The sequence below is a fragment of the Corallococcus sp. NCSPR001 genome (genome assembly GCF_017309135.1).
Lineage (GTDB): Bacteria > Myxococcota > Myxococcia > Myxococcales > Myxococcaceae > Corallococcus.
Window position 1 is genome coordinate 8,391,233 of record NZ_JAFIMS010000002.1, and the last position, 112,555, is coordinate 8,503,787.

97 protein-coding genes (2 of these 97 cut by a window edge) are annotated in these 112,555 nt (G+C 70.6%); 39 read left to right on the forward strand and 58 right to left on the reverse strand.

Annotated elements, in window-relative coordinates:
* From JYJ93_RS35745 to JYJ93_RS35760, 4 genes are all read left to right on the forward strand, one after another.
* Nucleotides 1–525, forward strand: partial view of a HAMP domain-containing sensor histidine kinase gene (locus JYJ93_RS35745; RefSeq protein ID WP_206799069.1) — the 3' end only. Its footprint begins 1,320 nt before the window's first position; 525 of the gene's 1,845 nt are visible here — the last part of the coding sequence; its start codon lies beyond the left edge, outside the window; its stop codon occupies nt 523–525.
* Nucleotides 522–1,226, forward strand: coding sequence for a response regulator transcription factor (locus JYJ93_RS35750; protein WP_206799070.1), 705 nt, complete (start codon nt 522–524; stop codon nt 1,224–1,226). The genes JYJ93_RS35745 and JYJ93_RS35750 overlap by 4 nt, the downstream gene beginning before the upstream one ends.
* A gap of 18 nt (nt 1,227–1,244) precedes the next feature.
* On the forward strand, nt 1,245–1,691 hold the full coding sequence (locus JYJ93_RS35755) for a carboxypeptidase-like regulatory domain-containing protein (RefSeq protein WP_206799071.1): 447 nt from the start codon (nt 1,245–1,247) through the stop codon (nt 1,689–1,691).
* 82 nt (nt 1,692–1,773) lie between these two features.
* On the forward strand, nt 1,774–2,520 hold the full coding sequence (locus tag JYJ93_RS35760; RefSeq protein WP_206799072.1) for a type 1 glutamine amidotransferase domain-containing protein: 747 nt from the start codon (nt 1,774–1,776) through the stop codon (nt 2,518–2,520).
* Between the two features lie 9 nt (nt 2,521–2,529).
* On the opposite strand, the gene JYJ93_RS35765 is transcribed toward JYJ93_RS35760, so the two are convergent.
* A complete protein-coding gene (locus tag JYJ93_RS35765; RefSeq protein ID WP_206799073.1) occupies nt 2,530–3,408 on the reverse strand; it encodes a hypothetical protein in 879 nt (292 codons plus the stop codon).
* Nucleotides 3,409–3,658: 250 nt separating this feature from the next.
* Here JYJ93_RS35765 and JYJ93_RS35770 point away from each other — a divergent pair, with 250 nt between their 5' ends.
* Nucleotides 3,659–4,870, forward strand: a complete 1,212-nt coding sequence (locus JYJ93_RS35770) for an RICIN domain-containing protein (RefSeq protein ID WP_206799074.1) — start codon at nt 3,659–3,661, stop codon at nt 4,868–4,870.
* A 4-nt stretch (nt 4,871–4,874) separates the two neighbouring features.
* On the opposite strand, the gene JYJ93_RS35775 is transcribed toward JYJ93_RS35770, so the two are convergent.
* The 7 genes from JYJ93_RS35775 to JYJ93_RS35805 form a co-directional block, all read right to left on the reverse strand.
* Nucleotides 4,875–5,957, reverse strand: a complete 1,083-nt coding sequence (locus JYJ93_RS35775; protein WP_206799076.1) for a hypothetical protein — start codon at nt 5,955–5,957, stop codon at nt 4,875–4,877.
* A 44-nt stretch (nt 5,958–6,001) separates the two neighbouring features.
* On the reverse strand, nt 6,002–6,412 hold the full coding sequence (locus JYJ93_RS35780) for a hypothetical protein (RefSeq protein ID WP_206799077.1): 411 nt from the start codon (nt 6,410–6,412) through the stop codon (nt 6,002–6,004).
* A 3-nt stretch (nt 6,413–6,415) separates the two neighbouring features.
* Nucleotides 6,416–7,981: a hypothetical protein gene (locus tag JYJ93_RS35785; protein ID WP_206799078.1), complete on the reverse strand. Its 1,566-nt coding sequence runs from the start codon at nt 7,979–7,981 to the stop codon at nt 6,416–6,418.
* Nucleotides 7,982–8,078: 97 nt separating this feature from the next.
* A complete protein-coding gene (locus JYJ93_RS35790; RefSeq protein WP_206799079.1) occupies nt 8,079–8,468 on the reverse strand; it encodes a VOC family protein in 390 nt (129 codons plus the stop codon).
* Nucleotides 8,469–8,518: 50 nt separating this feature from the next.
* Nucleotides 8,519–9,985: an alpha/beta fold hydrolase gene (locus JYJ93_RS35795; RefSeq protein ID WP_206799080.1), complete on the reverse strand. Its 1,467-nt coding sequence runs from the start codon at nt 9,983–9,985 to the stop codon at nt 8,519–8,521.
* Between the two features lie 59 nt (nt 9,986–10,044).
* Entirely contained in the window at nt 10,045–10,611 is a 567-nt protein-coding gene (locus JYJ93_RS35800) for a DNA-3-methyladenine glycosylase I (protein ID WP_206799081.1), read from the reverse strand.
* A gap of 28 nt (nt 10,612–10,639) precedes the next feature.
* Entirely contained in the window at nt 10,640–11,344 is a 705-nt protein-coding gene (locus JYJ93_RS35805; protein WP_206799082.1) for a class I SAM-dependent methyltransferase, read from the reverse strand.
* Between the two features lie 108 nt (nt 11,345–11,452).
* Between JYJ93_RS35805 and JYJ93_RS35810 the strand changes: the two genes are divergently transcribed.
* A complete protein-coding gene (locus JYJ93_RS35810; RefSeq protein ID WP_206799083.1) occupies nt 11,453–13,108 on the forward strand; it encodes an FAD-binding dehydrogenase in 1,656 nt (551 codons plus the stop codon).
* A gap of 3 nt (nt 13,109–13,111) precedes the next feature.
* Here the strand turns inward: JYJ93_RS35810 and JYJ93_RS35815 are convergent, their stop codons facing one another.
* A complete protein-coding gene (locus JYJ93_RS35815) occupies nt 13,112–13,564 on the reverse strand; it encodes a GFA family protein (protein ID WP_206799084.1) in 453 nt (150 codons plus the stop codon).
* Between the two features lie 145 nt (nt 13,565–13,709).
* Here JYJ93_RS35815 and JYJ93_RS35820 point away from each other — a divergent pair, with 145 nt between their 5' ends.
* The 3 genes from JYJ93_RS35820 (at nt 13,710) to JYJ93_RS35830 (ending at nt 19,526) form a co-directional block, all read left to right on the forward strand.
* On the forward strand, nt 13,710–15,671 hold the full coding sequence (locus JYJ93_RS35820) for a S9 family peptidase (RefSeq protein ID WP_206799086.1): 1,962 nt from the start codon (nt 13,710–13,712) through the stop codon (nt 15,669–15,671).
* A gap of 400 nt (nt 15,672–16,071) precedes the next feature.
* Nucleotides 16,072–16,614, forward strand: a complete 543-nt coding sequence (locus JYJ93_RS35825) for an HNH endonuclease (protein ID WP_120524460.1) — start codon at nt 16,072–16,074, stop codon at nt 16,612–16,614.
* 89 nt (nt 16,615–16,703) lie between these two features.
* Complete coding sequence (locus JYJ93_RS35830; RefSeq protein ID WP_206799088.1) at nt 16,704–19,526, forward strand: AAA family ATPase; 2,823 nt, start codon at nt 16,704–16,706, stop codon at nt 19,524–19,526.
* A 4-nt stretch (nt 19,527–19,530) separates the two neighbouring features.
* Here JYJ93_RS35830 and JYJ93_RS35835 read toward each other — a convergent pair whose 3' ends face one another.
* From JYJ93_RS35835 to JYJ93_RS35845, 3 genes are all read right to left on the reverse strand, one after another.
* Nucleotides 19,531–20,331 (reverse strand): hypothetical protein, encoded by an 801-nt coding sequence (locus JYJ93_RS35835; RefSeq protein WP_206799089.1) that lies wholly within the window; start codon nt 20,329–20,331, stop codon nt 19,531–19,533.
* 216 nt (nt 20,332–20,547) lie between these two features.
* On the reverse strand, nt 20,548–22,140 hold the full coding sequence (locus JYJ93_RS35840) for a transglycosylase SLT domain-containing protein (RefSeq protein WP_206799090.1): 1,593 nt from the start codon (nt 22,138–22,140) through the stop codon (nt 20,548–20,550).
* Nucleotides 22,137–22,538, reverse strand: a complete 402-nt coding sequence (locus JYJ93_RS35845) for a BlaI/MecI/CopY family transcriptional regulator (RefSeq protein WP_206799091.1) — start codon at nt 22,536–22,538, stop codon at nt 22,137–22,139. The genes JYJ93_RS35840 and JYJ93_RS35845 overlap by 4 nt, the downstream gene beginning before the upstream one ends.
* Before the next feature lie 153 nt (nt 22,539–22,691).
* Here JYJ93_RS35845 and JYJ93_RS35850 point away from each other — a divergent pair, with 153 nt between their 5' ends.
* The 4 genes from JYJ93_RS35850 to rimO are packed head-to-tail and all read left to right on the forward strand — an operon-like array spanning nt 22,692 to nt 27,424.
* The gene (locus JYJ93_RS35850) at nt 22,692–24,332 is read left to right on the forward strand and encodes a ribonuclease J (protein ID WP_206799092.1); all 1,641 of its coding nucleotides are present in this window, start codon (nt 22,692–22,694) and stop codon (nt 24,330–24,332) included.
* 30 nt (nt 24,333–24,362) lie between these two features.
* Nucleotides 24,363–24,860 (forward strand): YajQ family cyclic di-GMP-binding protein, encoded by a 498-nt coding sequence (locus JYJ93_RS35855; protein ID WP_120599742.1) that lies wholly within the window; start codon nt 24,363–24,365, stop codon nt 24,858–24,860.
* A 14-nt stretch (nt 24,861–24,874) separates the two neighbouring features.
* On the forward strand, nt 24,875–25,990 hold the full coding sequence (locus JYJ93_RS35860) for a hypothetical protein (RefSeq protein ID WP_206799093.1): 1,116 nt from the start codon (nt 24,875–24,877) through the stop codon (nt 25,988–25,990).
* Between the two features lie 6 nt (nt 25,991–25,996).
* The gene (gene rimO / locus JYJ93_RS35865) at nt 25,997–27,424 is read left to right on the forward strand and encodes a 30S ribosomal protein S12 methylthiotransferase RimO (RefSeq protein WP_206799094.1); all 1,428 of its coding nucleotides are present in this window, start codon (nt 25,997–25,999) and stop codon (nt 27,422–27,424) included.
* A gap of 153 nt (nt 27,425–27,577) precedes the next feature.
* On the opposite strand, the gene JYJ93_RS35870 is transcribed toward rimO, so the two are convergent.
* The 6 genes from JYJ93_RS35870 to rplU all read right to left on the reverse strand — a co-directional run bounded on the left by JYJ93_RS35870 (nt 27,578) and on the right by rplU (nt 32,669).
* Entirely contained in the window at nt 27,578–28,996 is a 1,419-nt protein-coding gene (locus tag JYJ93_RS35870; protein WP_206799095.1) for a hypothetical protein, read from the reverse strand.
* A 15-nt stretch (nt 28,997–29,011) separates the two neighbouring features.
* On the reverse strand, nt 29,012–29,803 hold the full coding sequence (locus JYJ93_RS35875) for an outer membrane lipoprotein carrier protein LolA (protein WP_206799097.1): 792 nt from the start codon (nt 29,801–29,803) through the stop codon (nt 29,012–29,014).
* Between the two features lie 82 nt (nt 29,804–29,885).
* Complete coding sequence (locus JYJ93_RS35880; RefSeq protein ID WP_120620842.1) at nt 29,886–30,569, reverse strand: RNA methyltransferase; 684 nt, start codon at nt 30,567–30,569, stop codon at nt 29,886–29,888.
* Between the two features lie 4 nt (nt 30,570–30,573).
* The gene (gene obgE / locus JYJ93_RS35885; RefSeq protein WP_206799099.1) at nt 30,574–31,911 is read right to left on the reverse strand and encodes a GTPase ObgE; all 1,338 of its coding nucleotides are present in this window, start codon (nt 31,909–31,911) and stop codon (nt 30,574–30,576) included.
* Nucleotides 31,912–32,038: 127 nt separating this feature from the next.
* Nucleotides 32,039–32,314, reverse strand: coding sequence for a 50S ribosomal protein L27 (rpmA, locus tag JYJ93_RS35890; RefSeq protein WP_014394223.1), 276 nt, complete (start codon nt 32,312–32,314; stop codon nt 32,039–32,041).
* A gap of 46 nt (nt 32,315–32,360) precedes the next feature.
* On the reverse strand, nt 32,361–32,669 hold the full coding sequence (gene rplU / locus JYJ93_RS35895; protein ID WP_014394222.1) for a 50S ribosomal protein L21: 309 nt from the start codon (nt 32,667–32,669) through the stop codon (nt 32,361–32,363).
* 273 nt (nt 32,670–32,942) lie between these two features.
* Between rplU and JYJ93_RS35900 the strand changes: the two genes are divergently transcribed.
* A complete protein-coding gene (locus tag JYJ93_RS35900) occupies nt 32,943–33,317 on the forward strand; it encodes a hypothetical protein (RefSeq protein ID WP_206799100.1) in 375 nt (124 codons plus the stop codon).
* Between the two features lie 32 nt (nt 33,318–33,349).
* On the opposite strand, the gene JYJ93_RS35905 is transcribed toward JYJ93_RS35900, so the two are convergent.
* Nucleotides 33,350–35,389, reverse strand: a complete 2,040-nt coding sequence (locus JYJ93_RS35905; RefSeq protein WP_206799101.1) for a serine/threonine-protein kinase — start codon at nt 35,387–35,389, stop codon at nt 33,350–33,352.
* 176 nt (nt 35,390–35,565) lie between these two features.
* On the opposite strand from JYJ93_RS35905, the gene JYJ93_RS35910 reads away from it, so the two are divergent.
* On the forward strand, nt 35,566–36,528 hold the full coding sequence (locus JYJ93_RS35910; RefSeq protein ID WP_206799102.1) for an isopenicillin N synthase family oxygenase: 963 nt from the start codon (nt 35,566–35,568) through the stop codon (nt 36,526–36,528).
* On the opposite strand, the gene JYJ93_RS35915 is transcribed toward JYJ93_RS35910, so the two are convergent.
* A complete protein-coding gene (locus JYJ93_RS35915) occupies nt 36,521–37,459 on the reverse strand; it encodes a hypothetical protein (RefSeq protein ID WP_206799103.1) in 939 nt (312 codons plus the stop codon). The genes JYJ93_RS35910 and JYJ93_RS35915 overlap by 8 nt on opposite strands.
* Before the next feature lie 96 nt (nt 37,460–37,555).
* Between JYJ93_RS35915 and JYJ93_RS35920 the strand changes: the two genes are divergently transcribed.
* Nucleotides 37,556–38,593 (forward strand): carbon-nitrogen hydrolase family protein, encoded by a 1,038-nt coding sequence (locus JYJ93_RS35920; RefSeq protein ID WP_206799104.1) that lies wholly within the window; start codon nt 37,556–37,558, stop codon nt 38,591–38,593.
* On the opposite strand, the gene JYJ93_RS35925 is transcribed toward JYJ93_RS35920, so the two are convergent.
* From JYJ93_RS35925 to JYJ93_RS35945, 5 genes are read right to left on the reverse strand one after another with little or no spacing between them, the layout of a single operon-like run.
* A complete protein-coding gene (locus JYJ93_RS35925; RefSeq protein ID WP_206799105.1) occupies nt 38,577–38,921 on the reverse strand; it encodes a hypothetical protein in 345 nt (114 codons plus the stop codon). The genes JYJ93_RS35920 and JYJ93_RS35925 overlap by 17 nt on opposite strands.
* Nucleotides 38,922–38,928: 7 nt before the next feature.
* Entirely contained in the window at nt 38,929–40,374 is a 1,446-nt protein-coding gene (gatB, locus tag JYJ93_RS35930; RefSeq protein WP_206799106.1) for an Asp-tRNA(Asn)/Glu-tRNA(Gln) amidotransferase subunit GatB, read from the reverse strand.
* A 27-nt stretch (nt 40,375–40,401) separates the two neighbouring features.
* Nucleotides 40,402–41,865 carry an Asp-tRNA(Asn)/Glu-tRNA(Gln) amidotransferase subunit GatA gene (gatA, locus tag JYJ93_RS35935; RefSeq protein WP_206799107.1) on the reverse strand — a complete coding sequence of 488 codons (1,464 nt, stop codon included), beginning with the start codon at nt 41,863–41,865 and terminating at the stop codon, nt 40,402–40,404.
* Between the two features lie 6 nt (nt 41,866–41,871).
* On the reverse strand, nt 41,872–42,159 hold the full coding sequence (gene gatC / locus JYJ93_RS35940; RefSeq protein ID WP_014394213.1) for an Asp-tRNA(Asn)/Glu-tRNA(Gln) amidotransferase subunit GatC: 288 nt from the start codon (nt 42,157–42,159) through the stop codon (nt 41,872–41,874).
* A 27-nt stretch (nt 42,160–42,186) separates the two neighbouring features.
* Nucleotides 42,187–42,534 carry a zf-TFIIB domain-containing protein gene (locus JYJ93_RS35945; RefSeq protein WP_206799109.1) on the reverse strand — a complete coding sequence of 116 codons (348 nt, stop codon included), beginning with the start codon at nt 42,532–42,534 and terminating at the stop codon, nt 42,187–42,189.
* A 202-nt stretch (nt 42,535–42,736) separates the two neighbouring features.
* Here JYJ93_RS35945 and JYJ93_RS35950 point away from each other — a divergent pair, with 202 nt between their 5' ends.
* The 3 genes from JYJ93_RS35950 (at nt 42,737) to JYJ93_RS35960 (ending at nt 47,446) form a co-directional block, all read left to right on the forward strand.
* Nucleotides 42,737–45,823, forward strand: coding sequence for a DNA translocase FtsK 4TM domain-containing protein (locus JYJ93_RS35950; protein ID WP_206799110.1), 3,087 nt, complete (start codon nt 42,737–42,739; stop codon nt 45,821–45,823).
* Nucleotides 45,824–45,889: 66 nt separating this feature from the next.
* Nucleotides 45,890–46,174, forward strand: a complete 285-nt coding sequence (locus JYJ93_RS35955; protein ID WP_206799112.1) for an antibiotic biosynthesis monooxygenase family protein — start codon at nt 45,890–45,892, stop codon at nt 46,172–46,174.
* 42 nt (nt 46,175–46,216) lie between these two features.
* Complete coding sequence (locus tag JYJ93_RS35960) at nt 46,217–47,446, forward strand: THUMP domain-containing protein (RefSeq protein WP_206799114.1); 1,230 nt, start codon at nt 46,217–46,219, stop codon at nt 47,444–47,446.
* Here the strand turns inward: JYJ93_RS35960 and plsY are convergent.
* Nucleotides 47,372–47,950 (reverse strand): glycerol-3-phosphate 1-O-acyltransferase PlsY, encoded by a 579-nt coding sequence (plsY, locus tag JYJ93_RS35965; RefSeq protein WP_206799116.1) that lies wholly within the window; start codon nt 47,948–47,950, stop codon nt 47,372–47,374. The two genes, JYJ93_RS35960 and plsY, sit on opposite strands and share 75 nt — an antisense overlap.
* Before the next feature lie 23 nt (nt 47,951–47,973).
* Complete coding sequence (locus tag JYJ93_RS35970; protein ID WP_206799117.1) at nt 47,974–48,405, reverse strand: DUF2752 domain-containing protein; 432 nt, start codon at nt 48,403–48,405, stop codon at nt 47,974–47,976.
* 89 nt (nt 48,406–48,494) lie between these two features.
* On the opposite strand from JYJ93_RS35970, the gene JYJ93_RS35975 reads away from it, so the two are divergent.
* Both JYJ93_RS35975 and JYJ93_RS35980 read left to right on the forward strand, forming a co-directional pair.
* Nucleotides 48,495–49,052 (forward strand): DUF4920 domain-containing protein, encoded by a 558-nt coding sequence (locus JYJ93_RS35975; RefSeq protein WP_206799119.1) that lies wholly within the window; start codon nt 48,495–48,497, stop codon nt 49,050–49,052.
* Between the two features lie 26 nt (nt 49,053–49,078).
* Nucleotides 49,079–49,681 (forward strand): hypothetical protein, encoded by a 603-nt coding sequence (locus JYJ93_RS35980; protein ID WP_242544057.1) that lies wholly within the window; start codon nt 49,079–49,081, stop codon nt 49,679–49,681.
* Between the two features lies 1 nt (nt 49,682).
* Here the strand turns inward: JYJ93_RS35980 and JYJ93_RS35985 are convergent, their stop codons facing one another.
* The 4 genes from JYJ93_RS35985 to JYJ93_RS36000 all read right to left on the reverse strand — a co-directional run bounded on the left by JYJ93_RS35985 (nt 49,683) and on the right by JYJ93_RS36000 (nt 56,382).
* On the reverse strand, nt 49,683–50,621 hold the full coding sequence (locus tag JYJ93_RS35985) for a hypothetical protein (protein ID WP_206799123.1): 939 nt from the start codon (nt 50,619–50,621) through the stop codon (nt 49,683–49,685).
* A 99-nt stretch (nt 50,622–50,720) separates the two neighbouring features.
* Complete coding sequence (locus tag JYJ93_RS35990) at nt 50,721–52,265, reverse strand: radical SAM protein (RefSeq protein WP_206799125.1); 1,545 nt, start codon at nt 52,263–52,265, stop codon at nt 50,721–50,723.
* A 115-nt stretch (nt 52,266–52,380) separates the two neighbouring features.
* Nucleotides 52,381–53,154 carry a hypothetical protein gene (locus tag JYJ93_RS35995; RefSeq protein ID WP_206799127.1) on the reverse strand — a complete coding sequence of 258 codons (774 nt, stop codon included), beginning with the start codon at nt 53,152–53,154 and terminating at the stop codon, nt 52,381–52,383.
* A gap of 30 nt (nt 53,155–53,184) precedes the next feature.
* A complete protein-coding gene (locus JYJ93_RS36000) occupies nt 53,185–56,382 on the reverse strand; it encodes a TonB-dependent receptor (protein ID WP_206799129.1) in 3,198 nt (1,065 codons plus the stop codon).
* A 229-nt stretch (nt 56,383–56,611) separates the two neighbouring features.
* On the opposite strand from JYJ93_RS36000, the gene JYJ93_RS36005 reads away from it, so the two are divergent.
* The 5 genes from JYJ93_RS36005 (at nt 56,612) to JYJ93_RS36025 (ending at nt 60,930) form a co-directional block, all read left to right on the forward strand.
* Nucleotides 56,612–57,355, forward strand: a complete 744-nt coding sequence (locus JYJ93_RS36005) for an energy transducer TonB (protein WP_120589307.1) — start codon at nt 56,612–56,614, stop codon at nt 57,353–57,355.
* A gap of 71 nt (nt 57,356–57,426) precedes the next feature.
* Nucleotides 57,427–58,104, forward strand: coding sequence for a MotA/TolQ/ExbB proton channel family protein (locus JYJ93_RS36010; RefSeq protein ID WP_120604774.1), 678 nt, complete (start codon nt 57,427–57,429; stop codon nt 58,102–58,104).
* Nucleotides 58,105–58,205: 101 nt separating this feature from the next.
* Nucleotides 58,206–58,616, forward strand: a complete 411-nt coding sequence (locus JYJ93_RS36015; RefSeq protein ID WP_120523783.1) for a biopolymer transporter ExbD — start codon at nt 58,206–58,208, stop codon at nt 58,614–58,616.
* Nucleotides 58,616–59,122, forward strand: coding sequence for a biopolymer transporter ExbD (locus tag JYJ93_RS36020; protein WP_206799130.1), 507 nt, complete (start codon nt 58,616–58,618; stop codon nt 59,120–59,122). The genes JYJ93_RS36015 and JYJ93_RS36020 overlap by 1 nt, the downstream gene beginning before the upstream one ends.
* Before the next feature lie 200 nt (nt 59,123–59,322).
* Nucleotides 59,323–60,930, forward strand: coding sequence for a YifB family Mg chelatase-like AAA ATPase (locus JYJ93_RS36025; protein ID WP_206799131.1), 1,608 nt, complete (start codon nt 59,323–59,325; stop codon nt 60,928–60,930).
* On the opposite strand, the gene JYJ93_RS36030 is transcribed toward JYJ93_RS36025, so the two are convergent.
* Nucleotides 60,883–62,262, reverse strand: coding sequence for an NAD(P)/FAD-dependent oxidoreductase (locus tag JYJ93_RS36030; RefSeq protein ID WP_206799132.1), 1,380 nt, complete (start codon nt 62,260–62,262; stop codon nt 60,883–60,885). The two genes, JYJ93_RS36025 and JYJ93_RS36030, sit on opposite strands and share 48 nt — an antisense overlap.
* Nucleotides 62,263–62,545: 283 nt before the next feature.
* Between JYJ93_RS36030 and recA the strand changes: the two genes are divergently transcribed.
* The gene (gene recA / locus JYJ93_RS36035) at nt 62,546–63,571 is read left to right on the forward strand and encodes a recombinase RecA (protein ID WP_206799133.1); all 1,026 of its coding nucleotides are present in this window, start codon (nt 62,546–62,548) and stop codon (nt 63,569–63,571) included.
* On the opposite strand, the gene JYJ93_RS36040 is transcribed toward recA, so the two are convergent.
* From JYJ93_RS36040 to pssA, 4 genes are read right to left on the reverse strand one after another with little or no spacing between them, the layout of a single operon-like run.
* Nucleotides 63,568–64,077 (reverse strand): DUF1285 domain-containing protein, encoded by a 510-nt coding sequence (locus tag JYJ93_RS36040; RefSeq protein ID WP_206799134.1) that lies wholly within the window; start codon nt 64,075–64,077, stop codon nt 63,568–63,570. The genes recA and JYJ93_RS36040 overlap by 4 nt on opposite strands.
* A gap of 57 nt (nt 64,078–64,134) precedes the next feature.
* Nucleotides 64,135–65,634: a hypothetical protein gene (locus JYJ93_RS36045; RefSeq protein ID WP_206799135.1), complete on the reverse strand. Its 1,500-nt coding sequence runs from the start codon at nt 65,632–65,634 to the stop codon at nt 64,135–64,137.
* Nucleotides 65,631–66,896: a CinA family nicotinamide mononucleotide deamidase-related protein gene (locus JYJ93_RS36050; RefSeq protein ID WP_206799136.1), complete on the reverse strand. Its 1,266-nt coding sequence runs from the start codon at nt 66,894–66,896 to the stop codon at nt 65,631–65,633. Before JYJ93_RS36050 ends, JYJ93_RS36045 begins: the two co-directional genes overlap by 4 nt.
* Nucleotides 66,897–66,953: 57 nt before the next feature.
* Nucleotides 66,954–67,811, reverse strand: a complete 858-nt coding sequence (pssA, locus tag JYJ93_RS36055) for a CDP-diacylglycerol--serine O-phosphatidyltransferase (RefSeq protein ID WP_206799137.1) — start codon at nt 67,809–67,811, stop codon at nt 66,954–66,956.
* 116 nt (nt 67,812–67,927) lie between these two features.
* Here pssA and JYJ93_RS36060 point away from each other — a divergent pair, with 116 nt between their 5' ends.
* Nucleotides 67,928–69,046 carry an alpha/beta fold hydrolase gene (locus tag JYJ93_RS36060; RefSeq protein ID WP_206799138.1) on the forward strand — a complete coding sequence of 373 codons (1,119 nt, stop codon included), beginning with the start codon at nt 67,928–67,930 and terminating at the stop codon, nt 69,044–69,046.
* On the opposite strand, the gene JYJ93_RS36065 is transcribed toward JYJ93_RS36060, so the two are convergent.
* Nucleotides 69,037–70,494 carry a hypothetical protein gene (locus tag JYJ93_RS36065; protein ID WP_206799140.1) on the reverse strand — a complete coding sequence of 486 codons (1,458 nt, stop codon included), beginning with the start codon at nt 70,492–70,494 and terminating at the stop codon, nt 69,037–69,039. The two genes, JYJ93_RS36060 and JYJ93_RS36065, sit on opposite strands and share 10 nt — an antisense overlap.
* Nucleotides 70,495–70,818: 324 nt before the next feature.
* On the opposite strand from JYJ93_RS36065, the gene JYJ93_RS36070 reads away from it, so the two are divergent.
* A complete protein-coding gene (locus JYJ93_RS36070; RefSeq protein WP_120550461.1) occupies nt 70,819–71,088 on the forward strand; it encodes an HU family DNA-binding protein in 270 nt (89 codons plus the stop codon).
* 30 nt (nt 71,089–71,118) lie between these two features.
* On the opposite strand, the gene JYJ93_RS36075 is transcribed toward JYJ93_RS36070, so the two are convergent.
* Entirely contained in the window at nt 71,119–72,141 is a 1,023-nt protein-coding gene (locus tag JYJ93_RS36075; RefSeq protein WP_206799141.1) for a M23 family metallopeptidase, read from the reverse strand.
* Nucleotides 72,142–72,525: 384 nt separating this feature from the next.
* Nucleotides 72,526–73,551 carry a low-specificity L-threonine aldolase gene (gene ltaE, locus JYJ93_RS36080; protein WP_206799142.1) on the reverse strand — a complete coding sequence of 342 codons (1,026 nt, stop codon included), beginning with the start codon at nt 73,549–73,551 and terminating at the stop codon, nt 72,526–72,528.
* 35 nt (nt 73,552–73,586) lie between these two features.
* On the opposite strand from ltaE, the gene nth reads away from it, so the two are divergent.
* Nucleotides 73,587–74,297, forward strand: coding sequence for an endonuclease III (nth, locus tag JYJ93_RS36085; protein ID WP_206799143.1), 711 nt, complete (start codon nt 73,587–73,589; stop codon nt 74,295–74,297).
* Here nth and def read toward each other — a convergent pair.
* From def to galU, 6 genes are all read right to left on the reverse strand, one after another.
* Entirely contained in the window at nt 74,294–74,821 is a 528-nt protein-coding gene (gene def, locus JYJ93_RS36090; protein WP_206799144.1) for a peptide deformylase, read from the reverse strand. The two genes, nth and def, sit on opposite strands and share 4 nt — an antisense overlap.
* Before the next feature lie 53 nt (nt 74,822–74,874).
* Nucleotides 74,875–80,523 carry a response regulator receiver protein gene (locus JYJ93_RS36095; RefSeq protein ID WP_242544058.1) on the reverse strand — a complete coding sequence of 1,883 codons (5,649 nt, stop codon included), beginning with the start codon at nt 80,521–80,523 and terminating at the stop codon, nt 74,875–74,877.
* Between the two features lie 16 nt (nt 80,524–80,539).
* On the reverse strand, nt 80,540–82,933 hold the full coding sequence (priA, locus tag JYJ93_RS36100; RefSeq protein WP_206799145.1) for a primosomal protein N': 2,394 nt from the start codon (nt 82,931–82,933) through the stop codon (nt 80,540–80,542).
* A gap of 179 nt (nt 82,934–83,112) precedes the next feature.
* Nucleotides 83,113–83,721, reverse strand: a complete 609-nt coding sequence (locus tag JYJ93_RS36105; protein ID WP_206799146.1) for a glutathione S-transferase family protein — start codon at nt 83,719–83,721, stop codon at nt 83,113–83,115.
* A gap of 103 nt (nt 83,722–83,824) precedes the next feature.
* Nucleotides 83,825–84,580 carry a hypothetical protein gene (locus tag JYJ93_RS36110; protein WP_206799147.1) on the reverse strand — a complete coding sequence of 252 codons (756 nt, stop codon included), beginning with the start codon at nt 84,578–84,580 and terminating at the stop codon, nt 83,825–83,827.
* Entirely contained in the window at nt 84,577–85,479 is a 903-nt protein-coding gene (gene galU / locus JYJ93_RS36115) for a UTP--glucose-1-phosphate uridylyltransferase GalU (RefSeq protein ID WP_206799148.1), read from the reverse strand. Before galU ends, JYJ93_RS36110 begins: the two co-directional genes overlap by 4 nt.
* A gap of 60 nt (nt 85,480–85,539) precedes the next feature.
* On the opposite strand from galU, the gene JYJ93_RS36120 reads away from it, so the two are divergent.
* Nucleotides 85,540–86,409 carry a hypothetical protein gene (locus tag JYJ93_RS36120; RefSeq protein WP_206799150.1) on the forward strand — a complete coding sequence of 290 codons (870 nt, stop codon included), beginning with the start codon at nt 85,540–85,542 and terminating at the stop codon, nt 86,407–86,409.
* Between the two features lie 4 nt (nt 86,410–86,413).
* On the opposite strand, the gene JYJ93_RS36125 is transcribed toward JYJ93_RS36120, so the two are convergent.
* Both JYJ93_RS36125 and JYJ93_RS36130 read right to left on the reverse strand, forming a co-directional pair.
* A complete protein-coding gene (locus JYJ93_RS36125) occupies nt 86,414–91,876 on the reverse strand; it encodes a hypothetical protein (protein ID WP_206799153.1) in 5,463 nt (1,820 codons plus the stop codon).
* Between the two features lie 77 nt (nt 91,877–91,953).
* On the reverse strand, nt 91,954–92,892 hold the full coding sequence (locus JYJ93_RS36130) for an RluA family pseudouridine synthase (RefSeq protein WP_206799154.1): 939 nt from the start codon (nt 92,890–92,892) through the stop codon (nt 91,954–91,956).
* 133 nt (nt 92,893–93,025) lie between these two features.
* Between JYJ93_RS36130 and JYJ93_RS36135 the strand changes: the two genes are divergently transcribed.
* Complete coding sequence (locus tag JYJ93_RS36135) at nt 93,026–94,546, forward strand: peptidase M3 (protein ID WP_206799155.1); 1,521 nt, start codon at nt 93,026–93,028, stop codon at nt 94,544–94,546.
* Nucleotides 94,547–94,559: 13 nt separating this feature from the next.
* Here the strand turns inward: JYJ93_RS36135 and JYJ93_RS36140 are convergent, their stop codons facing one another.
* The 3 genes from JYJ93_RS36140 to JYJ93_RS36150 form a co-directional block, all read right to left on the reverse strand.
* On the reverse strand, nt 94,560–94,901 hold the full coding sequence (locus tag JYJ93_RS36140) for a hypothetical protein (protein ID WP_014394173.1): 342 nt from the start codon (nt 94,899–94,901) through the stop codon (nt 94,560–94,562).
* A 154-nt stretch (nt 94,902–95,055) separates the two neighbouring features.
* Nucleotides 95,056–95,601 (reverse strand): hypothetical protein, encoded by a 546-nt coding sequence (locus JYJ93_RS36145; protein WP_206799156.1) that lies wholly within the window; start codon nt 95,599–95,601, stop codon nt 95,056–95,058.
* 215 nt (nt 95,602–95,816) lie between these two features.
* On the reverse strand, nt 95,817–96,851 hold the full coding sequence (locus tag JYJ93_RS36150; RefSeq protein WP_206799157.1) for a hypothetical protein: 1,035 nt from the start codon (nt 96,849–96,851) through the stop codon (nt 95,817–95,819).
* 106 nt (nt 96,852–96,957) lie between these two features.
* Between JYJ93_RS36150 and JYJ93_RS36155 the strand changes: the two genes are divergently transcribed.
* Complete coding sequence (locus tag JYJ93_RS36155; protein ID WP_206799158.1) at nt 96,958–97,851, forward strand: DUF2058 family protein; 894 nt, start codon at nt 96,958–96,960, stop codon at nt 97,849–97,851.
* A gap of 79 nt (nt 97,852–97,930) precedes the next feature.
* Here the strand turns inward: JYJ93_RS36155 and JYJ93_RS36160 are convergent, their stop codons facing one another.
* Both JYJ93_RS36160 and JYJ93_RS36165 read right to left on the reverse strand, forming a co-directional pair.
* A complete protein-coding gene (locus JYJ93_RS36160; RefSeq protein ID WP_206799159.1) occupies nt 97,931–99,112 on the reverse strand; it encodes an acyl-CoA dehydrogenase family protein in 1,182 nt (393 codons plus the stop codon).
* A gap of 49 nt (nt 99,113–99,161) precedes the next feature.
* The gene (locus tag JYJ93_RS36165) at nt 99,162–100,166 is read right to left on the reverse strand and encodes a DUF1028 domain-containing protein (RefSeq protein WP_206799160.1); all 1,005 of its coding nucleotides are present in this window, start codon (nt 100,164–100,166) and stop codon (nt 99,162–99,164) included.
* Nucleotides 100,167–100,283: 117 nt separating this feature from the next.
* On the opposite strand from JYJ93_RS36165, the gene JYJ93_RS36170 reads away from it, so the two are divergent.
* Complete coding sequence (locus JYJ93_RS36170) at nt 100,284–101,048, forward strand: SDR family oxidoreductase (protein ID WP_206799161.1); 765 nt, start codon at nt 100,284–100,286, stop codon at nt 101,046–101,048.
* Nucleotides 101,049–101,211: 163 nt separating this feature from the next.
* Here JYJ93_RS36170 and JYJ93_RS36175 read toward each other — a convergent pair whose 3' ends face one another.
* Both JYJ93_RS36175 and JYJ93_RS36180 read right to left on the reverse strand, forming a co-directional pair.
* A complete protein-coding gene (locus JYJ93_RS36175; protein WP_206799163.1) occupies nt 101,212–103,035 on the reverse strand; it encodes a methyl-accepting chemotaxis protein in 1,824 nt (607 codons plus the stop codon).
* A 201-nt stretch (nt 103,036–103,236) separates the two neighbouring features.
* Entirely contained in the window at nt 103,237–103,977 is a 741-nt protein-coding gene (locus JYJ93_RS36180; protein WP_206799164.1) for a protein phosphatase 2C domain-containing protein, read from the reverse strand.
* A gap of 407 nt (nt 103,978–104,384) precedes the next feature.
* On the opposite strand from JYJ93_RS36180, the gene JYJ93_RS36185 reads away from it, so the two are divergent.
* A complete protein-coding gene (locus tag JYJ93_RS36185; RefSeq protein ID WP_206799165.1) occupies nt 104,385–105,413 on the forward strand; it encodes a hypothetical protein in 1,029 nt (342 codons plus the stop codon).
* A gap of 4 nt (nt 105,414–105,417) precedes the next feature.
* On the opposite strand, the gene JYJ93_RS36190 is transcribed toward JYJ93_RS36185, so the two are convergent.
* From JYJ93_RS36190 to JYJ93_RS36200, 3 genes are all read right to left on the reverse strand, one after another.
* Nucleotides 105,418–106,707: a hypothetical protein gene (locus tag JYJ93_RS36190; protein ID WP_206799166.1), complete on the reverse strand. Its 1,290-nt coding sequence runs from the start codon at nt 106,705–106,707 to the stop codon at nt 105,418–105,420.
* Nucleotides 106,708–106,746: 39 nt separating this feature from the next.
* Nucleotides 106,747–107,631, reverse strand: a complete 885-nt coding sequence (locus JYJ93_RS36195) for a hypothetical protein (protein ID WP_206799167.1) — start codon at nt 107,629–107,631, stop codon at nt 106,747–106,749.
* Between the two features lie 161 nt (nt 107,632–107,792).
* Nucleotides 107,793–108,926, reverse strand: a complete 1,134-nt coding sequence (locus JYJ93_RS36200; RefSeq protein ID WP_206799168.1) for an aminotransferase class I/II-fold pyridoxal phosphate-dependent enzyme — start codon at nt 108,924–108,926, stop codon at nt 107,793–107,795.
* Between the two features lie 161 nt (nt 108,927–109,087).
* On the opposite strand from JYJ93_RS36200, the gene JYJ93_RS36205 reads away from it, so the two are divergent.
* Entirely contained in the window at nt 109,088–109,597 is a 510-nt protein-coding gene (locus JYJ93_RS36205; RefSeq protein WP_206799169.1) for a TlpA disulfide reductase family protein, read from the forward strand.
* A gap of 45 nt (nt 109,598–109,642) precedes the next feature.
* Complete coding sequence (locus JYJ93_RS36210; protein ID WP_206799171.1) at nt 109,643–110,683, forward strand: SDR family oxidoreductase; 1,041 nt, start codon at nt 109,643–109,645, stop codon at nt 110,681–110,683.
* Between the two features lie 12 nt (nt 110,684–110,695).
* Here JYJ93_RS36210 and JYJ93_RS36215 read toward each other — a convergent pair whose 3' ends face one another.
* A complete protein-coding gene (locus JYJ93_RS36215) occupies nt 110,696–111,805 on the reverse strand; it encodes an MJ1255/VC2487 family glycosyltransferase (protein WP_206799173.1) in 1,110 nt (369 codons plus the stop codon).
* A gap of 73 nt (nt 111,806–111,878) precedes the next feature.
* Here JYJ93_RS36215 and JYJ93_RS36220 point away from each other — a divergent pair, with 73 nt between their 5' ends.
* Together JYJ93_RS36220 and JYJ93_RS36225 are read left to right on the forward strand one after the other, a co-directional pair.
* Entirely contained in the window at nt 111,879–112,175 is a 297-nt protein-coding gene (locus JYJ93_RS36220) for a hypothetical protein (RefSeq protein WP_120549028.1), read from the forward strand.
* Between the two features lie 129 nt (nt 112,176–112,304).
* Nucleotides 112,305–112,555, forward strand: the 5' portion of a protein-coding gene (locus tag JYJ93_RS36225) for a LysR family transcriptional regulator (protein ID WP_014394155.1). It continues 649 nt past the right edge of the window; the window shows 251 of its 900 coding nt (coding positions 1–251); it begins with the start codon at nt 112,305–112,307; its stop codon lies beyond the right edge, outside the window.

Here is a 112,555-nt window from a genome sequence, read left to right on the forward strand (position 1 = left end):
CTGGTGGAGAACCTGCTGTCCTTCAACCGCATCGACAAGGGGCGCTGGGTGCCGAAGCTCGCGCCGGTGCGGCTGGACGAGCTGATCTCCAACCTGCGCCGCGACCTGGAGTCCGGCGCGCCGGTGCCGGTGGAGCTGACGGCGAACGTGGACGCGCGCGAACTGAACGCGGACGCGCAGCTGTTGCGGCTCCTGCTGGCGAACCTGGCGCGCAACGCGTGCGCGTACAACACCCGCAGCCCCGTGCGGCTGCACGTCCAGACGCTGTCCGGAGGCCGCGTGCACTTCACGGACAACGGCACCGGCATCCCGGAGACCGAGTGGGAGCGCGTCTTCGGCGAGTTCTACCGGCTGTCCGGACGCGACGGCCGCGAGGTGCCCGGCAGCGGGCTGGGGCTCGCGCTGTGCCGGAAGATTGCCCGGCTGCACGGAGGCACGCTGCGCGTGGCGGCCTCCAGCCCCGAAGGCACGACCTTCGAATTGACCCTCCCCGAGTACCGGCCCGACGCCCGGAGCATCGCATGACCACCGCCGCCCCCACCGTCCTCGTCGTGGAGGACGACCCGAACCTGCGGCTCGCGCTGCGCGACAACCTGGAGCACCAGGGCGGCTATGCCGTGGAGGAAGCCGCCACGGTGAAGGAGGCGCGCGAGCAGCTCTCCCGCCGCGACTTCCAGCTCATCCTCCTGGACGTGATGCTGCCGGACGGAGACGGCTATGCGCTCTGCCGCTCGCTGCGAGAGGAGGGCGTGGGCGTGCCGGTGCTGATGCTCACCGCGCGCACGCTGGAGGAGGACGTGGTGCGCGGCTTCGAGTCCGGCGCGCAGGACTACCTGGGCAAGCCCTACCGGCTGCGCGAGCTGCTCGCGCGAGTGGGAGCCCACCTGCGGCGCGGCGGCGTGGCCCCGGCGAAGGTCCTGCGCTTCGCGGGCTACAGCGTGGACCTGGACCGGCGGCGCGTGGATTCCCCCGAGGGCGCGGAGGTGGAGCTGACGCGCAAGGAGTTCGACCTGCTGGCCTTCTTCCTGAAGGAGCGCGAGCGGGCGCTCAAGCGCGACGAAATCCTGGACGCCGTGTGGGGCACGGACGTGGTGGTGGATCCGCACACCGTGGACAACTTCGTCTCCAGCCTGAAGCGCAAGCTCAAGTGGACCAGCGCGTCCCGCTTCTCCATCCAGACCGTGCGCGGCGTGGGCTACCGTATGGAGGTCGAGCGCGGTTCCTGACTCGAGAGGGGGTCACCGATGAGGTTCCTGTTCCACGTCCTGCCATGCCTCGTCTTGCTGCTGGCCTCTGCCCCCACGAGCGCACAGTCCGACAGCGCCATCTTCGGCACCGTCATCGACGCCGCGACCCGGAAGCCCATCCCGGACATGGTCGTCACCGCGGTCTCGTCCTCCCGCGGGGAGGAAGAGGTCGTGGTCACGGACCTCCAGGGGAACTTCCGCATCCATCACCTGCCGCCGGGGCGCTACACGCTGCGCTTCGAGCGGATGTACTACCACCTGTACGTGCGCGCGGACCTCCAGTTCCAGGAAGGGCACTCCCTGCGGGTGCACGCCGAAGTGGTTCCCGACCCGAACGCGCCCAGCGTCGCGTGCGGGCCCCCTCGTCCCGATTTCGATGCGGGTCTGCCGATGGACGCTCCCCCGGCTCCTGCCGTCGTGAGCCCTCCGCCGCCGCCCCCCTGAGGTAATGCCATCCAGGGACTGAAGGTTGAAGCGCGGCTCCTGATGGCTTGTCAGCTCCAGGGCCGCGGGAAACACTCCCCGCATGGCCTCCGCCCGCCGCGTCCTCGTCCCGCTGCCCGACCATGACTTCGACGTCACCGAGGTGGCCGTGCCCTGGCGCATGCTCACCGACGCGGGCCATGAAGTCGTCTTCGCCACGGAGAAGGGCCACATGCCGGCGGCGGATCCGCTGCTGCTCACCGGAGTGCTCTTCGGACAACTGGGCGCGGATCCGGAGCCCAAGCGCTTCTATGGCGACCTCACCCTCACGGAGGCCTTCCAGAAGCCGCTGACCTGGGACGCGGTGACGCCGTCGGACTTCGACGCGCTCCTGCTGCCCGGAGGCCACGCGCCGGGCATGCGGCAGTACCTGGGCAGCGGGGCACTCCAGGCGAAGGTGGCGGCGTTCTGGGCGCTCCAGCGGCCCGTGGCGGCCATCTGCCACGGCGTGCTGGTGCTGGCGCGCACCAAGGCCCCCGCGACGGGCAAGAGCGTGCTCCACGGCACGCGCACCACGTGCCTGCCCAAGTACATGGAGCGCTCCGCGTACCTGCTGACCGCGTGGAAGCTGGGGCGCTACTACCGGACCTACCCCGCGTACGTGGAGGAGGAGGTCATGGCCGCGCTCGCGGACCCGAGCCACTTCGAGCGCGGCCCCCGCGTCCTGTCCAAGCGCGGCACCGCCACGGACCACGCGCCCGCCTTCGTGGTGGAGGACGGGCGCTACGTGTCCGCGCGGTGGCCGGGGGACGCGTACCTCTTCACGGAGCGCTTCCTGAAGAGGCTGTGAGACGGCGGCTCAGGACTCGTCGCCGCTGCTGTCGGACATGTAGCCGCCCAGCTTGTCGAACTGCTCCGGCCGGGTGATCTCCTTGCGGAAGTTCTGGTCGTTGTAGTTCACCGCGCGGCGCATGTAGTCCGGGTTCTTCGCCATAGGGAAGGCGGGGCTGTCCCCCTTGAAGGCCTGATCCAGGGTGAGCGTCCCGTCCTGCACCGCGCGCAGCGTCGCGCGGCCCGCCTTGCCGGAGCCTCCGACGCGCATGGGCTCGGACACGTTCATGATGGCCGTGAGCTTGGCGGCGGCGTTCTTCGACTTGTTGTCCGTGAGGTGCTGGGGCGCCTTGCCGTCCAGGGCGTTGAGCAGGTCGGTGGCGATCTCCTTGTCGCTCTTGCCTCCGGCCTTCAGCGCATCCACCAGGTGCGAGTACCGGTCGCCCACCTTCTGGTTGCCGTAGTCCTTCTTCGCCTGGCTGGTGATCTTGAAGGCCGGGTCGGACGTGGGGAACTTGCTCGCGTTCACCGGGCCGAAGGGCGTCTCCACGCGCTGCTTGCCGTCGATCTTCGGGTTCATCTTCTGGAAGCCCTGCGCGGTGCTCACGAAGCCGCTGCGGCCATCCGACGAGCCCACCGCGTCCGCGGACGACTGACGGCGATCCTCGCGAAGCTTCGCCCGCTTCAGCCGGGCCTCCGTCGTGTTGTCCTTGATGTCCGTCTTCGCCAGCTTGTTCGGCTCCGACGACGACGCGTCCGAAGCGTCCAGCGGGCGCTTCTTGCTCGTGCTCGTGGTGCTCGAGGAAGGCGTGGAGACGGTGTTGGGCGCCTTGGACGTGGACGCGGCGGGCGGCGACTTCGGGAGCGACGGCGCCTTGAAGCTGGAGCCACCAATCGACTTGGGCATGAGGGGCCTCCGGGGGATGAGGGAACGAACTGGCGCGGCAGTCTAACCGGGGCCCGTCCCGCGCGCCCGGAGAGCGCTCAATCCCTGTTCACCTGACGCCCTTTCGGATTCCCCGGATTGACTGGATACCCAGGCCAATGGCATGAAGCCCGGGAGACTTTGTTCTTCAAAGCAACAAAGTACACCTGGGATGTACGAATCCACCTCCCAGGAGTTCCTCCACCTGCTGGCGGTACCCATGGGAGATGTCATGAGCCACAAGGGAATGATCCGCGGTCTGTCGTTGCTGGGAGTCGTGGGCGCGCTGGCGGGCTGTTCGGGGCCGGAGGCGGAAGACACCGCGCCAGGAGCCGTGGGCCAAGTGGAGAGCGCCGCCGTGGTGTCGACCATCACGGAGGGCGACTACGTCATCCGCTCAGTGCGGACGAACAAGTGCATCGACGTGGCGTCTTCCAGCACGGCGGACGGCGCGAAGGTGCAGCAGTGGGACTGCAACGGCACCAACGCGCAGAAGTTCCACATCTCGCCCACGTCCGGCGGGTTCTGGAAGATCATCAACGTCAACAGCGGCAAGGCCCTGGACATCGTGGGGGTCAGCACCGCGGAGAACGCCGTCCTCCACCAGTGGACCTACGTCGACGGCGCCAACCAGCAGTTCCAGTTCATCAACCGGGGCGGCACGCAGTTCAGCTTCCACCCGCGCCACACCGGCATGGCCATGGACCTGTCGTGGGGCTCCTTCGACAACGGGACGCTCATCGTCCAGTACCCGTACTACGCGGACCGGGACAACCAGCGCTGGACGTTCGACAAGGTCTCCGGCGGCGGGAGCGGCGGCACGGGCTTCGGGGGCATCCTCACCCGGGACATGTTCAACACCATGTTCCCCGGCCGCAACGGCTTCTACACGTACGACGCGCTCATCGCCGCCGCGAACACCTTCCCGAGCGTGGCGACCACGGGTGACACCGACACGCGCAAGCGCGAGGTGGCCGCGTTCCTGGCCAACGTGTCACACGAGACGGGCGGGCTCGTTTACATCGAGGAGATCAACAAGGGCGACTACTGCGACACGTCCTGGGGGCCGCCGGGGTGCAGCTGCGCTCCGGGCAAGCGGTACTTCGGACGCGGCCCCATGCAGCTGTCGTGGAACGGCAACTACTGCGCGGCGGGCAACGCGCTGGGCCTGCCGCTCCAGGCGAACCCGGACCTGCTGGCCCAGGACGCGAACGCCGCGTGGCGCACGGGCTTCTGGTTCTGGACCACGCAGAACGGCGCCGGCTCCATGACGGCGCACAACGCCATCGTCAACGGCGCGGGCTTCGGTGAGACCATCCGCACCATCAACGGGTCGGTGGAGTGCTACGGCCGCAACCCCGGCCAGGTGCAGAGCCGCATCGACAAGTATCTGCAGTTCTGCTCCCTGCTCGGCGTGAGCCCCGGCAACAACCTGGGGTGCTGACGCCTCAAGGCAGCTGACCCAGCAGTTCGAAGAGGGCCTCGCGCGTCAGCCCCGCCGCGTCGCGAGCCACCGTCTCCAGCATCCCCCGGGCCCGGCCCAACCGGGCCGGGTCCGCTTCCTCCAGGGCGGCCACGGCGGCCTCCTGGAGCTCGCGCGACGCGGCCGGGCCCAGCTGTCCCTTCAGCAGGAAGAGGGCCTCCGCCGCCTGGGCACCGGAGCGCACCAGCGCCACGGCGGAGCGGGCCGCGACGTGGGGGCTCTCGTCGCGGAGGTGCTCGCGCAGGGCCGCGATGGCCTCAAGCGACAGCGGACCGCTCAACCCCAGCAGCGCCGCCGCCTCCTGCCGGATGGGCGCTTCCGGCGCGGTCAACGTGCGCACCAGCGCGGACTCCAGGTCCGGCAACGCGGGCGCGGGCCGCGCCTCTCCATTCAGCTCCTCCAACAGGCCCCGCAGCGACACCAGGGCCAGATAGAGGCGCGCGCCTTCCGACCCGCGCACCTGCTCCAGCAGCCGGGGCGCGGTGAGTTCCGGCGCCAACGGGGCGAGCGCGGCCAGGGACTCCAGCGCGGAGAGGGCCACGGGCTCCTCGTCCTCCAGGAGCGCCAGCAGTTGGCGCAGCTCCGACTCCGCGGCGGTCCCCAGCCGGCCCACGACGCGCGCCATGGCGCCGCGCACGGAGGCCCTCGGGTGCTGGAACAGCCCGTCCAGCGCGGCGAGTTGGAAGGGATCCACCCGGCACACCCCGGCGAGCACGCTCGCCGCGTTCTCCAGGGCCGGGGCGTCCGCCTCCATCCGCGGCAGCACCGCCAGCACGCTCCGCACGGCGAGCCCGGTGAGGCCCGCCTGCGGAGGCCACCAGCTTCGCTGCAACAGGAACAGCAGGGGCTCCGCGACCGCCGTCCCGGTCCGCCCCAGCTCCTCCAGGAGCGCCCGCGCGGTCCGCTCCCGCGCCTCCGGCTCCCCGGACACCAGCAGCTCCTCCAGCGCCGACTGCGCCTCCTCGCGCGCGCCTGAATCCCGCGAGGCGAGCCGCCCCAACCATTCCTCCACCGTGCGGACACGGCCCTTGCTGCGCTCCGAAGACATGGCGCCACGCTAGCGCAACACCCCGGCGGCCCGGGGCCTTCACGCTACGGGTCGGCCTCGGTGACGTGCCCTTCCGCGTCCACGTCGAAGTGGAGCGTGCCCCGGTTCTTGCCCACCACGTACAGGGCGTAGCGGCCCCCGGGCTGGAGCGCCCGGGGCCCGTCCAGGACGGTGAAGCCGGGGGGCGACTCGCCGTACGTCAGCGAGGCCACGCTGGCCATGTCGCCGTACGGCTCCGCCCGCAGCTGCCAATACATCTCCCCCGCCCGGTCCAGCACCTGGACGGTGGTGTAGCGGGGGCGGTCCTCGTGCTCCGGATCCACCACGGTGAAGCGCGGAGCGGGCAGCCGCCGTGCGTCCGCCACCAGGGACACCTGGATGACCGGACGGCACGCGGTGAGCAGCAGGAGCAGGACCCAGGCCCACCCCAGGAGTGCGAAGCGCGAGGACCGCATGGCCTACGGAGCCCCCTTGCCGGCCCGGACCTGGGCGATGGCCGCTTCAATCTGCGCCGTGTAGTCCTTGCCGTTGAAGTGGAAGCCGGCGGCGGGGTTGGCGAAGTAGCCGGCGAGCTGCGCCTGCTGGAGGAACTCCGCCTGCTGCTCGGGGTTGAGATCGCTCCAGGGCTTGCCCGCGTCCAGGCCCTTCTCGAAGTCGTAGCCATCCCCCAGGTTCTGGGCCACCAGCGCCTCGCTCATGTAGTCCGTGCCGCCGTTCTGGTGCTGCCAGACGTGCGCCGACTCGTGCACCAGCAGGTCCGGCGTCAGGGGCAGGTCGTCCGGCGGGATGTAGATGGTGTTGCCATGGGTGAACGCGCGCCCGCTGGTGCTGAAGAGGCCGGAGTTGCCCTCCTTGATGCGCATCGACGAGTAGTCGATGGAGTCCCCGTAGACGCTGCGCAGCGTGGCGATCTCACTGTCCGACAGCTTGCGCGCGGGAGGCTCCACGCCAATCAGCGTCTGGATGGCGCTCAGGGCCCGGCCGCCCATCATCAAGATGGCGTCCACGGGCGTCTGCACCACGGTCTTCAGCAGGCCCAGCCCCATCTGCTTGAAGCCTTCACCGAACTTGCCCTGGAACAATTTGCCGATGCCGCCAAAGAAGGTGCCGATGCCTTCTCCGACATTGCGGAACGCGCCCACGACGGTGCTGACAGCCCCCGTGAACAGGCTCCGCACGCCGTCGCCCGCGCGGTTGGCCACCGTCTTGATGCCGCCCCAGACGCTCTTCGCCGCGTTGCCCACCCAGTTCGCCGCGCTGGAGACAGCGCTGCCCACGGTCTTCGCCGTGTTGCCCACCCAGTTCGCCGCGGTGCTGACGGCGCTGCCCACTGCCTTGGCCGCGCCGCTGACGAGGTCACCCACGGCCTTGAAGGGGTTCCAGAACTCGACCTCCTTCGACTTGCCGTCCACGACGATGGTGCCCTTGTCGTTCTCCGCGCGGATGTCCGCCACCTGCTTCGGCGACAGCTTCTCGCCGGACAGGATGCGGCGGAACAGCTCGCCCTCGTCGCCCTGGGTGTCCTCGGTGTTGAGCTTCGTGTCCAGGTGGTGGCCCGCCTCCTCCACGTAGGTGGAGGCCGCCAGCGACGGGTCCAGCGACTCGTTGATGAGCACCGTGCCGGATTCCGCGTCATAGGCGCCGTTGGCCCCGTTCAGCGTCTGCGCGGGCACGGTGCGGACCGGAGGCAGCCAGCCGAAGTCGCCCTTCAGGGCCTGCTGCCGGAACTGCTCGGCCTTGGCGGCGTCATAGCCCTCGCCGTAGACCGTCCGCATCGTCTGGTGGAACTGCTGCTTGTCCGACGCCAGCGCGCCGAACTCGCGCTTGAGCGTGGACGTCACGTCCGGCTGCTTGGAGACGAACGCGCTCTGCTCGGAGAAGCCCGCCCGGCGCGCCGCCGCTTCGGGCGTGCGCGGAGGCGTCCCCTGCGCCGCGTTGTTTCGTGCCGTCGCCGGCTGTCCCCCCGCCGCGAGCCCCTTGCGAGGCTCCTGCGGCGGGACCCTGGATTGGATCCGCATCGTCATCACATCCCCCTGTGTGAAGCATGAACAGTCAGGACACAGCGTATACCCCGTGTCCGACATGGGGTGACATACGACGACCGGCCGATACCTGGGGCGGCTACATCATCTGCGCGATCTGGATGAGGTTGCCGCAGGTGTCCTCGAAGACGGCGACGGTGACGGGCCCCAGGGTGGTGGGCTTGCTCTTGAACACCACGCCGAGCTTCTCCATGCGCTCATATTCCGCCTGACAGTCATCGACGCCGAACGACGCCGCCGGGATGCCCGCGTCGAACAGGGCCTTCTGGTACACGCGCGAGGGCGCGAAGCCCATGGGCTCCAGGAGGATCTGCGTCCCCTCCTGCGCGTCCGGCGCGACGACGGTCAGCCACCGGTCCTTGGGCCCCACCGGGACGTCCACCTTCAGCACGAAGCCCAGGACCTCCGTGTAGAACTTCAGGGCCCTGGACTGGTCCTCCACCATCACGCTCATCACAGTGATCCGCATTCCGTGTCTCCGGGGGACTCGTGGGTTCACCCCACTGCGTGGAGCGTGCCTCAGGGAGGGGGCCGCACGCTCAGGGAAAAGTCCGCGCCGCGCCGCTTGAGCGCGCAGTCAACGGCGGGCGGATGCGAGGGGTCCTGGAGGAAGGCCTTCACGATGCTCGCGCCGCACGTGTTGAACGAGGCCGCGTGGCTGCGGCCCCGCATGTCGACGGGGTACGCGTTGGGCATCGAATCGAGCAGCCGGTGGCCCCACTCCGGAGGCGTGTCCGGGTCGAACTCTCCCGCGAAGACGAGCGCCGGCACGTCGCTCTTCACCGGCGTGTTCTCCACGGCGGGCGCGGGGGGGACGTTCCATGCGCGGCACTCCTGCGGCGAGGCCGTCCCCTCATTCAAGCCGCCCAGTCCCATGGCGGGTGAGAGCTGCGCGGCGATGCGCCCCGCGTCCTCGAACGGCAGCTCCTCCGCGCACCACACGGAATAGCGCAGGCCCCAGGCCATGGCCGAGGGCCCCTGGTTGCCACGGATCAGCCCTGACAGGGCTTCGAAGCGCCCCTCGGAAGCGTCCACGATGAGCTTCGGGATGAGGGGAATCTGTACGGGTTCGTGCATCGCGGAGTAGATGGCCTCCACCACCTGTGCGCCCCGGATCTCCGCCGGCCCGCCGGCCGCCCGGATGGCCAGCTTCAGGGGGCGACGGTCCGCGTCGGCCACCAGCTTCGCGAAGCGAGCGCGCAGGTCGGGATACCGGGCGCCGCACTCGCGGTCCACCGCGCACCCGTCGAACACCTGATTCAGGACGCGCAGCACGTTCGTGGCGGAGACCTCGTCGAAGTTCACCTCCGGAGGCAGCACCGAATCCAGCACCACGCTCCGGACGCCTCCGGGGTGCCGCCGCAGCACGGTCAACATCAGCCGCGTGCTGTACGACACGCCGTAGAGATTCCACCGCGCCACGCCGAGCACCTTGCGCAGGTCCTCGATGTCATCCGCCGAGGCCTCGCTGGTGTAGCCATCCAGGTCCACGCCCGACGCGCTCAGCGTTGCCCGGCAGCGTCCCGCCGCCTGCGCCAGCGCGGTGGCCGCCGCCGGACCGCGCAGCCGGCCCGCGGACTCCTCGCCCTTGAGCTTCGTGATCTCCGGGCACTGGAGCGGCGGCTGCGCGAACTTCGCGCCGCGCTGCTCCAGGACGATGTAGTCGCGCTCGTCCAGCAGCGTGTTGTTCTTGCCGGAGGTCATGTGCTCGACCGCGCTGAGGCCCGGGCCTCCGGGCATGAACAGCACCGGATCCGCCAGGGGCTTCGCGGCACGGCCGCGGAAGATCGTCACGGGAAGGCGGATGGGGCGGCTGTCCGCCTTGTGCCGGTTCTCCGGCACCACCAGCAGGCCACAGTCGATGCGCTCCGTGGCGGCGACCTCCACGGCGCAGGCGCCCGGCTCGAAGCGGGGAACCGTGGGAGCCGGTTCAGCCCCGGCATGCCATGAGAGCAACAGCACCGCGACGATGAGGGGCAAGCGCATGCGCTCCGTTAAACCAGCACCCGGCGGCCCCGGTCCACCGCCCGCGAAGGCCCGTCCGCTCAGCGGTGACGCACGCCGTGCCGGAAGCAGTCCACCGTGTGGTCATCCACGATGCCCGTGGCCTGCATCCATGCGTAGACGATGACCGGCCCCACGAACTTGAAGCCGCGCTGCTTGAAGGCCTTGGAGTACGCCTCCGACAGCTCCGTCTTCGCCGGCACGTCGCCCCGGCCCTTCCACACATTGCGGATGGGCTTCCCGCCCGCCATGCCCCAGACGAACGCGGAGAAGTCCTCGCCCGCCTCCTGCATCTTCAAATAAGCGCGCGCGTTGCCGATGGTCGCTTCAATCTTCGCGCGCGCCCGGACGATGCCCTCGTCCCCCATCAGGCGCGTGACGTCCTTCTCCGTGAAGCGCGCCACCACCTTCGGGTCGAAGCCCTTGAACGCCTTCCGGAAGGCCTCGCGCTTGCGCAGGATGACGATCCACGCGAGCCCCGCCTGGAAGCCCTCCAGCATCAACATCTCCCAGAGCGCGCGGCTGTCGCGCACCGGCACGCCCCACTCCTCGTCATGGTAGGTCTGGTACAGCGGATCCGTCCCCACCCACACGCAACGCTGTTGCATCCGCGCTCCTCCCGATTCCCTGTCTACTTCAGCGCGGGCGCGTCAGCAGCGCGAACAGCCCGTCGCTCCACCACCGGCCGCGCAGCCCCGGCAGGAACCGCTGCCAGTACACGCTGCTGCGGGGAATGCGCCCGGGCAGCGGATAGTCGAAGTCGATGGACTGGAAGCCCGCCTCCACGGCCATGCGCCGCGCGTCCAGCTCCGTGATGGGCGTGATGTGGCCGGAGTCCCGGTAGTCCTGCTCGCAGAACGCGGGGAAGTAGCCCCGGACCAGGAAGGACAGCCGCGCCGTCAGGCTGTCGTTGTTGGGCGTGGTGAAGAAGAGGTGGCCCCCGGGCTTGAGCACGCGGAAGGCCTCCTTCACGAAGTGGCGCGGGTTGGCCAGGTGCTCCAGCACTTCAATGGCGAACACCCAGTCCACCGACGCATCGCCCCACGGCAGCGCGTCCCGGGACACGTCCCGCAGCTGGAACTCCACGCCCGGCAGGCGGCTGGCGCCCGCGTCGTGGATGTCCGTGCTGAGGATGCGCTCGACGGCCGGGTTCTGTCGCAGCCGGCGGATCCACCCGCCGCTGCCCGAGCCCACGTCGAGCACCACGCCGAAGGCCCGCTGCCCCGCCACGCTCCAGGCCGCGTCCCGCAGCGGCTCCGGGGACAGCCCGTCCTGACGCCGCGCGTAGGCGGCGGCATCATGGCCCAGCGGCCCCGTGTTGCCCTTCACATCTGGCTCCATGCGCGGGGAGTCTAGCCTCCGGAGCGCCGGGATGCGCAGGTGAAGGAAGCCCTGCCCTTTCGCGCGAACCGCTATCATCCGCGCGCCAGGTGCTACCGGGAGGCACGCATGGGACAGGAAGTGGATGTCATTGTCGTGGGCGGAGGGCTCGCGGGACTCGTCGCCGCGACCGAGCTCGCGGATGCGGGCAAGCGCGTCGCCGTGGTGGACCAGGAGGGACCGCAGAACCTGGGCGGCCAGGCGTTCTGGTCGTTCGGCGGCCTGTTCCTCGTGGACTCGCCCGAGCAGCGGCGCATGGGCATCAAGGACTCCCACGCGCTCGCGCTGGAGGACTGGATGGGCACCGCCGCCTTCGACCGCGAGGAGGACCACTGGCCGCGCCAGTGGGCGGAGGCCTTCGTCAACTTCGCCGCGGGCGAGATGCGCCCCTGGCTCGTCCAGCAGGGCATGAGCTGGTTCCCCGTGGTGGGCTGGGCGGAGCGAGGCGGCTACGGCGCCGTGGGCCACGGCAACTCCGTCCCCCGCTTCCACGTCACCTGGGGCACCGGCCCCGGCGTGCTGGAGCCCTTCGTCCGCCGCGCCAAGGCCGCGGAGGCCAAGGGCACCCTCACCTTCCACTTCCGCCACCGCGTGGACGAACTGCTCACGCAGAACGGCGCCGTGGTGGGCGTGCGCGGCATGTTGCTGGAGCCCACGGACGTCCCGCGCGGCGCCAGCAGCTCGCGCGTGACGGTGGGTGACTTCGAGCTGCGCGCGAGCGCGGTCATCGTCACCTCCGGCGGCATCGGCGGCAACCACGAGCTGGTGCGCAAGGCGTGGCCCCAGCGCATGGGCCCCGCGCCGAAGTTCATGATTCAAGGCGTGCCCGACCACGTGGACGGCCGGATGATCGCCATCACGGAGGCCGCGGGCGGACGGCTCATCAACCGCGACCGCATGTGGCACTACACGGAGGGCCTGCGGAACTGGAGCCCCATCTGGCCCCGTCACGGCATCCGCATCCTGCCGGGCCCCAGCTCGCTGTGGCTGGACGCCACCGGCAAGCGCCTGCCGCCGCCGCTGTTCCCCGGCTTCGACACGCTGGGCACGCTGGAGCACATCCTCAAGACGGGCCACGAGCACACCTGGTTCATCCTCAACCAGTGGATCATCAAGAAGGAGTTCGCGCTCTCCGGCTCGGAGCAGAACCCGGACCTCACCGGCAAGGACTGGCTGGGCGTGCTCAACCGCGCCGTGGGCAAGAAGGCCATGGGCCCGGTGGAGGCCTTCAAGGAGAAGGGCGAGGACTTCGTCATCTCCAACAACCTGCGCGACCTGGTCGCCGGGATGAACGCGAAGACGGAAGCTCCGCTCCTGGACTTCGCCACGGTGGAGCGCGAGGTGAAGGCCCGCGACCTCCAGATGGACAACCCCTTCAGCAAGGACCTGCAGCTCGCGGCCATCCGCCAGGCGCGCAACTACCGGGGTGACAAGCTGGTGCGCACCGCGAAGCCGCACCGCATCCTGGACCCCAAGGCGGGGCCGCTCATCGGCGTGAAGCTGAACATCCTCACGCGCAAGACGCTGGGCGGCTTCGAGACGGACCTCCAGGGCCGCGTCTTCAACGACCGGGGGCAGACCATCCCAGGGCTCTATGCGGCAGGCGAGGTGGCCGGCTTCGGAGGCGGTGGCGTCCACGGCTACCGCGCCCTGGAAGGCACGTTCCTGGGCGGCTGCATCTTCTCCGGCCGCGCCGCGGGCCGGGCCGCGGCGGGGAGTGTGTAGGCCTCAGGCGGCGGCCTGGAAGGGCCACGGCGTGGCCCGCATCCCGGCCGCCCAGTTGTCGTGTCGGCCGTCCCAGTAATGGAACGTGAGCAGCGACGGGTCCACGTCATCCAGCGTGTTGACGTAGATGGAAACAAACTTCCCGCCCAGCTCCGGGACGTCGCCATCGCCGAAGCACACGACGCCGCAGCGCCCGCAGAAGCTGCGGGTGTTGGGGCTGCCGTCGCGCCCATACTTCTTGATGGCGTCCTGGCCCTGCAGGAGCCGGAAGGCGTCCGGCTTCATCCCCGCGCCGCCGCCGTAGCCGTACTTCATGCAGATGGTGCAGTTGCAGCGGGTCACCCCGGCCAGGTCCACGGTGGCCTCGTAACGCACGGCGCCGCACAGGCAGCCGCCCGCGTAGGTGTGCAGGCCGCTCAGTGCAGGGTTCTTCTGCTGGGTGTTGGTCTGGGTCATGGCGATGTCTCCGGTGCCGCGTTGTGGGAACGCAATCAATGTCGCCCCGGCCCGTGACAGCCTTATGTCAGGTTTGTCGCCGCTCCCTGTTGAACCCGGCGGGGCCTGGCCCAGAGTGCCTCCGTCCACCGTTCCCGGAGCCCCCATGCCCGCGTGGAAGTCCCTGTCCCGTGTCCTTGCCCCGACGTTGCTCCTGCCGCTGCTGGGAGCCGCACCGCCCGCCCCCTCACCCGCCACGAAGCCCGCTTCGGCCGTGAAGGCGGCCGTGGCCCGGCCGTCGAAGCAGTACTCGGTGGAGCAGTTCATGGGGTCCACGGAGTTGATGGCCCCGGTCTTCACGGCGGACGGCAAGCAGCTGCTGTTCTCGTCGAACGCGTCCGGCATCTTCAACGTGAACAGCGTGCCGGTGGGCGGCGGCAAGCCCACGGCGTTGACGCGCTCGAAGACGGACAGCATCCGGGTGGTCGCGGCCTTCCCGCGCGACAGCCGCTTCCTCTTCGAGCACGACCAGGGCGGCAACGAGCAGACGCACGTCTACGTGCGCACGCCGGACGGCAAGGAGAAGGACCTCACGCCCATGAAGCAGGGCGTGGCCGGCTTCCTGGGCTTCAGCCAGGACGACAGCGCGTTCTACATCACCACCAACGAGCGCGACCCGAGCGCCATGGACGTGTACCGCTACGACGCGAAGACGTACGCGCGCACGCTCCTGGCCCGGAACGACAAGGGCTTCGGCGTCGCCGCCGTGGCCCCGGACGAGAGCTGGGTGGCGCTGGAGGAGGCGGTCACCACGTCGGACGGCAACGTGTGGCGCTACGACGTCGCGACGAAGGGCTTGAAGAACCTCACGCCCCACACGGGCTCGGCCAGCTACCGCGTGGGGGACATCCACCCCGTCACCGGGGAGCTGTACGTCCTCACGGACGACGGTTCGGAGTTCACCCGCGTGGTGCGCCCGGCGAAGGAGGCCGGCAAGTGGGAGGACGTGGAGAAGGAGGACTGGGACATCTATGGCACGTACTTCTCGCGCTCGGGGGCGTTCCGCGCCTCCATCGTCAACGTGGACGCCGGCATCGAGGTCCGCCTGCACGACGTGAAGGCCGGCACGCAGGTGCCGCTGACGCAGCTGCCCGCCGGGATGATCTCCAACGTCGTCTTCTCCCGTGACGAGAAGCAGCTGGCGGTCCAGCTGGAGACGGACCGCACCTCCGCGAACCTCTATGTCCTGGACCTGGTCACGAAGAAGACGCGGCGCGTGACGGACACGATGAGCCGCGAGCTGGACTCCGAGGACCTGGTGGACGCGCAGGTGGTGCGCTTCAAGTCCTTCGACGGGATGGAGATCCCCAACCTGCTCTTCAAGCCGCACCAGGCCTCGGCGGAGCACAAGGCTCCCGCCATCATCTACGTGCACGGCGGACCCGGCGGCCAGACGAGCCGGGGCTACAACAACTTCGTCCAGTACCTGGTGAACCACGGCTACGTGGTGCTGGGCATCAACAACCGGGGCAGCGCGGGCTACGGCAAGACGTTCCTGAAGGCGGACGACCAGAAGCACGGCAAGGAGCCGCTGCGCGACTGCGTGGAGGCGCGCAAGTACCTGGCGAGCCTGCCGTACGTGGACGGCTCGCGCGTGGGCATCCTCGGCGCCAGCTATGGCGGCTACATGGTGCTGGCGGGGCTCGCCTTCCACCCGGACGCCTTCGACGTGGGCGTGGACGTCTTCGGCCCGTCCAACTGGCTGCGCACGCTCAAGAGCATGCCGCCCGAATGGGGCGCCTTCCGTCAGGCCATGATCCAGGAGATCGGCGACCCGGAGAAGCAGGAGGCGATGCTCAAGGAGATCTCCCCCCTCTTCCACACGGAGCGCATCCAGAAGCCGCTGTTCGTCGTGCAGGGCGCCAACGACCCGCGCGTCATCCAGGCGGAGTCGGACGACATCGTGGCAGCGGTGAAGAAGCACGGCGTGCCCGTGGAGTACCTGCTGCTCCCCGACGAGGGCCACGGCTTCAAGAAGAAGAAGAACGAGGCGGAGGTGGACCGGCGCATCCTGGCGTTCCTCGACCGCTACCTGAGGCCCGCCACCGCCACGGCCCCCAAGCCCTGAGGGCTGTCAGGACTGAATTTCCGCGTACGTCGCTGGGAGCGAAAGGAGCGGCCCCGATGAACCTCAAGCACCTGAATCCTTCCGGTCACGGCATCGACGCGGCCTCGCGTCCCAGCCCGGTGACCGCTCCTTCCACGTGCCGCTGGCGGGACTTCGCGTCCTTTCGCCTCGCCTCGCCCGGCTCCTGAAGGCGTCACGCCCCGTCCCTGACGCGGCATGCCCCTGAAAGGCCGGGCCCCCGACACAGGGGACCCGGCCTTCTTCACGTCCGGGCTCCCGCTCACCTTCCGCTTCCCATCTCCACCCATAGGCCGCGCACCGGGTGCAGTCCGAACTCCAAATCCGGACGAGCAGGGTTCGACTCCCTGGCGGCCTGTCCCGCCCGAAAGGCCCCCGTGTCATGGAAACGCTGGTGCTGAGCCAGTCCTATGAACCTGTCGCACGCATCCCGTGGCAACGCGCCGTCATGCTGCTCGTCCAGGGCAAGGTGGAGGTCGTCGAGGAGTACGAGGACCGCGTCATCCGCTCGGTGACGGTGGAGCTGCGCATGCCGTCCGTCATCCGCTTCGTGCGCGCCCTGTGGAAGGGCCCGCGCGGCGTGCGCTTCAGCCGCGAGAACGTCTACCAGCGCGACCAGTGCCGCTGCCAGTACTGCGGCCGCAAGGTGACCCGTCCGGAGGCCACGTACGACCACGTGCTGCCGCGCGCGCAGGGCGGCCGCACGAGCTGGGAGAACATCGTCATCGCCTGCGTGCCCTGCAACCAGAAGAAGGGCAACCGCACCCCGGCCCAGGCGCGGATGACGCTGCGCACCGTGCCCGCGAAGCCGAAGCGGCTGCCGGACGCCCTGGTCGTGTCGTTCCTCGTGGAGAAGGGCCTGCCCCTGTCCTGGCGCAAGTTCCTGAGGGACGTGGCCTACTGGCACACGGAGCTGGAAGCGTAGGGTCCCGACCCATGGAGTGGGCCGGGACTTCGCTTCCGCGCCGCAACGGTTAGAGTGCCGCACGTCGAGGGGGCGTTCCGGACCACACCATGGCGACGAGGAAGAACGAAGACCAGGAGCGGCTCATCGACCGCGACCTCACCGCGATGGCGCGCGAGGGGAAGCTGCCGGCCGCCCACGGCGTGGACACCTCCGTGACGGAGGTGCTGGGGCTGCTGGCGCGCGGAGGCAAGCACCCGCTGCTGGCGGGCGAGCCCGGCGTGGGCAAGAGCGCGCTCGTGCAGGAGGTGGCCCGCCGCATCGCGGAAGGGCGCGTGGACGGCGACCTGGCCCAGGCGCGGCTCGTGGAGGTGTCCGTCGCGAACATCCTGGCGCGCAGCACCCAGCGCCAGGCGGCGGAGTCCTTCGAGGAGCTGCTCACCCACCTGGGACGCCACCCCTGCCCCATCGTCTACATCCGCGACCTGCCGGTGGCCCTGGGCGGGCCCCTGGCGCCGGTGGCCGTGCGCGCGCTGCGCACCGGCGGCCTGCGATTCATCTTCGAGACCGAGCCCAAGCGCGTGCAGGAGCTGCTGCGCGCCGACGAGGCCCTGGCCGAGCGGCTCCACCTGCTGCCCCTGAACGAGCCGCCGCTGGAGAAGGCGCGCTGGATCGTCGGCCGCGTGGCGGAGGAGCTGGAGCGCGAGCTGCGGCTGCCCATCGACCCGGCCGCGTGCGACCTGGCGCTGCGGCTGTCCGCGAAGTTCCTGCTGGCGCAGCACATGCCGCGCAAGGCCATCGAGCTGCTCAAGGAGACGGCGGCGGAGGCCGCGGGCGTGGCGCGCGACCACGTGGGGCCGGAGGACGTGCTCACCCGCTTCTGCGCCGCCACGCGACTGCCCCGCTTCGTCGTGGACGACGCGATGCCGCTGGACCTGGAGGAGACGGAGCGCTTCTTCGGAGAGCGGCTGCTCGGCCAGACGGACGCGGTGGCCGCGGTGCTGCGCTCGGTGGCGCTGCTCAAGGCGGGGCTCAACGACCCGCGCCGCCCGCTGGGCGTGTTCCTCTTCGCCGGGCCCACGGGCGTGGGCAAGACGCAGCTGGCGAAGCTGCTGGCGGAGTACCTCTTCGGCTCCGCCGACAGGCTGGTGCGCCTGAACATGGCGGACTACCCCAACGACGGCGACGAGAGCGTCCCCTTCGGCGCGTCGTGGGCGCCCGCGCTGGAGACGCGGCGCGGAGAGCTGTCCGCGCTGCTCGACGGCAAGGTGTTCACCGTGCTGCTGCTGGACGAGTTCGAGAAGGCCGCGCGCAGCGTGCACGACCGTTTCCTCCAGCTCTTCGACGAGGGCACCTTCGTCAACGGCGCGGGCGAGGCGGTGTCGTGCAACAACACGCTCATCGTGGCCACGTCCAACGTGGGCTCGGAGGTGTACCGCGAGGCGGGCCTGGGCTTCGCCGCGCACAAGCGCGCCGAGGAGCAGGTGTCGGAGGTGGACCGCCGCATCGCGGAGGCCTTCCGTCCGGAGTTCCTCAACCGCTTCGACGCCATCTGCCACTTCCGTCCGCTGTCGCGCGTGGACATCCGCAAGATTGCCCAGCGCGAGGTGGGCCGCGTGCTGGAGCGCGAGGGCATCCGCGCCCGCGCCCTGGACGTGGAGGTGACACCCGAGGTCGTGGACCGGCTGGTGGAGCGCGGCTATTCGCCGCAGTTCGGCGCGCGCTACCTGCAGCGTGAAATCGAGAAGACGCTCACCGCGGCGCTCGCGGTGGAGATCGCGCGCAGGCCGCTGCCGCCGGGCACGCCCGTGCGCGTGGAGGCCCGTCCGGGAGGCCGCGTGGTCGCGGTCGCGGAGCCCGTGCCACCGCCCCGCGAGGTGACTGCGCAGCTGCTGTTGCCCACGCCCAAGGCCGCGGCGGTGAAGCGCCGGTTGGATCGCAAGTCGCTGCTGATTGAAATGGACCGGCTGGTGGGCCGTGCGCGCGCGCTCGCGGAGTCCGCGGGGCGCTCGGAGCTGGAGGCGCGCCGGGCCGCGCTGCTCGCGGAGACACAGGCGCCCAACCTCTGGGACGACTCGCTGCGCGCGGCGGACGTCCTCCGGGCCTTCCGCACGGTGGAGGCGCAGCTGGGAGAGCTGGACCGCCTGGAGGCCGCGTGCCAGTTCGGGCGCCGGCTGGTGCGCGAGGCGAAGAACGAGATGCAGCTGGGCTCCGCCGCGAAGCAGGTGGAGGAGGTCGCGCGCGAGGTCCAGATGGCGGAGGCGCTGCGGGCCGCCGGGGCCACGACGTTGGACAACGAGGCGCTGGTGGACATCTGCGCCAGCGACGCGTCGGAGCAGCAGGACGTGTGGGTGCAGGAGCTGGCCACCATGTACCTGGGCTGGGCGCAGCGCCGGGGCTACGAGGCCACCGCCGTCGCGGAGGCGGACGCCCCCGCGCGCGTGGTGGTGCGCATCGCGGGGCCGGGCGCGTACGGCTTCCTCGCGGGAGAGGCGGGGCTGCACCGCCGCCTGGAGGACGAGAAGCGCCAGCGCGCGTACGTGCGCGTGCACCGGGGCGGACCGCTGGAGGAGGTGGAGCGGGAGCTGCTGGTGCTGGAGGGCCGGCCGGTGAAGAGCCGCGAGGGCGAGTACCTCCAGCGCGTGCGCAACGAGGTCACCGCGAAGGACGAGGCCACCGGCCGCGTGCTCACGCTCATTGGCGCTGGAGAGATGGACGAACTCAAGGGCATCGCCGCGCGAGTCGTCGCCGGACAGGGCGCCAGCACCGACGAAGCGCGCCGCTACTTCCTGGGCCGTGGAGCGCGCGTGGAGGATCCGCGCACGGGCGCGGGGACGCCCCGGGTGAAGGACGTGATGCGCGGTGAACTGGACGTGTTCATCGCCGCGTGGATCTCCCGTCCGCCTCCGGACTCCAACCCACCGCTCACCTGAGCGGTCAGGGCAGGTCGCCCTGGGCCACGCCCAGGCGCATGGCCTCCGCGAGCACGTCCAGGCCCTGCGCGGTGTTGATGCGGGAGTGGGACGTGGCGCCGCTGACCACCTGCACGGCTCCGCCCAGCACGAACGGCAGGGGCCGGCGCCCCAGCCGCAAGAGCCGCTCGTCGTAGAACGCGGCCGGAGCGCGCTCACGCACCAGGCGCGCCAGGGTCACCATGTTCGCGGTGCGCGATGGCTGCATGGCGGGGCCCATACACGAGAAGTCGAAACCGATTTCCGGAAGCACGGCGCCCCGGCCGTCGCGGTCGAAGACGAAGATGGCCTGCGACGTCTCCTCCTGCGAGCCGCGCACGCTCTTCTCCGCCGTCTTCGTCAACTTCAAACCGCCAGTGACGAGGGCCGTGCCCAGCGCCACCTTCGTCGTCTTCTCCGTGTGCTCGCTCTGCGTGCGCAGGGATGACGCGCCCCGGAGGATGACCGTCACGTCCTCCCAGGCCAGGGTGAGCGGCGCGCCCGCGCGAGGCGTGAACGTCGCCTGTTCCGCGCCGAACGTGACGGTGCGTGCCGTGACGCGCTCCGCGACCTCCGACTCGTCGATGGCGAGCGCCGCGAGCCCCGCGTCCCGGAGGGTCTTCACCAGGGCATCCGCCGCATCGGGAGCCAGGCGTGCAATCAGTGCGGGAGGCTCGGGGGCCAGCCGCATGCGGGCCTCCGCCGGAGCCATGCCCGCCGCGGCGGCGAGCACCTGGGCGGCCTCCGGAACCTCACCCGCGGGACGAACGAGCGCGACAATCTTCATGGCGTTTCCCACCCCTGGCGCTGAGCGCCGCCATCCTCGCGCGAAAGCAGGGTGGCGCGCATCCGAACCCCGGTGTGGCAGGGACATTCCCCGGAGGCCAGACAGACGAGGCGTCCAGCCCCGGACGATGCCCACAGGTCGTCACCGCGCGGAGAAACGGTTCCAGCAGCATGGCGCGGCGCCCGCACGGCACGCACAGGCACCGCGCTCCGACGCTCAGTCGAGCAGGTGCGGGTTGCGCAGCAGCAGCACTCCGGCCTGCACGGTGGCGGTGTAGCCATTGAGCTTGCCGGTGCGCACCAACTCGCTCACGTCGCGCACACCGCTCTCCGCGAGGACGCGGTCCACCACGCCCTCCCCCTGGTTGTAGGCCGCGAGCGCGAGCCGCCAGTCGCCGTAGCGCCCATACAGCGCCTGGAAGAGGGCCGCGGCGGCCTCCGTCTCCCGTGCCACGTCCAGCCGCTCGTCGCGCCCCGCCTCCACCTTCAAGCCGTAGCGGCGCGCCGTCTCCGGAATGAACATCCACACGCCCGCGCCCCTCGGCCCCGGCGCCATCGACGGCTCACGAGAGGACTCCGGCAGGTTGCTCACCGCCGACTCCACCATCGCCACCGCGAGCAGTCCCTCCGGCAGGGAGCGCGAACGCAGCGTGCCCGTCATCGCCTCGCGGTGCTCTTTGAGGTTCGCCAGCGCCTTGCGCATGAAGTCGCGGCCCTTCTGCGTGGTGACGAACCTGTTGAGCTGTTCGACCACGGCAGCATCCACCACCACGGGCAGGTCCCCCGCCTTCTGCCCTGCCTCCGCCAGCGCACGCGCCTCCGTCAACGACACCGCGCGCCCCCGCGCCGTCCCCTGCGCCCACAACGCCAGCGGCGCGAGCACCAACGCCAGCGACAACGACAGACCCAGTGTGCGCACGGAGCTACGGGGACGAGGCTGGAACAGCATGTGGATCCTCCTGACAGTGGGGTGGGACATGCCGGTGACACCGGCGGGAAGAGAGAGGGCGACAGGGACGCGCAGCGACGCCTGCAACAGGCACCGCGCATACGCATCCGCGGACACGCGCTTTACGGTGACGAGCGCTTCGTCACAGGCGAACTCCTGACGCTCCGCCAACCACCGCGAGAACGCCCGCGCGAACGGATTCCAGAAGAAGGCGCTGTCGAACCCCAGCCGCGCATAGGCGAACACCGTGTCCCGCTGCCGGTGGTGTTGCAGCTCGTGCCGCACCGTGAGCCGGAGCGCCTCCGAGTCCTCCAACACCTCCGAGGGAACCACCGCCCACGCGCCGCCACCGGGGAACCACACGGAGAACGCGCCGTCCGCCGCGTCCCCCAGCACCACGCGCACCCGGCCCACGCGGCGAAGCACGGGCAGCGTCTCCAGCCTCCGCCGCAAGCGCGCATACCGCCGAAGCTCCCACGCCAGGAACGCCAACGCCCCCACGCCCACGCACCCCACGCCGACCATCGCCCACGGCAGGCCCATGCCCGGGGCCCGCGTCTCCGGCACGGCGCCGCGCACGGACCGCGCTTCGACAGCCGCCAGCGGCGCGGCATGGCCCGCCAGGGAACGCTCGAACTTGAAGAGCGGCGCCGACGGCATCCACTCCCGCGCCGCGAGCGCCATGAAGGGCAGGAGCACCGCCAGCCCCAGCGTCACCCGCCCCACGCGCAGCGCCTGCCGCGCGTCCAGCCTCCGCTCCATCCCCAACGCCAGCGCCGCGCGCAAGAGCCCGAACCCCACCGCCACCAGCACCGCCGCCGTGAGGTACGCGGCCAGCACGTCCCGGACGAAGGCGCTCATCCCCGGCCTCCCTTGCGGCCCAAGAGCTTGCGGATCTGCTCCACCTCCTCCGGAGACAGCGGCACCGCCTCCACCAGCCGCGCCACGAGCGACGAAGGCGTCCCGTCGAACACCGTCGCCACCAGGTGGCGCACGCTCTGGGCCTCGTAGGCCTCACGAGACAGCCGCGCCGAGTACAGGTGCCCCCGCCCCTCCTTGCGGCTCTGCACCACGCCCTTCTGCTCCAGGATGCGCAGCACCGTGGACACCGACGTGTAGGCCAGCTTGCGCTCCGGCGGCAGCGCCGCGAGCACGTCCGCCACGCTCACCTCCCCCAGCCTCCATACGAGCTGCATCAGCTCCAGCTCCACGGGCGTGAGCGGCTTGGACTCCTCGGCGGATGACGGCGGCTTCGTCACGGGCAGGGCCTCCCGACTTCGAACTAAATCCTTAGTTCAAATACAACTAAGCCTTTAGTTCAAATCCGTCAAGCAGGCGGGCGGAGGCTCGCGGTGGCAGGGTGTGCGGATTCCCACGCACGGGAGGGGCCGTGCCCTTAGACTTCCGGGCACATGCTCCACGTCATCCCTCTGGGCGGCCTTGGCGAAATCGGCCTCAACGCCATGGTGCTCGCCTGTCGTGGGGAGATGCTGCTCATCGACGCCGGCCTGATGTTCCCCTCGTCGGGAATGCCCGGCGTGGACATCATCGTCCCGGACTTCACGCACCTGCAGCGCAACGCGGCCCAGTTGAAGGGCGTGCTCCTCACGCACGGGCACGAGGACCACATCGGCGCGCTCCCCTACCTGCTGGGCGACATGCCCGTCCCCATCTACGGCACGCGCTTCACGCTCGCGCTCGCGCGTCAGCGCCTGGAGGAGCTGGGCGTGAAGGCGGACCTGCGCGAAATCGACCCGCGCACGCCCTTCCCCGTGGGCAGCGTCTTCAGCGTGGAGGCCACGCGCGTGACGCACACCGTGCCGGACGCGGTGGGCTACATCGTGCGCTCGCCCGAAGGCACCGTCATCCACACCGGCGACTTCAAGCTGGACCCCGACCCCATCGACGGGCTCAAGACGGACCTGGAGCGCTGGGGCGAGGCGGGCGACGAAGGCGTGCTGTGCCTGCTGTCGGACTCCACCAACTCCGAGCACGTGGACGAGACCGGCAGCGAGCGCGTGGTGCAGACCACCTTCGAGCGCCTCTTCCACGAGACGAAGGGCCGCATCGTCGTGGCCCAGTTCTCCTCCAACCTCCACCGCATCCGGCACCTGTTGGACCTGTGCGAGCGCACCGGCCGGCTCGTCGCGCTCCAGGGCCGCAGCATGGTGCGCAACGTGGAGCTGGCGCGGCAGATGGGCTACCTGGACGTGCCCGACTCGCTCTTCGTGCACCTGGACAACGTGCCCAAGCTCGCGCCCCACCGCGTGGCCGTGATCACCACCGGCGCCCAGGGCGAGCCGCGCGCGGGCCTCACCCAGTTGGCGAATGGGGACGGGCCCGTGCGCCTGGAGCCCGGCGACACCGTCATCGTCAGCGCCCGGCCCATCCCCGGCAACGAGCGCTCCGTGGGCGCACTGCTCGACCAGCTCCACTGGCGCGGCGCCCGCATCGTCTACGCGCAGGTGGAGCCCGGCGTGCACGTCTCCGGACACGCCAGCCGCCCCCAGCAGCGCCGCGTCCTGGAGTTGATCCGCCCCCGGAACTTCATCCCCGTGCATGGGGAAGTCCGGCACCTGCACCGACACCTGACCACCGCGCGCGAGGCCGGCATGGCGCCCGAAGGGCTGCTCCTGGCCCACGACGGGGACGTGGTGACGTTCGAGGAGGGGCGGGGCCGCTTCACTGGGAGCGTGCCTTCAGGGCGCCTCATGATGGAGCGCTCCGGGGACGGGGTGGTGACTCCGGAGACGCTGGTGGAGCGCAACCGGCTGGCGGAGACGGGGGTGGTGGCCGCGGCGGTGGTGCTCCGGCGCGACACCCAGGCGCTGGTGGCGGGGCCCCAGCTGTCCGGCCAGGGCCTCGGCCCGGACGAGCAGGGCGTGCTCTCCCGGGTGGCCCAGGACGCCCGGGCCTTCTTCGAGGAGCTCAACCCCCTGCTCCGGGGGGACGACGCCCTGGTGCGGGAGGAGCTCACGAAGGCGGTGAAGCGGGCCTTCAAGCAGCACACCTCCCGGCGGACCCTGGTGGTGCCCTTGGTCGTCCGGGTGTAGGTATGTTAAGGGCGCGAAAAGGTCCCCCCAATGCCCTCCTTCGACGTCATCTCCAAAATCGATCTGGCTGAGCTCGACAACGCGGTCAATCAGACCCGCAAGGAGCTCAGCACCCGCTACGACTTCCAGGGCGTGAAGGCCGAAATCGAAATCGCCCCGGACCACTCCGCGCTCACGCTGAAGACCAACAGCGAGGAGAAGCTCCAGGCCGCCAAGGAGGTCCTGCTCGGCAAGCTGGCCAAGCGCGGCATCAGCCTGCGCGTCCTGGAGTTCGGCGACATCGAAAAGACGGGCCTGTCCAACGTCAAGCAGCCCATCAAGCTCCAGCAGGGCATCCCGGTGGAGAAGTCCAAGGAGCTGATCAAGGTCCTCAAGGAGTCGAAGATCAAGGTGCAGGGCTCCATCCAGGCGGATCAGCTCCGCGTCACGGGCAAGAACCGGGACGACCTGCAGGAGGCCATGGCGCTGTTCCGCAAGGAGCAGGACCGCCTCAGCCTGGACATGCAGTTCACCAACTTCCGCGACTAGAGCGTCCCTCCGCCATGCACGCCGCCCGTCTGGCCCCCCTGCCCCTCTGTCTGCTCCTCGCCACCGGCGCCTTCGCGCAGGACGCGGCGCCCCGGCCCAGCAAGCCGGTGCCCGTGCTCAAGAAGGCGCCCCGGCCGGAGAAGGGGCTCAAGGACTTCGGCTCGCCGCTGGTCCTCAAGCCGCTGTCCACGGAAGGGGCCACCGCGAACTTCTCCGCCCGGGTGGGCTGGCGCAAGGACACGCTCTTCGTGGGCGTGGAGGCCACGGACAACCAGCTGCTCGCGGGTGACGTCATCACCCTCACGCTCTACTTCCCGGACTCGGGGCCCACCGCCACGGGCTACACCTACCGCTTCGCCTTCGACGGCCAGCGCACCTCCGGGTCGGACAGCGGCACGCCCAAGTTCGCGCAAGGGCTGGTGAACGCCGCCGTGCACCGCCAGGGCGACACCCTGTCCGTGGTGGCGATGATTCCCGTGCGCGCCCTGCCCCGCTTCCCCGCGGTGGACCCGCTCGTCATGGACCTCTGCGTCACCTACGAGGACCAGGACCAGGTGGGCGCCAAGGTGGTGCCGGTGTCCAACTGCAAGGGCGGCACGATGCCGGAGGGTGAAGCGCTGCGCCTGCCGGACGAGGCGCGCAAGAACCTCAAGCTGAAGCCCCCGGCGAACGTCACCGCCCTGGAGGCGGCCCCCACCGGCTGGCTGGGCTGGGGCGTGCTCAGCTCCCCGAACTGGGCCCAGGGTGACGCCCCTCTCACGCCCGGCTCGCTGCGCGAGCTGGTGGCCCCCAACGCGGTGGACGCGAAGCAGATGGGCGTCAACCTGCCGGAGGCGTTGAGCCTGCCGGACGGACGGCCGGTCGTTACCGTGCTCACTGGGAAGAATCCCTATGCCGTCGAGGGTCAATGCGACTCTGACGACGAGCTCCGCATGGGGCTCTATGTGGTTTCTGGGAAGACAGCCCAGCGGGTGCTCGACTGGCCGGCCGCCACCTGTGCGCTGGGTCGCGCCACCTCGGTGGAGCTGGAAGAAGACGGGGCGCTGGACATCGGTTACTCGAACGGCGCCATCATCAACTTCGTTTGGAGTGCGGACCACTTCGAGCGGACGCAACTGGGAAAGCGGTAGACGCGCGTGGAAGAGACCAAGAGCCTGTACATGATGACCCTCGGCTGCCCGAAGAACCGGGTGGACTCCGAGGTGATGCTGGGCACGCTGCGCACGCGTGGCTATTCGCTCGTGCAGGAGGCCTCGCAGGCCGAGGTCATCGTGGTCAACACGTGCGCCTTCATCGGTCCTGCGAAGCAGGAGTCGGTGGACTCCATCCTGGAGATGGCGGAGCTGAAGAAGTCGGGCGCGTGCAAGACGCTCGTCGTCACCGGCTGCCTGTCCCAGCGCTACGGCCAGGAGCTGTCGCAGGAGATGCCGGAGGTGGACCACTTCCTGGGCACCAGCGCGTACGCCCAGATTGGCGACCTGCTGGCGGCGGAGGCCTCGCCGCGCCAGGTGATTCCGGATCCGGACTACATCCACAACGCGGAGACGCCGCGCATCAACTCGATGCCGAAGTACACGGCGTACCTGAAGATTTCAGAGGGATGCGACAACGCCTGCGCGTTCTGCATCATCCCCACGCTGCGCGGCGGCCAGCGCTCGCGCACGGTGCAGGACATCGTGGCGGAGGCGCGGAAGCTGGCGGACAGCGGCGTGCAGGAGCTGAACCTCGTCGCGCAGGACCTGACGGCGTACGGGCATGACCTGCCCGGCAAGCCGAAGCTCCACGAGCTGCTCAAGGAGCTGGTGAAGGTGGACGTGAAGTGGATCCGCCTGCACTACGCCTACCCGCGCGTGTTCCCGGACGAGCTCATCGACGTCATCGCGACCGAGCCGAAGATCGCCAAGTACCTGGACATGCCGGTGCAGCACGCCAGCGACAAGCTGCTGCTGTCCATGAAGCGCGGCCGCAACTCGGAGTTCCTCAAGAAGCTGCTCACGAAGCTGCGCGAGCGCGTGCCGAACCTGGTGATGCGCACCTCGCTCATCGTCGGCCTGCCGGGTGAGACGGAGGAGGACTTCGAGCTGCTGAAGGAGTTCGTGAAGGAGCAGCGCTTCCAGCGCCTGGGCGTGTTCCAGTACTCGGACGAGGAGAACACCGCCGCGTACGACCTGCCGGACAAGGTCCCGGCGAAGACCATCGAGCGCCGCTGGCGCGAGGTGATGGCCATCCAGAAGCGCATCAACCGCGAGCAGAACAAGAAGCTCGTGGGCCAGAAGCTCACCGTGCTGGTGGAGGGCCCCAGCGAGGAGTCCGAGCACCTGCTGGTGGGCCGCCACGAGGGACAGGCGCCGGAAATCGACGGGCAGGTCTACATCAACGATGGCCTGGCGTACCCGGGCGAGTTCGTCACCGTGGAGGTGACGGAGGCGCACGACTACGACCTCATCGCCCGCGTGGTGGAGCGTCCGGATCCGAAGCAGCGCGAGCACACCCCACGCGAGGCCCACCCCGCGCCCATCCCGCTGAAGGCGATGGTGCGTCCTCCGGAGCCTCGGCCGGAGTAGTCCGTCCGACGCGAAGGCAGTGCCGCGGGCCCGCCCCGTCCTCCCACCCGGAGGCGGTCGCGGGCCCGAGCCGTTCGTGGATACCGGCGCATCGGGCGTCAGCTCGTGCTGCCCCGCGGATGGCTGCCGCAGGCCAGAGCCGTTCGCGGAGACCTACTTCGGATCCTCCGGCTCCAGCTCACGCTCCTCGACGGGCGGCGGCTGCGGGCCCGAGCCCTTCGTCGGCACCGCCACGCCCTCGCCCAGCGGCGTGGGCTGGCACTCGCACACGGTGCGCCGCGACGCGGACTCGGTGACGAAGGCGCACGTCGTCGGGCACTCTGGCTGACGTCCCTCCTCCACGAGCGACACCGCGTAGCTCTTCGCGCCCTGGAGCGCCGCGTGGCACGCGGGCAGGGTCTTCGCCAGCGAGGCCCACGGCAGCCGGTGCTGCGTGTTGGCTCCGCGCGTGGTGCTCGGGAAGCTCAGGCCCACCTGGCAGCCCGTCTCCAGGCGCTGACCGTCCACACCTTTGGGCTCCACGTAGAGGCGCACGCCCTCCGGCACGTCCCGGAACACCTCGCCGGAGAGGGCCACCGCGCCGTCGGGCTCCGCGCGCACGAAGATGCCGTAGCAGGCCTCCTCGCTGAACGCGCCGCCTTCGCCCGCGCACTGCTGCCGGCCGCCGCCTTCGGGCGTGCGCACGTGGGGCCTGCGCAGCACCAGCGCCCCGCCCTGCGCGTCCACGGTGGCGGTGAAGCGGCCCCACACGTCCGGCCCTAGCCGGCCCAGGCTGCTCTGCGACGGCCAGCGCCCCGCAGCCTCCATCACCAGCGGCTTCACGCCCAGGCCGTCCGCCACCTCCACCGCGTCCACCACGAAGGTGCGCGGCGGCAGGCCCGCGGCCGTCTCCAGTGGCTGAAGCCCCAGCCCCAGCGCGGGGTCCACCGCCAGGCGGGAGAAGGGCTCGCGCGTGCCCAGCACGAAGGGGCCGGTGATGCTCGCCCCACCCTGCGTCACCTGCACGGCCAGGAGCGGCCAGTCGCCCAGCGGCTCGCGGCTCAGCTCCACCACGTGCGACTCGCGCACGGCGTCCGTCCCGCGCAGCTCCGCGTCGTAGGCCTCCCGGGGGCGTGACGCGGTGAAGGTCACCTCGCGGCGCAGCGGATCCACCGTGAGGGCATAGGGGAACAGCACGTCCTGCCCCAGCGTCACCGAGCAGCCCGTCTCACCGGAGAGCAGCAGCGTGCGCAGGGGCGGCGACACCGGGCCCACCGTCACCGGCGGGGCCGGCACCTCCGGCCAGGAGCGATGGCCACCGGAGGACTCCGGCACGCGCGCGGTCCCCGCGGCCACGGGCGGCTCACCGTCGAAGCAGCTGGAGGACACGAGCGAGAGCGGGCGCGTGACGTCCAGCACCACCGGCACGGCCCGGTTCCCCAACCGCCCCGCCACCGTCAGCCGCAACGCGGGCGACGACAGGAGGGGCAGCGTCTGCCCCGCGAGGCTCGTGGGACGTGAAGGGCCCGCGGGCGCGGCGGAGTGACACCCCGCGCCCAAGAGCACGCACCCCGCCAGCAGCACGCCACGCATGGAGGGCAGGCCGTCCTACTGCTGTGCCTTCTTGGTGAAGTCGTCCACGCGGGTGCCCTCGGGCGGGTTCAGCTTGAAGCTGTCCGCGGAGATGCCCACGTTCGTCTTCAGGTCCAGGAAGGCGATGGTGTTCTCACTGCCGTCCGGATCCACCACCGTGCTCTTGAGCACCTGCGCCGTCGAGGGGTCCACCTCCAGGCGCACCTGGCGGAAGCGCGGCTCGTTCTTCAGCGGATCCAGCACCAGCAGCGTGCCCTTGCAGTCCTTGCAGGCGCCCTTGGTGATGGCGAACTCGTCCGCCAGCTTCCCCTGGCCGAAGAGGAACGTCACGGACGCGGACAGCTGGCTGGTGTCCATGGCCGCCACCGACAGCGTCTGCGCCTCCGGGTCGTGCATGTAGACCTTGTTGCCCGCGAGCACGAACGTCCGCTTGGACGGGTTCTCGTACTCCCAGCGCATCAGGCCCGGCTTCTTGTAGGTCACCGTGCCCGTGGACGTCTGCGTGCGGCGGAAGGCCTTGTACTTGTAGTCCTGCTTGAAGCCCGCCTTGAAGTCGCCCGTCTTCTCGTAGAAGGCCTGCATCCGGTCCACGAGCGTCTTCACCTCGGGCGCCATCGGCTTCGGAGCGGGCTTCGTGTCATTGGCGGCGACGCTCGCGTCGCCCTGCTTCGCCGAAGGGGGCATGGCGGCCGTGCCGGCATCCTTGGGAGCGGCGGCGGGGGCCTTGGCGGCTGCCGCGGGCTTCGGCGCGGGCGCGGTGGTGGGGGCCTGCGTGAGGAGCGTGAAGAGCAGGGATTCCAGCAACATGGCGTGCGCCTCCGGAGCGGGCACCCCAAGGCGCCCGCAGGGTCCATCTACCGCATCCGGACGGCCCCCGGGGGGCCGGCATTCACCGCTGTGTGGCTTTGACCAGACGCTTCCGCTGCTTCACGCCCAGCAGGTAGAAGCGCTCCCGCAGCTCCTGGGCCTCGGTGGGCGTCAGGTCCCCGGAGCCCCCCGCCAGGTGCTCGTCCCGCCAGGCGACCGCCCGGGTGATGCTGGCGGACGCGGCGGCGGAGATGTTCAGGCTCTGGCTGAAGCCCTTCATGGGCACCCAGAAGGTGCCGTCCACGCCGGTGAGCACGTCGTCGCTCACGCCGTAGCGCTCGTTGCCGAACACCATGGCGAACTTCGTGTCGAAGCGCAGGCTGTAGAGGTTGGTGGCCCCCTCGCGCAGCGCCGACGCGTAGAGGCTGAAGCCCCGCCCCTTCAGGTGCTCGCGGCACTCCGCGAACGTCTTGTAGAGGTGCACGTCCAACCACTTGTCGCAGCCCTGGGCCACCCGCGAGTTGGGGATGAAGGGCGCTTCCGGGTTGATGACGACGTGCACCTCCTGCACGCCCATGGACTCGCAGGTGCGCAGCACCGCGGCCATGTTGAAGTTGTCCTCCAGCCGGTCGAGCACCACCACGAAGTTGCGCGTGCGCTGGCTGACGACGCGGTCGATCTTCTCCTTCCGCACGTCGAGCAGGAACTGCTCCGGCTCGACGACGTCGCGCTCGAACTTCTCGTAGCGGGGGCCTCCACCAGCCATCGGCTCAGCGCCTCCCGCCGGACTTCTTCGCCGGGGACTTCCGGGCGGCCTTCTTCGCCGGGGCCTTCTTCACCGGTGCCTTGCGGGCGGCCTTCTTCGCCACCGGCTTGCGCGAGGTCTTCTTCGCGACGGCCTTCTTCGCAGGAGCCTTCTTCGCGGCGGCCTTCTTCGCAGGAGCCTTGCGCGCCGCCTGCTTCGCGGCCTTCTTCGCAGGAGCCTTCTTCACGGCGGCCCTGGCCCCCGCCTTCTTGGCCGGAGCCTTCCTGGCCGGAGCCTTCTTGGCGGACGCCTTGGAGGCGGACTTCTTCGCCGGCATCTCGACGTGGATCTTGTCGGTGCGGCCGGTGAAGAGCACCTCCGCCACCGCGTCCATCAGGGGCTGCATGCCTTCGCCCGTGGCGCAGGACACCGGGTACACGCGGATGCCCCGGCGGCGCAGCGCCTCCGTGAAGGGCCCCAGCCGGTCGCGGCCCTCGGTCAGGTCCAGCTTGTTGGCGGCCACCACCTGCGGCTTGCTGGCCAGCTCCGCGCTGTACTTCTTCAGCTCGGTGTTCAGGATGTTGAAGTCGTCCAGCGGCTTGCGGCCCTCGCCCTCGGCGCCCATGTCGATGAGGTGCACCAGCACCTTGCAGCGCTCCACGTGGCGCAGGAACTGGTGGCCCAGGCCCACGCCCTCGCTGGCGCCCTCGATGATGCCGGGGATGTCCGCCATCACGAAGGACAGGCTGTCCTTGTACTGGACCATGCCCAGGTTCGGCACCAGCGTGGTGAACGGGTAGTCCGCCACCTTCGGCCGAGCCCGGCTCACCCGCGAGATGAACGTGCTCTTGCCCGCGTTGGGGAAGCCCAGCAGGCCCACGTCCGCCAGCAGCTTCAGCTCCAGCCGCAGGGTGATCTCCTCACCCTTTCCGCCGTCCTGCGCGAAGCGCGGCGTCTGGCGCGTGGAGGTGGCGAAGTTCATGTTGCCCAGGCCGCCCCGGCCGCCCTTGGCCGCCACGAACTGCTGGCCCGGGTCGCTCAGGTCCACCAGCAGCTCACCCGTCTGCTCGTTGCGGATCAGCGTGCCCACCGGCACCTGGAGGACCAGGTCCTCGGCGCCATGGCCGTTGCAGTCGCTGCCCATGCCGTGCTCGCCGCTCTTGGCGCGGTGGTGCTGCTGGTAGCGGTAGTCCAGGAGCGTGGTCAGCTGCGGGTTCGCCACGAACACCACGGAGCCGCCATTGCCGCCGTCCCCGCCGTTGGGGCCGCCGCGCTCGATGAACTTCTCACGCCGGAAGGCCACGGCGCCGTTCCCGCCGTCTCCCGCCTTCACGTAGATGCGTACTTCGTCGACGAACTTCATGGGGCCAACGCCCTCCTGGAAAAACACAAAGCGGGCCGTCCTCGCATCCCCCATTCCCGACGGGAACGGAAGGACCGGGAACGACCCGCTCGGTAAGCCATGCCCCGGGTCGCCCCGGGGCCACTGACTAGGCGCTCGCCTGCTCGGCGGCGGCCGGGTACACGGACACCTTCTTCTTGTCGCGGCCGAGGCGCTCGTACTTCACCACGCCGTCCACCGTCGAGAAGAGGGTGAAGTCGCGACCGAGCTTCACGTTCGTGCCCGGGTGGATGACCGTGCCGACCTGACGGACGAGGATGCTGCCCGCCGTGATGGTCTCACCGCCGTACACCTTCACGCCACGGTACTGCGGGTTGGAATCACGCCCGTTGCGCGAAGAACCCTGACCTTTTTTATGGGCCATGACACCTGCTCCTTGAAGTTCGTGTGGGGAATGCCCGGAAAGACGACTAGCCGGAGATCGAGGTGACCTTCACCTCGGTGTACGGCTGGCGGTGGCCACGGCGGCGGGTCCAGCCTTCCTTCTCCTTCCGGAAGTGCAGGACGCGGCGGTGCTTGTCCTGCGCCAGCACCTTGCCCACGACCTTCGCGCCCGCCACCGTCGGCTGGCCCACCTTCGGGCTCTCGGAGCCGCCCAGCAGGAGGACCTCGGTGAACGAGACCTCAGCGCCGATATCACCGGCGATCTTCTCGATCCGGACAACGTCGCCCTCGGCGACGCGGTACTGCTTTCCGCCCGTGCGAATGACTGCGTACATCGTCGAACCCCTGTCAGCTTCGGGTTGCTTCAACCCATGGAATCCAACGCGCATTTCGGACGGAGGACCGGCCGGCGCGCTAAAAGACGGCGGGACTTACGAGAATCCCGGGGGGGAGTCAAGGCAGTTGGCGGATCAGCCCGCCCCTCAGCTCCCTATTTGCTTTTGAATAGAATTCCCGGAATAAAGTCCACTGGACCGCAACGGAGCGCTCGCTAGGATGCGCGCCGCTTGCTTTCCACCTGTACCTCATCCCTGAGGGGGAGAACCATCATGAAGAAGATCCTTTTCGGTCTGGCGGCCATGGCTTCGCTCACGCTCACCGCTTGCGGCGGCGGCGACTACTGCGATCGCAACGAGGACCTGGCCAAGGACCTTTCCTCCAAGTTCGAGGAGTGTGGCTTCGACACCAGCGGCACCGATGACGAGATCACGGACGCCGAGCGCGACGCCTGCAAGGAGGCCCTCGAGGACTGCTCCGACGACGACAAGGACAAGCTGGACGCGGCCCTCGACTGCATCGAGGACGTGAAGAGCTGCTCCGACAAGTCCACCACCGAGCAGCAGCGCATCCTGTCGGACATCCTGTCCTGCTCCGCCAAGGGCGGCTCCGTGAGCGCCGCCTGCGCGGCCTCCATCGGCGGCTAGTCGTCGCCTCCCCGCGGCCCCTGGCCGTGGACTCAGGGCCCGGTTCCCTCCCCAGGGAATCGGGCTCTTTCATTTCGGGCCCCCGACAGGCGCGCGCCCAGCGCCCGGTCCACCACCCGGCGGCGCTGGTGGTACTCCCACTCCAGGGGGTCCAGCGCCAGGCCCCGCTCGTAGGACTCCAGCGCCCGCTGGAGCTGGCCGTCGCGCTCCAGCGCGTTGCCGGTGAGGAAGTGCACCCGCGCGGTGCCCACCGCCCGGGGCTGCTCGGCCAGGTACTCGCGGCGAAGGGCCTCCGCCTGGACGGCGGTGAGGCCCGCCTCCAGGCACCGCGCCACGCCCCGGGCATTGCCCAGCCGGGCGTCGTAGCGGGCCCGGCGCATCGGCATGCCCAGGGTGTCGCCCGCGTCCCTCACGCGGATCAGCATGGACTCCAGGCGCGAGCGCTGTCCGCGCGACAGGGGCCGCTGCCGCAGCGCGGACAGGGCGCCCCACAGCTCGCGCGCCCGCTCTCGCGCGGACTCCAGCTCCACGTCCGGTGAAAGCCCCAGCACCGTGTAGTGCGTGCCCTCCCCCGCCAGCTGTCCGCGCCACATCGCCAGGACGCGCTCGGCCTCGGCGTCGTCTGGGAGCTCCCGGGGCGCGGGGGGCGGAGAGGCGGTGGCGCCCGCGAGGTGCTGCTCCACGCGGGCCTTCAGCGCGGCGGACGGCGCGACGAACTGCACGCCGAAGCCCGGGCGCATGCTCCAGGCCTGGGCCTGCTCGGGGGAGACGTGGCGCACCACCTCACACGAGACGGACAGCGGCCCGGTGGACAGCGGCAGCACCACCTGGACCTGGGCGAACAGCGGGGGCAGCTCCCCCGTGGCGTGCAGGAACACCCCGCCGCGCGACAGGTCCGACCCCGTGAAGGCCCGGGGCTGCGCGCCCGGCTGCAGCACCACCTGCACGGGCAACGGGAGCGTCTTTCCCCCGGACGCGCCCGGCGGGGCCAGCGGCGGGGTGCGCCGGGGCGCCGTGACGGGGGTCCCCGGGGAGCCCCCGCCCTGCACGGGACGGGGACCGCCCACGGCCGCGCGCGGCGACGGAGGCCGCGTGGCGATCGCCTGCTCCAACGCGGCCCGCAGGGCGAGCGCGTGGGGGAAGCGCTCCTCCGGCGTCTTCGCCAGCGCGCGCAGCACCACCGCCTCCAGCGCGGGCGGCACCGAGGGGCAGATGGAGCGCGGGGCCGGAGGCGTGCGCGTCTGGTGCGCCACGAGCTGGGCGGTGAGCCCCTCGTCGGGGAAGGGCAGCCGCCCGGTAAGCAGCTGGTAGGCGATGACGCCCACCGCGTACAGGTCCGCGCGGCCGTCCAGGCGCCGGCTCAGGGACTGCTCCGGGGCCATGTACTCCGGCGTGCCCACGATGATGCCCGCCACCGTCTCCGGCATGCTCGCGTCCACCAGCTTCGCGATGCCGAAGTCGAGCACCTTCACGAACGGCATCCCCCGCCCGCGCTTCACCAGGAAGATGTTGTCCGGCTTCAGGTCGCGGTGGACGATGCCCCGCGCGTGCGCCGCATGCAGCGCGTCACACACCTGCATCAGCATGGGCACCACCGCCCCGGCGGACATGGGCGTCCCCACCCACGCCGACAGGGGCGCCCCCTCCAGGAACTCCATGATGAGGTACGGCCGGGGCGCGGAGGCGTTGAGGTCGAAGATGCTGACGATGTTCTCGTGCCCGATGAGGTTCACCGCCCGGGCCTCGGCGTGGAAGCGCTGCACCAGCTCCGGGTAGCGCGTCAGGTGTTCGTGGAGCACCTTCACCGCCACGCGGCTGCCAATGGACACGTGCTCGGCCAGGTAGACGGACCCCATGCCGCCCCGGCCCACCCGGCGCACCAGCCGGAAGCTGCCCATCTGGGTCCCCACCAGCGGGTCCACCTCGTCCGCCGCGGCCACGGCGGCCGGCGGCTCCACGGCCCTGCCCGGGCCGCCCCCCGCCGCCCGGACGAGCGTGTCGCACGACGTCCCCTCGCCATGTCCCCGCCCGCACGCTGAACACGTGCGCTCGTTCCTCGCGACTTCGGCCATACCGCGCCCCCCTGGCCAATTCCCTGCCCAATCTGCACATCCCGGAAGCCCGGCATCCACTGCCGCCAAGGGTGGGTGTCGCAAAGTGAGGAGGGCACCCCGCCCATGGGCCGGGGTGACGGTTGGGCGGCGGACTGCGACGTGTCAGGAAGGTGTCACGCGGATAGGATGCGCGCATGTCCCGCTCGGCCCGACGCATCCCCACCGTGAACCTGTCCCACTACCGCTCCGGCACTCCCGAGGAGCGGGCCCGCTTCGTCCAGGTGTTTGGCGACGCGCTCAAGGAGTTCGGCTTCGTGACCGTGGAGGGCCACGGCGTCGAGGACGCGCTCATCCGCCGCACGTACGCGGACGTGGAGCGCTTCTTCCAGCTGCCGGAGTCCACCAAGACGCGCTACGCGGTGCCGGAGCGTCCGGGGCAGCGGGGCTTCATGGCGTTCGGCCAGGAGCACGCGAAGAACCGCAAGGTGGGGGACCTGAAGGAGTTCTGGCACGTGGGCCGCGAGCTGCCCGCGGGCCACCCGTACCGTGACGACTACGGCCCCAACGTCTGGCCGGAGGAGGTGCCCACCTTCCGCGACAACACGCTGACGCTCTACCGGGAGCTGGACGACGCGGCGACGGTGATGCTCCAGGCGCTGGCGGACTACCTGGGCATCGCGCGCAACACGTTCAGCGACATGACGGTGGACGGCAACTCCGTGCTGCGGCTCATCCATTACCCGCCGCTGAAGGACCGCTTCATCCCGGGCGCGGTGCGCGCGGCGGAGCACGAGGACATCAACTTCATCACGCTCTTGTGCGAGGGCACGGCCGGCGGCCTGGAGCTGCTCACGCGCGACGGCGAGTGGATTCCCGTGGACACGCTGCGCGGGCAGATTGTCGTGGACTCGGGCGACATGCTCAGCCGGGTGATGAACGGCGTCATCCCGTCCACCACGCACCGGGTGGTGAACCCGCCCAGCACGGAGCAGGACACCGTGCGCTACTCGATGCCCTTCTTCGTGCACCCGTTCTCCGACTGCATCCTGAAGCCGCTGCCGCAGACGGAGACGCCGGACAACCCCGCGCGCCACCCGCCCATCACCGCGGACGCGTTCCTCAAACAGCGCCTGCGCGAGCTGGGCTTCCTCAAGTAGCCGCAGCGGCGGCGAGCAGCTCATCCATGTGCACGCGGAAGTGGCGAGTCCCTTCCGCGCCGTGAAGCCAGGGCCCCCGGCCCTTGAGCCACGAGGGCTGCCACACACGGCCCGTCTCGTCCGTGAGGACGACACGGGCCACGGGCCCCAGACGCTGCTGGCCCCGGTCGTACAGCGTGAAGAGCTGGAGCTCGCAGGCGTCGTCGTAGCCGCCCCCGAACAGGACGTGCGTGTCGCTGACAGTGATGACGTGCGCGCCCCGCACCGGTGACTGCCACACCGTGGAGGGCTGCCCGGGCCGCATGCGCACGAGCGGGAAGTCCGAGTAGCTGTAGAACCAGGTCTCCTGCTCCGACGCGACGTTGAGCGCGTAGCAGTCCACGATGCGCTGCCCCAGGCCGAGCGCCATCTGCACACCACTCTCCTGCCGCTGCCCCAGCGCATCGAAGCGCACCAGGCCATCCTCGCCAATGGGACGATAGGCCCCCCCACCGCCCCAGCCCCGGTTGCCGAAGACGCCTTCGTCGAAGTAGCTGACCCAGACCTGTGCGTCGGATGTCGTCTGCACGTCCGCGATGCCATCTCCCAGGGTGAGCTCCCGCAGCAACGTGCCGTCCGGCGAGTAGACATGGGCGTTGCGCTCATGCTGCTTCTCGGAAAGGAAGCGGCAACGCGCGTTCGCGAGCAGCACCTCCCCGTCGGGGAGCGGCTGGACGGAGTGGAAGTCCAGTGCACCGCGAGGCAGCGTGAACCGCTCCCAGAAGTCCCAGGCGTCCGCGAAGTGGAGGACCTCATCGCCCTCGCCCGCCTCTGACGCGAGCCACCACACGGTGTTGTCGGGCGCCACGCCCCGGGCCTTGACCTCCCGTCCCGCGAGCGTCTCCGTCACGTCGATGAACGCGTGCACCTCGGCCTGGAGTGTCCTCTTCATGCGCATCACGGCGTCGACGGCGGCACTATCGGAAGCTGACGGTCCATCGCCGGGAGGCTCGCGTGGCCCGGAGGCCAGTGCCATCCTCGCGGCACCGTGGCCACCTCCCTCGACCTGTTCGCCATCCAGCCGCGCGTCACGCTCGACGACTACGCCTCGCAGGAGACGTTCGCCTCGCACCACCGGGCGCTCGCGGCCCGCGTGGACGCGCTGCGCCCCCGGGACGCTTCGGGCCGGCCGTTGAACCCCGCGCTCGCTGTCTGGCCGGAGATGGTGGGCGCGGCGCTGGGGCTGATGGGGCACCTGCCGCGCGTGCGCCGCCGCAAGACGACGAACGGCGCGATGACGCGCGTGGCGCTCGCGGAGTGGTTGGGCATGTTCCGCACATGGAGCACCTTCCATCCGCCGACGCTGGAGGAGTGCCTCTACGCCACGGTGGCGCCGCGCGTGCACCGCGCCATGTACGAGACCTTCTCCGGCATCGCGCGCGACTTCGGCCTGTGGGTGGTGGCCGGCAGCGCGCTCCTGCCCACGAACCGCCTGGGCCCGGACACCCCCGAGTACGAGCCCGCGGGCGCGCGCACCTTCAACACCAGCTACACGTTCTCACCGGCCGGGCACTGCGTGGCCGTCACGCGCAAGGTGAACCTGGTGCCCACGCAGGAGGACGTGCTGCACCTGAGCCCGGGCCGTCCGGAGGACCTGCCCGTGCTGGACACGCCGTTCGGGAAGCTGGGGACGCTCGTCTGCTACGACGGCTTTCGCGAACCCCACACGTCCGGCGAACCCTACTTCGTCCCCTGCGCGCAGTACCTGGACGCGCTGGGCGTGGAGGTGCTCGCGCAGCCCTCCGCCAACGCGTGGAGCTGGGACGCGCCCTGGGCCTTCAACGCGCCAGGCGAGACACAGCTGCGCCGCGAGCAGTGGTTCAACGAGGGCCTGTTCACGCAGCTGCGCACCCTGAAGCGCGTGCGCTACGCGGTGAACCCGCAGCTCACCGGCGGCTTCTTCGACAACACCTTCGAGGCGCCCTCGCTCATCCTGGAGCGCCGGGGGCCGGACGACGTGCACGTGCTCGCCCAGTCAACGGATCCGCGCGGCGAGGACGTGCTCCACGTCACCGTTCCCCGGTAGACGGCACGGGCACGAGCCGCGCGTCGTCCTCCAGGACGAACTTGAGCGTGGAGCCACGCTTCTCCGGACTCCATCCCAGGCCCCGCGCCATCTCGATGACCCGCGCCACCAGTCCGGGGCCCACGTCCCGCGTCACGAGTCCGGACGTGTCGCCGTCATCGACGTGGAGCCACGGATCATCGTGGCGGACACGGACGTGCAGCGCCTGCCGGGTGGCCTCGGCCCACACGACCGTCAGCAGCCGCCAGGCCGTTCCTTCCAGAACGACCCGCTTCCTCTGGAAGTTCCAGCGGTATGTGACGTCGTTCACGATCAGGAGCCGGGCCACGAGCGCCCTACTCGCCCAGCTTCTTCTTGAGCAGCTCGTTGACGAGGCCGGGGTTGCCCTTGCCCTTCATGGCCTTCATCACCTGGCCCACGAAGAAGCCGTACACGCTCTTCTTGCCGGCCTTGTACTTCTCCACCTCGCCCGCGTTCTTCGCGAGGATGTCGTCCACCACCGCCTCCACGGCGCCCACGTCGCTGACCTGCGCCAGGCCCTTCTCCGCGATGATGTCCGCGGGCGCGCGGCCCGTGCGGAACATCTCCCCGAGCACGTCCTTCGCCGCGTTCGCGGACACCGTGCCCTTCTCCACCGTGGTCAGCAGCTCGCCCAGCTGCGCCGGGGTGAAGCGCAGCGCGGAGATGGGCGTGCCCTCCTCCTTGAGCAGGCGGCTCAGCTCGCCCAAGAACCAGTTGGAGAGCTTCTTCGCGTCGGAGACGTGCTTCGCGCAGGCCTCGAAGAAGTCCGCCAGCGGGCGCTCGGCGGTGAGGATGCGCGCGTCGTAGGCCGGTAGGCCGTACTCGCTCATGAAGCGCGTGCGTTTGGCGCGCGGCAGCTCCGGCAGCGACTGCCGCTGCGAATCCCTCAGCGCGTCCGACACCAGGAGCGGCGGCAGGTCCGGCTCCGGGAAGTACCGGTAGTCGTGCGCGTCCTCCTTGGAGCGCATGGACCGGGTGACGCCCTTGTTCACGTCCCAGAGGCGCGTCTCCTGGTCCACCTTGCCGCCGGACTCGATGACGTCCACCTGCCTCGCGGCCTCGTACTCGATGGCCTGCTTGAGGAAGCGGAACGAGTTGAGGTTCTTCAACTCGCAGCGCTGCCCGTACGTGGTGAAGCCCCTGGGCATCACCGACACGTTGGCGTCGCAGCGGAAGCTGCCCTCCTCCAGGTTGCCGTCGTTGACGCCCAGGTACACCAGCACGTCGCGCAGCGCCTTGAGGTACTCCACCGCCTCGTCGGCGTCGCGCAGGTCCGGCTCGCTGACGATCTCCATCAGTGGCACGCCCGCGCGGTTCAGGTCCACCAGGCTCTGCCCCGCGGACGCGGACGCGTCGTGGATGCTCTTGCCCGCGTCCTCCTCCAGGTGGATGCGCCGCACGCGCACCGTCTTCTCACCCGACGGCGTGTCGATGACCAGCTCGCCCCACTCGCAGATGGGCTGGTCGTACTGGGTGATTTGGTAGCCCTTGGGCAGGTCCGGATAGAAGTAGTTCTTCCGGCTCCACACGCTCGTGGGCTTCACCGTGCACCCGAGCGCCAGGCCCGTGCGCACCGCGTACTCCACCACGCGCTGGTTGAGCACTGGCAGCACGCCGGGCATGCCCAGGCACACCGGGCAGGTGTGGTGGTTGGGCTCGGCGCCGAACGCGGTGGAGCAGCCGCAGAAAATCTTGGACTGCGTGAGCAGCTGCGCGTGGACCTCGAGGCCGATGACCGTCTGGAAGTCGCTCAGGGGCATGGCGGTGTCACCCTTGTGTCGCGCCCGCTAGACGGGGGCGGCGCGGCGGAAGAAGTCGTGCTCGCGCTCGAACGCGCGGGCGATGCGGAGCAGGCGGGCCTCGTCGAAGGGGCGCCCCAGCAGCTGCATGCCGATGGGCAGCCCGCCTTGCGTGAAGCCGCACGGCACGGACAGGCCGGGCAGGCCCGCCAGGTTGCACGGCAGCGTGTAGACGTCCATCAGGTACATGGACAGCGGGTCGTCCACCTTCGCGCCCAGCTTGAACGCCGGCACCGGCGACGTGGGCGACACGATGGCGTCCACCTGCTGGAATACCTTCGTGAAGTCCTCGCGGATGAGCGTGCGGACCTTCTGCGCGCGCAGGTAGTACGCGTCGTAGTAGCCGGCGGACAGCGCGTAGGTGCCCAGCATGATGCGGCGCTTCACCTCCGCGCCGAAGCCCTCGCCCCGCGTCCGCGTGTACAGCTCCTTGAGCCCGCGCGCGTCCTTCGCCCGCTGCCCGTAGCGGATGCCGTCGTAGCGGGCCAGGTTGCTGGACGCCTCCGAAGAGGCCAGCAGGTAGTACGTCGCCAGCGCGTACTTCGTGTGCGGCAGCGACACGTCCACCAGCGTCGCGCCCAGCTTCTCCAGCTCCTCCAGCGACGCGCGCAGCGTGCCCGCCACCTCCGGGTCCATGCCTTCCGCGAAGTACTCGCGAGGCACGCCCAGCTTGAGGCCGCGCACGCCGTCCTCCAGCCCCGTGAGGCAGTCTGGCGTTTCCACGTCCGCGGAGGTGGAGTCCAGCGGATCATGCCGCGCGACGAGCTGGAAGAGCGCCGCGGTGTCCCCCACCGTGCGCGCCATGGGGCCCGGCTGGTCCAACGACGAGGCGAAGGCGATGACGCCGTAGCGCGACACCCGCCCATACGTGGGCTTGAGCCCCACGGTGTTGGTGAGCGCCGCGGGCTGACGGATGGAGCCGCCCGTGTCGGTGCCCAGCGCGCCGAACACCTCGCGCGCCGCCACCGCAGCCGCCGAGCCACCGGACGAGCCGCCCGGCGTGCGCGTCAGGTCCCACGGGTTGTGGGTGGGAAAGTACGCGCTCGATTCGTTGGACGAGCCCATGGCGAACTCGTCCATGTTCAGCTTGCCCAACAGCGGCAGGCCCGCCTCCTTCAGCAGGCGCACCACGGTAGCGTCATAGGGCGGGACGAAGCCCTCCAGCACGCGCGAGGCGCAGGTGGTCTCCACGCCCTGCGTGAGGAAGATGTCCTTGAGGCCCACGGGCACGCCGTCCAGCGCGCTCAGCGGGCTGCCCGCCTCGCGGCGCGCGTCGCTGGACTCGGCGGCCTTCAACGCCCCAGCCTCGTCCACGCGCAGGAAGGCGCGCACCTTCGAGTCCACCCGGGCGATGCGCTCGAGGCTCGCGCGCGTGGCCTCCACGGAGGACACCTCGCGCGAAGCCAACTTCGCCGCCAGCTCCAGCATCGACAGGTCGGTCAGCGACGACATGGCGGGCTACTCCAAAATCTTCGGGACCGCGAAGGCGCTGCCCACCTTCGCCGGCGCGTTGGCGAGCCCTGCTTCCGGGGGCAGTGACGGACGCAGCACGTCCTCGCGCAACAGCGAGGACGCGAGCGTCGCGTGGGAGGTGGGCTCCACCTGGCTCACGTCGAGCGCTTCCAGCTCCGCCACCGCGTCCAGGACCGCGGACAACTGGGTGGCGTAGCGCTCCTCCTCCTGCGGCGTCAGCGACAGCCGCGCCAGGGTGGCCACGTGCCGGACCTGCTCGAGCGTGAGGGCCATGGGGAAGCCTCCTCCGGGCTTGAGGTGCTACGGGGACGGCGGCGAGCGCTTGAAGAGGTTGAGGATGGAGCCCATCACCCTCTGGCTGCCCTCGTGGCCGTGCTGTTTGATCAGCTGCTCCATCTCGCCCGCGTCCAGCCAGACGCCGTGGCAGTTGAAGCAGCTGTCCAGCTCCACGTTGCCCTGCTTCAGCGTCTGCAGGTCCATGCCGCACTTGGGGCACTTCATGTGGTGCAGCTGCTTGAGCGACTCGCGCTGCTGGGCGGCCATCTCCTGGGACTGCTGGAGGGCCAGCTTGCGCTTGGCTTCAATCTCCTCGCGCGCGAAGTAGTCGTCTTCGTTGTGGGAGGGCTTGTCGGGGCTCAGGTCGGACATGGTCTTGGGTTCTCCTTGGCGGCAGGCACCATACCCTCTCGCCGCGGGGACGCGCCCGAAATGTAGGCCCTGCTTCCGCCTCCTCGGAGCCCCCTTGGACGCCTGCCGGAAAATTGACCCCGCCCCCTCCCTCCCTATTCTCGCCGGGCGGATTGCTACAGCTCGCTACGCGGCTGGAATCGGGCAGAGGGAACAGGGGTCCATGACAGCGGCAAAGAAGGGTGGCCGGGGGGAGAAGGCGGTGCTCTCCCGGCAGGAGATCGCGACGCGCCGAAAGGCGCTCAACAACAAGAAGATGAAGGCGCCAGGCGCGGCCAGTCCCGCCAAACGGGCGCTCGTGGGCGTCTTCATCCTGGCCGCCTCGTTGCTGGCCTTGCTGGCGGTCGCCACGTTCGACGCGCATGACCGCGTGGGGCCCGGCTTCCACAACGCGGTGGGCCCCATGGGCCACCTCATCGCGGAGGCCCTGCGCGGCGCGCTGGGCGTGTGCGCCTACCTCATCCCCGCGGGCGGCATCTACACCGCCGTGGTGCTCTTCGTGGGCAACCGCGAACGGCGCCGCCTGCCGCAGATCATCTCCCTGGCGCTGCTCACCTGCAGCGTGTCCGTGCTCGCGCAGCTCATGTTCGCCAAGGACAAGGGCTGGGCCCACCCGCCCGGCGGCGCGCTGGGCGCGGGCCTGGGCGGCCTGATGGAGGGGATGTTCTCCACCGTCGGCACCATCATCCTCGTCACCGCCATCAGCGCGGCGGCGCTCATCGTGGGCACCCAGTACACGTTCTTCAAGCTGTGCTCGCTGGTGTGGGCCGGCCTCACCGTGCTGGGCCGCCGCATCTCCGAGAACGCGCACGTCTTCTGGGAGCAGCAGAAGGTCAACTACGCGGCCCGCCAGGAGCGGCTCGCGCAGGAGAAGGAAGAGGAGGCCGCGTTCCTCGCGGAGCTGGAGGCCGAGGAGGAGGAGCTGTCCGAGGCCGAGCGCCTGGCCGCCGAGGCCGAGGCCGCCGAGGCCGAAGCCCTGGCCGAGGAGGCCGTGCGCCTGGCCCGGCAGAACGAGAAGGAGCAGCTCGCCAACGCGAAGAAGGCGCTCAAGGAGCAGAAGGACCGCGAGAAGCTGGAGAAGAAGTTCGCCCGCGAGGAGCCGGCCGAGGACGAGAGCGACGACGCCTCCGACGAGCAGCCCTCGCTGCCCCCCGAGCGCGCCGAGCGCCGCTCCCCGGGCGCCGACCCCGCCTGGGCCGCGTCCTTCCTCGCGCCCCAGCCGCAGCTGCCCGCCAACGCCAACGCCGACGCGGGCGAGCCGCCCCGCCGCGCGCGCAAGACGCCACAGATCGTCACCCCGCCCGCCGCTCCGTCCACGCCGCCGGTGCCCGCCGCGTCGCTCACGCCTCCGTCCTCCGAGCCCGCCGCGAAGCCCGTGGCCGCGGAGAAGCCCGCCGCCGCCGCGCCCGCCAACGCCCTCATCCCCGCGCCGCCCTCCGCGCTGGCGCGCATGCCGCTCATCGTGGAGCCCAAGGCCCCGCCCAAGCCCACCGCCGTGAAGCGGCCGCAGGACCAGTTCGAGTTCGTGGGTGACCGCAAGAGCTTCTCCCTGCCGCCCCTGGACGTGCTGGAGGCGGACAAGAAGGAGCGCTCCGCGCTGGACAAGGACGCGTTCCTCGTCACGGCGGAGAAGCTGCGCGCGAAGCTGGCGGACTTCGGCATCGTGGGCGAGGTGGTCGAAATCCGCCCCGGCCCCGTCGTCACCATGTACGAGTTCCTGCCCGGGCCCGGCATCAAGGTCAGCAAGATCGCCGCGCTCCAGGACGACCTGGCCATGGCCATGGAGGCCATGCGCGTGCGCATCGTGGCCCCCATCCCCGGCAAGGGCGTGGTGGGCATTGAAGTCCCCAACCGCGACCGCGAGACGGTGTTCCTCAAGGAGATCGCGGAGCAGGACACGTTCCAGAAGAGCGGCAGCAAGCTCACCATGTGCGTGGGCAAGGACATCGAAGGCATGCCGTACGTCTTCGACCTGGTGAAGGCCCCCCACCTGCTCATCGCGGGCACCACCGGCTCCGGCAAGTCCGTGGCGGTGAACTCGATGATCATGAGCATCCTCCTCAAGGCCACGCCCGAGGAGGTCCGCTTCATCATGGTGGACCCGAAGATGCTGGAGCTCTCCGTCTACGAGGGCATCCCGCACCTGCTGCTCCCCGTCGTCACCGACCCCAAGAAGGCCGCGCTCGCGCTGCGCTGGGCGGTGGAGGAGATGGAGCGCCGCTACCAGATGCTGTCCGAGGCGGGCGTGCGCAACATCGCCGGCTTCAACAAGCTGGTGGAGACGCAGGCCTCCGAGGAGAAGCCCGCCGCCGCCGCGCCCGCCGCGAAGAAGAAGAAGCCCAAGAAGGTGCTGGTCGTGGAGGGCAGCGCCGAAGCCGTGGCCCCTGCATCCGCCAGCGACGGGCTGGGCGTGGCCATGCCGCGCGAGGACGACGAGGACCTGCGTGAGTCCATCGTCTCCGAGCCCGCCCCCACCCTGGAGGCCGACGGCGAGGAGGACGCGGAGTTCGAGGAGGACGGCGAGGAGTCCACGCCGGCCGAGGCCGCCTCCCCGGAGAAGAAGGAGCTCAAGAAGCTGCCCTACATCGTGGTCATCATCGACGAGCTGGCGGACCTGATGATGGTCGCCAGCCGCGAGGTGGAGACCTACGTGGCGCGCCTGGCGCAGATGGCGCGCGCGGCCGGCATCCACCTGATGGTCGCGACCCAGCGTCCGTCCACGGACGTCGTCACGGGCATCATCAAGGCCAACTTCCCCACGCGCATCAGCTTCATGCTGCGCTCGAAGCCGGACTCGATGACGATCCTGGGCACGGTGGGCGCGGAGGCCCTCTTGGGCATGGGCGACATGCTCATCATGCCGCCCACGAGCGCGCACCTGCAGCGCGTCCACGGCGCCTACGTCTCCGAGCAGGAAATCAAGAAGGCGGTGGACCACCTCAAGGCCCAGGGCAAGCCCGTCTTCGACGAGTCCATCCTCAAGCCGCGCGACGACGAGAGCGAGGGCGGCGGTGGCGAGGAGGACGAGCTGTCCGACGAGCTCTACGACCAGGCGCTCGCGGCGGTCAGCGAGATGCGCTCCGTCTCCATCTCCATGCTCCAGCGCAAGATGCGCATCGGCTACAACCGCGCGGCGCGCATGATTGAGCGCATGGAGCGCGACGGCGTGGTGGGCCCCGCGGACGGCGCCAAGCCCCGCGAGGTGCTGCTGCGCGGCCTGGGCGACATGCCCGGCGCCGGGGCGATGTAGCCCACGGGCATCGTTTCAAGGCCCCGGGGAACGGATGCCCGTCCCCCGGGGGTTTCCCCCTCGGTCATGATCGTCGCCATCTCCCGCTTCCGCGCATCCCCCGAAGAGGCCGACGGCTGGGTCCACCGGCTCCAGGAGCGCTCGCGGCGCGTGGACGGCTACCCGGGCTTCCTGGGCCTGGAGGTGCTGCGTTCGTTCGAGCGCTCGCCTGAAATCCTGCTCGTCACGCGCTGGAAGGACCGGGACGCCATGAAGGCCTACTTCCAGTCGGAGGACTTCCAGAAGGCGAAGGGGGCCAGCGCGTCCCAGGAGGACGCCACCTTCACGATGTACGAGGTCGTGGCCACCTGAGCAGTTCCCAATCGTCCCCGGGTCGTCTAAGGGCGGTGCACCATGGCTGAACGTCTTGCCCTATTCGCCACTGCCGCGCGCGGCACCGAGGACCTGCTCGCCGAGGAGCTGAAGGAGCTCGGCGCCAAGCGCATCCGCCAGGACCGCGGCGGCGTGCGCTTCATGGCCGCGCTCGACGAGGCCCTCAACGTCTGCCTCTGGTCCCGCATCGCCATGCGCGTGCTCTACCCGCTGGGCGAGTTCGACGCGAAGGGGGCCCAGGGGCTCTACGACGCGGTGGCCAGCGTGCCGTGGGAGGAGCACCTCACGACGAACGTGACGTTCGCCGTGGACGCGAACCTGAAGGACACCGAGCACGCGCACTCCGGCTTCGTGGCCCTGAAGGTGAAGGACGCCATCGTGGACCGCCTGCGCGACAAGCTGGGCTCGCGGCCGGACGTGGACACGCGCAACCCGGACGTGTCCGTGGTGGCGCACCTGGTGAAGGAGAAGCTGTCCCTCTCCCTGGACCTGTGCGGAGACCCGCTGCACCGGCGCGGCTACCGGGTGCGCCCCACCCCCGCGCCCCTGAAGGAGAACCTGGCCGCGGCCCTGCTGCGCGCGGCGGGCTACACCGGCACGGAGGCGCTGGTGGACCCCATGTGCGGCTCCGGCACCCTCGTCATCGAGGGCGGCCTCATCGCGCGCAAGCGCGCCCCGGGCATCAACCGGAGCTTCGCCGTGGAGCGCTGGCCGCACCTGGGCGCGCGCGCGAAGGAGCTGCTCGCGGACCTGCGCGCGGACGCGCGGCGCAACGAGCGCAAGGTGGAGGTCCCCATCCTCGGCTTCGACAAGAGCGACGAGGCCCTGGAGGCCGCGGACCGCAACGTGAAGGCGGCGCGGCTGGGCGAGGAGATTACGCTCGCGGAGGGCGACGCGACGAAGCTCCCGCCCCTTCCCGAGGGCGGTGGGCTCATCCTCACCAACCCGCCCTACGGAGACCGGCTCGGCTCCGGCGGCCAGAAGGGCATGAAGACCTTCTACTTCAAGCTGGGTGACAGCCTGCGCGGGCTGCCGGGCTGGCGCGTCTGGGTGCTGTCGGGCAACCCCGCCTTCGAGAGCGCCTTCCACGCGCGCCCCATGGCCCGGCGCGACGTGTGGAACGGCCCCATCCCCTGCACGCTCCTGGGCTACGGCGCTCGGCCGCTGCCGTCCGGCTCAAAGCCGGTGCTCGGAGCGCCGGGCGAGTCGCTGGAGGTTGCTCCGGTGCGTCCAGAGCATCAGGACGAATAGCCCCGCGGTGAGCAGCACGTACTCGCGGGCGGGCGCGGTGAGGAACGCGGTGGCGATGGCGACCACCGCCGCGGACAGCGAGCCCACGGAGCTCACGCGCCAGCGGGCCACCACCAGCCCGTAGATGATGGCCCCCGCGAGCGCGGCCTTGGGCACCAGCACCACCAGCACGCCCAGCGCGGTGGCCACGCCCTTGCCGCCCTGGAGCTTGAGCCACACCGGGTACACGTGCCCCAGCACCGCGGCCAGGCCCACCAGCGCGTGCGCCTTCGCGTCTCCGGGCAGGAAGTGCACGGCCAGCCCCACGGGCAGCACGGCCTTGAGCGCGTCCAGCAGCAGCACCACCGCACCCAGCTTCTTGCCGGCGACGCGCGTGACGTTGGTGGCGCCGATGTTGCCGCTGCCGCTGGCGCGCACGTCCACCCCGCGAAACCACCGCGTCAGCAGCACGCCGAAGGGGACGGAGCCGCAGAGGTAGCCCAGCAGGAGGAAGGCGGAGAGCACGGAAGAGGACAGGGTCCCGCCCTTCAGGACAGCAGGTGCGGGAAACGGGTGTGCACCACGACGTAGGCGTAATTGACCAGCAACACCAGCGGGATCGCGATGCGCACCCATCGCCACTCGCGCTCCTCCAGCTCCACCTCCGGGATGGGCAGCGCGAAGAGGAAGTGCAGCACCGTCGCCACCGCGGCCAGCGCGAACAGGAGCGCGCACACGGTGCCCAGGGGGTTGGCCTCCCACGCCCCCGGGATGTTGAAGTGCGCGACGCGGTCCGCCACGCGGGTGAGCCCACAGCCCAGGCAGGGCCAGCCCGTGTGCTCGCGCAGCACACAGCCCCAGAACGGGATGATGCGGGCCACGGGGACGTAGCGACCCACGAGCAGCCCCCCGAGTCCGACGAGCCCGAACCACTCGAAATTGCCCAACCGGCGGTTGGGAGCGGGGATGGTGACCTTCATGCGCACCTCGCGCCGAGTGTGCGGGATAGGTCGCGAGGATGGAAGGGGCGCCTTGCCGGGCCCCGGAAACCTGGGCTAAGCGAACGGGCATGCACATGCTCCGCACCGCCCTCGTGATGCTGGTCGCCGCTCCCCTCGTGGCCCTCGCGGCGGACAAGACGCCCAAGCCGGCCGCCAAGGCCGAAGCGGCGGCGAGCGACTGCCACCACCCCGCCGACGCGAAGACGCCCGAGGCCGCCAAGGCCGCGAACCCTGGCGACTGGACGCTCACCCGCGGCGAGCCCCTCAAGGGCGAGAAGACGGTGAAGCTGTCGGAGTTGCTCGCGAAGCCCCAGGCCCACGACGGCAAGGTCGTGCGCGTGGAGGGTCAGGTGCGCAAGGCCTGTGAAAAGAAGGGCTGCTGGATGGAGCTGGCCCAGGACGCCAAGAGCCCCGGCGTGCGCGTGACATTCAAGGACTACGGCTTCTTCGTCCCGCTGGACTCCGCGGGCTCGCAGGCGCGCGTGGAGGGCGTGGTGAAGGTCGCGGAGCTGAGCGACGCCCACGCGAAGCACTACGAGGCCGAGGGCGCCATCGTCCCGCGCGGCACCGACGGCAAGCCCCGCGAGGTGCAGCTCGTGGCCTCCGGCGTCGAGCTGCGCCGCTAGCCGCGATGGGAGGCCGCAGTTTCAGCATGAGGGGCGTGCAGGGCGCGGCCGACCGGGCCGTGCAGCACGCCCGCACGTGGCTCCTGGAGACGGAGCCCGGCTCCCGCGTGCATGACGTGCAACTGGATCCGCGCTTCCAGCACCGGGGCGTGGACCTGCTCTGGGAGCTGCCCTCCGGAGAGGTGCGCGGCATTGAAGTGAAGGGCGACCGGCAGGCCACCCGCCGCCGCTACTTCTTCGAGCTCATCTCCAACCTGGAGAAGGACACGCCGGGCTGCTTCCTCTACAGCGGCGCGGACCTGATGCTGTACGTGTTCCTCACGCAGGGGGAGCTGCACGCCCTGCCCCTGCCCCGGGTGCGCGAGTGGTTCCTCCCGCGCGCGAAGGAGTACGCCCTCAAGCACGCCTTCACCCAGACGGGCGCCATCCGCTACACCACCGTGGGCGCCGTCGTCCCCGTGCGGGACGTGTCGGAAGGCGTGCCCGGCGTCACCATCGTGAAGCTCAAGCGCGCGACGCCAGTGAAGCCCGGCGCGCCGGACGCGGAAGGCGCGACGCCCGCCGCGGCCAGCGAACCCCAAGCGCCCGAGGCCCCGGAAGCCCGGAGCCCCCGGCGCACGGGGACCTGAACTAGCGGCGGCGCTGCGGCTGCGCGTGCTGGTGCCGGTGCGCGCGGTGGCCCGGGTGCATCTTGTCGTGCAGGGCCTCCAGCCGCTCCTGCGTGCCCATCAGTTCCAGGAGCGCGGACCGGTCGTTCTGCTGCTTGAAGACGTGCTCCAGGCGGGGCACCAGGTCCAGCGCCAGGTGGATGTCGTTGGCCTTCTCCGCCTCCGCCAGCAGGCCGCGGCCCTCGACGCTCGCGTCAATCCAGGCCTGCAGGTGGATGAGGCCGTCCACCGCCAGCAGGCGCGAGATGGGCGCGCGCGCCGTGTCGTGGATGAGGTTCTTGAGGTCCTGGATGGCGGGCTCGCGCTCGCCCTTCGCGGCGCGCACCACCGCCTGGGAGATGCCGCGCCGGTCGGGCAGCAGGAACTCCTCCACCTCGGCGAACGCCGAGGCGTCGTCCAGGTGGCCCTGCGCGGCCAGCGACTCCGCCAGGCTGTCGAACAGCTCCGCGTCCTTCTCCGAGAAGGGCGCCAGTGCCTCCTGGAGGAAGGGCTGGGGCAGCGCGCCCTTGTCATCCACCGCCAGCTTCGAGCGCAGCGCCTTCACGTGCTCGAAGGAGGAGGCCACCGGGGCCTCCTTCGCGCCGTTGAGCTTGTGCACGAGCACCTGCATCAGCGTCGCCAGGGCCGTGGTGAACTCCTGCGGGGACACGCGGTCCGGCATCCACCGGCGCCACAGCTCCACGGCCGCGGCCACGACGTAGTCCTTGAAGGGGCCGGTGCCCTTCCACTTCGCCGCCCACTGCTGGGCGATGCCGAGCGGATAGGCGGACTCCGCCAGCTTGCGGTAGTCCTCTTCGCCCACCGGGATGCCGTAGTGCCCCAGCGTGCCCAGCAGGGCCTCCGTCGAGTAGTCCTTGAGGCCCGTCTTCTGCCACGACTTTTCCACGCGCTGCGTGCTCACCAGATGCTCTCCGAGGCCATGCGAGTGCCGGCCATCGGCCCCGCTTTGCCGTCTTCTAGCGAAAGCGGAGCCCGGCGAATACGGCCTTTGCGGGCCCCGTCAGGCGGCGGACGGCTGGGGCGGCGGGCGGCCCGGCACGATGGGCCACACCGTGGGCTGGCGCCGCCCGTCCTCCACCCGGCGGGCCATGTACGGCTCGCACCCGCGCTCCTGGAAGGCCCGCTTCCACGCGGCGAAGCTGCCCCCCGCGCGCCAGGCGTCCATGGCCGCGAGCCCCGCCTCCGGCCCGCACTGGGCCAGCATGTACTCCACCCAGGCCCAGCGCGCGGACGTGGGCCGCACCTCCGCCCGCCCCCGCAGCCCCTTGCGCAGCCGCTCCAGCTTGTTCTCCACCTCGCGCAGGCCCGCGAAGGGCGCCCCGTCCAGCGGCGTGTTCCGCTTGGCCACGAAGGGCGCGACCCCCAGCGCTACCGGCAGGATGCGCGACAGCTCCGTGGTGAAGCGGATCAGCTCGTCGATGTCCGCGTCCTCCTCATGGGGCAGGCCCACCACGTTGTAGACCTTGAGCTGCTTCATGCCCGCCGTGCGCGCGAACTGCGCGGCGCGGACGATCTGCTCCTCGGAGTGCTTGCGGTCCACCAGGTCCCGCATCTTCTGGGACGCCCCGTCCGCGGCCACCGTCAGGTTCGTCGCCCCGCCCCGCCGGAGCTGATTGACCAGCTCCTGCGTGAGCCGGTCCGCCCGCAGCGAGGACACGCCCACCTCGCGCCCCGAATCCACGATGGTGCGCAACAGCTCCACGATGCGCGGGTGGTCCGTCACCGCCGCGCCCACCAGCCCCACGCGCTTCGCGTGCTCGGGGATGAGCGACAGGATGCGCTCCGGGGGCACCGTGCGCATGCCGCCATTCGTGGTGCGGCGCATGACGCAGTAGTGGCAGCCCCGGGAGCAGCCCCGCTCCGGCTCGATGAGGAACATCGACCGGAGCTCCGTATGGGGCGTGATGATCTGCGTGCGCGCCGGCAGCCGGGCGTCCGTCGCCTTCGCCACGTGGTAGCGCGCCCCACCCCGACCGGGCACCCGGAAGCCGGGGACCTTCGCCAGGTGATCCAGCAGCGCCTCGCGCTCCATGGACGCCGCGGCGTCCAGCAGCACGTGGATCAGATCCTCCGCCTCGCCCTGGACGAGCACGTCCACGAAGGGCTCCAGCGGATCCGGGTTGGAGAACGTCAGCGGTCCGCCCGCCACCACCAGCGGATGCCTTGCATCCCGCTCCGCTGAAAGAACCGGCAAACCAGACAAATCCAACATCGTGAACAACCCTGAAAGCTCCAATTCATAGGCAACTGAAAAGGCAAGCATTTCAAAGCCAGACACGGATGCCTGGGATTCCCAGGTAAACAGTGGCGTCCTTGTTCTCTTGTATGTCTCGACATCATCGGGAAGGAAGACACGCTCGGCGGTCGCGCCCGCGTGCTCATGCACCTCCCGGTAGATGGCCTGGTAACCCAGCGAGCTCATGCCCACGTGGTAGGGGCTCGGGTAGCAGAGCGCGACCCGGTAGGGCGCCTCCTTGCGGAGCGTCCCGGCTTCGTCCGCCAGCAGTGAGCAGACGTGCTCGATGAGTTCGTAACGGCCCTCCATGGTCCTCCCAACGTGGATTCCAGACACCTAACAACAGCGCGGCCCCGGACCGCCACTCCCGCGTGGGGGAGGGGCTGCCGGGGCCGCGTTGGCCTTCAGGGTCGGTCAGTGCCGACTACTTGAACGACGGGATGGCGTTCGTCGGGACGCAACGACCCTCGATGTAGTCGGGGTCGTCATCCGGGCTGCCGAAGTACTCGAGCCAGAAGCGCTCCGGCACCGCCTCGCACTGCACCGCGAAGTCCGGGTTGATGCCCGAGCCCGCGCCGCAGTTGGCGAAGCCCTCGTCCGGATCCGCCTGGTCAGCGCGGGGATCGCAGGGGGTCGCCGGCCACACCGCACGCATGATGTACGTGGAGGTGCAGCCATTGCGCGTGAACGTGACCTCACCCGTCATCTGGGTGCCCGGAGAGCTGGGCGACGAGTACACCTTCACGTTCGCCAGCGTGTAGGACACCGACGAGGTCACACCGGCCGTCGTGGGGTTCACGGTGGCGGTGTTGAACGTCGGAGCCAGGCAGAAGTCATCCGTGGTGTCAGCGCTCAGGTCACCGGTGACCTGAAGGCTGTCGAACGTGTTGTTCGCGTCCGCGGACCCCAGGCGGGCCACGTACTGGGGCCGGACGACGAGGATGTTGCTCCCCGTCTTCGGGTCCGCGAACTTCCACACGCCCAGGTTGTCACCCACCTCCAGCGCCTCCGTGGCGCCGCAGGTGCCGCCGCCCGTCTTGGTACCGGTCGGCGGGGACACCACGTCGTACTTCGCCCACCAGTTCGCGAAGCTCGCGTCCTGGACAATGCACCCGGGGTTCGGCTGCTCGACGTCGCAGGCGGTCAGGCTGCCCGCGGCGCCCAGCATAACCAGCGTCGAAAGAATGCTCTTGCGCATGTTGCTGATCTTCCTCACGTGGTCGGGTGATTAGAACGTGTACCGGACACCGAAGCGGATCTGCCGCGGGGCCTGGTAACGGTCCGGGTTCTTGTAGTTCTGGTTCACGTCTTCGTACGCCAGCGTGCCGCCACCGGCGCCCGGGACGTTGCCAGCGCTGTCCGCCGTCGGCAGATCAGCCACGGTGCCCGGGGTGCCCGTCTTCGGATCGTAGACCGGGAGGACCTGCGAGAACGTGTAGGACTCGTCGACGCTGTCCACGCCCTGGAAGTTGAAGAGGTTGAACACGTCCAGGGTGAAGGACACCACGCTGTCCTTGCTCACGCGGTAGTTCACGCCCACGTTGGAGTCGATGCTGTTGATCCACGGGGTGCGACCGCCGCTGCCGCGCGGCAGGATGAACGTCTCATCCTGGCCGTAGCCCGGGTACGCGCCGAGGTAGCTGATGGGCGTACCGGAGTTGCCGCGGTAGGACAGACCGATGCTCGCCGACAGCGCGTTGGAGATGTTGAACTCCTTGGCGCCGAACACCTTGATGGCGTGCGTACGGTCGAAGGGCAGCAGACCCGTGCGGTTGTTCAGGAGGGCCACCAGGTCGAAGTCCGCGAGGATGTTCGGGTCGAGCTGGTTGTTCTCCGGACGGAACAGACCGGGGTAGTTGCCGTACAGGCGGGACCACGTGTAGCTCGCCTGCGCCAGCCAGCCATCCGTGAACGTGCGGTTCAGGTAGACGGTGACCGCGTCGTAGTCACGCACCGGCGTCGGGAACTCCTTGGCGAAGCCGCTGCCAGGGTTACCGAGGAAGTACGTGTTGCCGTCATCGCGGCTCATGTCCTCGATGACCTTGTTCATGTCGCGGTGGGTGTACGTCGCGCCCATGCGGGTGTTCGCCAGGAGCTCGTACTCGCCGCCGACCACGATTTCGTCGGAGGACTGGGGCTCGATGTCCGGATCGACCGGCTCGCTCTGCACCAGACCGCCGCTGAAGTACTGGTTGGAGTTCAGCGTGGCCTCGGCGCGCGGCACGATGTACTGGCGGTCCGAGCAGTTGCCGCGCTGGCCTTCCAGCGTGGACGGGTCGCAGCCCGGCACCGACGACCCCGGCTCCGTCAGGTAACGACGCGCGCTGAAGCGGCGCTCACCCGGGAAGGCGCGGTCCATCATGTTGAGGGGAACCTGCTCGTAGTAGCGAGCGAAGTTCACGAACAGCTTCGCGCGGCCGTTGGCGAACGGATCCACCACGGCGCCGATGCGGGGCGACCACTGGTTGGCCAGCTTCAGCGCCAGGTTGCCGTCGCCGCCGTACATGGACTGCACGTCGTAGCGCACGCCCAGGTTCAGGGTGACGCGGTTGGCGATGGACCAGCTGTCCTGGAGGAAGCCACCGATGGTGGTGCCGCTCGTGGAGGACGCCTGCAGGGTCTCGAACACCGGGGTGTCCGGGGCCGTCTGGTAGCCGTAGCGACGGTTGTCCGACCAGATGCGGCGGGTCTCGCCGTTGAGGACCACGTCGCTGAGCGAGCTGGCCTCCTGGAGGAACACGCTACCGGAGTAGGCCTTCTTCTGATCGAAGGTCAGGAACTCCGTGTCCACGCCCGCCTTGAACACGTGCGTGCCCAGGGCGTTCAGCAGGTAGGTGGCCTTGGCGTTGATCTGGTAGCGGTCCAGCGTCGCCTCGGACATGAAGCCGGGGCCGCCCACGTAGTAGTTCGTCACCGGGCAACGCACGGCCTGCTCCGCCGTGGTCGTGCCGCAGTACTCCGCGGCGTTGGGGACGTTCTCGAACGTGGTGATCGGGCGGCGACGGGTGTACTGAGCCAGCGAGTAGCCGGCCAGGCCGTCCGTCGAGCCGATGGCGCTGCCGTCCGCCGGAGGCGTGCCGGCGGTCTGGTGGAACCAACCGAGGTTGGCGTCGATCAGGACCTTCTTGTCCATGAACGCGCCCGCGTACTTGAGGGCGAGCGCCGTGGTGTTGGCGCGGGTCTCGGTCTGGCCGATGTCCTCGGGACGCGAGTTCTGCGCCGCCGGCAGACCGCCCGAACGGGGGTCGATCCGCAGCTTGCCCAGGCCACCCGACACGGTCGGGGTGCCGTTCAGGGCGAACGACACGTTGTGGTCCTGGTTGATGAGGTACGTCAGCTTGCCCATGAACTGGATCGTGCGGGAGTCAGCGAAGAACGACCGCTGGGAACCCGGGATCTCCTGGACGACGCTGAAGCCGTTCGCATCCTTCGCCACCGCGCCGTTGTCATCCAGCGTGAAGGCGTTGAGGGCGCGGGTGTGCTCGTAGCGCTGGAACGACGGCGCGAAGCCGGCGAAGAACCAGAGCTTGTCCTTGAGGATGGGACCGCCGAGGGTGGCGCCGAAGTCGCCCAGGTTGCTCAGGGCGTTCAGGCCGGTGATCGTGGTGCCGTCCTCGATGACCAGCTTGCGGTTGCCTTCCAGGGCGCCCGGCGTCCAGTTGGCGAACACGGAGCCGTGGAACTCGTTGGAACCGGACCGGGTCACCGCGTTGATCACACCGCCCGTGGAGCGACCGAACTCCGGCATGTAACCGCCGGTGATGATGTTCACGTCCTGCACGAACTCGATGCTCAACGGGCTGGCGTTCACGCCGAAGGCCGGGTCGTTCGTGGACAGACCGTCCACCACGTAGCCGTTCTCGGGCGAGGTCGTGCCGTTGATGGACACGCCGTACTGATCCGACTGCGCGCCAGGGGCGAGCTCGGCCAGGGACTCGAACGAGCGCGTCGCGCCGCCCTTGCCGACCGGACGGGCCACCGCGATGCGCTTGATGAACTCCTGATCGACGTTGACGCCCTGGTTCGTGGAACCGACGTCGATCGTCGGCGGGGCGCCAACGATGGTCTCCGTCGACGAGAAGCTCTCAGGGAGCAGCTCCACGTTCACACGGATGGTGCGGTTGAGCAGCAGCTGGATTTCAGGGCGGGCGAAAGGCTTGAACGACTCCTTTTCGAACCGCAGGGTATACGTGCCCGGTGGAAGCTGGGGAATACGGTAGTTACCCTGTGCGTCGGTAACCACGGTCTGCTCGCCCTGCAGGTTGGGCGAGGTGGCGGTCACAACGACATCTGCAGCCGGCTTCTTGTCCTCAGTATTGATGACAGTGCCGATGATGACGCTGGACTGCGCGAAAGCCGCGGATCCGTACAACAGACCCGCAGCAAGGACGACTCCGGTTTCCCGAAGTACTTGTTTCACTTGCATACCAAACCCCTCCAAGGTGGGCTGCAACCGAAAATGACTCCGGAAAATATCCGAGGTCAAGCAGTTGTCAATAGACCGTTGCTTTTTGGTGACCAGTGCGGCATTGCGCGATCACGCAGCGGCTTCATACACGGTTGCTTGAACCCGGAACCCTTTTCTGTATGGTGGCCGCCCTTCAATCCGGGCATGGCGGGGACGGGTAGTCCACTGGTGAAGAGGAGTTACGTGCATGTTCGATTCAGTCCTTGACCGCGGGCAAGGACCCAGGTCGCGCTTCGGCGTGGGTGCTGGCGTTTCCACGCTGCTCCACGTTGGCCTGCTGGGTCTTGTGGCCTATCTCTCCACGCGCCCACCTCCCGTGGAGGAGAAGGAGGTCGAGGTCACCCTGAAGGCCACGATGGCGCCTCCGCCTCCGCCTCCGCCTCCGCCTCCCCCGGCGTCGAAGCCGAAGACGGAGAAGAAGGTCACGCCCAAGAAGCCCAAGGACGTGATCGTGCAGCCGAAGGAGATCCCGCAGCAGAAGCCGCAGGAGACGGAGACCGCGCCCGAGCCCGAGGAAGAGGCGAGCGAGTCCGAGGTCGAGGGTGGCGTGGAAGGTGGCGTCGCGGGCGGTGTGGTGGGTGGCGTGGTGGGCGGCGTGATCGGTGGCGTGGTGGGCGGTCAGCTGGGCGGAACGGGCACGGACGTGCTGGCGTTCGGTCAGGGCATGACGCGCCCCGAGAAGATCGCGGGGCCGGAAGTGTCCTATACGCGTGAGGCTCTTGAAGCGCGCGTGCAGGGCCTGATGATCGTGAAGTGCGTGATCACGACCGAGGGAAAGGTCGAGCGCTGCCGCACGATCAAGCCGCTCCCTCACATGGAGCAGGCCGTGATGGACGTGCTCACCGCCTCACGCTACAAGCCGGTCACGTTCCAGGGCAGGCCGGTGGAAGTGCAGTACACGTTCAACTTCAACCTGAAGCTGCCGCGCTGATCCAAGGCAGCCCCGCTTGAGCAGTCCGCCGAACATCACCTCGCGCTCGTGAGGAGGAGCGCTCCACAGCCATGCAATTTACCCTGCTTGATATCTGGCACCACACGGGCCTCTTCGCCCGCATGATCATCTTCACCCTCGCCATCATGTCGGTGGCGTCGCTGGTCGTCATGGCGGAGCGGATCATCGTCTTCCGCAAGACCCGCTCGGACAGCCGCAACTTCGCCGCCAAGATGGGCGCGATCCTCGCGAAGGGCGACCTGACGACCGCGGCGAACACCAACCTGGGCAAGGACGTGGGCCACCTGGGCCGCGTGATCAACTCCGGCCTGACGGCGTACCGCATCACCCCCGGGAACAAGGACCTGGCGGTGGAGTCGGTGGCCCGCGCGCTGGAGCGCCAGGCGCAGCGCGAGGTGCAGAGCCTCAAGCGCGGCCTGGGCCTGCTGGCCACGGTCGGTTCGACGGCGCCGTTCGTCGGTCTGCTGGGCACCACGATGGGTATCGTGAACGCCTTCCAGCTCATGGCGGCGGCGGGCTCCGGCGGTCTGGCGACGATCTCCGCCGGTATCTCCGAGGCGCTCATCACCACGGCGTTCGGTCTGCTCGTGGCGATCCCCGCCGTTATGGCCTACAACTTCCTGCAGGGCTGGGTGGATGCCCGCTCCGTGGACATCTCCGAGTCCTCCAACGAGTTCCTGGACGTGGTGGCCCGGCACGTGGGCGGCGGTTCGTCGCACGCGGCCTAGTCGTCAGCCCCACCCTGGGACGTTCCCACCCACGAGGGCGGTCCGGCTGAGAAGCCGCGCTGCCCCGGGGTGGGCGTTCCTTCCCGGAAACAGGTGCACGCATGGGAATGTCAGCAGGCCCCAAAGGGGGCATCAAGAGCGAGATCAACGTCACGCCCCTGGTGGACGTGGTGCTGGTGCTCCTCATCATCTTCATGGTCGTGACGCCCATGCTCCAGCGCGGCAAGTCCGTGGAGCTGCCCAAGGCCACGGAGATTGAAAAAGAAGGCAAGGAAGCCGACCCGCTGATCCTCTCCATCACCCCGGACAAGAAGATGTTCGTGGAGAACGATGAGGTCGACGAGAAGGGGCTCCAGGAGAAGATCGCCGCGGAGCTGGTGAAGGATCCAGGCAAGAAGATCCTCCTGAAGGGCGACAACGCCCTGAACGTGGGCGACGTGCGCAAGGTGCTGGACACGGCCCGCAAGGCGAAGGCGAAGCAGATCGCCCTGGGTGTGGAGGAGAAGAAGTAATGTCCCGAGGACACAAGCAGCGTCAGTGGGTCAAGCCCGCGTCCGCGCCGAACTCGGAGATCAACGTCACGCCCCTGGTGGACGTGGTGCTGGTGCTCCTCATCATCTTCATGGTGGTGACGCCCCTCCTGGAGAAGGACATCCTCGTCCGCGTCCCGGAGACGGAGGTGGAGGAGAACCAGCCGCCGCCGGAGCCCGATGATCAGCAGATCGTCGTGCAGGTGGACAAGAGCGGCGCCTACTCCATCAACACGGAGCAGATCCCCGCTTCGGACTACATCGCCCGCCTCAAGCGGATGCTGAACGCCAAGAAGCCGGACGAGAAGGTCGTCTTCTTCATGGCGGATGACGCGGCGAACTACGGCAAGCTCGTGGTGGCGCTGGATGGCGCCCGTGCCGCGGGAGCGAAGATCCTGGGCATGGCCACCGAGCTTCCCCAGAACGCGGTCATCCAGGGAACGCAGGCCACGCCGGACGGCGCGCCGCCTGCCCCGCCGACGCCCTGATCCACGCCGTCATCGATTGAATCCGAAGCCCGCTGGCGTTCCGACGCCAGCGGGCTTCTTCTTTTTCAGGCCCCCCGGTCCCCGCTCGGGACCCTTCGTCTGCCGCGTGGGATGGCCGCGGCGGGCCGCCTGGGAGGACAGCGCGCCGGTACGGGCATTGCTCTTCCCTCCTCCCGTACGGGTTTGGAAGGGGGAAGAGGATGCTGGCGAGGGTGCGGTCGGGGGCGTTGATGGGCATCGACGCGGTGGTGGTGGAGTGCGAGGTCGACATGGCGCTCGGGCTTCCCTACTTCAACGTCGTGGGGCTGCCAGAGGGAGCGGCCCGGGAGTCGAAGGTCCGGGTGGTCTCCGCGCTGAAGAACGCGGGCTTCGACCTTCCGCAGAAGCGGATCACGGTCAACCTGGCGCCCGCGGAGATCCGCAAGGAGGGGGCGGCCTTCGAGCTGCCCATCGCGCTGGGGGTCCTGGCGGCGGCGCGGTTGATGGACGAGGAGCCGCTGGAGCGCTACCTCTTCGGAGGAGAGCTGTCATTGGATGGCTCCATCAAGGCCATCAAGGGGGTGCTTCCGCTGGCCGTGGCGGCCCGGAATGGCGGCTTCCAGGGGGTGATGGTGCCAGCGGCCAACGCAGCGGAAGCAGCGCTGGTGGAGGGCCTCCAGGTGCTGTCCGTGGCCCACCTGAAAGAGGCCGTGGGGCACCTCACCGGCAAGGCCCCGCTGACGCCACTGACGCGCACGGGGACCTCGTTGAGCGGTCCTCGCACGGAGGCCGCCGACATGGCCGATGTGCGGGGACAGCCGGAGCTGAAGCTGGCGTTGGAGCTCGCGGCGGCCGGGGGCCACAACATCCTGATGGCAGGACCTCCAGGATCGGGCAAGACGATGCTGGCGCGACGGCTGCCTGGCATCCTTCCCGAGATGTCCTTCGAGGAGGCGCTGGAGGTCACGAAGGTCTACTCCATCCAGGGGCTCCTGGGAGACGAGCAGGCGCTGATCCGCGAGCGCCCGTTTCGCGCGCCCCATCACACGCTGTCCGATGCGGGGCTCGTAGGCGGTGGCCCCATGGCCCGTCCAGGAGAGCTGTCCCTGGCCCACCATGGCGTGCTGTTCCTCGATGAGCTGCCGGAGTTCCGAAAGAATGTGCTGGAGGTGCTGCGTCAGCCTTTGGAGGAAGGTGCCATCCACCTGGCGAGAGCGACCCAGCACATCACCTATCCCTGCCGGGTCATGCTGGTGGCGGCGATGAATCCCTGCCCTTGCGGCTACTTCAACGTCCCCGGACACACGTGCACCTGCCTCGAGCACCGCATCTTCGGCTACCACTCGCGCATCAGCGGGCCCCTGCTGGACCGCATCGACATCACCGTGCAGACACGGCCGGTGGAGTACCACCACCTCGCCGAGAAGAGCCAGGAGCTGCCCAGCCACTACTACCGGCAGCGGGTGGAAGCCGCGCGGGAACGGCAGCGCGCCCGCTTCCACGACACGCCAGGAGTGCACTGCAATGCCCAGATGCCTTCGCATCTGCTGCGCCGCTACTGCGTGCTGTCACCGCCCGCGGAGAAGGCGTTGAAGGACGCGGTCACTCATTTTGGCCTGTCCGCTCGGGCGCATGACCGCATCCTCAAGCTTGCGCTGACGCGCGCGGACCTGGAAGGACACGGACGTATCGAGGATGTGGACATGCGGCTCGCCGTCGACTGCCGGATGCTCGACCGCCGGGGCTGGCTTCACACCAATACCCGGGGCGCGGTGAATCCCTCATCCCGCCCCACGCTGGTCAGGCACCAGGGTTCCGAGCTGGGTTGAAGGCTCGGGACGCCCCTCGACCCGGGCTGACCTTCCACTCTCGGGCAGGGGATGCACGACCCGCTCCTCCAACCGGTGAGCAGGGCCGGTGATGATGCGCGCGGACCTGCCGAAGGTCAGGTACGCGTACGCCCAGTTGAGCAACACGGCCAGCTTGCTCCGGAAGCCGATGAGGAAGGTGATGTGGATGAAGAGCCAGGCCAACCACGCGACGAAGCCGGACTGCTTCACACGGCGGAAGGCCACGCCCACGGCATGGCCCCTGCCAATGACCGCGTAGGTTCCCCGGTCCCAGTAGCGGAAGGGCTGCATGGGCTCACCCGCGAGCTGGCGGCGGAGGTTGAGCACCGCGTGCTTACCCTCCTGCATCGCCGCCGGCGCCACTCCCGGGACCGCGCTTCCGTCCTCCTGATTCACAAGCGCCAGGTCCCCTACGACGAAGATGTCGGGATGCCCGGGCACGGTGAGCTCGGGCGTCACCGGGACGCGCCCTGCCCTGTCCAACGTCACGCCAAGCGAGCGGGCCACGGGCGAGGCCTCCACCCCCGCGGCCCAGAGCACCGTGCGGGCCGCCAGATGTTCGGGGCCCATGTCCACGCCCGCGGCGTCGATGTTCGTGACCCGCGTGCCCGTACGGACCTCGACGCCGAGCCCCACCAGCACCCGGCGGGCCTCCGCCGAGAGATTCTCGGGATAGGTGGGGAGCACGCGGTCCATCCCCTCGATGAGGATGACGCGCGCGTCCCGTGGGTCGATGTTCTGGAAGTCACCCGACAATGAATTGCGGCTGATCTCCGCCAGCGCCCCCGCCAGCTCCACGCCCGTGGGCCCCGCGCCAATGATGGCGAAGGTGAGCAGCGCGCGGCGGCGCTCGGGGTCCGGTTCGCGCTCGGCCTGCTCGAAGGCAAGCAGGACGCGACGGCGGATCTCCAGTGCGTCCTCGACGGTCTTCAATCCCATCGAGTGTCGCGACCAGGCGTCATTGCCGAAGTACGAGTGCGTCGCGCCGGTGGCGACGATGAGGAAGTCATACGCCAGCTCGCCGTCCGCCAGGAGGACGCGCTTGCGCGCGGTGTCCACGCCCGTGACCTCCGCGAGCAGCACCTGGACGTGATTGCGTCCGAGCATCGCCCGCAGCGGCGCGGCGATGTCGCTGGGACTCAATGTCGCCGTGGCCACCTGGTACAGCAGGGGCTGGAAGAGGTGGTGGTTGTGACGGTCCACCATCGTGACGCGAACCCCTGCCTTTCGCAGGTACCGGGCCGCGTAGAGGCCGCCGAAGCCGCCTCCCAGGATGACCACATGGGGAAGGTTCTCACGGGTCGTATTCACGTGGAGGGATGTCACGACGGCGCGCCAGGGTTTCAACGCAAAGCCTTCCATCCCATCAAGCCGGACTGTCACCTCCCCGTGTGTCTGCTTATGCGGAGACGCCCTTACCTTTGCGCCTTCTCAGCGCTCGGGAGACAGCCACGCCGCTCCGCCAATCCGGACGGCTCCGGCGAACCTGGACGCCCTTGCAGGCCCCTTCCGCCTGGGAGCTCGCGCGGCATGAGCGTTGCTCTGCCCACCGCCGAGACATCCAGCCCGCAGGGCGGCGAGTGAGGCAGACGAGATGAGCAGGCTGACGGAGAAGTTGAAGGCAGTGGCAGCGGCGGTGGCGTCCATCGAGAAGCAGTTCGGCCGGGGCGCGGTGATGACGCTCGGCGCGGACGCACCGGAGCAGAAGGTGGCGGTCATTCCCACGGGCTCGGTGGGGTTGGACCGGGCGCTGGGCGTGGGGGGCTATCCGAGAGGGCGCGTGGTGGAGCTGTTCGGCAACGAGTCCTCCGGCAAGACGACGCTCACCCTGCATGCCATCGCGCAGGTGCAGGCCGTGGGAGGCGTCGCGGCCTTCATCGACGCGGAGCACGCGCTGGACCTGTCCTATGCGCGCAAGCTGGGGGTGCGGACGGAGGAGCTGCTCGTGGCGCAGCCGGACACCGGGGAGCAGGCGCTCGAAATCACCGAGCAGCTCGTGCGCTCGGGCGCGGTGGACCTCATCGTGGTGGATTCGGTGGCGGCGCTGGTCCCCCGCGCGGAAATCGAAGGCGAGATGGGCGACGCGCACATGGGCGTCCAGGCGCGTCTGATGAGCCAGGCGCTGCGCAAGCTCACGGGCGCGGTGAGCCGCTCCGGCACCTGCATCATCTTCATCAACCAGATCCGCATGAAGATTGGCGTGATGTTCGGCAACCCGGAGACGACGACGGGTGGCAACGCGCTGAAGTTCTACGCGTCGGTGCGGATGGAGATCCGCCGCACGGGCAACCTCAAGGAGGGCGACGCGGTGGTGGGCTCGCGGGCCCGCGTGAAGGTGGTGAAGAACAAGCTGGCACCCCCGTTCCAGGAAGCGGAGTTCGACGTGCTCTACGGCACGGGCATCCACCGAGCCGCCGAGGTGCTGGACCTGGCCGTGACCGCGGGCGTGGTGGAGAAGTCGGGCAGCCACTTCAGCCTGCGGGGTGAGCGCATCGGCCAGGGGCGCGAGCGGGCGTGCGAGTGGCTGCGAGAGCACCCGGACGTCCTGGAGGGCCTCGCTCGCGACCTGGTGGGCGCCACCGCGCCCTCCGTGCCTTCCGCGGACGCCGCGGCGGCCTAGTTCGCGGCCTGGAGTGCATCCAGCGAGAGGGGGACCTCCCAGTGGCGTTGGCCCACGCGCAGCACCAGGTGCCCCTCGGGGCTTTCTTCAAGCAGCTCGCCAAACTGGTACTGCGCATCACGGGAGAAGCGGGCCTTCGCCCTGCCCTGCTTCACGCGGCAGGTGAGGACTCCGTCCGGTGTGAGCTGGAGCGACCCCAGGTCCAGGGCTTCGGCCGTCCGGTCGCTCAGCCGCAGGGACACACGCTCATCCGGGGTGATGTCCACGGTGCGGACCTCGTAGGCCGCGTCCTCCACCTGGACGTAGCACCAGTCCGGGGCGATGCGGAGCTGGTAGCGCCCGTCGTCATCCAGGACCAGCGAGGCATTGAAGAGCTCGATGATCTTCGGGTGCTCGATGGGCTCGTCGTCGTGCCACCAGCGCAACGCCGCATCCAGACGGATGCCGCTGTCCTCACGGGTGTGCCAACGCTTGCCTGGAGGGGGCTGGCCGGTGGGAGGTTGCATGTCGCCCTTCATTTGCGGAGGAAGCCCGGCGGATTCAAGCCGCCGGAGCCTGAAGGCCTACCAGTTCCGCACGTACTCCGTGTAGCCACGGAAGGCCACGGCGCCCCAGAAGTTCACCAGCACGCCAAGCGCCAGCACGGCCACCACCGCGCGGTTGCGCAGCGACCATCCGCCAATCGCGAAGAGCAGCAACAGGTAGGGCGTGTAGTCCAGGCTGAACCGGAAGCCGAACTGCATGTAACCGGTGTTCTGGTAAAAGAGCCCCGGCAACGCGCACACCGCCACGGTCAGCCACAGGGGCCAGTGCAGACGGGGACGCGTGCGGGGGACCAGCAGGAACACCAGCAGGGGCAGCGTGAGCAGCAGCGTCAGTCCATGCGGGTCGTACGACAGCTTCAGCGGCGACAGCGACACCTGGGGCAGCTTGAGGAACGCGGCCTGGAGGTTGCGCGACAGGTACTCGATGTTGAAGAGCCCGAAGCGGTCGATGTCGACGTTCACCCGGTTGTTGAAGAGGTACGAGTGGCCGAACTCGCCGGGCTTTCCGAAGCGGTAGATGTTGTACGCGGCCGCGAGCACCGCGAGGGGCCCGGCCCCCGCGCCGAAGAGGACGAGTTTGCGGAGGGCGGGCTTCCACGTGGTGGGCAGGGCCTTCAATTGGGCCAGCCGGTCCGGACCGGGACAGAGCGCTTCCAGGACGAAGAAGAGGCCCGCGAACACCAGCGGCGTGCGGGTGAGCACGGCCATGGAGAAGAAGAGCCCCGCGAGCACGGGGCGCCGCGCCTTGACGGCGTTGCGCACGTACAGACACGTGAGCGCCACGCCCATCACCTGCGCGCCAAACCAGACCTCGCCCCGGATGGCGCAGTAGAAGAACAGCGTGCCGAAGGCGAGCACCAGCGACATCACCACGTTGTCGTCGCGGTTGCGCTCCGTCTCCCCTTCCTGCGCGAGGAAGCGCAGCAGCGAATAGAAGAGCGCGACCGCGAGCGCGCCCACGAAGACGCCGAAGGACGTGTCGTTGAACTGGTAGCCGTGCAGCGCGACGAAGGGGAGCATCGCGACCGCGGGGAAGGACGGGAAGCTGACGAACCAGCGGTCATCGCGCAGCGGGCGTCCCTCGCACCGCACCTTCTGGCCGTCCACCAGCCGCACGCAGGCCCAGTCCTCCAGGTTGGGCAGCACCTGCGGATCCACGTCGAGCCGTCCCTCCAACCAGGACTGCGCCTGGTAGATGAAGTGCGGCGCGGCGCTCTGCCGCAGGAAGCGCTGCGAGCTGAAGCTGGACAGCACCGCGAACGCGACGAGGAACAGCACCACCTCCACGCGGTAGGCGGACAGCCACAGGCGCACCGCGCTTCGCACCGGATGCGCTCCTGCTCCGGACGGCGATGCGGGAGGACTGATGGGCTCCGTGGCCGCCGTGGGGCTGGCGAGGGGCGCGGAGGATTCGGGCGTGGCCGGGGCGGGTTCGCCCGCGGTGGCGGGGGCCGGGGGCACCGTGGACGGCGCTTCCAGGGCGGAAGGACGGGGACGCTTTGATTTGGAGCGACTCATGGCGACACGGGGGCGGCGAGCAGGTGCAACCTCAACATTTCCAGCACGTGGGACGCGGCGAACAGACGGACCCGGTCCCGGTCACCCACGAGCGAGATGCGCTCGAAGCGGGGCTCCATTCCGGGGCCGGCCAGCCCGCAGTACACGGTGCCCACGGGGTCCTCGGGCGTTCCGCCACCGGGGCCCGCATAGCCCGTGACGGACAGGCCGAACGTGGCGCCGCAGGCGGCGCGGACTCCCTCCGCCATGGCGAGCGCCGTCTGGGACGACACGGCGCTGTGCTTCTCGAGGATGTCCGGGGGCACGCCCACCCAGGCAGACTTCATCTTCTCCGAGTAGACGACCGCCCCTCCGATGAAGACCCGACTGGAGCCCGGGACGGCCGTGAGTTCCTGCGCGACGAGGCCGCCCGTGCAGCTCTCCGCCACCGCCAGCGTGTGACCGCCGCGCGCCAGCAGGTCGAGCAGGACGGGGGCGTATTCGCTGTCATCCGCGCCGTAGACATGCGTGCCCAACACCTGCCGGCATGCGGACTCCGCGGCCGCGAGCGCGGCGTCAGCCTCCGCCTGCGTGGGCGCTTCCGCCATCAGCTTCAGGTGGTTCTCCGGCGCGTGCGTCCGGAAGCCGAACACCACCCTGGGGTGGCTGGGGGCCAGGGGCATCACCCGCTCGTTCAGCACGGATTCCGGCAGGCGTACGGTTCGCAGCAGGCGGAAGGCCCGGAACGTGCGACCGGATTCGGCGGAGAGCCAGGTCCGCACGCGCGGCAGCACCTCTCCATCCACCAGGGCGCGGTATTCGCGCGGGACCCCGGGGAGGAAGAACAGGTGGGCCCGGCCCAACCGCTGGATGACCAGTGGTGCGGAGCCCTGTGGGTTGCGCACGGGCTCCGTGCCCGCGGGGATGCGCGCCATGCGCAGGGCGCCCGGATTCAGGGCCATGCCCCGCGCGGCGTAGCGCTCCTTCAGCCAGCCGAGCACCCGCGCGTCCTCTTCCATGGACACGCCCGCCGCGGCGGCGGCGCACTCCAGCGTGAAGTCGTCCGCCGTGGGCCCCAGGCCTCCCGAGACGATGACCACGTCCGCGCGCGCCGAGGCCTCCAGCAGCGCGCCCGTGATGTCCGGACGCACGTCACCCACCAGCGTCACCCGCGCGACCTTCACCCCCAGGTCGAAGAGGCGGGCTTCCAGATAGGTGCTGTTGGTGTCCGTGATGAGGCCGGTGACGAGCTCGTCACCGGTGCACAGCAGCTCGACGCGCATGGGCCGGGCATCCTAGCGGCCGGCACGGTCCGCGTCCCGGCTCCCGCGCTCGGCTGCTCAGAGGAACGCGGGACCGTCGTCCGTGGCGTTGGGCTCGGAGTCCTCGTCGTCGTCGTCCTCGTCGAGCCCGGCGGCCACGGCCACCGCCGCGACGGCGCCGACCTTGCGCGACGCCAGCCGGCTGCGCACGGAGACCGCGGACTCCACCAGCCCCATGACCAGGTACGCGGCGAAGTACGTCACCAGCACCCAGGCCGGGTGGAAACGCTGGGCGATGAACGCGCCCGTGAGCGCCATGGCCATGAAGACGAGCGCCGTCTTGCGGCTGGGACGCGCGTCCTTGAAGGTGCGGTAGCGCACCGTGGACACCATCAGCAGCGACAGGGCGCCCACCGCCACCGCCACCGGCACGCGCGCGCCGTCACCGAGCGCCTCGCCCTGCGAGGCCACGTGGTGGGAGATGATGAGGGAGACGAGCACGCCGGCCGCCAGCGGGATGGGGAGCCCCACGAAGAAGCCGCCGCCACCGCCGTGCGGGTTGCGCATGGCGAGCACGTTGAAGCGCGCCAGCCGCATGGCACCGCAGGCCATGAACGCGAAGGAGATGAACAGGCCCCAGAAGCCCATGGGGGCCAACGCCCACTTGTAGACGAGCAGCGCCGGCGCCGCGCCAAAGGACATGACGTCCGCGAGGCTGTCGAGTTGCATGCCGAAGTCGCTCTGCGTCTTCGTCAGGCGGGCCACCCGTCCGTCGAACCCGTCGAAGAACATGGCGAAGAGGATGGCCAGGGCCGCCTGGTACAGCTGCACCGGTTCAGCCTCACCCGAACACAGGGTGATGGCGTAGAAGCCACAGAAGATGGAAGTGACGGTGAAGAGGTTCGGGAGCACGAACATCAGTTTCCGCAGCTTCATCGTTCCCTCGACTTCCCCAGGTGGTCGGCTGCCCATGTGGCAGAAACGGCGAGGGAACGGACCTTAGCAGGGTTTTATTCGCGCCGGAGTCAGTCCCCGGTCCTATGGGAGGAGAAATGCCGTACGGGCAGTGGGCCCTGTGGGGATTGGCCGCGGCGGCCGTCCTGCTGCTGGTGAACGTGGTGTGGGTCCTGCTCGTGAGGCGCTGGTACCGCCTCAAGGGCCCGCTCCCCGAGATGCTGCGCGTGAAGTGCGCGGACGGGTGGGAACTGACCGTGCACGCGCGGCGGGCCCCGGTGCGCCGCTTCGCGGAGCCCGTCCTGCTGTGCCACGGGCTGGCGGCCAACCGCTTCACCTTCGACTTCGAGCCGCCGTACTCCGTGGCCCACTACCTCACCGAGGCCGGCTTCGATTGCTTCAGCGTGGAGTGGCGCGGCACCGGGCACTCGCAGCGTCCACCCAGGGGCCGGCGGCCCACGGACTTCACCGTGGACGACCACATCCGTCACGACGGGCCCGCCCTGCTGGAGTTGGCGCTGAAGGAGACCGGCGCGAAGCAGGCCTTCTGGCTGGGCCACTCGCTGGGGGGCCTGGTGGGGTACGGCGTGGCGCAGGGGCCCGATGGCGGGAAGCTGGCGGGCCTGCTCGAGTTGGGCGCGCCGGTGTATCTCAAGTCGGAGCCGTTCCTGCGGACGCTCATCTCGCTGGGCGTGCGCGCGGCGTGGCCCGGGAGCATCCGTCAGTCGTGGGTGAGCGCCAGCATGGCGCCCTTCCTGGGCTACCTCGCGCTGCCCCTGTCCGACATCGTCGTGAACCCCCGGCATGTTCCGCCGCGCGTCCTGCGGCAGCTGTCCGTCAACATGATGGCGGCGATGAGCCGCAAGGTGCTGCTCCAGTTCCAGGACTGGATCTCCCACGACGCGTTCCGGTCCTACGACCGCAAGACGGACTGGCGCGCGGGCATCGCGAAGCTCCAGTTGCCCGTGCTCGTGATGGGCGGCAGCGCGGACCGCCTGGCCACCGCGGCCAACGTGGAGGCGCAGTACGCGCTGCTCACGTCACCGGATCGCACACTGCATGTCTTTGGCCGGGACCGCGGGGACAAGATGGACTATGGCCACGGCGACCTCATCTTCGGCACCGGCGCGCCCATGGAGGTCTACCCCGTCATCCGCGAGTGGCTCGAACAGCGCGCCACGCCGCTGCCTCCCACGTCCGCTCCCGCTCAGGGCTGAGGCGAGCGGGCGTCGAGCTGGACGCAGGGGGAGCGCAGGCCTCGCGTGGTGCTCGCGTCGACGTGGCGGAGGCGGACGCGCGTCTGGCCCTCGCAGTCGGTGGAGACCAGCTCGCCTCGCGCGTCCTTCGCGGTGAGGTCCTCCACCTGCAATTGCCCCTCTTCGATGGCCACCAGGATGGAGCCCTGGGTGTCGCGCACGTCGATGTTCCGGGACTCCAGGGTGGCCTCCGTGTCCACGGCCAACGCGGCGAGCCCGCAGCCCGAGAGCCGGGCGTTGCGGAGCGTCGCGCGGGCCCGCTGCGTCGCCAGCACGCAGGTGCCCTTCGCGCCCTCGACGGTCACGGTGTCGACGTCCGCGTCCACCTGGCGCAGGTGGAGCCCGTCGCCCGTGATGCCATCCGCGGTGCTCACGCCCTGGATGACGCCGTCCCGCAGGCGCACGCGGCCCTGCAGCGCCACCACGCCGTATTCCCGTGAGCCCTCCAGGCGGAAGCGCCGCACCTCCAGGTCCGAGGCGGTGAGCTGAAGCGCCCCGTAGGTGCCCGCGTCCTTCACGGTCACGTCCTCCAGCAGGCCGGTCGTCGCGGTGAGCCCCATCCCGGCGCGCGTGGCGCGCTCCGAGGTGAAGCCCCGCACCGACAGCCGGGCCTGGTTGGCCGTCACGCCGTACTCGTGCCCCTGGACCTGGACGTCCACCAGCGTCAGCGCTCCCTCCACCACGGAGAACGCCGTGCCCGTGCCTCCGGAGGCCCGTGACCGTTCGACGTTCACCACTCCACCCTCCTGGCTCAGCGCCATCCGGGGGCCCTGGAAGTCCACTCCCTCCAGACGCACCGTGGCCCTGCCCCGGGCCCGGACCGCACGGTCGTAGGCCCCCACGAAGGCGCTGTCCCGGAGGATCACGGAGGGCGCGGAGGCCCCCGCGGTTCCGGCCTCCACGAGCACGCCCACCGCGGACGGAGCCCGGCTGGCTGCCCCTGCCTCGAAGCGCAGCCCCCTGCCCTCCAGCGGACCCGCGCCGAGCCGGATGGCGCCCAGAGCTTGGTTCCGGAAGGTCACGGTGTGGACCCGCATGGGCCCCCGGGCGTCCAGGCCCCAGCCTCCTCCCTCGACCACCAGGGACTCCAGAGCGGTGTCCTCAGGGGCCTCCACCACGGTGAGGGTGGAATCCGCCGCCGTCAGGATCGTGGAAGGGCCCTCCCCCACGAGCCGCATGCCCCCTGGCAGCCGGAAGGGGCCTTCGTAGCGGCCGGCGGCCAGGTGCACGCGCTTCGGGCCGGGGCGGGCCAGGGCCTCGGTCAGCGATCGCAGGGGCCGCTCCCGGGTGCCGTCACCGTCCGAGGCCGCCCCGTCCACCCAGAGCTCGGCCGTCGCCTGGGGCCGTGAGGCTGGCCGCGAGCAGGCGCACAGCAGGACAAGAAGCCATGGAAGCAGTCGGAGGGTCACGCGGGCAGGCACTCTAGCCCCCTGATGGCACCCTGCTGGAGCTGGATCAGCAGCGACTGCTAAGTGATCGATTTTCCAATGCCTTTCATGCGGACCCGATCATCAATCGATCACTTCTCCTGATGCGGAAAGCAGGAGTGTGAGGATGTATCAAAAGATGCGATCCTCCCATCTCTCTACAGGGTGTATTTTCAGAGGCCAGTTTTCATCCGGAGGCCGAATTTCCGGCCCGGGAGCAGGTGGCGCATTGACAGTCGAAACCTCGATTTGTTACCTCCGCCATCCGCTCGTTCAACGCCAGACAACGCACAGAGGAGGGGTGTCATGACCAAGGCAGAGCTCGTGGAGGTGGTGGCTGCGCAGTCGAGGCTCACGAAGAAGCAGGCTGCCCAGATCCTCGACAGCGTCTTCACCAACATCGGCAAGGCGGTGAAGAAGGACACGCGCTTCAGCTACCCCGGGTTCGGCACGTGGTCGCTGCGCTCGCGCAAGGCGCGGAAGATCCGCAACCCGCAGACCAACGAGATGATGAAGCTCAAGGCGTCGAAGACGGTCGGTTTCCGTCCGGCCAAGGAGCTGAAGAACTCGCTGTAGTCGCAGGGCCGTCGTGAAGGCCCGTTCCCCTCAGGGGCGCGAACCCGTGGCCGGGTGGCGCCCCTGGGACGTGAGGACGGGGGACTCCGCCGGCATGCGGGCCACGGGACGCTCCTCGTCGGAGGCGTCCGGGGCCGCCTCGGGGGCGACGAGCGCCTCCAGCGGATCCAGTGAACTGCCGTCGTGCCAGAGCTCGAAGTGGACGTGGACGCCGGTCGCCAGGCCCGTGTCCCCCGCGAGCCCCACCACGTCGCCCCTCGCCAGCACCTCGCCGGTCGTCACCAGGACCTCGGACAGGTGGCTGTAGCGCGTCACCCACTGGCCGTCGTGCTGGACCTCCACCATCTTGCCGTGGTCGCCGTTCCAGCCAGCGCGCAGGACGACGCCCCGGTCCGCGACGCCCACGGGCTGTCCGCGGCGCGCCGCCAGGTCCACACCCGAGTGGCGGCGCAGCCGTCCGGTGATGGGGTGCCAGCGGTCGCCGTAGAGGCTGGTGATGGTGACCGGCTCCACGGGCCAGGCGAGGCGCGGCGGGCCGGAGGGCTCCGGTGGCTGCTCCCAGCGGCGCAGCGTGGACGCGCGCACGATGAGGCGGCCCACACGAATCACCACGGCCTCCGCGAGCGAGCCGGGCATGTCGCCGTACAGGCGCGCGTCCTGCTCCAGCTCCGCCTCCATCACGCCCCGAGCGCGGGTCAGGTCGCGGGTGTCGGTGTGCTCCACCGGCCGGGCCAGGAAGGCGTCCAGGGCCGAGTTCATCGCCTCCCAGTTGCGCACCTGCTCGGCCGGCATGGCGCTGCCGCGCTGGACCTTCTGGCGGTAGGCCTGGGCCTGCTGCGTGAACGCGGCGAGGGCGGCCTCCAGCTCCGGGGAGCGTTCCGGCGCCAGGGGCCCGCGGGCGCGGTCCGGTTCTCGGGGGAGGAAGGGCGTGCTGCTGTTGGCGAAGCCACTGTCGCCCGAGGTCGCGTACAGCTCCTCAAAGCTCATCTTCCCCGGCCGCGGCGTCGCGCAGGCGGAGAGGGCCAGCAGGGCAAGGACGGCGGGTCGGCGCACGGCGGGGTGAGCCTACCACGCGCGCTGGACCGTCCACCCTTCAGGCCACGGATCATCTCCCCGGCCGGACAGGTGCGTGCGGTTCACACCTGGTGACGTGGAGGGAGTTCGCCCACAGGTCGTGGCGGACCGTCATTCCACCGACAGGACTCCCGGCCATGTCGGCCCCTTGGGCCCCTCGAACGTGGCGGCGGTCCCCCTGCGCGAGGCGGGCGCCCCGCGCGAAGCTGTCCGACTGTCGGACAGGTTCCCGGCGGGTCCTGGCCGGGCCCGTCCCCTGTCGGGCCTGCCCTGTCAGCCACCATGCCCGGGGCTCCGCGCCATCCACGCCGGGCCGCTGAAACCTGTCCGACTGTCGGACAGGTTCTGGAAGGCCTCGGCGGGTCAGCCGGCGAAGGCCTGGCGGATGCGCGCCAGGGCGTCGTCGATGTCCGCGGTGGACACGTCCAGGTGGCACACGAGGCGGATGGAGTGCGGACCGGTGGGGTTGGCGAGCACGCCCTGCTTCAGCAGCAGCGCGGAGGCCTCCGCCGCCGGACGCACCAGGTCCGCGAACACCATGTTCGTCTCCACCCGGAACAGGTCCACCTTCACGCCCGGCACCTGGGCCAGGCCTTCGGCCAGACGGCGCGCGTTGGCGTGGTCCTCGGCCAGGCGCTCCACGTGGTGCTCCAGCGCGTACAGCGCCGCCGCCGCGAGGATGCCCGCCTGCCGCATGCCACCGCCCAGCCGCTTGCGCAGCCGCCGCGCCTCGCGGATGACGTCCTTCTTGCCCGCGAGCGCCGAGCCCACCGGCGCGCCCAGGCCCTTGGAGAAGCACACCGACGTCGAGTCCGTCAGCGACGCCCACGCGGACGCGGGCTGGCCCGCAGCCACCTCCGCGTTGAACAGACGCGCGCCGTCCAGGTGCACCGCGAGCCCGGCCTTGCGCCCCGCGTCCACCACCGCATTGAAGCGCTCCACCGGCCACACCGTGCCGCCGCCCCGGTTGTGCGTGTTCTCCAGAGACAAGAGGCGCGTGCGCGGGTTGTGGATGTTGTCCTCGCGCACCGCCGCCGCGACGGTCTCCGGCTTCAAGAGGCCGCGCTCGCCCGGCAGGGGCCCCGGCTGCGCGCCCCACAGCGCGGGCACCGCGCCGCCTTCGTACTGGAGGATGTGGCTGCCCTCCTCCGTGAGCACTTCGTCGCCGGGACGGCAGTACGCGCCGATGGCGATCTGATTCGCCTGCGTGCCGGAGGGGACGAAGACGGCGGCCTCCAGCCCGAGCCGCTCGGCCACGCGCTCCTCCAGGCGGCGCACCGTGGGGTCCTCGCCGTAGACGTCGTCGCCGACCTCCGCGTCGGCCATGAGCCTGCGCATGGCGGGCGTGGGCTTCGTCACGGTGTCGGAGCGGAAGTCGATGGGCTTCATGGTTCTCCTCGCTGCGTGAAATGGGTTGCCCCGCCATGGCGCTTGGGCGGGGCCGCCCCGTGACATACAACGCCCGCGTGGCCCGGCGAGAGACAGTGGGTGAGAAGCGGCAGCGCGCGGTGGCGGTATTGGACGGTCTGGAAGCAGCCATGCCGGACGCCCGCATCGAGCTGGACTACCGCACGCCGCTGGAGCTGCTGGTCGCCGTCATCCTGTCCGCGCAGTGCACCGACAAGCGCGTCAACCTGGTGACCCCTGCCCTGTTCGCCCGCTTCCCGGATGCCCAGGCCTACGCGCGCGTCGAGCCCACCGACGTGGAGCCCTTCATCCGCACCTGCGGGCTGTACCGCGCGAAGGCGAAGAACATCGTGGCCACGGCGCGCGCGCTCGTGGCGGAGCATGGCGGGCAGGTGCCGCTGGTGCGCGACACCCTGGCGGAGCTGCCCGGCGTGGGGCTGAAGACGGCGGGCGTGGTGTGCATCCACCTGGGCGGCGACGCGGCCTTCCCCGTGGACACGCACGTGAAGCGGCTGGCGTACCGGCTGGGCTTCACCACCCACGAAGATCCGGACAAGGTGGAGAAGGACCTGCAGGCGCTGCTGCCTCGCGAGCGGTGGACGCTGGGGCATCAGCTGCTGGTGTGGCACGGGCGGCGCACGTGCTTCGCGCGCTCGCCCGATTGCGGCGCCTGCGTGGTGGCGGCGAAGTGCCCGAAGAAGGGCGTGCGCGCCACCGCGAAGGTTTAAGCGGACGCCGGAGCGCCCTGGTCGCGCGAGGCCTTGAGCTTCTTCATGCGCTTGCGGATGAACTCGCGCTTGAGCGTGGAGACGTGGTCCACGAAGACGGTGCCGTCCAGGTGGTCCGTCTCGTGCTGCACGGCGATGGCCAGCAGGCCGTCACAGCGCAGCGTCTGCTCCTGGCCCTCTTCGTCCAGGTAGCGCACGGTGGCGACGGCGGCGCGGTCCACGTCCTCGGCTTCACCGGGGATGGAGAGGCAGCCCTCCGTGTAGGTCGTCTCCCCTTCGAGCGCGACGAACTCCGGGTTGATCATCGCCAGGGGCTTGGACTCCGGCTGCTGTGGCCGGGTGTCCAGGACGATGATGCGCTGGAGGATGCCCACCTGCGGGGCGGCGAGACCGACGCCCTCGGCAGCGTACATGGTCTCGAACATGTCCTTGATGAGCGCGCGGACCTTGTCGTCCACCTTCGCCACCGGCTTGGCCTTCTGCTTCAGGATGGGGTCGGGCCAGATGAGAATCTCGCGAACCATGGAGGGGATTCTTAACCCCTCCGGACCGCGACGGGCAACCGTTCCACCGGGCATCAGTCGAGCAGATTACGGGCGTACTCGCCCCGCAGGCGGTCGTCTCCCAACGCCCGCGCGGCCTCCGTCAACACCGCGCGGATCTGCTGCGCCCGGTGCTGGAGCGCGGGGTCCGGATGACCGGCGAAGCGCAGCGGGTGGAACTCGGCGGCGAGCAGTGCGTAGGCCCGCTTGACCTCCTCGCTGCCGGCCGAGCGTGCGAGCCCCAAGACGGTGAAGTAGTCCGCGTCCTGGATCTCCTCGAACTTGGCCTCCAGGCGGTGAACGTCCAGTTCCGGCGGCAGGCCGCCGTGCGCGTCCTCCGACGGCGGATGCAGCGCGATGAGGCCCAGCGTCCGCGCCACCGCGAGCGTCTTGAGCGCGCCGTCCTGCGGCAGGCCCGCGCCCAGGAGCAGTGACTCCAGCGTGCGTTCTCCGTCCACGGCCTGGAGGAGTTGGAGTTCGCGAGAGGAGAGGCCGAAGTCCGCGGGGGGCATGTGCGCGTCGCCTCGGGAGACCTGGGCGCGCAGGGAGCCCGCCGCGTCCAGGAGTGATTCGGCGGTGAGCGTGTTGCGCAGCCCTTCCGCGAGCAGGTGCAGCGGCGGGCGCGTGGCGGCGGCGAGCGCGACCTCATGGGGCGCGGGCTCTGGCACCAGGCGGTAGAGCGTGGAGGGCTCCGAGAGCGCGTCCAGGAAGACCTGTTCGGTGTAGCGCTGGACCAGCGGGACGGATTCGGCTTCGCGCACGTAGCCGCGCCCGCGCAGGGCTTCCAGCAGCGTGCCGGTGGTGGCGCTGCGCACGAGCCGCAGCTCGGCTTCCTGGCGCGCGTCGATGAGGCCGTCCGCGCGGGCGCGGTCGACGAGGGACTCGCCCTGCGCGGAGGACGCGGCGCCGACGAGGGTTCCATCGCGCAGCCAGAGGACGCGCAAGGCGTTCATCACCTTGAGCTCCAGGCGCACCTCCATGCGCGCGTCGCAGAGCCGCAGGATGAGGCGCGCGAGGCCCTCCTGCGTGAGGCTGCCGCTGCGGGCCACCGCCATCTCCGGACGGCCAGGCGATTCGAGCGGGATGATGGTGGCGCGGGCCTGGGCCGCGGCTTCTTCCGCGTCCCGCTGCGCGCGGGCTTCGAGCTCCGCGCGCTCGCGTTCGGCCTGGAGGCGCTGTTCGACGGCTTCGGCTTCGAGCCGGGTGCGGGTCTCGCGCTCGCGGGCGAACTCCTCGCGGAGCTGGTCGAGCTGTGCTTGCAGGGTGTCTCGGGCCTGCGTGAGGTCGGTGGATTCGGAGCGGGCGCGGGCTTCGGCTTCGGTGCGCGCCTGGGTCTCGGCGGCGAGGCGGGACTCCGCGGCGGTGCGGGCCTGGGACTCGGTTTCGAGGCGGGCCTCGATGTCCTGGCGCGCGCGGGCCTCGGAGTCGAGGCGGACTTCCAGCACGGTGCGCAGGCGGCCTTCGGACGTGGCCCTGGCGGTGGCTTCGGCGGCCTTCTGCTCGGCCTGGAGGGCGCGGGTTTCCGCGGCGGTGCGGGCCTGGAGCTGCTGTTCAGCGGTGGCTTCCGCTTCGGCGCGGGCCTGTTCGGCCTGGGCCAGGCGGGTCCGGGCGAGCTCGTCCGCGTCGTGCGTGGACTGCTCGGCGCGGGACTCCGCCTGGGCGAGGGACTGCGCGAGTTGATCCGCCCGGGCCTGGGCCTGGGTCAGCGCCTGTGTGAGCTGCTCAATGCGCGCCTGGGCCTCGGTGCTCGCGTGAGTGGACTGCTCCGCGCGCGACTCGGCTTCCGTGCGAGCCTGCGTGAGTTCCTTGATGCGCGCCTCGGCTTCGGCGCGCCCCTGCGTGAGCTGCTCGATGCGCGCCTGGGCATCGGTGCTCGCATGGGTGGACTGCTCCGCACGCGACTCGGCTTCGGCGCGCCCCTGCGTGAGCTGCTCGATGCGCGCTTGGGCATCCGCGAGTGCGTGCGTGAGCTGCTCGATGCGCGACCCGGCTTCGGCGTGTGCTTGCGCGAGTTGATCCGCGCGGGCTTCCACTTCCGTGCGCGCCTGGAGGGATTGCTCCGCACGGGCCTCTGCTTCGGCTCGTGCCTGCGTGAGCTGCTCGATGCGCTCTTGGGCCTCGGTGCGTGCCTGCTCAAGCTGATCCGCGCGGGCTTCGGCTTCCGTGCGCGCCTGGGTGAGCTGCTCGATTCGCTCTTGGGCTTCGGTGCGTGCCTGCTCAAGCCGGTCCGCGCGGGATTCCGCTTCCGTGCGCTCCTGCGTGAACTGCTCCGCTCGCGCTTCCGCTTCGGTGAGCGCCTGCTTGAGCTGTTCGATGCGGGCCTGGGCTTCGGCCTGGACCTGCGTGAACTGGCCCTCGCGGGTCCCGGAGTTGGCCTGGAGCTGCTGGAGTTGCTCCGCGCGGGCCTCGGCTTCGGCCTGGGCCTGCTTGAGTTGCTCGGTGTTTTCGGTGGCTCGCGCTTCGGCCTGCTTCAGGGCCTGCGTCAGCTGCTCCACCCGGGCTTCCGCCTGGAGCAGGGCTTCGGCTGGCTGCGCGGCCTGGGCTTCGGCTCGCAGGCGGGCCTGCTTGAGCTGCTCCATCCGGGCGTTGGCCTGGCTCAGGGTCTCCGCGAAGCGCGTCTCGTTCTGCTGCCTCGCCGCTTCGGCCTCTTCCGCGCGGACCTGGGCTTCGGCCAGGGCTTCCTCGGCCTTCGTCGCCCGGGCTTCCGCCTGCGCCAGGGCTTCGGCGTTCCGTTCGGCGGTGGCTTCCGCGGCGGCTCGGGCCTCCTCGGCCTGGCTCACGGCCTGGGCGGACTGTTTTGCCTTGGCTTCGCCCTGAAGCAGCACCTGCGCCAGCTGCTGCGCCCTGGCTTCCATCTGCGCCAAGGCCTGCACGGACTGCTTCGCCTTCGCCTCGGCTTGCGCCAACGCCTGCGTGGCCTGCTGCACCCGCGTCTCCGCCTGGGCCAGCGCCTGCGCGGACTGCTTCGACTTCGCTTCGGACTCGGCCAGCGACTGGGCCAACTGGTGGGCTCGCACCTCCACCAGGGACAGCGCCTGCGCGGAGTGCTTCACCTTCGCTTCGGCGGCGGTGCGGGCCTTCGCCTCGGCCTCGGCCCTGGCCTCCGCCTCGGCGCGCCGCGACTCCAGGTCCGCACGGAGCGCGGCGTCCTCGCTCTCCGCCGTGTCGGAGTCGGTTTGTGCTCGCTGACGCGCTTCCGCGCGGGCTTCGGCCGCGAGTCTTGCCTCGATCTCGGCTTCGAGCCGCGCCTCCACGTCCGTGCGCGCGGCCTGCTCCAGCTCGGCGCGGGCTTCGGCCTCCTCGCGCGTCTGCGCTTCCTGGCGGGCCCGGAGCTCGGCCTCCTCGCGCGCCTGGACCTCCGTGGCGAGGCGCTTCTCGAGCTCGACCATCTCGAGCCGGGCCATCTCCGCGAGGGCCTCGGCTTCACGGCGGTCACGCGCCTCGGCCTCCGCGCGGGCTTCAGCCTCCACGCGGCTTCCGGCCTCGGAGGCGAGCCGCGCCTCGACCTCCGCGAGGGCCTCCGTCGCCGATTCGGCCTGGACTTCCGAGGCCTCCTTGGCCGCCGAGGCCTGCTTCAACAGGGACTCGGCGCGGGCGCGGGCGTGGACCTCCGCTTCGGCCCGCACCTCCACGGCGCTCCGGGCCTCGACCTCGGCATCCGCTTCGAGCCGCGCGTCTTCGCGTGCTCGCTCTTCGCTCGCGATGCGCTCTTCCAGCTCGACGCGGAGCGACTGCTCCGATTCGGCCAGCGCTTCCGCGTCCGCGGCTCGCGCCTCGGCCTCCTCGATGGCGGCGTGGGCCAGCGCGAGCTCCTCACGCAGCGATTCCAGCTCCGCGGCGAGGTCCGATGATGACTCGGCTGCGTCCGTGCGCGCTGGAGCAGGGGTTTCCTGCTCCTGGGCGCGCGTCTTGTTCGCCCGCTGCAGGCCGCCTGGCACCTGCGGTGGCGACGACGCCGCATCTCCTGCTCCGGCCTTGTCTCCCGGATGCGCGTCGGTGCCGCTGGCCCTCGCCGCTCCAGCTCCGGACGGGTCGCTCAGGCCCTCGGCTCCCACTCCGGACTCGTTGCCCGGACGCGTGGACGTGCCGCCTGTCGTATCGCCCGGGCTCGCGGACGAGACGCCCACGGTCGCCACGACGCCCGCGCTGCTCTTTCCCGACGAGCGCAACGGGACACGGGCCGCGACACGCAGCGGCCTCTCGGGATTCACTTTCGGCGCGGCGCTGTCCGCCGTCCCACCCTCGCGCGACTCCGCCCTGGCTGGATTCGGGGGTGCCGCATCTGCCGGGCTCGCGGGCTCCGCCCACTGGAGGGGCTTGGAACCCTCCTCCTTCGCCTCCTCGACGGTCTCTGAATCGAACCAGTCCGAACCCACCGGCTTCGCGTCGTCCGAGGAGGAGTCCTCGTCCCGCTCGCGCGCCTCGGCGGAGGCCTTGAGGTCCGCCTCCAGCACATCCCAGTTCGACAGGCCCGCCGCCGCCAGCTCCTCCGCGGTCGGCTCCGAGGGCGCGTCCTCCTCCGGAGCACTCGCCGCGACAGCCGCGGCCCGCTCCTCCGCCGCCACGTCGTCCGCGACCGAACCGAAGTCCGTCTCGTCGGAATCCTCCACGCCGCCCGGAGACGCACGCAGCTCCGGATCCGGCTCCAGTTCCTTCCACGCCAGCGGCTCCGAGCCCTCCGGTTCCGCAGCCTTCGCCGCCCCGCCGTCCTCGTCCGAGTCGACGTCGAAGAACCCCTCGTCCCCCAGCTTCGGCGCGGGCTTCACCGGCTTCAGTCCCGGCGGCGTGAGCGGCTCCTCACGGAACGCGAGCCGCCCCTCGGCGGGCGCATTCTCGCCCTCGGCGTTCGGGAACGGGAAGCGCAACGTGGTGCGCGCCTCCGAGGAACGGCCCTCGTCCGCCCCTTCCGCGTTCGGCGGCTCCGCGTCCCACTCACTGCCGACGCTCGCGTCCGGATCCTCCTCGCCCCACGCCTCGCCGGAGTCACCCTCCCCCTCCGCTCCGGCCCACTGCGACTTCGTGCCCACCGACAGCGCGGAGTCGATGGAGGCGATGGCCTCCGTCTCCACTTCCAGGTGCGCCTGCTCCAGCGCGGCGTTCATGCTGCGCTCGCGCTGCTGGTGCACGGCGTGCGCGCTGCGCTCCTCGCGCGTCATCGCCGCCACTTCCCAGTCCGTCTGGTTCAGCGGCGCCAGGTCCCCGAACAGCGCGTTCGCCAGCGCGGGGTCCCCGCCCACCGAGCGCGGCGCCGTCACATGCCAGTCTTCGTCCGCCGGGGCGCTCCCCTTCGCCGGCTCCCCCAGCGTCCGGTTCTCCACCACGCGCCAGCCATCCGCCTCCGCCGGCGCGCGGATCAACGTGTCCACCAGCGTCACGAAGCTCGGGCCGTCCAGGGGCAGCGGCGCCACCGGCGCGCTGAAGCCCTCGATGGCCTCACTCAGGAGCAGCACCCGCGCCTTGTGGCCTTCGGGGTGCTGCACCAGCTCCTCCAGCACCACGCGCCCGCGGTCGCTCTCCACGCCCGGCGCGAGCACGATGAGCTCCGGCAGGTGATGCCCGAAAGCGATGAGCGCGTCCGCGGCGGAGGTCGCGAGGATGACCTCGTGCCCTTCGCGGGACAGCAGTCGCCGGACGGCGGCGATGGTGGCGATGTCGTCGTGTACGAGGAGGACCGAGGCGCCCATGGGGGAGCCCGGGAGTCTACAGCATGGCCCCGGGATCCACGTCGATGACGACCTTCACTCCGTTCGGCACATCCGCCAACGCCGCCTCCAACCGGGCGAGCAGTGGGGCGAGCGCCGCATGTGTCGGCGCCTTCAGGAGCAACTGCCAGCGCGTCTTGCCCCGGATGCGGGCAATGGGCGCCAGGGCCGGACCCAGCAGGCGCACCCCCGCCGACGCCGGTGGCATGTGGCGTCCCACCAGGTTCCCCAGGAAGCGCGCCACGCCCGCCGTCTGCTCCGGGTGCTCGCCCTCCAGCCGGACGGCCGCCATGCGCGCGAAGGGCGGATAGGCCAGCGCCTTGCGCCACTCCAGCTCCTGCTTGGAGAACCCGTCGAAGTCGTGCGCCAGCATCCGCCTCACCGGCTCCGCGTCCGGGTTGTAGGTCTGCACCAGCACCCGGCCCGGGTCCTTCCCGCGCCCCGCGCGCCCCGCCACCTGGGTCAACAGGTGGAAGGTCCGCTCAGCGGCTCGGAAATCAGGAATCGCCAGGGACGTGTCCGCCATCACCACGCACACCAGCGTCACGCCCGGGAAGTCGTGCCCCTTGGCCACCATCTGGGTGCCCACCAGCACGTCGATTTCACGCCGCGCGAAGGACGCCAAGAGCTCCGTGAGCTTCTCCGCGCTCGTCGCGGAGTCCCGGTCCAGCCGCGCCACGCGTGCGTGTGGCATCCGCTCCAGGACCTCCGCCTCCACGCGCTCCGTGCCGATGCCGAGCTTGAGCAGCGGGCCGGTGCACTCGCGGCAGGCGTTCGGAACGGGGAACGCCACGCCGCAGTAGTGGCACACCACCCGGTTCTGCGAGCGGTGGTGCGTCATGCACACGTCGCAGTCGTGGCACTTGAGCGACAGGCCGCACACCTCGCACAGCAGGATGGTGCTGTGGCCGCGGCGGTTGAGGAACAGGATGACCTGCTGCCCCTTGGCCACCGTCTCCTCCATGGCCTGGAGCATCTGCGGGCTGAGGATGGGCGCCTCTTCCGTCACCTGGCCCTCGCGCGGACGCTCCACGCGCAGGTCCACCAGGCTGATGGAGGGCATGGGCCGGTCGTCCACGCGGTTCTTCAGTTCAATCAGCTTGTAGCGGCCAGAGCGCGTGTTCTGGAGCGTCTCCAGCGAAGGCGTCGCGGAGCCCAGCACCACCACCGCGCCGGCCTGCTTGCCGCGCACCACCGCCAGGTCGCGCGCCTGGTAGCGCAGCTTCTCGTCCTGCTTGAAGGACGGGTCGTGCTCCTCGTCCACGACGATGAGCCCCAGGTGCTCCACCGGCGCGAACACCGCGGAGCGCACGCCGACCGCGATCTTCACCGTGCCCTTGCGCAGCGCCTGCCAGTGGAACAGCCGCTCGCGGTCCTTGAGCCCCGAGTGCAGCACCGCCACGTCGCCGCCGAAGCGGCTGCGGAAGCGCCCCACCAGTTGCGGCGTGAGCGCGATTTCGGGCACCAGCACCAGGCTGCCCAGGCCGCGCGCGAGCGTGTGCTCCACCGCGCGCAGGTACACCTCCGTCTTGCCGCTGCCGGTGACGCCGTGCAGGAGGTACGGCTGGAAGCCGCCCACGTCCACGGCGCCCTGGAGCTCCTTCACCGCCAGGGCCTGCTCCGGGGTGAGGCGGTCCGGGCGGTTCTGCACCAGGCCCTCGCGCACACCGGGCTGGAGCGTCACCTCCACCCACTTCACGAACTTGCGCGTGGCCAGCTTCTTCAGCGTCTCGCGCGCGCCGGGGATGGCGTGCGTCACCTCGTCCAGCGGCGCCCTTCCGCCCACCGCCAGGAGGTACTGGAGCACCGCGGCCTGCGCCGGAGCGCGGGCGAGCGCGGGGGGCAGCTCCGTGACGAGCGCCTCCACGAAGAACTGGATGTCCGGCCTGGCTTCCTTCTCATCCACCGCGGTGGAGAGGCCCGGCGGCAGCGCGCCGCGGATCACCTCGCCCAGCGGATAGCGGTAGTGCTCCGCGGTGAAGCGCAGGAGCGCGATGAGGTCCTTGGGCAGGGACGGCGAGTCCTCCAGCACGCGCTGGATGGGCTTGAGCCGAACGCCCCCTTCCACCGGCGCGTTCGCGGGCCCCAGGTAGAAGCCCAGCGCCATGCCCCGGCCGAAGGGCACGAGCACGCGCTGGCCCGGGGCGAGGTTGCCGGCGAGCGCCTCCGGCACCAGGTAGGTGAACTCCCCGCGCACGGGACGGCCCACGGCGACAGAGGCAAGTTGGGCAGGGGTGGCGCTCACGACGGGGCGCACTGTACCGGCGGGATCCCGCTGCGACACTTCCCTTCCCACTTCCGTACGCCGCGTCCGCAACGGAATGGAACCGCGAGCGGGGGTCGCTCCCTGTGACCGCGGAAAACCACCCAGCGCGAAGTGCTCTTGCTCCATGACCGCCCTCTTGCCGCTCTACGTCCCCGGCCCGCCCGTCCTGCACCCGGGATCCACTGTGCCCCGGGCGTCTGACATTCCCCTTGCGTCTGGAAACACGAAGGGCCCCTCCCGGCCCTGGAGGACAGGGTCGGAAGAGGCCCGGGAGGCCTTGAGCGAAAGAGGGTCGTGCGGGCGGCCTAGCGGCCGTGGGCCTTCTTCACGGACGGGCGGTTGGACACGCGGTCCCACCAGGCCATCACGTTCTTGTACGGGGCGATGGTGTCCTTCTCGCCCATGGCGAAGAGGTACTCCATGTACGGCGCGAAGCAGACCTCCGCGAGCGTGAAGTCATTGCCCGCGAGGAACGGCCGGTTCGCCAGCGCGGCGTCGAGGACCTCCAGCGGGCGCTTCATGCCCTCGCGGCCCTTGGCGACGTTCTCCTCGTTGTTGGTGCCCCGGAAGCGCTCCATGACGATCTTCATGGCCTGGCCGGAGAAGTAGGACTGCTCCACGCCGATGAACTGCTCCATCAGCGCGTAGGCCTTGGGGTCCACGGGCGTCAGCGACGGGCCCGGCAGGGTGCGGTCCAGGAAGCGGGCGATGGCGCGCGACTCGTACATGATGAAGCCGTCGTCCAGCTCCAGCGCGGGCACCACGCCAAAGGGCTGGCGGGCGATGTGCTCGGGCGTCTTCTGCTCGTGCTTCATCAGGTCGATGTTGATGAACTCGGCCTGGTGGCCCTTCTCCGCCAGGACGGTGAGGACCTTGCGGGTACACGTGCTCATCGGATTGCCATAGAGCTTCATGCGAATCGCCTCCGAGCCAGGAACCGGGGAAATCCCGGTCCTGGAACGGGCGGGACTTTCACCGTCAGCCCCGCCCATCGCAAGCGAATCGAAGCGGGGGCCGCTACTTGAAGAGCGTGTCCGGCACGGCCGAGCGGTTGTCCGCCTTGAGGGCGGTGAAGCGCACCACGCGCTGGCCCGCCTTCCACACCTCCACGGTGCGGGGCATCCAGTCGCCGGTGGCCGGCGAGGCGTAGTCCAGGAAGCGCACGTCCCAGGCCGCCCCGGACGCGTCCGAGTAGCGCAGGCGCGCGGGCCGGAAGGCGTCCTTGTAGACCCAGAACTGGGGCTTGTTCTCCGCGGGGTCTCCCAGGACGTAGGCCACCTCGCCGCCGAAGCGCGCGAGCGACGTCACCTTCGTGTTGATGCCCAGCCCCTGGAGGTACGCCTCCTGGGCGAGCTTGGTGTCCTGCACGCTGCCCGCGTCCTGCGCGAGGATGGCGCACACCTGGGTCACCAGCACGGAGATGGAGGGCAGCTCCTTGCCCTCCACCACGCGCTTCTTGCCGGAGGCCTGCACGGTGGCGGACTTGAGGCTGCTGTCGGGCGAGCTCGCGTCGAAGCGGCAGCGGCCCGGGATCTTCACGGACAGCACGCCGTCACCCTGGAGCTCCGGGCGGTCCGTGGGGACGTTGAGGGCGGCCCCGGCCTCCGCCACGGCCGTGGCGGAGAAGATGACGGAGCCCTCCACGCGGAAGGACGACAGGCGCTTCTCCTCCCGCGCGGTGGCCATGCGCCGCAGGATGGAGCCGCCGGGCAGCACGTAGGCGCCGGCGGTCAGGGAGGCGAGGACTGCGGATACGGCGATGAGACGCTTCACGGCTTCTCCGTCTTGACGACCTCGCGCAGGTACTCCAGGAGTCCTCCGCGCAGGTCGGGGCGCTTGAGCGCATAGGCGATGTTCGCCTTGAGGTAACCCACCTTGTCACCGGCGTCGTAGCGCTGGCCCTGGAACTTGTAGCCCAGCAGACCTTCGGTCTTCTGGAGCGTGGCCAGGCCGTCCGTGAGCTGGATTTCGCCGCCCACGCCCGTGGTCTGCTTCTCCAGGATGGGGAAGATGGACGGGGGCAGCACGTAGCGGCCAATCACCGCCAGGTTCGACGGGGCGGTGCCCTTCTTGGGCTTCTCCACCACGTGGTCGATTTGGATGACACCGTTGCCCAGGTCCTTGCCGGCGGCGATGCCGTACATGTGCGTCTCGCTCTCGGGGACCTCCATGAGCGCGATGACGGCCTTCTGGTGCTGCTGGTAGATGCGCGCCAGCTGGCCGATGCCCGGATCCTCCGAGTCGATCATGTCGTCGCCCAGGAGGACGCCGAAGGGCTCGTCGCCGATGACGCTCTTGGCGCACAGCACCGCGTGGCCCAGGCCCAGCGGCTCTTTCTGGCGCACGCTGATGATGCGCACCAGGTTCGCGATGGCGCGCATCCGGTCCGCCTCCGCCGTCTTGCCGCGCGCGCGCATCGTGGTCTCCAGCTCGAACGCGATGTCGAAGTGGTCCTCGATGGCGCCCTTGCCGCGGCCGTTGATGACGACGACGTCCTCCATGCCGGCCTTCACCGCCTCCTCGACGATGTACTGGAGGGTGGGCGTGTCGACGATGGGCAGCATCTCCTTCGGCACGGCCTTGGTGGCCGGGAGGAAACGGGTGCCCAGGCCGGCGGCGGGGATGACGCACTTGCGGATGAGCTTCGCTGCCTTCGTGTCGGTGGAGGACATGGGGCGGGGAATCTATTGGTGGCCCAGAACCCCAGCAAGCCGGATAGATTCCCTCCAGCCATGCCGCTCCGTGCCATCGCCGCCGCTCTCTGCTTGACGCTGTCCGTGGTCCCCTTCGTCGCCCGAGCCGCCACGACCGAAACGGCCGATGAGCTGCGCAACATCGCGAATGCACGGTCCCTGGGCATGGGCAGCGCCTACCGGGCCACGGGTCTGGGTGCGGACGCACTCCTGGGCAACCCGGCGGCGATGGCGCTCTTCCCGGCCTACCGCATCGAGGGCACGGGCGCGTACGACCCTCGCAACAAGGAGGGCTACCTGGGCATCACCCTGGCGGACTCCAGCAGCGGCCGGCTGGCGCTGGGCGTGGACTACCACTGGCTATCGCTGGGGCGCGGCGGGGGGCGCACGTCCGCGAACCTGAGCACGCTGGGGGCGGCGCTGCCCCTGGGGCAGTCGCTGCTCATCGGCCTGTCGGGGCACTACCTGCGGCTGAACGGCCAGTCGCGCTTCGCCAACTCCATCACGCTGGACGCGGGCATCCTGGTGCGGCTGAGCGAGCAGCTGTCGCTGGGCGTGTCGGGGCACAACCTCATCGACACGGAGAACGTGGAGCTGACGCGCTACTTCTCCGCGCACACGGCCTACGTGGGGCAGGCGGTGGTGGTGGCGTTCGACATGCGCGCGGACTTCGAGACGCGCGACTCGGCGGTGCTCACGTACAACACGGGCGCGGAGTACATCCTCGACCAGACGATTCCGCTGCGCGCGGGCTACACGTACGACGGCTTCCAGAAGATTTCCCGCGTGACGGTGGGCGCGGGCTTCCTGTCGCCCGGAGGCGGCGGCGTGGACCTGGCGTACCAGCACGACCTGGGCGGGCTGAACGGACGCGTGCTGTCGCTCACGCTGCGGCTCCTGGTGAACTGAAGCGCTAGCGGCCCCGGCCCGCTTCGGCGGCGTCGCGCAGGGCGAGGTAGCGCTCGGAGGCGGCGAAGCGGACCATTTCCTCCAGCTCCGAGTCGTGGGGGCGGCGGGCGCGCAGCACGGTGAGCGCGGGCCCGGGGCCTCCGCAGGCGACGAGCCCCGCGCGGTTGGCGGAGTCGCGCGCGGCGGCGACGAGCAGGCTCGCGTCGAAGTCGCGGGTGCCGGGCTCCATCAGCAGGGCGGCGCGCTCCAGGGCCCTGGGGGACAGGGACTCGCGCACCACGCGGGCGTCGTCGCCGGCGTCCTTGGGGTTCTTGAGGACGGAGGACAGCAGCGCGAGCGCGCGCAGCAGGTGGTCCTTGCGCAGGGCGCGCAGGGCGAGCAGGTCCGGTGACAGCGAGAACAGCGCGCGGCCGGCGTGGAAGCGCAGCTCGGCGTTGGTGGGCGGCTGCTGCACGAGGATCCGGCCCACGACGAGGCGCGGGGCGGTGGTGTGCAGCGGGGTGATGTTGGCGCTGTCGTCATCGCCCGCGACGAGCTCTGGCAGGGGCACGCCCAGCAGGCGCGCGGCGCCGTTGAGCGCGTCGAGCACGGCGGCGGCGCCCGGGCCGGAGGTGGCGCGCAGGGGCTCCGTGGTGCTGGCGATGCGCGCGGGCGACGGGAAGAGCCGGCACAGCGCGATGCCCACGCACGCGAGCAGCTCTCCGGACGGGGTGCGCAGGCCCGGGTGGCGCAGGCCTGCGCGCTCCTGGTTGGTGAGGGGTGCGCGCTGCACGCGGGGCGAGGAGACGTCGCGGCCCTCCAGGGCGTCCGCGAGCTCGCGCATGAGCGCGGCGCGGGTGGCGTCACCGCGCTGGTCGAAGTGGTCCACGAGGCCGCGGTAGGGCTTCGGGTCGAGCGGCCGCTCGCGCACGAGCTTGAAGACGAGCGGCTCCGCGGAGGTGGAGTCCGCGGGGGGCTCGGCGTCCGGGACGGCGGCGGGGGTCTCGCGGGTCTCGGTGGAGCCGACGGTGGGGCGGCCACTGGCCTGGGGAGGACGCGTGGGGGCCGGGCCGGAGACGGTGCCTTCGGGACGGCCGGCGCGGTGGATGCGGCGCACGGGGTCCATGCGGCCGGGAGGCGCTTCCCACGCGATGACGCTCGTGGCCTCCACGGGCCCGGCGCCGAGTTCCTGGGCGTCCTCGTCTTCGTCCTCGGAGGGAATCTGGCTGAGGAGCGGGATGTCGGGCGGGGCTTCGGGAGCGCCGCGGCCCTTCGAGGGAGGGGCGACGGGGCGCGAGGCTCCGGCCATGGCGCGCGGCGCGGGGGCTGGAGGTTCCACGCCACTGGCGGACAGGGGTGCGCGGGGGGGCGGCGGGGGTTCCACGCCGCTGGCGGACAGTGGGAGCCGGGGCGCGTGTCCGGCGCGCGGGGCGCGTTCCACGCGGGATGCGGCTTCGCGGATCTGCGTGCCCGCGTTCTTGGAGGGGCGGGCGTTGTCCTCGGAGGCGGTGGCGGCCTTGCGCGACGCTGGGGCTTCGGGCTCCGCGTCTGGAGGGAGCGCGGCTCCGAAGGCCGTGGTCCTTTCGCGCGGAGGCGTGGCGGCGGCGCGCTGCTTGCGGTCGGGCGCGGAGGTTGCGTCGTCCGGCGCGGGGCCGGGGTCCTGGACAGGGCCGCCGCGAGACGGCTTCGCGGCCCGGGCCATGCCGCTGGGCGCGGGGGCGGACTCCGCGAGGGAGACAGGGCTCTCCGCGGGAGCCTTCGCGGCGCGACGGGGAGGCTCCGCTTCTGGCGACGTGCTCGCGACCGAGGGATGGCGGCCGGATGGGACCTTCGGCTGACGAACGGCGGCCGTGCCCGGAGCCGCGGTGCCAATCGGCGCGTGGCTTCCGGACGGTGCCTTCGGCTGACGCGTGGCTTCCGAGGGGAACGGTGCGGTTCCTACCGACGCATGACGTCCCGAGGGCGCCTTGGGTTGTCGAGGCGCTTCCGTCGAGGACGATGCGGCGTCCACCGGTGCATGACGCCCCGAAGGGGCCTTGGCCGGGAGATCGACCTCCGCGCCCGGGACTGTATCCGCGAGGGCGGCAGGGCCTCCCACCGGCGCCTTCCCGGATGCGGGGCGACGCGGTGCTTCCGCGCCCTGAGCGGTGTCTCCTACCGACGCGTGCCGTCCGGAGGGAGCCTTTCCAGGCTGCGGCGCGGCTGGAGTTGCTCCCGTGCCTCGCTCGGATTGCTTTCGCGGCGCGCGCTCGGCCGTGTCACTCCGCGCCCCCGCACGCCCTCGCTTCTTGTTGCCAGGAGCCGCGTCTAGCTCTTCGCCTGCCGTGTTCCCGCGCCCCTTGCGCGCAGTCGCGCTGACCCCTGGCGAGCGCTTCTCCTGTGCGTTGGCGGACGAGGCCTCCTCCGCCTGAAGCAGCGACGGGACGTCCGTGTTGGATGTCACCTCGTCGGACAGGTCCTTGCGCTTCGCCGCGGGCACCCGGCCCGTGGCGACCGGCGGCGCGACGAGCACCGACGGCGGCGGCACCCCTACGGCCTGCGCTGGCGCCGGACGCGCGGGCTCCTGCGAGGGCGGACGGGCGCGCTGCTCGCGGGACTTGCGCAGGCTCTCGGCGCGCCGCGCGTAGAGGCGGGCCTTCTCGGTGTTGTGCAGCACCTCGCGGCAGAAGAGCGCGAGCCGCTCCCACGTGTGCTGTCGCTCCTCGTCGTCCTCCGTCGCGGTGGCCGCGTTCTCCAGCGCCCACGCGGCCTCGCCGAACTGCTCACGCTCGGTGCAGCGGTCCGCGAGCAGCAGCCAGGCTTCCTTGTGCCCCGGCTCGAAGCGCACGGCCTGGCGCAGCTCCGCCAGGGCCGCGCCCGCGTCGCCCATCGCCTCCAGCGTGGCGACCCGCTCCAGGTGCGCCTTGCGCGCGGCCGGCCCCCGAGGCTCACGCGCGAGCTGCGCGTGCAGCAACGCACTCAGCGCGGGCAGGTCACCCAGGCGGCGCGCGAGCGCCAGCAGGTGCTCCCGGGGTTGCTCATTGTCCGGGCTCTCCGCGAGCACCTCCGCCCAGGCCCACTGCGCGATGCGCAGGTCCCCCAGGGACTCCTCCGCGGTCCGCGCGAGGACCCGCAGCGCCTCCAGGCGGTCCGGCGCGCGGCGCGGCGCGGCCGCACAGGCGGCGCGCAGACGCTCGACCTGGGCGAAGCGCTCGTCGTCGGAGACGCTGCGCACCAGCCCCGCGAGCACCGGCAGCATCCCGGGCACGAGCGCATCCGCGGACTCGAAGTCCTCGCGCGCCTTCGCGGGGTTGCCCATGTTCAGCTGCCGCTCGCCTCGCGTCAGCAGCGCCACGGCGCGCGCCCGCGAGGTCCTCGCCCGGGAGATCGCGTCATCGAGCGCACGGCGCACGAGCGAGGCGTCCTCCCGCTGCGACAACAGCCGGACCTGTTCACGCAACGCCGTGCGCTCACCGGTCAGCTCGACGATCTCCCGGTACATGCGCGCGGCGCCCGCGGAGTCCTGGAGCTCGTTCTCCATCACCTCCGCGAGCCGCGTGAGGGCTTCGGCGCGCTCGGGTGCGTCCTTCGCGCGGTCCGCGCGCTTGAGGTACAGCTGGGCCAGCTCTCGCCACGCACTGCGCGCGATGAGCTGGGCCTCCTGGCGCTGGGACTGTGCCCGCTCCGAGCCCTCGTCCGGGGTGCGCGCCGAGGCCGGTGCATCCGAAGCGGCGGTGTCGGCCTTCGCGGCGGAATCCACCTGCGGGAAGACGACTTCCGAAGTCGCCTCCTCCGCGTCGAACGCGGGCTTCGCGGTGGAGGGGACCAGCACGGAGGCCCGTCGCGGAGCGGATGGTTTCCCGTCACGGGACTGCGTTGACGCGGAAGCGCCCTGCTCCGCTTCGACACGCTCGGGCGGGATGATCTCCGAGGTCGACTCCTCGTCATCGAACGCCATCGCGGGTGCACCCGGCACCAGCACCGCGCTGGGCGGACGCGGAGGGTTCACCTCCGACGTCGCTTCGTCCGCATCCGGCGGCTTCGAGGCCGATGCGTCCTCGCGGGATGCCGTGACTTGCGCTCCAGCGACCGGTTCGGACGGAGGCGGAGGGAGGATCTCCGACGTCGATTCGTCTTCCTCGAAGGCCTTGGAAGGCGCTCCCGGCACCAGCACCGCGACCGGCGAACGCGACTCGTCAGGGCCGGAGTCCTTCGAGGGTTCGGGCTTCTCGTCGACAGCCCCTGCGACATCGGCGGGCAGCGCTTCCTCGAGCTTCTTGCCGAAGACCTGCGTCGACTCGAACAACGGCGGAGCCGGTGGCGCGGCGGCAGGCGTCGGCGCCTCGACCTTCTCGTCGGGTGTCCGCACCGCGTCCGGCCCCGCCGAGGTGTCCGGAGGCGGTGGCGTCGAACCCGCTGGCGATGTTCCACCCGCGTGCTCGGACGCCGGAGGGTTCTCCGCTGACGACGATGCCGTTTCGACGCGCTCTGGTGCCTTTGCCGCACCCGACAACATCAATGCGCTCAACGCCGCGATGACGTGTTCAGGCACCGTCGCGGACGGCGATGCGCTTACCGGCGTGACGACGGGCGCGGGCGCATCCGCGGCCGCTTCGCCAGAAGCGCTCTCGACCTGAGGCGCCTTGTCCACGGACGACGCTGCACCCGAACCCGAGGGGGCCAAGTCGCCCGGCGCTTGCACTGCGACCTCATGGCGCACCTTCTCGCCAGACTCCTGCGCGACGACCACGGGCTCCGGAACGGTCTTCGCGACCTGCGGCGGCGTCACCACGCGGGCCTTGCCCGGCCCATCGTCATCCCAGGGGAACTCGGGGCCTCGCGACGCCATCCGCGCCGGTTCCGCCCACTCGCCCAGCGGGACCTGCACCGTGGCGGCCCGGGGAGCCCACGCCTGCGGAGCCGGCACGGCCACCACCGGCATCTCCACCACCGTGTTGCCCAGCTCCGGATCCGACAGCGCCAGCGCGGACACCTCCACGGTCTTCGTTCGGGACTCCTCGTCCTCCACCGGGAGCCGAGGGGCCGGCTTCGCCTTCGCCACCCGCTCGCGCAGCACGTCGAGCACGAAGCGGGCCCGGGCGTCGTCCGGCGAGTCCATCAACAACCCGTTGAGCACCGCCGCGGCGCGCGCTTCCTGCCCCGTGCGCCGCAACACGCGCGACAGCTGACGGCGGACCTCGCGGCGCACCTCGCCCCGCTCCGTCACCATCGCCGCGTCCAGCAGGGTGATGACCGCGCGCTCCGTGCCCGCCTTCAGCGCGCACCGGACCAGCACCGCCGCGAGCTGGGGCGTCATCGGAAGGGAACGGCTGGCGGACACCAGGCCGGAGTACGCCCGCGCCGCCTGCCCCTCCTGGAGCAGCCGGGCAGCGTCCTGACAGATCCGGGCCACCGCGCCTCGCACGTCCTCTCCTCGCGAGCCCAACTCCGCTCCGCGCAGGGAGGGCTCCGGCGTCCGTGGGCCCTTGCCGTGTCTCCCGCCACCCATGAAGCCCCCAGTCTACACACGATGCGCGCGACGGGGGCATCCTGTCCGTCGGCACAGGGCCCTGGTTTTCCAGGTTCTCAGGGCGCGTCCGCGGCCACGATGGGCCCCTCCGGAACGCGCGCGCCCGCCGACTCGAAGAAGGCCCGCAGGTCCTCCGGCACCGGCGCCTCCAGCCGCAGCGGCCGGCCCGTGCGCGGATGCCCCAGCTCCAGCGCGTGCGCATGCAGCAGGCAGCGCGGCGCCATCAGCCCCCCCGCGCTCCCCGCGCCGCCGTAGCGAGCGTCCCCCAGGATGGGGTGCTCCAGCGCCGTCAGGTGCGCCCGGAGTTGGTGCGTGCGGCCCGTCCGGGGCAGCAGCTCCACCAGGCTGAACGCCTCCCCCGCGAACAGCGTCCGGTAGTCCGTCCACGCGGGCACGCCATTGGCCGCGCGGGTCGCCCGCCAGCGCCCCGGCCGCGACGGGTCCTTCGACAGGGGCAGGTCCACCGTGCCGCCCGCCGGGAGCCCCGGCCCTGTCGCCGCGAGGTACCGCTTGCGCGCGGTGCCCTCCCGGAACGCCTCGGCCAGCGCGGAGGTGGCGGCGGGCGTCTTGCCGAACACCGTCACCCCGGACGTCTCCCGGTCCAGCCGGTGCACCAGCCCCGCCTGCCGGCCCAGGTGCTCGCTCACCAGGTCCACCAGGCTTCCGCCCACGCGGCCTTCCGTGGGCTGCGCGTTCAGGCCCGCGGGCTTGTCCACCGCGATGACCTCCGCGTCCTCGAACAGCACGCGCAAGGGGGCCGCGGGCTTCGAGGCCTCCAGCGGGCTCTGCCCCGCCTCCTCCAGCACCACCGTCACCACCTGCGCGGCCTGGAGCTTCACCGCCCCATCCCGCGCGCGCCGCCCCGCCACGTACACGGCGCCCACGTCCACCAGCCGCCGCACGTCCGCCACCGGCAGCGCCAGCTCCGCCGCCACCGCGTCCACCAGGGCGCGCCCCACGTGCGCCCCCTCCGCCCGGAACGTCCGGCGCTTCATCGCGCGCCGCCCCTTTCCAGCAGGAACTCCAGGGGGGCATGCGGACAGGCAACGGAGGCAAGGGACATGGCGCGACACTCTATGCGCGTGCTCCCTGCCCTGACGCGGGCTTCCTGTTACCTTCCGCGCCGCCATGGACCGCCCCCTGCTCTCCGTCCGGTCGCGGCTGGATGACTTCCTCGCCGAACTGGCCACCCTCCAGTACCGCTACGGCGCCGGACTCTCCCCGGACCTCCCCGTCGCCCGCCTGTACGCGTCCTTCCCGGAGCTGTCCTCGCCGGACACCTTCGCCGCCGCCAACGAGGCGCTCGCCCGCGCGAAGGGCAAGGACGACCCCGTCGCCCTCCGCCGCATCACGCTGGTGCGCGAGCTCATCGCCACCCAGGTGGAGGAGTCGCTCGCCCTGCCCGCGGCGGACGCCGTCGTCGCGCTGGAGGCCCGCTCCCACATCCCCGCGGACGACACGACGCTGTCGCTGGCCCAGGCCCTGTCCCAGATTCCGCGCGAGCCCAGCCGCTCCCGCCGCGCCCTGCTGGAGCGCGGCGCCGGCAACTTCCTCTGGGACCACCGGGGCCCGTACGGAGACCGGCGCGACGCCTCCCTCCAGGCCGCGGAGGTGCTGGGCTTCCCGGACTACCCCTCGCTGCGCCAGGACGTCACGGGCATCGACGCGGGCAAGCTGGCCGAAGCCGCCGAGGAGACCCTCCAGCGCACCGAGGACGCCTACCGCGACGTGCTGGCCTACGTGCTGCGCAAGCTGGAGCCCACCCTGCGCCCGCTGCCCGGCGGCGAGGCGCGGCGCCATGACGTGCAGCACGCCCTGCGCGCCCCGTGGATGGACGCGCACTTCCGCCGCGAGGACACCGTCCCCGCCGTGATGCGCTGGCTGTCCGACTGGGGCCTCCACCCGGAGGCCGGCGGCCGCATCCGCCTGGACGACGAGGCCCGCCCCGGCAAGGCGTCACGCCCCTTCGTCGCCGCCGTGCGCGTGCCCCACGAAATCCGCCTGGTCCTCCAGCCTCGGAGCGGCATGGACGCGCTGGGCGACCTGCTCCACGAAATGGGCCACGCGTGGCACCTGGCCCACGTGGACGCGGACGCCCCCATGGAGCTGCGCCGCCTGGGCGACGCCTCCGTCACGGAGGCCTACGCCGCCACCTTCGAGCGGCTCCTGCTGTCCCCGCCCTGGCTCAAGCGCTACCTGGGCCTGCCGTCCGGCACCACGAAGGACGTCGTGCGCCTGGCCGCCTTCCAGGCCCTGGCCGTGCTGCGCCGCCACTGCGCGAAGCTGTCCTACGAGCTGTCCCTCACCACCAAGGGCGCCTCCGCGGACCGCGCGGACGAGTACGCCGACGGCCAGCGCCGCGCCCTCTTCGCGCAGCCGCACCCGGGCTTCTTCCTGCATGACGTGGATTCGCAGCTCTACGTCACCCGCTACCTGCGGGCCTGGGCCCTGGAGACCCGGCTCACCGCTTCTCTGCTGGAGCGGTTCAACGAGGACTTCTGGCGCAACCCCGCCGCCTTCACCTGGCTCAAGGGGCTCTTCGCGCGGGGCGGCGCCGCCGACGCGGAGGGACTGGCCACGGAGGTCTCGGGCACGCCGCTGGCGTTGCCCGAGGCGGGAGCGCGCCTCGTGGCCATCCTCAACCAGTAGGGGATGCGGCCCCCTACTTCTTCTTGGCGCGCAGCGCGCGGACGATCTTGTCCTTCGCCGCGTTGGCCGGAGCGACCTCGCGGGCCGGCGCCTTGGAGGCGTTGGCCGCGGTGCGCGTCTGGCCGGTGCGCGCGCGCATGGCCTTCATCAGCTGCATCTCGATGACGAGCAGCTCGTCCGCCAGCTCCGCGTTCGCGCCCGCGGCGCGGGGCAGCGGCGCACTCTTGCTGGGAGCGCCCGCGCCATGGCGCATGCGCAGGGCCTTCTCCTCCGTGGCCGTCAGCGTGGTGGACTTCTCCAGCGCCGCCTTGACCTCTTTCGCGGTCAACGTGCTACTTCCGACCTTGCGCTCCATCTCCGCTCCCTTCGTTGTGCACGCCTGAACACCCGAGCATGTCAGATGCGTCTGGGCCGCAACCGACGAGGATTGTAGAGGACGCAAGAGGGCCGTCAAAATTTCTTCCAACAGGCCGCTGCCAGTCTGTAGCGACCCGCCCCACCCGCTACAGCTACAGGTGCATCCCCAGACCCAGGAACGTGGAGCGCAAGTTCTGTCGCTCCCCGGAGAACGGGGAGCCCCTGGCGGAGAAATTCTGGTAGCGCGCCTCGGCGGAGAGGAAGAGGTTCTCCCCCAGCTCCAGCCCCACGCCGCCGCACAGCTCGAAGCCCAGCTGGAGCACGCGGCTGCCCAGCGCGTCCGGGGCCACCGGCTGGGGGCGTGAGTGGGGCACCAGCATGCTGGCCCCCACGCCCAGGAAGGGCCGCACCCGCGTGTCCCCCAGGGGCACCACGCGCACGGAGATGGGCGTCACCTCCGTCAGGTGCCGGCTGGACGCCAGGTGGCCGCCCACCTCCAGCACCGCCCCCGGCTTGCGGTACGCCCAGCCCAGGCCCGCGCTGTAGCCCACCGTGCTCGCCGCCTCCGCGCCGCCCTGGAGCACGTAGGCCCCCAACGGCGCGACGGTGATGCCCAGGTTGCGGGCGGGTTCGGCGAGGGCCGGGGTCGCCAGGAGTGCGAGCCCGGCACACGCCAGGGGGAGGGCGGAGCGGAACATGGCCTCCCGTCAGAGCAAGGCCAGGGCCAGGGGGATTCCCCAGCCGCGTCAGGCACTTGCGGGGAGGCCCGGGCGGAGGCGGCGGCCCGTGCAGGACACGGCCGTCACAGCCCCCGAGGGCCGCGCGCGCTTCCGAGCCTCAGGGAACCTCTGGCCGTGAAACCGTGGGGCTTCCAACGGCCAGGGAGGCTTTGGCGGTGCGCGGCGGGATTGGGTCAGTTCGCCTCGCCCTCGTCTTCCGGGTCGGCGCCGGGCGTGGCGCCCGGGGTGGCCGTCGAGTCGCCAGCCTTCTTGCGCGGGATGCCGAAGTGGTCCAGCGCGTCCGCGATGCCCTGGGGCTTGTCCGCGTCCGGCAGGAAGTCCTGGGGCGGCTGCAGCCCGGGGTCCTTGCCAATCTCCGTCAGGCTGGACTCCAGCGTCATGCGCAGCTCCGCGGCCTCCGGGGTCTTGTCCTGGGGCACGCCGATGCGGCCGTCCAGCCGGGCCTTGAGGACGACGGACGTGGCCGCGTCCACCAGCACCTCGCCCTCCAGCGAGCGCGGCAGCCGGTGCGCGAAGAAGTTGGCGCGGCGCTTCGTCGTCTCATCCGCGTTCTTGGGCGTGAAGGCGGCGGGCAGCTTTTGCGGGGTACCGCCCTCCAGGGGCTCGCCCAGGGACACGTTGTACTTCCACGCGGTGCGCCCCTCGTGGGTGACGGTGCCCGCGGGGGTGAGCTTGATGCGGCCCTGGAAGAGGCTGTCGAAGTCGCGGATGGCGCCCGTCAGCTCCGTGCGGGTGCGCTCGGCCATGCCGCGGTCGCGCAGGCGCTGGCGGTACGGGCCGTAGCGGTTGCGCGCGAACACCTGCCCCTTCACGCGCATCACCTCCAGGCCCTGGTCCCGGGAGTTCTCCAGGATGCCGTGGAAGTCGCCGTTGACGCCCCCGGGGCCCGCGCGGAAGGAGCGCGTCTCCGTGAGCTTCACGGGGTTGTTCCCGTTGGGGCCGGCCCACTCGTAGCTGAGGGTGGACTGGAAGAAGTGCGGGCCCAGCCGCTCGGTCACCTCCGCGGCGTCCATGCCCAGGATGCGGCGGGACACCTGGGGGTTGTCCGCGACATCCTCCGGCGGCAGCTTCTCCTTCGCCGAGGCCACCACCTTCGGCGGGTCCTCCGGAGAGAAGATGCGGGCCTTGGCCGCCTTGTCGACAGGGTCGGAGCAGCCGGCGGCTGCCAGGACCAGGGCAAGGGCGGCGGACTTCGTCAGACTTCTCACGGAACCTCCACGACCGGGACGGCGGGGGCGGCAAGTTACGTGGGGGGGACAGGAGCGGCAAGCGGTGGCTTGCGTGCGGCCGTGCAAGGGATAGAACGCCCAACCCATGCAGAACCTGCGAGACAAGTTGTTGAAAGCGGGCCTCGTCTCCGAGGAGCAGGCCAAGAAGTCCGACTCCACGCCCTCGGCGCCACGGCGCCAGGAGGACAACCGGGGGAGCGCTCCACGCGCGCCTGCCCGGCCAGGACGTGATGAGAATCGGACAGCCGGAGGCCCGCCGCGCCGCGATGACCGCGGAGGTCCGCCGCGCCGCGAGGGCGGTGGTGGTCCGCCGCGTGGCGCCGGAGGTCCCCCTCGCCAGGGTGCGGGTGGTCCGCCGCGCCAGGGCGGAGGCTTCCGGGGCGGCCCCCAGGGCGGGTTCGGCGCCAACGCGCGTCCGGGCGCGCCCGCGGAGAAGCCCATCCCCAAGCTGCCGCCCATGCCGGGCTCCAAGGCCTACCAGCGCGCCGAGTCCAAGAAGCAGGTGGAGCTGGACCGCGCCCTGCGCGAGCTGGTGCTCGGCGCCCAGGTGCCCCAGGAGCCAGGCGAGACGGCGTTCTACTTCATGACGCGCAAGGGAAAGCTGCGCCGCATGGAGCTGAGCCCCGCCCAGGCCAAGCAGTTGGAGGACGGTGAGCTGGGCGTGGTGGAGCGTCCGGAGCCCGCGCAGATTGAGCACTCGCTGGTGCCCGCCGCCGCGGCCGAGCAGATGTTCGCGCTGTCGCAGAAGGCCGTGCGCTTCTTCAACCGCAAGGAGAACCCCGTCGGCTTCATGAACGACGAGGAGCTCAAGGCGCAGCAGGCCGCCGAGGCCTCCGGCACCGCGCCGGAAGTCGCCGACGAGCCCGAGGCCGCCGCGGAGGGTTCCGAGGAGGGCGGCGAGTCCGCGGAGGCCACCGCCTCCGAGCCGTCATCCGAGTCCGCTGGCGAGCCGAACAACGAAGGCGGCACCCAGTCCTGATGTTTCTTCCCGTGCCCTCCCCTCCCTCCCATCCGGGAGTGAGGGGAGGCGCGGCTTCCACCGAACGTCCGCGCTCGCCTCAGCCGAACGCGTCGATGCCGGTGATGGCCTTGCCCAGCACCAGCGTGTGCACCTCGTGGGTGCCCTCGTAGGTGAAGACACTCTCCAGATTCAGCATGTGGCGCACGGGCGGATAGTCGTCCGTGATGCCGTTGGCGCCGTAGATGCTCCGGGCCACGCGGGCGATGTCGAGCGCGCTCTTCACGTTGTTGCGCTTGGCCAGGCTCACCATCACGGGGTTGCTCTTGCCCTCGTCCTTGAGGCGCGCGAGCCGCAGGCCGAGCAACTGCGCCTTGACGATCTCCTGGAGCATGTCCGCCAGCTTCTCCTGCGTGAGCTGGTAGCCGGCGATGGACTTGCCGTCGAACTGCGTGCGGGACAGCGCGTATTCGCGCGCGCCCTCGAAGCATGCGATGGCCGCGCCCGTCACCGCGAACGCGATGCCCGCTCGCGCGTTGTTGAGGCACGACAGCGGACCGCGCAGGCCCACGACGCCGGGCAGCACGTTGCGGTCCGGCACGCGTACGTCCTGGAAGGACAGCTCGCTGGTGCGTGACGCGCGCAGGGAGAACTTGCCGGGAATCTCCCGCGCGCTGAAGCCGGGCATCCCCTTCTCCACCAGGAAGCCGCGCACGGACTCCGGACCGCCGTCGTCCGTCTTCGCCCACACCACCGCGACGTCCGCGATGCTGCCGTTGGTGATCCAGGCCTTGGTGCCGTTGAGCACCCAGGTGTCTCCGTCCTTCCGGGCGCGGGCGCGCATGCCGCCGGGGTTGGAGCCGAAGTCGGGCTCGGTGAGGCCGAAGCAGCCGATGAGCTGTCCCTTCGCCATGCCGGGCAGGAAGCGCGTCTTCTGCTCCTCGCTGCCATAGGCGTGGATGGGGAACATGCACAGCGAGCCCTGCACGGACGCGAAGCTGCGCAGGCCGGAGTCACCGCGCTCCAGCTCCTGCAACACCAGGCCATAGCTGACGGTGTTCATGCCCGCGCAGCCGTAGCCCTGGAGGTTCGCGCCCAGCACGCCCAGCTCCGCCAGGCCCGGGATGAGGTGCGCGGGGAAGGTGCCGTCGCGGAAGTGCTTGCCGATGATGGGCAGCACCTCCGAGTCCACGAAGCGGGCCACCGCGTCGCGCGCGGCCTTCTCCTCGGCGGACAGCAGGTCGTCGATGCGGAACAGGTCGGTGATGTCGGCGCGGGGCATGGCGGCGAGCTTGGCGTCGCCATGCGGGAGCCGTCAAACCACCGGTGCTTCAGTGTTTCGCGGGCGCGAGCGCTTCCAGGTCCGCGTCGCGCAGGGAGTTGACCAGCGGACCGTCGATCTTCCGCTGACCGTCCACCACCACGGTGGGCTTGAGGAAGAACAGGTTGTTCCAGTTGAAGTCATACAGCGCTGCTTCCGCGGCCTCGTTCCAGGTCGCGTCCATGCGGCCCTGGTAGTACCCGAGCTTGTGCAGCACGCGCTTCACGACCTTCGCCGTCTCCTTGTCCAGCGGGATGAGGTCCGACGCGTACGGCGCCGCGACGCCCGCCTGGTAGCGGTTCATCTCCACGTCCAGCTCCCGCAGCGCGTTCCTGCTGCTGTGCACGACGGCGTCCGCCAGCACCTTCGTGTAGAAGACCGCTTCGTTCTCCGAACTCCAGACGCGGATGACACCGGAGCGCTCGCCGTTGTTGTCGCCGCCCACCCGGGCCCCCGCCTTGAGCGACGCGAGCAGCCGCTGCGGCAGGCTGCCCGTGGCCTTCTGGAAGCCCAGCACCATGGCGTCGCAGATGGTGGCGGTGGTCTGGTTGTTGGCCTGCACCACGAAGTTCGCGCCCTTCACGGCGCAGCGCTGCGATGCGCTCTCCGCGCCGGTCTGCTGCCCCACGGTGATGGTACCGTCTGCATTGAGCTTCACCGCGGCGAGTTGGCGGTAGTCCGCGTACGGATCCACGGTGAACACGTAGTCGACGGCGGCCTGGGCCGTGTCGCCCGCGTCGGTGCGGGCGATGATCGCCTCGGCGTCATCCACCGAGGGGTAGAACATGGTGGCCACCGCCACGTCCGGACGGCCATAGGGCACCAGGCCGCTGATGCCCGAGGGGAAGGAGATGCTGGCCACGCCGCAGGACTTCTCCACCGCGTCGCACGCGACGATGGCGCGCGTGCCCATGAGGCGCGGATTGGCGCGGCCGGTGGGCGCCGCCGCGAGGGCGGACGTGGACGCGAACATCAGGCAGGAGGCAGCCAGCAGGCCGTGCTTGAGCGACTTCATATCCAGGGGCTCCGGTGCAGTGGTTGTTGTCTTGAAGAGCCCCCGGCATCGCGAATGATGCATTTCGCCATGCACGCGCAGTCCGAATCCACGCGCGCGGTCCTATGCTGTCCGGCCATGACGAACGAGACGACGAAGTCCGTGGTGGTGACGGGCGCCAGCCGGGGCATTGGCCGCGCGGTGTCCCTGGCGTTCGCGCGCGAGGGCTATGACGTCTGGGCGCTGGCGCGCTCGGCGGAGTCGCTGGAGGCGCTTCGCAAGGAGGGCGGCGAGCACATCCGCGCGCTCACGGTGGACGTGGCGGATGAGTCCGCGCTGCTCGCGGCGTGCAAGACGGTGCTGGCGGCGGGGACGCCTCGTGTGCTGGTGAACAACGCGGGCATCACCGTGTCCGCGCCGCTGACGAAGACGTCCACGGCGGACCTGGCGAAGGTGATGGCCGTGAACGTGACGGCGCCCTTCCTGTTGTGCCGCGAGCTGATGCCGGCGATGGCGTCCGCGGGCGGCGGCCGGGTCATCAACATCGGCTCCATCACCGCGACGCGCGGGGCGAAGTACACGTCCGCGTACTGCGCGTCCAAGCACGCGCTGCTGGGACTGACGCGCGCGCTGTCGGTGGAGTACGCGCGCAAGAACGTCACCGTGAACATCGTGAACCCGGGCTGGGTGGAGACGGACATGTTCGCGGGCGCGACGGCCGCCATCACCAAGACGACGGGCCGCAGCGAGGAGCAGGCCCGCGAGGCCCTGGCCGCGATGAGCGCCATGGGCCGCATCATCCAGCCGGAGGAGGTGGCCGCGATGTGCCTCTTCCTCGCGTCGGATGCAGCGGCGCCCATCACCGGCGCGGCCTACGCCATCGACGGCGGCGAAGCGGCGTAGCGCGGGGGCTCCCGCGCGCCGGGCCGTGACGTGCCCTGCGTCACCGCTCGCGTGGGGCGATACGCCGTGCGGCGTCGCGCGGGGCTCCGGCACGCCGGGCGTCACCGCGTGCGTGGGGTGATGCGGCGTGCGGCGTCGCGGGCGCTACCGCCGCGCTACGCCGTCACAGGCGGTACTGCCCCACGATGTTGCTGACCTCGTGGGACGCGGTGGTGAGGCGCGCGGCGGCCACGGCGCTGGTGGCCACGCGCTCCACCGTCTCGTCCGCCAGCCGCGTCAGGTCGCTCAGCGCCGCGAACAGCTCCGCGATGCCCGCGTCCTGCTGGCTCACCATGTCCGCGATGCTCTTCACGGACACGCTGTTGTTCTGGATGACCTCGGCCAGCGCGCGCAGGCTCTCTCCCGCCGCGCGCGCCTGCTCCAGGCCGCCCTCCACCTCGCGCGTGCCACCCTCGCTCGTCTGCACCGCCTCGGAGATGGCGCGGCCGATGTCGGCGAGGATGGACTGCACGCGCGCCGTGGCCGTCGCGGACTGGTCCGCCAGCGAGCGCATCTGCCGGGCCACCACCGCGAACGCCCGGCCCGCCTCGCCGCTGCGCGCCGCCTCGATGGCCGCGTTCAACGCCAGCACGTTCGACTGGTCCGCCAGGTCCTTCACCGTGCCGGTGATGTCGCCCACCTGCCGCGTGCTCTGCCGCAGCTCCGACACCGTGTTGGAGATGCGCTCCACCTGCGAACGGATGTGCGTGAGCCCGCCCACGCTGCCCGCCACCGCGGACTCGCCCGCCTGCCCCACCGCGCCCGCCTTCTCCGCCTCGCGCAGCACGCCCGTGGCCCGGTGCGCCGCCGCCCGCGAGCTCTCCTGGAGCTGCCGCGCGGCGATCTGCGTCTGGTGCAGCGCCGCCGCCTGCCGCGTCACCGCCAGGTTCTGGTCCGACGCGGAGTTCGCCAGCTCCAGCGCCGTCGCCTCCAGCTCCTGCGCGGAGTTCTTCAGCGCCATCAGCACCGCGCGCAGCCGCGCCATCATGTCCCCGAAGGACGTGGCCAACTGGCCAATCTCATCCCGGGAGTGGATGTCCAACGTGCCGCTGAAGTCCCCTTCCGCCACCACCCGCGCCGCCGCCGCCGTCAGCGCGCCCAGGGGCGCCATCATCCGGCGCACCAGCAGGAACACGCCCCCGCCCGCCAACAGCGCCACGAGCAGCCCCAGCCCCAGCACCTGCATCAGCGTGGCGCGCATCCGCGCCCACTCCGCCTGGGCCCCGCGCGCCAGCACCAGCTCCAGGCCCTCGCCCACCTCCACCCGCGACACGTGCAGCTTCACGCCGCCCACGTCCACCTCGGCGCCGTCCGCCCCGCCCGCGCTCGCCGCGGCCAGCAGCGTCTTCGCCTGGACCGCGTGCACCGACCTCGCCACCAGCCGGGGCCCCGCGTGCAGCAGCGCCTCCAGGTCCTCGCTCCCCTCGCCCAGCCGCCGCAGGTCCTCTCCGCCCAGCTCCGCGCCCACCACCAGGAAGCCCACCGGCACGCCGTTGGACTGGAGCGGCTGCGCCACCGCGAACAGCGGCACGCCCGTGGCCGGCAGCAGCACCTGCCCCTGCTGGCGCACCACCTTGTCGATGCCCGGCAGCGTCCGCTCACCGGAGGAGGCGAGCACCGTCCCATCCACGCCCACCAGCGCCACCAGGTCCACGCCCAGCACCGTGCGCTGCTCGTTCAACAGGGCGTCCGTCTCCGAGTGGTCCTCCGCGAAGGCCGCCGTGAACGCGGGGTTGGCCGCCGCCACGCGTCCCAGCTCCGCCAGCACCCGCAACTCCTGGTCCTTCAACGCCTGCCAGCGGGTCTCGTCCCGCGTCAGCGCGGAGGCCATCTCGGACTCCACGCGCGAGCGCAGCGAGAGCCCCATGAGCGTCACGGTCAGCAGGGTGAGGGTGATGACAACGGCGGTGAGGGCCGCGGTCAGGCGCGCGGCAAGGCTGAGCGTCATACGCAACGGGTGCTCGGAGGGGGGAGGGAGACGCGAGGGGGAGGCACCAGATTAACCTGGAAGATGTGAAGGATTGAAGTCCCTGTGTAGCGTGACTCCCCCACCGTCCACGCGGACCCATCGCGCAGGGTCGGCGGTCAGGACCGACCTCTGGGGTTCACCGCCCACGCACTCCCAGCATGTGACGCGCCAGGTAGACGCTCAGGCCGCCACGCGCAGGACGACGGCGGTGATGTTGTCGCGGCCCCCGGCCTCGTAGGCGGCGGTGACGAGCGCGTCGCACGCGGCCTGGGCGGTGGGCGCGCGCAGTTGCTCCTTCATCAGCTCCGGGCCCAGGGGCTCATACAACCCGTCCGAGCACAGGAGGAAGACATCCCCGGGCTGCGTCTCCAGACGCTGCACGGTGGGCTCCGCGTTCTCCGTGCCCAGGGCGCGGGTGATGAGGTGGCGCAGGTTGGCCGGGTTGCCGGGCGGCTCGCGCCCCGCGGCGCGCAGCTCCTCGATGAGCGAGTGGTCGCGCGTGAGCGGCTCCAGTTGGCCCTCGCGCAGGCGGTACAGGCGGCTGTCGCCCACGTGGGCCACCGCCGCGAAGCGCTCTCCCACCGCGAGCGCCACCACCGTGGAGGCCATCTCCTTGAGCTTGCCCACGCGGCGCACGCGCAACGTGCGCTGGGCGAGCGCGGTGCACGCGGCCAGGTAGTTCTCCTCGCGGCTCCGCGCCGGGTCCACCGCGTCCGGCCAGGTGCCGTCGCGATCGCGGTCCAGCCGGTCACTGAACCCCGCGAAGGTGTCCACCACGCACTGGCTGGCGACCTCCCCGCCCTCCTGCCCCCCCAGCCCGTCCGCCACCACGAACAGCCCGCGTTCGGGCAGCACGCAGTACGCATCTTCATTGTGCGGACGCCGGCCGATGTGGGTCTGCCCCGCGCACTCGAATCTCATCACCACTGCCTCCTGGCTGGGCTCCCGGACAGCAAACGGGAGGCCAACGGCCCGGTCGCTTGATGCCCGGGCATCCCCCATGGGGTTCTCGCCTCTGGAGAACGTCCGGGTGCGCGTTCCCTCCGCGCCCCCGCACTCCCCTGTCCGCGGAGCGACGTTGCGGTCGTCTCCACCCCGTCCCGCCGCGACTTTTCAACGGGCATGACACCCTCGGGGCCAGGGCGGACTTCGTGGGAGGACGCGGGATGGGCGTCCACGTGTGCGGCCAGGGTGGGACTCATGGGCGCCGGTAGGATACCGGGCATCGTGGCCAATGGGCATTGCTCACGTCCCCCTAGCAACTCCCGCCGGCCCCGGCGGACAATGCATGAGCTGCCCGACCCACGGGCCATCACCCGAGGAGAACCATGACATCCATCCGCCGCGTGGGTTCTGGCATCTCGACGTCCCGGGCCTGGTCCATCTCCAACGAGCTGGAGGTCACCGCCCCGCTGAAGCAGGAGCCCATGACGCCGGTGGAGCCGGTGCGGAAGGGCTTCTCCGACTCGAGCGACTTCCAGGCGGACGCCGACGGCGACCTGGCCGGCGCCCTGCTCGCGGACCTGGGGCTCACGTCGGACGGGGCCTCTTCAGAGGACGCTCCGGAGACCCGCGCCGCGCTGCTGGAGAACCCCCACCTGCGCACCTTCGCGGGGGAGAGCACCTTCGAGGCCTCCGGCCCCGCGTACGCGCAGCGGCTGGGCATGCCCCAGTCGTCCACCCCGCTCATGCAGGCGCGCCACTTCCAGCAGGCGGAGCGCCGCGCGGAGGCCCCGCCGGCGGATCCGTCCCTGGACCCCTCCGACATCCTGTCCCCCGACGCGGCCGCGTGGGAGCTACAGAACCTGGACAGCATGCCGAGCACCGTCTCCGCGCAGGAGGCGGAGGACCTGCTCTTCCTCCTGGAGTCTGGCGACCTGTCGAGCCTGAGCGACGAGGAACTGGCCGCGCTGGGCGACGAGCTGGCCATGGAAGACGCGGCGCCGGAGGCGGCTGGCGACGCGGACGGCCTGGACGCGTCCGGCGCGACCGGGGATTCGGACGGGTTCCTGGCCACCGTGGAGGACAGCGGGTCGGAGGCGCTGTCGCTAGATGCGCCGCGGAGCGCCCCGTCGTCGAATGACTTCCTCGCGGACGCGGACGACTTCACGATGGAGGCCGTCCAGGCCGAGGCCGCCTATGCCGCAGCCTACGCGGAGGCCCTCTCCACGGGCACGGCGCTCCCGCCCGCGCGGCGTGAGGCCCCTGTCTCCGAGCCGGAGTCCAGCGTGGTGGTGGCCCCCGAGGCCGCTGTCGCGTCCCCGGACGTCCCGGACCTCATCGAAGACGTGCAGGACGCCGACCTCGTGGAGGTCGACGCGGCCCAGACGCCTCCGCCGCCTCCGCTCGAATCCTGACGCTTCAGGGCTCGGGCGTGTCGGAGAGCGCGGCGTCGAGCTGCTTCTGCGCCTCCACCACGTCCTTCTCCAGCTCGCGGGTGTAGAGGTCCCGCTCCGGGCTCCGCCACTCCGCGTCCGAGAACTGGTCGAGCGAGTACACGCGCGTGGTGTGCACGGGCCCGCGCAGCGTGACCATCAGCTCGCGGTCCGGGTCGCCCATCTCCTTGAGCAGGAAGCCCTCCACGTCGCGCAGGATGAGCGGGAACGTGGGCTTGTCATCCCGGACGACCTTGCCGAAGACGTTGAGCTTCACCTCCTGCGCGCCCTCCTGGAGCTCCTCGTTGAAGGACAGCACCGCGAACGGCACGCCGCCCTCGTCGTCCAGCCGGCCGGACACCACGTACCGCCCCGCCTTGCGGACCTGGACGGGCAGGTACAGGTCCAGCGACCCGCCCTCCAGCACCTCGCGCACCCTGCCGGTGAACGTGGCCGGCGGCGCGGGCGTGTAGAGCACGTCGAAGAACGCGGAGTCCTCCAGCGACCCCGAGCGCACGCGGAGCGCCACGCGCAGCGTGCCGGAGAACATCGCGAAGCCCTGCTTCGACGGCTGGAAGCGGCCGGTGAGCATCCCGTCACCGGCCACCGCGTCGCCGCCCTGGCCCGAGTCCACGAACGTCACCGGCACGCCCGGCACGCCGCCCGCGTCCGCCAGGTGGTCCGCCTCGTGCGCCATCGCGGACACCACTTCACAGGGGCGCGGCGCGCGGCGCGAGTCCTCGCACGCCACGGTGAAGAGCACCGCCTCGTCCCCGACGACGAACACCTTGTCCTGCTTGAGCCGCAGCTGCACGTCGGAGGTGCCGTCCTCCGCGGCCTTGGGGCTCAGCGGCCGGGTGCGCTCCGGCTCCGCCAGCTCCAGCTGGTCCGGATGCTCGCGGCTGGGCCGCGACTCGGGCGGATAGCGCGTGGCCGCCACGTAGGATTCCAACGAGCGCTTCGCGCGCTCCAGCCGCTTCTGCCACAGCTCGCGGCGGGCCTCGCGCTCGCGGGCCTCCGGGCTGAGCAGCGACGGCGCGGCGGGCTCGGCCGCCATGCCCGCCCCGGAGCGCTCCGCCGGTGCCCGCGCCACCTCACGGGGGTCGGGCACCGGGGCGGAGGTGGGCTCCGGTGCGCCCTCCGGCGCTTCGGCCCCATCACTCCCCTGCCACCAGAAGAACGCGCCGCCCACGAGCGCCAGGGGCACGAGGGCAAGCAACCACCGGCCGTGGCGCAGCCGGGAGGCGGAGGGGATGGAGCCGTCGTCGCGTTTCATGAGCGGGCTTCGCCGGAGGGGGCGGGGGAAGCCTTCAATCTAGTACGCGTACTGGACCATGTACTCGCGCACCTTGCTGACGATGCCGCCCCAGTTGCCGTTGGCGTAGTGGTTGTACGACTCACCATCGTCGCGCAGGTACACGGAGTGGAAGCTCCACTTCGCCCGGCCGTCGCTGCACGCGTTCTTGAGCAGGTTGAGCGTGCCGCCGCAGAACCAGTCGCCCGGGTTGCAGTAGGAGCCGCCGCTGCTGCCGGAGACGCCGCCCGTGGAGTGGTAGGACACGGCCTCGTCGTCCTGGCCCGGGAGGATGCCGGAGTACAGCGTCCCCTTGGAGCCGGCGAACATGAGGAACTCCACGTTGGCCGTGGCGTTGTGGTTGTACATAGAGCGCGCCGTGGTGGTGACCAGGTCGCTCACCAGGGGCTCGCTCACCGCCCAGTCGCCGTGGTCCGCCAGCTCGCTGCCGCCGCCCGCGCCGGACGCCACCGCCACCCACTTGATGTTCCAGCCCGCCTTCGTGCCGTTGCTCACCTTGCCGCACTCGCCGTTGGCGTTGGGCGTGGCGTTCGTCACCGGCCGCACGCTGGTGCCGTAGAGCGACAGCGCGTAGCCGATCTGCAGGTCACCAGCGCTGTGCACGGCGATGTAGCAGGAGTTGTTGCCCGTGCAGAAGCAGTCCAGCGCGTTGCGGATGCGGTAGTTCTCCGCGCCGATGCGCTGCGTGCCGTTCCAGTTGACGGCCTTCTTGTTCACGCCCGCCGCGGTGGTGGACGGCCCCCAGTAGCTGAAGTCGGCGTAGTTGCCCGGCTTCGTCGTGCCGCCGTTGCGGCCGTGGATCCACAGCGTGTAGTTCGTCGCGGCGGCTTCGGTGCCCACCAACAGCGTCGCGGCGGTCACGGCCGCGCCAATCAGCATCTTCATCGGGGTGTGTCTCCTGGCCTCTCGGGGGGATGAGAGGGCTTTGCGCACGGCCGCAGGCCGGGCGAGGGGACAACCACTCTAGAGGTTGTTTCAGATGAAGGCGATAAGCCGAAAGTCCAGTCGTCAGCGAAAAACCTGACGCACCGCGCTGGCTTTGGGTGTCACTCCAGCGCGTCCAGTCCGCCGTCCCGTACGAAGCGTTCCAGCCGCTCCAGTGCTTCCGGCAGGTTGGCGCGCCCCAACCCCAACCGGAAGTGATTGCCCGGAAAGCCATACACGTTGCCCGGCAACAACAACACGCCCTCGCGGGTAATCAGTGACTCGGTGAAACGAGCCACCGGGATGTTTCGCAGCAGACGGGGGAAGGCCACGCTGCCGGCGCGTGGGCGCACCCAGTGGAAGGTGTCCGCGTGGCGCGCGAAGAAGTCATCCAGCCGCGCGAGGTTCGCGGTGAGCAGGCCGCGGCTGCGCTCCAGCACGCGCTCGCGGGCGCGCAGCGCGATGAGGGACAGCTGCTCGCTGGGGGCGCTGTTGCAGAGCGAGGTGTAGTCCTTGAATGCGCGGCAGCGCGCGAGCAACTCCGCGTCCCGGGTGGCGAGCCAGCCCACGCGCAGGCCCGCGAGCCCGAAGGCCTTGGACATCACGCCCAGGCTCACGCCCTTCGTGAGACACGACGCGGCGGGCGGCAGCGAGTCGTTCGGGTCGTACTCCAGCAGGCGGTACACCTCGTCGGAGAAGAGGTGGATGCCGCGCGCCTCGCACAGCGCGCACAGCTTCTGGAACGTCGCGCGGTCCGGCAGCGAGCCCGTGGGGTTGTGCGGGAAGTTCACCACGACCAGGCGCGTGTCCGGGCGCAGCGCCGCGGTGAGCGCGTCCAGGTCCAGGGCCCAGCCATTCTCCTCGCGCAGGGGCAGCAGCGTCACGTCCGCGCCCACGGAGCGCGCGACTTCGTAGAGCGACTGATAGCCCGGCCAGGTGACGACGGCGTGCGTGCCGGGCCCCAGCAGGACGTTCATCGCGACGAACATCCCCTCCTGCGCGCCCGCGAAGGTGAGGACATCCTCGGAGATGAGGCCCGGGTACATACTGGCGATGGCCTCGCGCAGCGCGGGCAGGCCGGCCGTCTCCGTGTAGCCGAGCGTCAGCCCGTCCCAGCGGGCGCGGTCCTCCGGCGACGCGAGCGCCATCAGATCCGCCATGCGCCAGCCCTCGATGTCGGAGGAGCACAGCAGGTAGGGCGCGGCGAACTCCCAGCGCGCGAAGTACCGTTCCAGTTCGAAGTCGGGGATGCGCATCACGGTCTCCATGCCCGCCTGCCCACCGGAGGGCGGAGCGGGCCAACAGCCCTTGCCGGACAGGCGAGCGGACGGGCGCGCAGCCGGGAGCAACCGGTGACGCATGCATAGCTTGAGTCACGTCCCGTTGAAGCGCTTTCCACTTCCCATAGGGAGCCCGTATGGCCTCGACGAAAATCCCCCTCACGCTCCTGGACCCGGATGGCGGGTGGGTGAATGCCCCCGTCCACGTCTCGGAGCTCGATGGACTGCCCGTCCTGCTGCACTTCTGGACCATGGACTGCGAGGACTGCGCGAAGCAGTTCGAGGCCGTGAACCAGTGGGTGGTGGACTACGGGCCCAAGGGCCTGAAGGTCATTGGCGTGGACGTCACCCACAACGAGACGGAGCTGCGCGACACCAACAAGGTGGAGGGCTTCGCGCGCGAGCACGGCCTGCGCTACCCCATCGCCATGGATGACGGCTCCATGGCCAAGGCCTACGGCGTGGACAAGCACCCCGCCTTCCTCCTCTTCGGCACGGATGGCCGGCTGAAGAACCGCATCGGCGGCAAGGACGCGCTGCGCCGCGTGCGCGCGCTGCTCAAGGACCTGCCCGGCCAGGAGTCTCCCGCGCTCCACGGCGAGGTGTCCCGCGAACAGGAAGACCAGGTCGCGGCCTCCAATCCCTGAAGCGCCTCCGCCTCCCCACCCTTCCCTCCCCTGGAGCGTCTCACCATGGCTGACCGACGACACACCGAGCGAAAGGGCCTCTCCCTGGGCGCGCTGGCCGCCGGGGTGGGGGCCGTCGTGGGCCTGAAGCGCGCGCTGCGCCCGCGCTACAGCTTCCAGGGCAAGACGGTCGTCATCACCGGAGGCTCCCGGGGGCTGGGGCTGGTGATGGCGCGCATGCTCCTGAAGGAGGGCGCGCGCGTGGCCATCTGCGGACGCGACGTCGAGTCGCTCAAGCGCGCCCACGCGGACCTGGAGCGCCTGGGCGGCGAGGTGCTCACCCTGCGCTGCGACGTGCGCGACCAGGTGCAGGTGGACGCCATGGTGGGCGCCGTCCACGAGCATTGGGGCGCGGTGGACGTGCTCATCAACAACGCGGGCGTCATCATGGTGGGCCCGCTGGAGTCCATGACGTTGGAGGACTTCGAGGAGGCGGTGGACACCCACCTGTGGGGGCCGCTGTACACGACGCTCGCGGTCGTGCCGGACATGAAGGCGCGCGGCGAGGGCCGCATCGTCAACGTGTCCTCCATGGGCGGAAAGCTGAGCATCCCGCACCTGGTGCCGTACTCCACGAGCAAGTTCGCGCTGGTGGGCCTGTCGGACGGGCTGCGCACGGAGCTGGCCCAGGACGGCATCCGCGTGACGACGGCGTGCCCTTCACTCATCCGCACCGGCAGCCCGCGCAACGCGAGCTTCAAGGGCAACCACGAGAAGGAGTACGCGTGGTTCCACGTGAGCAATTCGATGATGGGCGTGTCCATGAGCGCCGAGCGCGTGGCGCGCAAAGTCATTGAAGCGTGCCGCCGGGGTGACGCGGAGGCGCTGGTGGGCATGCCCGCGAAGCTGGGCGCGGTGGGCCGGGCCCTGGCGCCCAACCTCACCGCGCGCGTGCTGGACGCCGTCAACCGGCTGCTGCCCCAGGACAGCACCCCGGAGCGTCATAAGGGCAGCGAGAGCGAGACCCCCCTCACCCGCTCCTGGCTCACGGAGATGAGCCGCCGCGCGGCGGAGCGCAACAACGAGAACGAGGTGTCCCTGCACTGACGAGAAGGCGGCTCAGGCCTTCCCGTCCATCTCCGCCATCTCCATGCGCCAGTGGCCGCGGTGCTCGTACGCCTGCGCCAGCTGGTCGTTCAGCGCGGTGAGCATCTTCACGTTCCCGTCCTGCTCGTAGCCCTTGAGGGACTCCGCGCAGGCGGGCACGCGGGCGAGGAACGTCTTCAGCGCATCCAGGCTCAATTCCTTCACATACATCCCGTACCCCAGCTTCTCCAGATAGAGGGCATTGAGCACCTGCTCGAACTGGCCTCCCACGGGGATGCTGAGCAGCGGCTTGTGCAGGTACACCGCTTCGCTCATCAGCGTGTAGCCGCCGCCCGCCACCACCGCGCGCGCGGTGCGCAAATCGTCGATGAAGCCCGCCTCGCTGAAGGGCCGGTAGGTGAGGTTGCCGTCCACCACGTCCTCCTTCAGGTCGCGGCGCAGGCCATACACGCGGCACGGCACGCCGGACTGCTTGAGGATTTCGGGCAGGTGCGTGTTCGTCGTCGCCGTCTGGTACACGAGCAGGTGCTCACCGGCCTCCGGTTTCGCCGCCAGGATTTCGGGCCGGAGGATGGACGGCGCCAGCGTGGTGCGGCGCTTGCGCACGGGCGGGTAGAAGAACGTCGTGGTGAGGTAGTGGAAGGCCCCGGGCAGCTTCGCCTTCACGATGGCGCGCGAGGCCTCGAAGCTCTCTTCATGGCCCGCGAGCAGCGCCGGGTCGTGCGTGCAGCGGTTGATGATCTGCATGTTGTCCACGCTGATGACGGGCAACATGTGGCGCTTCGCGAACAGGTAGCTGAACGTCTCGAAGTCGCTCACCACCACGTCCGGTTTGAAGCCCTCCACCAGGTCGAAGTACTGGCGCACGTTCTGCGGCCAGCCCGCGACGGCGCCCTGCAGGTTCTGCAGCACCGTCTGCCACTTCTTCACCGAGTTGCCTTCGTAGGCGATGGTCAGCCCCCAGATGCCGTGCACGTTCTGGAAGCGCTGGGCCAGGTAGTGCTGCGCGCGGCCCGACACCACGATGTGGACCTCGTGTTCCTTCGTCAGCGCCTCCAGCAGCACGCGCGAGCGCGTGGCGTGGCCCATCCCTTCGCCGACGACCCCATACAGGATTCGCATGGTCCGGAAGCATACGCCCGGGACACCCTCCCCTGTCCCTTCCGGCCCGGGACGGTGCTACGCCTCCCGGTCCATGACCTCCCTGCCCTCGCCCCGAGGTGCCTCCGTGCTGCGCGCCGCGGCGTTCGGGGGCATCGCCGGCCTCATGCTGGGCGGCCTGGGGCTGCTCGGGCTGGGCGTGAGGGCCCTCTTTGCCCCCGAGGACTGCGCGAAGCTGTCCCCGCAAGAGTGCCAGCTCCTCCACGAGACGGACCGCGACCTGGGCCGCGTGCAGACGCTCTCCGGCGGGGCGCTCGTCGCCCTGGGCGCCGCCCTCTTCGCCCTCACCCGCCCGCGTCCGCCCGAGGACGGCCATGACTCCAACGTTTGAGAGCCCAAGGATTTCGCCGCGCCGCGCAAGCAGCCGGGCACATTGTTCCTGTAGGTCATTTTCGCGGGCGGGGTAGGTCAACTAATTACTACTGGCCCGGCCATTAGGTTTGAGGGTAGGAGACGGCCCATGCAGCTCGAATCGTTGAAGATGTTCTGTGACGTGGTCGAGACGGGTTCGTTCTCGCGCGCGGCGCAGCTCAATCACGTGACCCAGTCCGCGGTGAGCCAGCAGATCCGCGCGCTGGAGAACCGCTACGAGCAGAAGCTGCTCTCGCGCAGCGCGCGGCAGGTGACGCCCACGCCGGCGGGTGAGCGCCTGTTCCGGGGCTGCAAGGAGATCCTGGCGCGCTTCGCGGAGGTGGAGCAGGAGATCCGCGA

Bases quoted from the DNA above. Each gene is read 5' to 3' on its own strand.
- rpmA (WP_014394223.1), bottom strand. From the start codon at position 32,314: ATGGCCCATAAAAAAGGTCAGGGTTCTTCGCGCAACGGGCGTGATTCC.
- JYJ93_RS36025 (WP_206799131.1), top strand. From the start codon at position 59,323: ATGCTGGCGAGGGTGCGGTCGGGGGCGTTGATGGGCATCGACGCGGTG.
- JYJ93_RS36170 (WP_206799161.1), top strand. From the start codon at position 100,284: ATGACGAACGAGACGACGAAGTCCGTGGTGGTGACGGGCGCCAGCCGG.
- JYJ93_RS36120 (WP_206799150.1), top strand. From the start codon at position 85,540: ATGCCGCTCCGTGCCATCGCCGCCGCTCTCTGCTTGACGCTGTCCGTG.
- JYJ93_RS36000 (WP_206799129.1), bottom strand. From the start codon at position 56,382: ATGCAAGTGAAACAAGTACTTCGGGAAACCGGAGTCGTCCTTGCTGCG.
- JYJ93_RS35820 (WP_206799086.1), top strand. From the start codon at position 13,710: ATGCCCGCGTGGAAGTCCCTGTCCCGTGTCCTTGCCCCGACGTTGCTC.
- JYJ93_RS35830 (WP_206799088.1), top strand. From the start codon at position 16,704: ATGGCGACGAGGAAGAACGAAGACCAGGAGCGGCTCATCGACCGCGAC.
- rplU (WP_014394222.1), bottom strand. From the start codon at position 32,669: ATGTACGCAGTCATTCGCACGGGCGGAAAGCAGTACCGCGTCGCCGAG.
- JYJ93_RS35910 (WP_206799102.1), top strand. From the start codon at position 35,566: ATGTCCCGCTCGGCCCGACGCATCCCCACCGTGAACCTGTCCCACTAC.
- JYJ93_RS35960 (WP_206799114.1), top strand. From the start codon at position 46,217: ATGGCTGAACGTCTTGCCCTATTCGCCACTGCCGCGCGCGGCACCGAG.
- JYJ93_RS35780 (WP_206799077.1), bottom strand. From the start codon at position 6,412: ATGCGGTCCTCGCGCTTCGCACTCCTGGGGTGGGCCTGGGTCCTGCTC.
- JYJ93_RS35800 (WP_206799081.1), bottom strand. From the start codon at position 10,611: ATGCAACAGCGTTGCGTGTGGGTGGGGACGGATCCGCTGTACCAGACC.
- JYJ93_RS36070 (WP_120550461.1), top strand. From the start codon at position 70,819: ATGACCAAGGCAGAGCTCGTGGAGGTGGTGGCTGCGCAGTCGAGGCTC.
- JYJ93_RS35900 (WP_206799100.1), top strand. From the start codon at position 32,943: ATGAAGAAGATCCTTTTCGGTCTGGCGGCCATGGCTTCGCTCACGCTC.
- ltaE (WP_206799142.1), bottom strand. From the start codon at position 73,551: ATGAAGCCCATCGACTTCCGCTCCGACACCGTGACGAAGCCCACGCCC.
- priA (WP_206799145.1), bottom strand. From the start codon at position 82,933: ATGGAGCAAGAGCACTTCGCGCTGGGTGGTTTTCCGCGGTCACAGGGA.
- JYJ93_RS35760 (WP_206799072.1), top strand. From the start codon at position 1,774: ATGGCCTCCGCCCGCCGCGTCCTCGTCCCGCTGCCCGACCATGACTTC.
- JYJ93_RS36185 (WP_206799165.1), top strand. From the start codon at position 104,385: ATGACATCCATCCGCCGCGTGGGTTCTGGCATCTCGACGTCCCGGGCC.
- JYJ93_RS35980 (WP_242544057.1), top strand. From the start codon at position 49,079: ATGAGGGGCGTGCAGGGCGCGGCCGACCGGGCCGTGCAGCACGCCCGC.
- JYJ93_RS35770 (WP_206799074.1), top strand. From the start codon at position 3,659: ATGAGCCACAAGGGAATGATCCGCGGTCTGTCGTTGCTGGGAGTCGTG.
- gatC (WP_014394213.1), bottom strand. From the start codon at position 42,159: ATGGCCCTCACGCTCGAGCAGGTCCGGCACGTGGCCACCCTGGCGCGG.
- JYJ93_RS35990 (WP_206799125.1), bottom strand. From the start codon at position 52,265: ATGGAGGGCCGTTACGAACTCATCGAGCACGTCTGCTCACTGCTGGCG.
- recA (WP_206799133.1), top strand. From the start codon at position 62,546: ATGAGCAGGCTGACGGAGAAGTTGAAGGCAGTGGCAGCGGCGGTGGCG.
- JYJ93_RS35880 (WP_120620842.1), bottom strand. From the start codon at position 30,569: ATGGCTGGTGGAGGCCCCCGCTACGAGAAGTTCGAGCGCGACGTCGTC.
- galU (WP_206799148.1), bottom strand. From the start codon at position 85,479: ATGTCCTCCACCGACACGAAGGCAGCGAAGCTCATCCGCAAGTGCGTC.
- JYJ93_RS35945 (WP_206799109.1), bottom strand. From the start codon at position 42,534: ATGTCCGACCTGAGCCCCGACAAGCCCTCCCACAACGAAGACGACTAC.
- JYJ93_RS35905 (WP_206799101.1), bottom strand. From the start codon at position 35,389: ATGGCCGAAGTCGCGAGGAACGAGCGCACGTGTTCAGCGTGCGGGCGG.
- JYJ93_RS35790 (WP_206799079.1), bottom strand. From the start codon at position 8,468: ATGCGGATCACTGTGATGAGCGTGATGGTGGAGGACCAGTCCAGGGCC.
- JYJ93_RS36205 (WP_206799169.1), top strand. From the start codon at position 109,088: ATGGCCTCGACGAAAATCCCCCTCACGCTCCTGGACCCGGATGGCGGG.
- JYJ93_RS35915 (WP_206799103.1), bottom strand. From the start codon at position 37,459: ATGAAGAGGACACTCCAGGCCGAGGTGCACGCGTTCATCGACGTGACG.
- JYJ93_RS35860 (WP_206799093.1), top strand. From the start codon at position 24,875: ATGCACGCCGCCCGTCTGGCCCCCCTGCCCCTCTGTCTGCTCCTCGCC.
- gatA (WP_206799107.1), bottom strand. From the start codon at position 41,865: ATGTCGTCGCTGACCGACCTGTCGATGCTGGAGCTGGCGGCGAAGTTG.
- JYJ93_RS36190 (WP_206799166.1), bottom strand. From the start codon at position 106,707: ATGAAACGCGACGACGGCTCCATCCCCTCCGCCTCCCGGCTGCGCCAC.
- JYJ93_RS36165 (WP_206799160.1), bottom strand. From the start codon at position 100,166: ATGAAGTCGCTCAAGCACGGCCTGCTGGCTGCCTCCTGCCTGATGTTC.
- JYJ93_RS36020 (WP_206799130.1), top strand. From the start codon at position 58,616: ATGTCCCGAGGACACAAGCAGCGTCAGTGGGTCAAGCCCGCGTCCGCG.
- JYJ93_RS36210 (WP_206799171.1), top strand. From the start codon at position 109,643: ATGGCTGACCGACGACACACCGAGCGAAAGGGCCTCTCCCTGGGCGCG.
- pssA (WP_206799137.1), bottom strand. From the start codon at position 67,811: ATGAAGCTGCGGAAACTGATGTTCGTGCTCCCGAACCTCTTCACCGTC.
- JYJ93_RS35975 (WP_206799119.1), top strand. From the start codon at position 48,495: ATGCACATGCTCCGCACCGCCCTCGTGATGCTGGTCGCCGCTCCCCTC.
- JYJ93_RS35755 (WP_206799071.1), top strand. From the start codon at position 1,245: ATGAGGTTCCTGTTCCACGTCCTGCCATGCCTCGTCTTGCTGCTGGCC.
- JYJ93_RS36220 (WP_120549028.1), top strand. From the start codon at position 111,879: ATGACCTCCCTGCCCTCGCCCCGAGGTGCCTCCGTGCTGCGCGCCGCG.
- JYJ93_RS36135 (WP_206799155.1), top strand. From the start codon at position 93,026: ATGGACCGCCCCCTGCTCTCCGTCCGGTCGCGGCTGGATGACTTCCTC.
- JYJ93_RS35795 (WP_206799080.1), bottom strand. From the start codon at position 9,985: ATGCGCTTGCCCCTCATCGTCGCGGTGCTGTTGCTCTCATGGCATGCC.
- gatB (WP_206799106.1), bottom strand. From the start codon at position 40,374: ATGCCCCTGAGCGACTTCCAGACGGTCATCGGCCTCGAGGTCCACGCG.
- JYJ93_RS35970 (WP_206799117.1), bottom strand. From the start codon at position 48,405: ATGAAGGTCACCATCCCCGCTCCCAACCGCCGGTTGGGCAATTTCGAG.
- obgE (WP_206799099.1), bottom strand. From the start codon at position 31,911: ATGAAGTTCGTCGACGAAGTACGCATCTACGTGAAGGCGGGAGACGGC.
- JYJ93_RS36105 (WP_206799146.1), bottom strand. From the start codon at position 83,721: ATGAAGCTCTATGGCAATCCGATGAGCACGTGTACCCGCAAGGTCCTC.
- JYJ93_RS36060 (WP_206799138.1), top strand. From the start codon at position 67,928: ATGCCGTACGGGCAGTGGGCCCTGTGGGGATTGGCCGCGGCGGCCGTC.
- JYJ93_RS36175 (WP_206799163.1), bottom strand. From the start codon at position 103,035: ATGACGCTCAGCCTTGCCGCGCGCCTGACCGCGGCCCTCACCGCCGTT.
- JYJ93_RS36215 (WP_206799173.1), bottom strand. From the start codon at position 111,805: ATGCGAATCCTGTATGGGGTCGTCGGCGAAGGGATGGGCCACGCCACG.
- JYJ93_RS36095 (WP_242544058.1), bottom strand. From the start codon at position 80,523: ATGGGCGCCTCGGTCCTCCTCGTACACGACGACATCGCCACCATCGCC.
- JYJ93_RS35955 (WP_206799112.1), top strand. From the start codon at position 45,890: ATGATCGTCGCCATCTCCCGCTTCCGCGCATCCCCCGAAGAGGCCGAC.
- JYJ93_RS35805 (WP_206799082.1), bottom strand. From the start codon at position 11,344: ATGGAGCCAGATGTGAAGGGCAACACGGGGCCGCTGGGCCATGATGCC.
- JYJ93_RS36195 (WP_206799167.1), bottom strand. From the start codon at position 107,631: ATGAAGATGCTGATTGGCGCGGCCGTGACCGCCGCGACGCTGTTGGTG.
- JYJ93_RS36050 (WP_206799136.1), bottom strand. From the start codon at position 66,896: ATGCGCGTCGAGCTGCTGTGCACCGGTGACGAGCTCGTCACCGGCCTC.
- JYJ93_RS35850 (WP_206799092.1), top strand. From the start codon at position 22,692: ATGCTCCACGTCATCCCTCTGGGCGGCCTTGGCGAAATCGGCCTCAAC.
- JYJ93_RS35765 (WP_206799073.1), bottom strand. From the start codon at position 3,408: ATGCCCAAGTCGATTGGTGGCTCCAGCTTCAAGGCGCCGTCGCTCCCG.
- JYJ93_RS36005 (WP_120589307.1), top strand. From the start codon at position 56,612: ATGTTCGATTCAGTCCTTGACCGCGGGCAAGGACCCAGGTCGCGCTTC.
- JYJ93_RS36140 (WP_014394173.1), bottom strand. From the start codon at position 94,901: ATGGAGCGCAAGGTCGGAAGTAGCACGTTGACCGCGAAAGAGGTCAAG.
- JYJ93_RS36200 (WP_206799168.1), bottom strand. From the start codon at position 108,926: ATGCGCATCCCCGACTTCGAACTGGAACGGTACTTCGCGCGCTGGGAG.
- JYJ93_RS36010 (WP_120604774.1), top strand. From the start codon at position 57,427: ATGCAATTTACCCTGCTTGATATCTGGCACCACACGGGCCTCTTCGCC.
- JYJ93_RS36045 (WP_206799135.1), bottom strand. From the start codon at position 65,634: ATGAGTCGCTCCAAATCAAAGCGTCCCCGTCCTTCCGCCCTGGAAGCG.
- def (WP_206799144.1), bottom strand. From the start codon at position 74,821: ATGGTTCGCGAGATTCTCATCTGGCCCGACCCCATCCTGAAGCAGAAG.
- JYJ93_RS35840 (WP_206799090.1), bottom strand. From the start codon at position 22,140: ATGAGCGCCTTCGTCCGGGACGTGCTGGCCGCGTACCTCACGGCGGCG.
- JYJ93_RS35775 (WP_206799076.1), bottom strand. From the start codon at position 5,957: ATGTCTTCGGAGCGCAGCAAGGGCCGTGTCCGCACGGTGGAGGAATGG.
- JYJ93_RS35950 (WP_206799110.1), top strand. From the start codon at position 42,737: ATGACAGCGGCAAAGAAGGGTGGCCGGGGGGAGAAGGCGGTGCTCTCC.
- JYJ93_RS35995 (WP_206799127.1), bottom strand. From the start codon at position 53,154: ATGCGCAAGAGCATTCTTTCGACGCTGGTTATGCTGGGCGCCGCGGGC.
- JYJ93_RS36180 (WP_206799164.1), bottom strand. From the start codon at position 103,977: ATGAGATTCGAGTGCGCGGGGCAGACCCACATCGGCCGGCGTCCGCAC.
- JYJ93_RS35875 (WP_206799097.1), bottom strand. From the start codon at position 29,803: ATGTTGCTGGAATCCCTGCTCTTCACGCTCCTCACGCAGGCCCCCACC.
- JYJ93_RS36130 (WP_206799154.1), bottom strand. From the start codon at position 92,892: ATGAAGCGCCGGACGTTCCGGGCGGAGGGGGCGCACGTGGGGCGCGCC.
- nth (WP_206799143.1), top strand. From the start codon at position 73,587: ATGGCGCTTGGGCGGGGCCGCCCCGTGACATACAACGCCCGCGTGGCC.
- JYJ93_RS36040 (WP_206799134.1), bottom strand. From the start codon at position 64,077: ATGCAACCTCCCACCGGCCAGCCCCCTCCAGGCAAGCGTTGGCACACC.
- JYJ93_RS35825 (WP_120524460.1), top strand. From the start codon at position 16,072: ATGGAAACGCTGGTGCTGAGCCAGTCCTATGAACCTGTCGCACGCATC.
- JYJ93_RS36145 (WP_206799156.1), bottom strand. From the start codon at position 95,601: ATGTTCCGCTCCGCCCTCCCCCTGGCGTGTGCCGGGCTCGCACTCCTG.
- JYJ93_RS36155 (WP_206799158.1), top strand. From the start codon at position 96,958: ATGCAGAACCTGCGAGACAAGTTGTTGAAAGCGGGCCTCGTCTCCGAG.
- JYJ93_RS35810 (WP_206799083.1), top strand. From the start codon at position 11,453: ATGGGACAGGAAGTGGATGTCATTGTCGTGGGCGGAGGGCTCGCGGGA.
- JYJ93_RS36125 (WP_206799153.1), bottom strand. From the start codon at position 91,876: ATGGGTGGCGGGAGACACGGCAAGGGCCCACGGACGCCGGAGCCCTCC.
- JYJ93_RS35750 (WP_206799070.1), top strand. From the start codon at position 522: ATGACCACCGCCGCCCCCACCGTCCTCGTCGTGGAGGACGACCCGAAC.
- JYJ93_RS35785 (WP_206799078.1), bottom strand. From the start codon at position 7,981: ATGACGATGCGGATCCAATCCAGGGTCCCGCCGCAGGAGCCTCGCAAG.
- JYJ93_RS35855 (WP_120599742.1), top strand. From the start codon at position 24,363: ATGCCCTCCTTCGACGTCATCTCCAAAATCGATCTGGCTGAGCTCGAC.
- JYJ93_RS35870 (WP_206799095.1), bottom strand. From the start codon at position 28,996: ATGCGTGGCGTGCTGCTGGCGGGGTGCGTGCTCTTGGGCGCGGGGTGT.
- JYJ93_RS35815 (WP_206799084.1), bottom strand. From the start codon at position 13,564: ATGACCCAGACCAACACCCAGCAGAAGAACCCTGCACTGAGCGGCCTG.
- JYJ93_RS36160 (WP_206799159.1), bottom strand. From the start codon at position 99,112: ATGCCCCGCGCCGACATCACCGACCTGTTCCGCATCGACGACCTGCTG.
- JYJ93_RS36015 (WP_120523783.1), top strand. From the start codon at position 58,206: ATGGGAATGTCAGCAGGCCCCAAAGGGGGCATCAAGAGCGAGATCAAC.
- JYJ93_RS35835 (WP_206799089.1), bottom strand. From the start codon at position 20,331: ATGAAGATTGTCGCGCTCGTTCGTCCCGCGGGTGAGGTTCCGGAGGCC.